Here is a 115,343-nt window from a genome sequence, read left to right as displayed (position 1 = left end):
ATCGGGCCGTCAGCTGCGGAACAAACCAGAATCGCACCGTCCATCTGTGCAGCACCAGTGATCATGTTTTTCACATAGTCAGCGTGGCCTGGGCAGTCAACGTGCGCGTAGTGACGCACTTCTGATTCATACTCAACGTGTGATGTGGAGATGGTGATACCACGTTCACGCTCTTCAGGTGCGTTATCGATACCGTCGAATGCTACGGCAGCGCCACCCCAAACCTCTGCACACACGCGTGTCAGCGCAGCTGTCAGAGTTGTCTTACCGTGGTCAACGTGACCAATGGTTCCTACGTTGACGTGCGGCTTGTTACGTTCAAATGCTTTCTTAGCCACGGCTAAATCCTCTTAATCAGAATTAGTAGTTAATCAGTACTGCTTCATTACAGCTTCAGCGATGTTGTTAGGAGCCTCTGCGTAGCATTCGAACTCCATAGAGTAAGTCGCTCGCCCCTGTGAAGCTGATCGCAGATCGGTTGCATAACCAAACATTTCACCCAGCGGAACCTGAGCAGTGATGACCTTGCCGGAAATGGTATCTTCCATACCCTGAACAAGACCACGACGACGGTTAAGGTCGCCCATCACGTCACCCATGTACTCCTCAGGCGTTACCACTTCGACCTTCATCATCGGCTCAAGCAGACAAGGACTGGCTTCCATGGCATATTTTTTCAAAGCCTGTGAGGCAGCAATCTTAAACGCCATCTCGCTGGAGTCAACTTCGTGGAAGGAGCCATCATATAGACGCGCCTTCAGGCCGATGAGCGGATATCCGGCGATAACACCGTTTTTCATCTGCTCCTCGATACCCTTCTCGACAGCTGGGATATATTCCTTCGGAATCGTACCACCAACAATCTCGTTCAGGAATTCAAGACCTTCCTCATCGCTCGGACTGAACTCGACGACAACGTGGCCATACTGACCACGACCACCAGACTGACGCGCAAACTTGTGGTTGGCTACAACCGGCTTGCGAATCTTTTCACGATAGGCCACCTGCGGCTTACCGATGTTGGCTTCAACCTTGAACTCACGACGCATACGATCGACGATGATATCGAGGTGCAGCTCACCCATGCCGGAGATAATGGTCTGACCACTCTCTTCGTCGGTATGCACACGGAATGAAGGATCTTCCTGGGCCAGCTTGCCCAGTGCGACACCCATTTTTTCCTGATCTGCCTTTGATTTAGGCTCAACAGCAACCGAGATCACGGGATCAGGAAACTCCATACGCTCCAGAACAATTTTATTGTCCAGATCGCACAGCGTATCACCAGTAGAGACATCCTTCAGACCGATAACGGCAGCAATGTCGCCGGCACGAACCTCTTTGATCTCTTCACGGGAGTTGGCATGCATCTGCACCATACGACCAACACGCTCTTTCTTCTCTTTGACAGAGTTATAAACACTGTCACCTGAGTTGAGCACGCCGGAGTACACGCGGATGAAAGTCAGAGTTCCGACGAAAGGATCGGTAGCGATTTTGAACGCCAGCGCAGCAAATGGAGCAGAGTCGTCTGCTTCACGCGTTGCCAGAGTTTCAGCCTTGTCGTCCAGAGTACCTTCAATCGCCTTGACCTCAGTCGGAGACGGCAGGTATTCAATAACAGCATCCAGAACAGCCTGAACACCTTTATTCTTGAATGCAGAACCACACTGCATCAGAACGATTTCGTTGTTCAGTGTGCGCTTACGCAGACCGAACTTGATCTCTTCAAGGCTCAGCTCACCTGTTTCCAGGTACTTATCCATCAGCTCTTCTGTTGCTTCAGCAGCCGCTTCAGTCAAATGCTCACGCAGCTCTTCAGCTTTAGCCTGAAGATCAGCAGGAATCTCTTCCAGCTGGAACGTCATACCCTGATCGGCTTCATTCCAGATGATAGATTTCATCGCAAGCAGATCAACAACGCCTGTAAAGTTATCCTCAGCACCAATCGGGAAATTGATTGGTACGGTCGTCACATTCAGACGTTTTTTCAGTTGATCTTCAACACGGAAGAAATCTGCACCAGCACGATCCATCTTGTTGACGAATACCATGCGTGGCACTTCATATTTGTTAGCCTGACGCCAAACGGTTTCAGTCTGTGGCTGCACGCCGGATGACGCACACAACACAACAACTGCACCATCGAGAACACGCAGCGAACGCTCAACTTCGATAGTGAAGTCAACGTGCCCCGGGGTATCGATGATATTGATACGGTGTTCTTCAAACTGCTTGGCCATACCACTCCAGAAAGTGGTGATAGCAGCAGAAGTGATGGTGATACCACGCTCCTGCTCCTGCTCCATCCAGTCAGTAGTAGCTGCACCATCATGCACTTCACCGATCTTGTGAGACAGACCTGTGTAGAAAAGCACACGTTCAGTAGTCGTTGTCTTACCAGCATCAACGTGTGCGCAGATACCAATATTGCGGTATCTGTTAAGCGGCGTTTTACGAGCCACGACTAAACCCTCTGAAGATTAGAAGCGATAGTGAGCAAAAGCCTTGTTGGCTTCCGCCATACGGTGCACGTCTTCACGTTTCTTGACGGCAGCGCCGCGACCTTCAGCAGCATCAGCCAGTTCGCCAGCCAGACGCAGAGCCATAGTTTTCTCACCACGCTTACGTGCAGCATCTACAAGCCAACGCATGGCCAGAGCCAGACGGCGAGATGGACGTACTTCTACAGGTACCTGATAGGTGGCACCACCCACACGGCGAGATTTAACCTCAACCACGGGCTGAACAGTTTCCAGCGCTTTGTCAAACAGATCTACTGGATCCTGCTTGGTACGCTCCTGGAGTTTATCCATAGCGCCATAAACAATCCGTTCTGCAACAGATTTTTTACCACTGACCATCAAATGGTTGATGAATTTAGCCAGTGTTACGTTTCCGAACTTGGGATCCGGCAGTATTTCACGCTTTGCAGCAACGCGTCTTCTAGGCATGATAAGCCCTCAAATAATTTTAAAAAGGTCTTCAGGTTAGTCAGGATGTCAACGACACCTGTCCTTACTCTTATCGTCCTTCGGCCCAGCGGACAGTATGACCCGTAGGTGCAAAACTGGTTCACTTCGCCTCAGGAGCAACGAATCAGGACTTAGGACGCTTAGTACCGTACTTGGAACGAGCCTGTTTACGGTCATTCACGCCTGAGCAGTCCAGGGAGCCACGAACGGTGTGATAACGCACACCTGGCAGATCCTTTACACGACCACCACGAATCAGGACCACGGAGTGTTCCTGCAGGTTATGTCCTTCACCACCGATGTATGAAGAAACTTCGTAGCCGTTTGTCAGTCGCACACGGCAGACTTTACGCAGCGCCGAGTTCGGCTTCTTCGGTGTTGTTGTATAAACACGGGTACACACGCCACGACGTTGTGGGCATGCCTGCAGAGCGCGTACATCACTAGGCTGTACTTTGCGCTTGCGCGGCTTGCGTACCAACTGGTTAATTGTTGCCATTCAGCAAACTCCACCTTTGGTTATTAAACACCATATAATAAAAAACTGGATAATTTCCTACCCAGTCTACAAGAGGGCCGGAATTTTAAACAATTCCGACCCCTCACGTCAAATGTTGTCTGTTTTTTAGTCAGAGCTGGACATCGCCGAGTTCAAAGCCTCGGTCAACGCCTGCTGGACCTCTTCAGCACTAACACCGCCGCCTTCCTGGCCCATCTTGCGCTTGCGCTTGCGCTCGCTGTGATAAGCCAGACCTGTTCCGGCCGGGATCAGACGACCCACAACCACGTTCTCTTTCAATCCGCGCAGTGCATCACTGCGGCCATTGACTGCACCTTCTGTCAATACGCGCGTGGTTTCCTGGAAGGAAGCCGCTGAGATGAAGGACTCTGTTGCCAGAGATGCCTTGGTGATACCCAGCAGCACACGCTCGTATTTGGCAGGGAACTTGCCATCAGCCAGAAGACGCTCGTTCTCGATGCGAACACCGATATATTCAACTTGATCGCCCTGAATAAAGTTGGAATCGCCAGACTCAGCTATCTCAACCTTACGCACCATCTGACGCACAATCACTTCGATGTGTTTATCGTTGATGGTTACACCCTGCAGACGGTAAACGTCCTGAATCTCACTGACGATATAACGCGCCAGAGCATTGACGCCGAGGATCCGCAGAATATCGTGCGGGTTTGACGGGCCATCGGAGATAACCTCACCCTTCTCGACCGATTCACCTTCGAATACGTTCAGGTTACGCCACTTCTGAATCATGATCTCAACTGGATCAGTTCCATCATGCGGCGTTATCAGTACACGGCGCTTGCCCTTGGTTTCACGACCGAAGGAAACGGTACCGGAGATCTCGGCCAGAATCGCATACTCTTTTGGCTTGCGCGCTTCGAAGAGGTCAGCAACACGTGGCAGACCACCCGTGATATCCTTGTTGACCGTGCCTTCCTGCGGGATACGTGCCAGTACGTCACCCAGCTGAACTTCCGCGCCATCGCCAAGGTTGACAATCGCCTTCGGTGGCAGCAGATACTGTGCTGGCATTTCTGTACCCGGGTAGCACAAGTCCTTACCTGCATGATCGACCAACTTGATCATCGGGCGGATATCTTTACCTGCCTGCGGACGATCCTTGGCATCAAGGACCTCAACAGTGGAAAGACCGGTCAGATCATCTGTCTGACGTTTGACGGTCACACCGTCATCCAGTCCGACAAATACAATTTTACCTTTCACTTCAGAGATGATCGGATGGGTATGCGGATCCCAGCTGGCCACAATGGCGCCAGGCTCGACCACACTGCCTTCCTTCACTTTCAGAATAGCACCGTAAGGAAGCTTATAACGCTCACGCTCACGACCATGCTCATCAGTTACGCCCAATTCACCAGAGCGGGATGTAGCAACCAGATTGCCATCCGTACGTTCAACAAACTTCAGGTTATGCAGACGGATTTCACCACCTGATTTGATCTGAATGCTGTCGACTGCCGCTGCCCGTGACGCCGCACCACCGATATGGAAGGTACGCATGGTCAGCTGTGTACCTGGCTCACCGATAGACTGGGCAGCGATAACACCGATCGCTTCACCACGGTTAACCAGATGTCCACGCGCCAGGTCACGACCGTAGCAGCTGGCGCAGATACCGTAGGTAGCATCACAGGTGATCGGTGAGCGAACATACATCTCGTCGATCGCACTGTAGCGCTCATCATTTTCAAGACGATGGACCCAGGCTTCATCGATCAGGGTGCCACGCTCGATCAGGACTTCTGATTCGGTTGGATCCATGACATCACGTGCTACCACACGACCCAGAATACGCTCACCCAGACTGACAATAACATCGCCGCCTTCGATCATGGCCTGAACCATGACACCATGCATCGTGCCGCAGTCGTCATCGGTGATGACCAGGTCCTGCGCAACGTCAACCAGACGACGCGTCAGGTAACCGGAGTTAGCTGTTTTCAGAGCGGTATCCGCAAGACCCTTACGCGCACCGTGAGTCGAGATGAAGTACTGAAGTACGTTCAGACCTTCACGGAAATTTGCCACGATCGGAGTTTCGATGATCGAGCCGTCCGGCTTCGCCATCAGACCACGCATACCGGCCAACTGACGAATCTGAGCAGCTGAGCCTCGAGCACCTGAGTCGGCCATGATATAGACAGAGTTGAAGGACTCCTGTTCTACTTCATTACCATCGGCATCGATTACCTTATCGGTTCTCAGGTTGTCCATCATGCGCTTGGCCAACACCTCGTTGGCACGCGACCAGATATCTACAACTTTGTTGTATTTCTCGCCGTGCGTCACCAGACCATCAGCAAACTGACGCTCGATCTCTTTTACTTCGTCATCAGCCTTGGCAATGATCTCGGCTTTTTCGTCTGGTATAACGAAGTCGTTAACACCGATTGAAGCACCTGACATGGTCGCCTGACGGAAACCCATGTACATCAACTGATCGGCAAAGATAACCGTGTCTTTAAGACCACAGCGGCGGTAGGCTTCGTTCAGCAGGCGTGAGATCGCCTTTTTCTTCATCGCCTGGTTAACCAGCTCAAACGGCAGGCCATCAGGGACAATATCAAACAGCATGGCACGACCAGCGGTTGTCTCACGAATGGCAGTGATCTCTTCGACATTACCCTCAATGTCGCGAATCACTTCGCGGATACGCACTTTAATGCGGGCATGCAGGTGCAACTGACCGGCTCCGTGAGCACGCTGCACTTCCTGGATGTTGGCAAATACCATGCCTTCACCCTGAGCAGCTATGCGATCACGTGTCATGTAGTACAGACCCAGAACCACGTCCTGAGAAGGTACAATGATCGGCTCGCCGTTGGCAGGAGACAGGATGTTGTTGGTCGACATCATCAGTGCACGCGCTTCAAGCTGAGCTTCAATCGTCAATGGCACGTGAACAGCCATCTGGTCACCGTCGAAGTCGGCGTTGTACGCCGCACAAACCAGCGGGTGCAGCTGAATAGCCTTACCTTCGATCAGAACCGGCTCAAACGCCTGGATACCCAGACGGTGAAGGGTCGGTGCACGGTTCAGCAGTACCGGATGCTCGCGGATAACTTCATCCAGGATATCCCATACCAGCGGCTCTTCGCGCTCCACCATCTTCTTGGCGGCCTTGATGGTGGTCGCATGACCACGCAGTTCCAGCTTGGAGAAAATGAAAGGCTTGAACAGCTCCAGAGCCATCTTCTTGGGCAGACCACACTGGTGCAGACGCAGCGCAGGACCCACCACGATAACGGAACGGCCGGAGTAATCGACACGCTTACCCAGAAGGTTCTGACGGAAACGACCCTGCTTACCCTTGATCATATCGGCCAGGGATTTCAGAGGACGCTTGTTGGAGCCAGTGATAGCGCGACCACGACGACCGTTATCCAACAGAGCATCAACCGATTCCTGCAGCATGCGCTTCTCGTTACGCACGATAATATCCGGTGCGTTCAGATCCAGCAGGCGCTTCAGACGGTTGTTACGGTTGATCACACGGCGATACAGATCGTTCAGATCCGACGTTGCGAAACGACCACCATCGAGCGGCACCAAAGGACGCAGATCAGGCGGCAGAACCGGCAGCACGCGCAGAATCATCCACTCAGGGCGGTTACCCGACTTGAGAAAAGCTTCCATCAGCTTCAGACGCTTGGACAGCTTCTTCAGCTTGGTCTCGGAGTTGGTCTGAGGAATCTCTTCGCGCAGAGATTTGCACTCGGTTTCCAGATCAATAGAGCCCAGCAGTTCGTGTACCGCTTCGGCACCCATACGGGCATCGAACTCGTCACCGTACTCTTCCAGTGCATCGAAATACTGTTCATCGTTCAGCAACTGACCACGCTCAAGTGTCGTCATGCCAGGATCTATCACGACAAATGACTCGAAATACAACACACGCTCAATATCACGCAGTGTCATATCCAGCATCAGTCCGATACGGGATGGCAGAGACTTGAGGAACCAGATGTGTGCGACAGGTGATGCCAGTTCGATATGACCCATGCGATCACGTCGCACTTTGGTCATGGTCACTTCAACGCCACACTTCTCGCAGATCACACCACGATGTTTCATGCGCTTGTACTTGCCGCACAGACATTCGTAGTCTTTGATCGGGCCAAAGATCTTGGCACAGAACAAACCGTCACGCTCTGGCTTGAATGTGCGATAGTTGATCGTTTCAGGCTTTTTAACTTCGCCAAAAGACCAGGAACGGATCATCTCGGGCGATGCCAGAGTGATGCGAATCGAGTCAAACTCTTCAGATTTTCCCTGGGTCTTCAGCAGATTCAGCAGATCTTTCATTCTATATAGCTCCTCGCAGAGTTCTCTGCGGCGGGGCGCATGGCCCCGACCTGGTGATCAGTTAAGGTCTTAATCGCTCTCCAGCTCGATATCGATACCGAGCGAGCGAATCTCCTTGATCAATACGTTGAACGACTCAGGCATGCCTGGTTCCATACGATGATCACCATCCACGATGTTTTTATACATCTTGGTACGACCATTCACATCGTCCGATTTCACAGTCAGCATCTCCTGCAGAGTGTAGGCAGCACCATAAGCTTCAAGTGCCCAGACCTCCATCTCACCGAAACGCTGACCACCGAACTGCGCCTTACCACCCAGCGGCTGCTGCGTGACAAGGCTGTAGGAGCCAGTGGAGCGTGCGTGCATCTTGTCATCAACCAGATGGTTCAACTTCAGCATGTACATGTAACCAACGGTGACAGGACGATCAAAGATCGATCCGGTACGACCGTCATACAGCCTCATCTGTCCACTGTCATCAAGATCACCCAAACGCAGGAGTGCCTTGATTTCAGATTCCTTCGCACCATCAAATACAGGCGAAGCAAGAGGCACACCACCTCTGAGGTTATTAGCCAGATCCAACAGCTCCTTATCAGTGAAGCTATCCAGATCTTCCGTACGCCCAACACTCAGACCACCATGGTCTTCGTTATAGATTTTGCCGAGGAAGCTACGCAGTTCGGCCACTGTCTCAGCCTTGTCACGCTCCTGATCCAGCATGGTATTGATCTTGCGACCCAAACCTTTCGCTGCAGCACCCAGATGCATTTCAAGAATCTGACCGACGTTCATACGAGACGGTACACCCAGTGGGTTAAGCACGATATCGATCGGCTCACCATTCTCGTCGTACGGCATATCTTCAACCGGCATGATAACCGAGATAACACCCTTGTTACCGTGACGACCGGCCATCTTGTCACCTGGCTGCACACGGCGCTTGGTGGCAACATAAACCTTGACGATTTTCAGCACGCCCGGTGCCAGATCATCACCTGCCTGGAGTTTGCGCTTTTTGTCTTCAAAGCGCTTATCCATGCTTTCGCGACGCTCTTCAAGCTGATGCTGAGCATGTTCCAGCGTATCCTGAATTTCGTTGTCAGCGACACGAATCTGGAACCACTCGACACGACGCAGACCGGACAGGTACTCAGCCGTGATCTCATCACCTTTCTTCAGCGCAGGACCGCCCTCGGCTTTCAAACCGGTCAGGACTCTGGCAAGACGCTCAAATGTGGCATCTTCTACTATGCGGTACTCGTCATTGAGGTCTTTGCGGATATTATCCAGCTCTTCCTTCTCAATGGAGCGCGCACGCGAATCCTTCTCAACACCGTCACGTGTAAAGACCTGTACATCGATAACCTTACCGACAGTACCACCTTTAACACGCAGGGATGTATCTTTGACATCGGATGCCTTCTCACCGAAGATCGCTCGCAGCAGCTTCTCTTCAGGTGTCAGCTGGGTTTCACCCTTCGGCGTCACCTTACCGACCAGGATATCACCGGGGCCAACTTCGGCACCGATATGAACAATCCCTGACTCATCCAGCTTGGACAGTGCAGATTCACCGACGTTTGGAATATCGGAGGTGATCTCTTCTGGCCCCAGCTTGGTATCACGTGCCACACAGGTCAGTTCCTGAATATGGATAGTCGTGAAACGATCTTCCTGAACAACACGCTCAGAGATCAGGATGGAGTCCTCGAAGTTGTAACCATTCCAGGGCATGAATGCGATGCGCATATTCTGACCCAGCGCCAGCTCACCAAGATCAACGGAAGGACCGTCAGCCATGATGTCACCACGCGTCACCAGATCACCCGGGCGCACTATAGGACGCTGGTTAATACAAGTGTTCTGGTTCGAGCGAACATATTTGGTCAGGTTGTAGATATCAACACCGGCATCGCCTGCCTCTGTCTCATCGTCGTTAGCACGTACCACGATACGGCCAGCATCAACTGACTCGATCATGCCACCACGCTTGGCAACCACGCAGACACCGGAGTCATGCGCCACGTTACGTTCGATACCGGTACCCACCAGCGGCTTCTCGGCGCGCAGGGTCGGTACAGCCTGACGCTGCATGTTGGAACCCATCAATGCACGGTTGGCGTCGTCATGCTCAAGGAAGGGAATGAGTGCAGCAGCAACAGACACGATCTGGCGAGCAGACACGTCCATGTACTGAACCTTGTCCTTCGGCATGACCGTAAATTCGTTCTGATGACGCACCGCCACGAGATCTTCAACCAGTTGATTCTGCTCATCCATCAAAGCGGATGCCTGAGCGATAACGTAGTTGTTCTCTTCTATCGCAGACAGGTAGTCGATCTCATCGGTGACCTTACCATTGATAACCTGGCGATAAGGCGTCTCCAGGAATCCGTAATCATTGGTTCTGGCAAACACGGCAAGCGAGTTGATCAGACCGATGTTTGGACCTTCCGGTGTTTCGATCGGACATACGCGACCATAATGAGTCGGATGTACGTCACGTACTTCGAAGCCTGCACGCTCACGGGTCAGACCGCCCGGACCAAGCGCAGAGACACGACGCTTGTGCGTGATCTCTGACAGCGGGTTGTTCTGATCCATGAACTGGGACAGCTGGCTGGAGCCAAAGAACTCTTTGACCGCCGCAGCAACCGGCTTGGCATTGATCAGATCCTGAGGCATCAGGTTATCGGATTCTGCCATGCTCAGACGCTCGCGCACGGCACGCTCAACACGTACCAGACCAACGCGGAACTGGTTTTCTGCCATCTCACCTACGGAGCGGATACGACGGTTACCCAGATGGTCGATATCATCGACATGGCCTTTACCGTTACGGATATCGATCAGGGTTTTCATGACATCCAGAATGTCATCTTTAACCAGAATCGGTGAACCCGTTTCTTCCGGACGACCCAGACGACGGTTGAACTTCATGCGACCGACCGCAGACAGATCGTAACGCTCTTCGGAGAAGAAGAGATTTTCAAACAGAGACTCCGCAGATTCCTTGGTAGGTGGCTCACCAGGGCGCATCATGCGGTAGATTTCGACCAGAGCTTCAAGCTGGTTACGCGTGCTGTCAATACGCAGCGTATCAGAGATATAAGGACCACAATCCAGCTCATTGGTATACAGCGTCTCGAAGCGGGTAATACCAGCCACATGCAATTTGGCGATCAGATCTTCAGTCAGTTCGCTGTTGGCCGTTGCCATCAGTTCGCCACTGGACGGATCTGCCAGGTCATGTGCCAGCACTTTACCAGCGAGATACTCGGAAGGCACTTTCAATTGTGTCATGCCAGCCTGGGTCATCAGTCGTGTATGACGCGGCGTGATACGACGACCCGCTTCGACAATAACATTGTCCTGCGGATCACGGATCTCGAAAGACATGGTCTCGCCGCGCAGGCGATCAGGAACCAGATCCATCCAGATCACATCTTTTTCGAGTGTCCAGCCAGTGTTATCGAAGAAAATATCCAGAACTTCTTCGGTAGAGTAACCCAGCGCACGCAACAGAACAGATGCCGGCAGTTTACGACGACGGTCGATACGAACAAACAGGGCATCCTTCGGATCAAACTCGAAGTCCAGCCAGGAGCCACGGTAAGGAATGATACGGGCAGAATAGAGCAGCTTGCCGGATGAGTGTGTTTTACCTTTGTCATGATCAAAGAACACGCCGGGTGAGCGATGCAGCTGCGATACGATAACACGCTCGGTACCATTAACAACGAAGGTACCGTTATCCGTCATCAGGGGCATTTCACCCATGAAGACTTCCTGTTCTTTAATATCCTTGACCGCTTTGGTTGATGAATCGCGATCATAGATAATCAGACGTACCTTGACACGCAGAGGCGCGGCATAGGTTGTACCCCTTAGCTGGCACTCCTTGACGTCAAAAGCGGGTTCACCGAGGCGGTAACCAACGTACTCCAGCGCCGCGTTTCCGGAATAGGATACAATCGGAAAAACGGAATTAAACGCAGCATGGAGACCCATGTCCGTGCGAGTATCCGCATCGGCTCCCTGCTGCAGAAACTTGCGATAGGAACCCAGCTGTGTCGCGAGCAGATATGGAATGTCCATAACTTGCGGCAACTTGCTAAAGTCCTTACGAATACGTTTCTTCTCAGTATATGAATAAGCCATCAGTGTTCCCCAGCATGTGCACCAAGTTGAGAAGCCAGTCAGGAAGCAGATCTTCCATCCTGTTAAACCGTCATTAAATTGCTGTCACTTAATAACGGAAAAAGGCCGGTGGCACCTGGCCACCAGCCACACGCTATTTCAGCAGTTTACGCTGCCTGCAGCGCATAGAAGCAATTACTTGAGCTCAACAGAGGCGCCGGCTTCTTCCAGTGCTTTCTTGAGTTCTTCAGCTTCTTCTTTAGAAACGCCTTCTTTAACAGTCGCAGGAGCGCCGTCAACCAGGTCTTTTGCTTCTTTCAGACCCAGACCGGTTGCGCCACGTACTGCTTTAATGACGTTGACTTTCTTTTCACCAGCAGAAGTCAGAATAACGTTGAATTCAGTCTGCTCTTCAGCCGCTTCAGCAGCGCCTGCAGGGCCAGCAACAACAGCAGAAGCTGCAGTTACGCCGAATTTTTCTTCCATTGCTTCAATCAGAGTGACAACGTCCTTTACAGACATTTCAGCTACTGCATTGATGATATCTTCGTGAGTCAGAGACATTTTTCAATTTCCTGATAATCTAGTGTGAGCCCAAGCTCATTGAATCGATAACCAAAGCGCCATGAACGGATCAGGCGGCTTGCTCTTTCTGGTCGCGAATGGCTGCCAGTGTACGAACCAGCTTGCCAGCTGAAGCTTCTTTCATGACGCTCATCAGCTTGGCGATCGCTTCGTCGTAAGTCGGCAGACTAGCCAGCAGGTCAATATTGACCGGTTCGCCTTCGAACGCTGCTGCTTTCAGCTCGAACTTGTCATTTCCTTTGGCGAATTCTTTCAGAATACGCGCACCGGCACCTGGGTGCTCAGTCGAAAATGCAATAATGCTCGGGCCAATGAATGCGTCCTTCAGACACTCATAAGCTGTGCCTTCAACCGCGCGACGTGCGAGTGTGTTACGTACGACTTTCAGCCATACACCATTCTCACGCGCCTGCTTGCGCAGTGCAGTCATACTTTCTACTGTTACGCCACGTGAATCAGCGACAACAGCGGAAAGAGCAGAGGCGGCAGCTTGCTGGACTTCAGCGACGATCGCTTTTTTGTCTTCAAGTCCTAATGCCACAATTTACTCCTGGATTGAGTCTTTCGACTATTTACCAACCACCCTGATCTACTACTCAGGGCTATGAGTACGGTGGTACTGATTCAATCTGAATCTCACCGTCTGCGCAGGCTGGAAACCATTAAGACAGGACAACACTGGGTTGCCCTGTCACCTGCGGTCTTTGACGGCCTTCGTCTCTGTCTGACAGGTCACGAAGACCCTCAAAAAACCTTTAGTGCAGGGATCAGGCGCTCAAAGAGGACTGATCAACTGCCAGACCCGGGCCCATAGTGGTGGACAGGGTCACTTTCTTAACATAGACGCCTTTAGCAGAAGCTGGCTTCAGCTTCTTCAGGTCTGCGACCAGGGCTTCAATGTTTTCTTTGATCGATACACCGGTAAAGCCGACCTTGCCGACTGAACAGTGAATGATACCATTTTTGTCTGTACGGAAACGTACCTGACCGGCTTTGGCGTTTCTGACGGCAGTAGCAACATCAGCGGTAACCGTGCCAACCTTTGGGTTTGGCATCAGACCACGTGGACCCAGAATCTGGCCCAACTGACCAACAACACGCATTGCATCCGGAGTTGCAATCACGACGTCGAAGTCCAGGTTTCCACCTTTGATCTGCTCTGCCAGATCGTCAAAACCAACAATGTCAGCACCAGCTTCTTTAGCTTTCTCTACATTGTCGCCCTGAGCGAAAACAGCAACACGAACATCCTTACCGGTACCGTGTGGCAGAACAGTGGAACCACGAACGACCTGATCGGATTTACGTGGATCAACACCCAGGTTGACTGCCACATCAATGGATTCAGTAAATTTGACTTTAGACACATCAGCCAGCAGCGCAACCGCTTCCTGGATCTCATACTGCTTGGATGCGTCTACTTTTTCACGAATCGCCTTCTGGCGCTTACTCAGCTTGGTCATTATTCATCACCCTCTACGATAAGACCCATTGCACGCGCACTTCCGGCGATGGTACGAACCGCTGCATCCATGTCAGATGCAGTCAGATCCGGCATTTTAACCGTTGCGATCTCTTCGAGCTGAGCGCGGGTAACAGTGCCGACCTTTTCAGTATTTGGACGCGCAGAACCGCTCTTCAGACCCATGGACTTCTTCAGCAGCACGGCTGCTGGAGGCGTTTTGGTGATGAAGCTGAAGCTGCGATCACTGTAAACAGTGATGACGACAGGTGTTGGCAGACCTGGCTCAATACCCTGAGTCTGTGCGTTAAACGCTTTACAGAACTCCATGATATTAACACCATGCTGACCCAGAGCCGGACCTACCGGTGGACTTGGGTTAGCCTGGCCAGCTTTGACCTGCAGCTTGATATAAGCATTAATTTTCTTAGCCATTTAAGCTACTCCTTGTGGGTTCAAGCGCCTCTCGGCTCCCCGTTGTTGCAACAAAAAACCCGCTCGCAAGCGGTTTTAACAAAAACTGATCAGACCTTTTCGACCTGACGGAATTCCAGCTCAACCGGCGTGGAGCGCCCAAAGATCAGAACGGCCACCTGCAGACGGTTTTTCTCGTAGTTGACCTCTTCGACGACTCCATTGAAGTCAGCAAAAGGACCATCACATACGCGAACCATCTCGCCAGGCTCAAACACGGTCTTCGGACGTGGCTTATCCACACCGCTCTCAACACGCTGCAGAATCTCGTCGGCTTCTTTCTGAGTAATCGGAGCTGGTTTATCAGCTGTTCCACCGATAAAGCCAAGCACACGAGGTGTACTCTTCACCAGATGCCATGTCTCATCATTCATGGCCATCTGTACCAGAACATAGCCTGGATAAAACTTGCGTTCCGATTTGCGCTTCTTACCATCGCGCATCTCGACAACTTCTTCTGTCGGCACCAGCACATCACCAAAGAAGTCCTGCATGCCATGCATCTCGATACGCTCTTTCAGCGCATTCATGACTCGCTTTTCGTAACCAGAGTATGCATGAACCACATACCAGCGCTTCTTTTCCGTATCCATGCTCTACCTCTAACCTATTACGCCGGATACTATCCAGCCAAGCAGTGAGTCCAGACCCCACAGCATCAACGCCACAACCAGAACCGCCACCAACACCATAAGCGTTGTCTGCAGGGTTTCCTGACGCGTTGGCCATACGACCCGGCGAATCTCGCCACGGGCTTCCTTGAATAATCGGAGCCAGGTCTTGCCCTTAGCCGTTTGCAGAACAATGAAACCAGCTACAGCAGCCAGTACCAGAAGCGCCAACACACGGTAAAGCAGTGACTCGCCGGAGAAAAATGAATTCCCGACCACACCTACGGTAACGATTACAGCAACAACGGCCCACTTCAGGCCATCGAGTTTTGATCCTTCAGATGTTTCTTTAGAATTCACGCTAGCAGCCTCGGCTTATCATAGAAAGCGTACGCTTGTGATGCCAACCCCGACTGGAGTTGGCAGGCCAGGAGGGAATCGAACCCCCAACCTGCGGTTTTGGAGACCGCTGCTCTGCCAATTGAGCTACTGGCCTACTGCATAACAGGGAGGCGCATTATATACACCACCCTGTTCTTTCGCAACCTAAACTGACAAAAAATCAGTCAAGGATTTTCGCTACAACACCAGCACCCACTGTACGACCGCCTTCACGGATCGCAAAGCGCAGACCTTCTTCCATCGCGATCGGTGCAATCAGGGTAACGGACATCTGTACGTTATCACCTGGCATGACCATCTCAACGCCTTCAGGCAGCTCACAAGCACCTGTTACGTCAGTTGTACGGAAGTAGAACTGTGGACGGTAGCCTTTGAAGAATGGCGTGTGACGACCACCCTCTTCTTTGCTCAGAATGTACACTTCGCCTTCGAACTGAGTGTGCGGAGTGATTGAACCTGGCTTGGACAGAACCTGACCACGCTCAACGTCATCACGTTTGGTACCACGCAGCAGCGCACCGATGTTCTCGCCTGCACGACCTTCGTCCAGCAGCTTACGGAACATCTCAACACCTGTAACAGTGGTCTTGGTCGTTGGGCGGATACCCACGATCTCAACTTCGTTACCTGTGTTAACAATACCACGCTCAACACGACCGGTAACAACAGTACCACGGCCGGAGATGGAGAACACGTCTTCAATCGGCATCAGGAATGGCTTGTCGATCGCACGCTCTGGCTGAGGAATGTACTGGTCCAGAGTCTCAACCAGCTTCTTCACAGCAGTGGTACCCATGCCATTGTCGTCCTGACCATTCAACGCCATCAGCGCAGAACCGATCACGATTGGCGTGTCGTCACCCGGGAACTCGTACTGATCCAGAAGTTCGCGAACTTCCATCTCAACCAGCTCCAGCAGCTCTTCGTCGTCAACCATGTCCGCTTTGTTCATGAATACAACGATGTAAGGTACACCTACCTGACGTGACAGCAGGATGTGCTCACGCGTCTGTGGCATCGGGCCGTCAGCTGCGGAACAAACCAGAATCGCACCGTCCATCTGTGCAGCACCAGTGATCATGTTTTTCACATAGTCAGCGTGGCCTGGGCAGTCAACGTGCGCGTAGTGACGCACTTCTGATTCATACTCAACGTGTGATGTGGAGATGGTGATACCACGTTCACGCTCTTCAGGTGCGTTATCGATACCGTCGAATGCTACGGCAGCGCCACCCCAAACCTCTGCACACACGCGTGTCAGCGCAGCTGTCAGAGTTGTCTTACCGTGGTCAACGTGACCAATGGTTCCTACGTTGACGTGCGGCTTATTACGTTCAAAAGCTTTCTTAGCCATCTTTAGTTCCCAATTTAATCCAGTCGACTAGCGGTCGCCAAATACAAAAAAAGGCAGACATATTACTATATCTACCCTTTACAACAATAATATGGAGCTCATGGGCGGAATTGAACCGCCGACCTCACCCTTACCAAGGGTGTGCTCTACCCCTGAGCTACATGAGCTTGATCAATGGAGCGGGTAGCGGGAATCGAACCCGCCTCTTCAGCTTGGAAGGCTGAGGTAATAGCCACTATACCATACCCGCCGATAAAGCCGATTGAGGATGGTGGTGGGAGGTGGATTCGAACCACCGAAGCTCTCGCGTCAGATTTACAGTCTGATCCCTTTGGCCACTCGGGAATCCCACCTTAGCCACTCTTCACAACTTAATGGTGCCGGCACCAGGAGTCGAACCCGGGACCTACTGATTACAAGTCAGTTGCTCTACCAACTGAGCTATACCGGCATGTTGCGAAGTGGTGCGTATCTTACTGATACCACTGGTACCTTGCAACCCCTGGCAAGATATTTTTTCATATTTTTTCAACCCGCATCTGATTGACGTCCACTGGCCGGCAATTCATGCAGCAACTCCAGCTCAGCAGGCTGCGATGGCACCTGATACTGCACCTGTGCTCTATGCTGCTGGGCATACCAGAAAAAAACCAGTGCATTTGCCAGCAGCAGAAGTAAAAACACCCAGCGTAACATTCAGCTCACCACCCATTGCAATCCATCCAGGACCAGATCCGGACTGTATTGCCCGATTCCACTCAGTGCCACGAAGCGCTCACCGTCACCCCCGGTGACATGTACACGCTCCCCTCTTTTGGACAGCGTACTACCCAGCGCATGAAACACAAAATTAAGACCATTATGCACCGCGGCCGACGTATGCCTTCCAGGCAGCATTTCCAATCCTGACTGCTCTGATTCGACACCCACACGCGCCGTATTCCCCAGCAGACTTTCACGCATCAGACGCAGCCCGGGTAAAATATACCCACCCTCATGACGCCCGTCTGCGGCAACAAAATCGATGGTGATAGCACTGCCACAATCTACAACACAGAATGCAGAGCGCTCACGCTGCCATAGCGCCACCATCGCAAGCCAGCGATCTACACCCATGCGCCCGGGCTCTGCATAGCTATTGACCAAACCGTCATTACAGTCCTGAGATTCAGCCAGTTTTGGCCTCACCCCCCACCGCTCGCGTGCCAGTTCACCAACCCGATCGCAAATGACATCACCCGCCACCGATGCCAGATGCACAGCCGTTACACCCTCCAATTCTGACAACTGATCTGTCAGCACATCGACACTTACAATAAGACTTCGCTGCGTGTCTGTAACAGCGCCATCCGGCAGCCGCAGACGCCATTTGACGAAGGTATTGCCTATGTCCATTTCCAGTATCACGGCTGAAGCCTCAGACTGACTTCACCACCGTGTACTGTCTCAATCCCCTGTGCAGTTTCGAGCAACAGCGCACCTGATTCATTTACACCCCGGCAGATGCCGGACAAAGTTGTTGATGGTGACTGAATCTGTACTGGCCGACCATAAAATGCATCCGCCTCTGCCCAGCGCTCCTGCAGAGCAGCAAAACCCTGCTGCTCAAAGCTGTTCAGCATTGGTATCAATCTATTTACCAGCGCCGCCAGTATTACGTTGCGCGACGGCAGACCCACCACCTGACTGCGCAGGTCGGTCCAGGGCTGATCTATCTGCAGCGCCGACTGCTCCGGCATACCGACATTCAGACCTATCCCTAATATCAACTGACACTGATCCGCCGTATCGCCATTCACTTCAATCAGAATACCGGCAAGCTTCTGCCCCTTGCACAGGAGATCATTCGGCCACTTCAGCATCACATCCGGCACCCCCAGATCAACCAGCGCATCACGCAACGCCATACCGACAGCCAGACTTAAACCCTCAAGAGCAGCAACTCCTCGATCAAGTCGCCAGGCGATGGAAAAATAGATATTGACGCCAAAAGGACTGATCCAGCTGCGACCTCTTCGCCCACGTCCAGCCGTCTGTCGTTCTGCGACAAAAATACCGGACCTGAGCCCTTCTGCCAGCGCAACTGACGCCAGATGATTGGTGGAAGTGACCTCGAGTGAAAAGCTTTGATGGCCAAGCTGCGCTCTGACATCAGTTTCCAGCGACGCATCAAACAGCGCCTGATCCATCAGATCCAGACCATGCGGAATGCGATAGCCTCGCCCTCTCACGCTATAGACTTCGATATCCAGTACCGCAAGGCTCTGCACCTGCTTCCATACAGCACTGCGGCTGATGCCCAACCGCTCACCCAGCTCACGCCCGGAATGAAAAGTGCCATCCGCCAGGATACTCAACAGATCTTTAATGACCACACTGCCACTCCAGAGGTTGTTTTCTTTTCAGACGCGATCCAACACAACAAAGCTGTAATCATAAGGATTTGGCTCCTGCGCGGGAAAATCTTCGCGCAAAACCTCCTGCCAATGCGCCATGTCCAGCTCCGGGAACCAGGCATCTCCCTCCAGCTCGGTATGCACTTCGGTCAGATAGAGCCTGTCCACTCGGGGTAGCGCCTGCGCATAGATCTCGGCACCACCGATCACCAGCGCCTCTTCTGATCCATCTATCAATGCGATGTCACTGGCCAGCTCTATCGCCTCATCCAGACCATGCACCACACGCACGCCCTCCGCCTGCCACTGCTGATCCCGTGTAATCACTATATTAGCCCGCCCGGGCAAAGGGCGCCCGATCGATTCAAAGGTTTTGCGCCCCATGATGATCGGCCTACCCTGGGTGATTCGCTTGAAGTACTTCAGATCTTCCGGCAGATACCAGGGAAGCTTATTGCCTATACCGATCACTCGATTGCTGGAGTGCGCCACAATAATCGCCAGATGCACAAAACCTCCTCAGATCGCGATGGGTGCGCGAATGGCTGGATAAGGGTCATAACCTTCGATGACAAAGTCCTCAAACTCATATTCGAACAGACTCGCAGGTTTACGCTGGATTTTGAGCTGCGGCAATTGTCCCGGAGTGCGCGAAAGCTGCTCAGTCACTATGGCCGGATCGGACAGATGGTTGCTGTAGAGATGCAGGTCACCAAAAGTCAGTACAAACTCTCCGACATCCAGATCACACTGCTGCGCCAGCATATGCGTTAACAGGGCATAGGAGGCGATATTGAACGGCACACCGAGAAAATAGTCGGCGCTGCGCTGATACAGCTGACAGCTGAGGCGCCCCTCGGCAACATAAAACTGGAACAGCGTATGGCACGGCGGCAGTGCAGCCTTGCCCTTGCGCACATTATCCTGAGGACTGATCGATTCATCCGGCAGGTCTGCCGGATTCCAGGCACTGACGATCAAACGCCGGGAGTTCGGGTTACGCCGAATCTGTCTGACCAACTCTGCCATCTGATCCAGTGTGCGACCATCCGGGCAAGCCCAGGAACGCCACTGCTTGCCATAAACAGGCCCGAGGTCGCCATCAGGCAACGCCCACTCATCCCAGATGGTCACGCCACGCTCGTTCAGCCAGGCGTTGTTGGTGTTACCGGCCAGAAACCACAGCAGCTCATAGATGATAGAGCGCAGATGCACCTTCTTCGTCGTCAGCAGCGGAAATCCCTGTTGCAGATCAAACCTCAACTGCCGACCAAACAGGGAGCGGGTGCCTGTACCGGTACGATCACCCTTGTCGACCCCATCGCGCACGATTTCTCTCATCAGATCCAGATACTGCTGCATCGTCTCTTTACTCTCCAGCCATGCTTGTCAGTCAACTTTATCGCATGATACTGCACTGAACGGCCAGCGTCAGCCTGCAATCAACCCTGAGCCTTGTCGCGATATGCCAGCCATAACAGGCAGGAACCCAGCATCAGCATAGGCAGCGAGAGCAGCTGCCCCATCGACAGCCAGTCGAAAGCCACCAGCCCCAGATGCGCATCCGGCTCGCGAAAGAACTCCACAATAATGCGGAAGATGCCATACAGCAGTACAAACAGACCAGATACCGCCATAGCCGGACGCGGTTTCGAGGAGTACCACCACAGCGCAGCAAACAGTATTACGCCCTCCAGCAGCATCTGGTAGAGCTGAGACGGGTGTCTTGCCAGACCATCGCCCGCTGCCGGGAAAATCACCCCCCAGGTCTGGTCTGTTGCACGCCCCCAGAGCTCGCCACCAATAAAATTACCCAGCCGCCCCGCCCCCAGACCGATCGGAATCAACGGCGCAATAAAATCTGCCAGCGCAAAGAAAGACTTCTTATGACGGCGCGCAAAAAGCCACAGCACCATCACAACGCCGAGGAAGCCGCCATGGAAAGACATACCCCCCTCCCACACTGCAAAAAGCCATAACGGATCCTGCAGGAAATAGTCGAAGTGGTAAAAGAGCACATAGCCCATCCTCCCGCCGGCAATCACGCCCACCGCACCCCAGAAAATCAGGTCCGACACTTGCTGCTCACTCCAATCGGAACCGGGCTTGCGGGCACGCAGCACGCCAAGCCACCAGGCTGCTCCAAAACCGATGATATACATCAGACCATACCAGTGAATCTGCAAAGGGCCCAGCTGCAAGGCAACCGGATCGATATCGTGTAACCACATGGGCAGTATTTATCCTCAGAAAAGATTTGTGACCAGAAAACGGATACCCACCAGCAGCAGGAAAACGGCAAATATTCGCTTCAGCATCACCTGTGACAGCGCATGTGCCAGCTTTGCTCCCACCTTGGCAAAAATAGAGCTGGTAATGACAATACCGACAAACGCCGGCAGGTATACATATCCCAGACTCCACTCAGGCCTTGCCGGTGCATCCCAGCCGACCCAGATATTGGTCAGGGCACCCATCAGCGCAATTGGCAACCCGCAGGCGGCCGACGTCGCCACGGCCTGCTGCATCGTGATTCGACGCCAGCTCAGGTAAGGTACCGTCAGCGTCCCGCCACCAATACCGAAGATCGCCGACACCCAGCCAATACCCGTACCAGCCACTCCCAGCTCCCACTTACCGGAGACAGGCTCACCCGCTGACGGCTTCAGATTCAGAGCCATCTGAAAGGCGACCAGTATGACAAAGCAGCCCAGAGCAATCTGCAACGCATTACCCGGTAGCATCACTGCTGTATTGACACCCAGAATGGCGCCGAACAGTATACCGACAGCGAGCAGCCGAAAAACCGGCCAGTTAACCGCACCACGTTTGTGATGCGCGAGAATCGAACTGATAGAGGTGACGACGATGGTGGCCAGCGAGGTAGCGATCGCCATATGCGTCAATACCTCAGGACTCTCCCCCTGCAGCTCGAAGGAAAATATCAGCACAGGCACAATCAGCAGGCCACCACCTATACCAAACAGACCGGCCGTAAGGCCCGCAGCAGCACCAAGAATCAGATAAACTATCAGGGTCATCAACATCGCAGTATCCTGTTGCGGAAATGAGTGTGTTCCGGTTCTGCAACCGGGTCTAATATGTAACCTGCTTCACAACCAGGATGGATTGAATACCATGTGCCTGATCACCCTTGCCTACCGTCAGTCGAGCCAATGGCCATTGCTGCTGGTCGCAAATCGTGACGAATTCTACCAGCGCCCGACACTGCCCGTACACCATTGGGAGGACAAGCCAATACTGGCTGGCCGGGATCTGACACAGGGCGGCACCTGGCTAGGCATCTCGGATGATGGCCGCCTGGCCGCGCTGACCAACTATCGCGACGGGCGCAGCAACCAATCACCACTATTCTCGCGTGGCGAACTGGTCAGTAACTATCTGGCTACTCCCATGGCCGCACTGGATTACTGTCGAGAAATCAGCTTTGAAGCCTATGGCGGATTCAATCTACTGCTGTCTGACCGCACGGGGCTCTACTACCTGGGCACTCACCACCAGACTCCTACCCGATTACAACCCGGCATCCACACCCTGAGCAATGCTCTGCTGAACACTCCCTGGCCGAAGACCGAGCTGGCACACCGCCAGATGCAGCAGTATCTGAGCAGTATGAAAGAACCTGACGCAGCCCAGCTCCTTGAGCTTATATCCAGCCGGGACAAGGCAAGCGAAGAGATGCTACCCGACACCGGTATCAGTCAGGAGTGGGAAAAAATGCTGTCCAGCTGTTTCATCGAAAGTGATCACTATGGCACGCGATCCAGCACGACACTGCTGCTGAATGCCAGTGGTGAACTTGAGCTGACAGAGTTCACACATCCTCAGCCGAATACACCGCAATCGCTGATCACCCGATTTCAGTTGCGCGCCATCGTGCCTGACTGAGCAATACCCCCTACTCATCCTCCGGCATCGACGGACGGGTAAGCTGACTGAGACCGAAGCTTTTCAATGCCTGACGCAAAAGCTGATGTATCTCTTCGGCATCATCCATGACCCGCACCTTGGTCAACAGCTGGCGGGCGCGGAACATGCTGACACCCCGCACGGCGAACTTTATCCGCGGCAGGTTGTTGGCATTTACCGACAACACATCGTAGCCCATCGCCATCAACAGCAGCGCACCACCCGGGTCGGCCGCCATCTCACCACAGATGGAAACCTGTTTACGCTCTTTGTGTGTCTCCTGAACGATAAAGTCCAGCGCCTTGAGCACCGCTGGGTGGTAGGGTGCATAGAGGTTTGCCACTCGCGGATTATTACGATCCACGGCCAGCAGATACTGAGTGAGATCGTTGGAGCCCACCGAAATGAAATCCACCATGCGCGCAAAACGCCGCACCTGATAGACAGCAGCCGGCACTTCGATCATAACCCCGATGGGCGGCCGCTTGACCGCGAAACCCTCCTCCCAGAGCTCGGCGAGTGCCCGATCTATCTGACGTATCGCCTCCTCCACCTCGCTCACGCTGGTCACCATCGGCAGCATGATGCGTAAATTATCCAGGCCTTCGGACGCACGCAGCATCGCTCTGACCTGAACCATGAAAATTTCGGGATGATCCAGCGTCACACGGATACCGCGCCAACCCAGAAAAGGGTTTTCTTCATTGATCGGAAAGTAAGGCAGCGCCTTATCACCGCCGATATCCAGCGTTCGCATCGTTACCGGGCGCGGGGCAAAAGCCTCAAGCTGAGTACGGTAGCTCTCAATCTGTTCCTGCTCACTCGGGAAGCAGTCTCGAATCATGAAGGGGATCTCGGTCCTGTACAATCCGATTCCCTCAGCACCCCGTTCCAGCGCACGACTCACATCTGCCGCAAGGCCCGTATTGACCCAAAGCGGGATACGATAGCCGTCCGGGGTGATGGCCGACAGATCACGCAAACCTTCCAGCTCATCCGTGACAGCCTGCACCTCATTCAGTATCTGCAGGAAAGCATACTTGAGTTTATCGGATGGATTAACGTAGACCCGTCCGGTATAGCCATCCAGCACCACTTCACGCCCTTCAAGGCGGCGGTAGGGGATATCCACCACCCCCATGATAGTCGGAATACCCATGGAACGTGCCAGTATGGCCGCATGCGAGTTACCCGATCCAGTGACCGATACCAGACCAACCAGCTTGTCTTCAGGAACCATCCCCAGCATCGCCGGCGTCAGCTCATCCGCCAGTAATATCGCCTTATCGGGATAATCAACCGGCTCAGACTCACTCTCCTCCTGCAGATAGCTCAGGATACGCCGCCCCAGATCTCGTATATCCGTGGCGCGCTCACGCAGATAGGAGTCCTCCATCGCCGAGAACTCACGAACGTGCTCACTGATCACTTCGCGCAGCGCTCCCTGCGCCCAGTTGCCCGCATTGATCTTGACGATGATTTCCGCCGCCAGGGCATTGTCATCCAGCATTCTGAGATAGACATCAAACAGGGCGCGTTCATCACTGCTCAATCGCTGCGACAACACACTGGCAACACTGCGGATATCTGCCCTTACCGCTTCAAGCGCCAGATTGAAATGCGTAATCTCTCTCTGAATATCTTTTGCCGCCTTATCCGGAACCGTATCCAGATCCGCAGGCAGAGATGCCACGACCACCTGGCCTATGGCAATTCCGGGAGATCCCGACACACCCTCAAAGCGACGATCCTGCAGACTGGCGCCACTTTTGTCATCAAACTTAGCCACTGAACCACTGAGACCGGCATGAGCAATAATACCTGCCAGTTGCGCCGACAGGGTCACCAGAAACGCTTCCTCACTCTCATCGAAGCGGCGCTTTTCATGTTGCTGCACCACCAGTACACCCAGCACCTTGCGGTGATGGATAATGGGCACGCCGAGAAACGCATGAAAACGCTCCTCACCGGTGATCTGCAGATAATGGAATGCGGGATGGATGGAAGCATCTTCCAGATTGATCGGCTCGGCACGTTGAGCCACCATCCCGACGATACCCTCAGTGGAAGCAAGACTGACCTGCCCGACTGCTTCGGCATTCAACCCCTGAGTCGCCATCAGCACATAGCGATTTTGCGCCTCATCCAGCAGAAACACGGAGCAGACCTGAGTATCCATGGAGCGCTGTATTCGGCTCACGATCAACGCAAGCACCGACGCCAGGTCGGGAGCTGTACTCACCTCCTGTACGATCTTACGCAGCACACTCAGTATACTCATGCCTGTTTCCCTGCTGATGATGTCATTAACTATCCATAAATTAGCCTGGACAGTTTCGGCGCCAGTTCCTTCATGGCTTTGCGGTACACTTCCCTCTTAAAAGATACCACTTGTCTGAGGGGATACCAGTAGCTGACCCACTGCCAGCCATCAAACTCCGGCGAATCCGAGTGATCGATTTTCACCGCACTGTCATGGCTGAGCATTCTGAGCAGAAACCATTTCTGTTTCTGCCCGACACACATGGGCTGAGAATGCCTGCGTATCATCCGCTTAGGCAAGCGATAACGCAGCCAGCCCCGGGTTACCGCCAACACTTCCACATCCTGTGGCGTCAGTCCTATCTCCTCTTTCAACTCTCTGAACATCGCCTGTTCCGGCGTTTCGCTATCCTGAATTCCACCCTGGGGAAACTGCCAGGCGTCTTGCCCGATACGCTTCGCCCAGAGGACCTGACCCAGCGAGTTCACCAGAATGATGCCGACGTTCGGTCGGAAACCCTCTGAATCAATCACAATGTTCTACCCGATTTACAATTCTATTGTGGGTTATTGTTCCACAGATATGGTTTCAGGCAAATAGCACGTCTGCATTTGCGCTAAACAGCGTCACACACTATCCTTGCATTCCAACTATCAGTTTTAACCGGAGTTTGTCAGTGAGACTGGCGATTTTTGATCTGGACAACACACTGCTCGGTGGCGACAGCGACCATGCCTGGGGTGAATTTCTATGCCGCATCGGAGCTGTAGACGAAGCCGCCTATCAGGCGGCAAACGATCGTTTCTACCAGCAGTATCAACAGGGCACCCTGGATATCAACGAGTTCCTGGCTTTTGCCCTGCACCCGCTGAGCCAGCATTCGATGGAGCAACTGGAGCTGTGGCATCGGCAATTCATGCAGGAATGTATCGAACCGCTGATGCTGCCAGCCGCAAAGGATCTGATCGCCCGGCATCGTGATCAGGGCGATCTGCCAATGATCATCACCGCAACCAATGCATTTGTCACCCGCCCCATTGCCACACGCCTGGGCATAGAGGTACTGCTGGCAACCGAGCCGGAGCTGCACAAGGGTCAGTATACCGGCCGACTTCAGGGCACACCCTGCTTTCAGGAAGGCAAGGTCACTCGATTGCAGCAATGGCTGCAGGAAACCGGGCACTCGCTGACAGGCAGTTATTTCTACAGCGACTCCCGTAACGACCTGCCACTGCTGGAGCAGGTCGATCACCCGGTCGCCGTCAATCCAGATGAAACACTGGCCAGTATTGCCCGCGAGCGCAACTGGCCAATTCTGGATCTGCGCCAGAGCTGATCTCTTCTCAGCAGCCCATTGTCAGGCAGCCCTTTCTCAGCAACTCCGCCCAGCACTCCACCCTCAGCGCCCCTTGTCAGGGACTGGGGTTGGGGTAGCGACGATGTATCGCTTCTATCTCTTCCAGAACATCATGACCGAGAGTAATCTGTTGTGAGGCGATATTCTGCTTCAACTGATCCAGTCGGGTGGCCCCAATAATGTTAGTACCCAGAAAAGGACGGCTGTTGACGAACGCCAGCGCCATCTGAGCCGGATCCAGCCCGGCGGATCTGGCCAGATTGACATAAGCCGCAGTGGCATCTTCTGCCTGCTCACCGATGTAGCGCTTATACTCAGGGAAAAGTGCCAGACGAGATCCAGCCGGCCTGCGCCCCTGCAGGTACTTACCACTCAGCACACCAAAGCCCAGCGGCGAATAGGCCAGCAGGCCAACCTGCTCACGCAGCAACACCTCAGCCAAACCCACTTCCAGAGAACGGTTCAGCAGACTGTAGGGATTCTGCACCGAGACCACAACTGGTAGATCATGCTCTTTTGCCAACTGCAGAAACGTCATCACACCCCAGGGCGTCTCGTTGGACAGACCGATGTAACGGATCTTGCCTTCGCTTACCAGCTCTGACAGCGCCTGCAGCGTCTCCAGTGGCGGGGTGCCATCCTTCTCCGGTTCATGACTATAGTTGAGCTGGCCAAAAAAATTGGTTTGCCGATCCGGCCAGTGCAACTGATATAGATCGATATAGTCCGTCCGCAATCGCTGCAGGCTCCCCTCTACCGCTTCGCGAATGTTCCGGCGATCCAGATGCAGATCCGGGCGCAGATAACTGACCATCGCCCCCGGCCCCACCACCTTGGTCGCCAGAATCACCTGCTGACGATTCTGGCGCTGCTTCATCCAGTTGCCGATATAGGTTTCGGTCAACCCTTGTGTTTCGGCCTGAGTGGGGATCGGATACATCTCGGCAGCATCCAGCATATTGATGCCTTGAGAGAGTGCGTAGTCGAGCTGTTCAAATGCATCAGCCTCACTGTTCTGGCGCCCGAAGGTCATGGTACCCAGACAGATCTGACTGACTTTCAGATCACTCTTGCCTAGTGGTAGATACTGCATGCATGACTCCTGTTTCCATGGATATTGAGTGATGAAGAAAGGATTCTGTACGCAAAAGTCAGGCCACCGGAGCTCTTATCAACTGCTCGGCAGCACTCTCAGAAAGCAAGCTTTCAGGTAGTCAGTTTCGGGAATGGCCGGATGTACCGGGTGGTCCGCCCCCTGATGGCCACGCGCAAAAATCTGCGCATTACGATCCAGTTCGCGACTGTTGCCTCGCAACAGATCGATCAGTTGCTCCCATCCCAGATGCATTGAGCAGGAACCTGAGATCAGCACGGCATCACGCTCAAGCAAGCGCATCGCCAGATTGTTGATCCGGGCATAGGCGCGCTCACCGTTACGCAGATCCTTGCGTTTCTGAATAAACGCAGGAGGATCGACTATGATCAGGTCAAAACGCTCCTTCTCAGCGGTCAACTCTTTGCAGATATCAAAGGCATCTCCCTTGAGACCCCTGAAACGGGTTTCGCCACCGTTGATCCGAGCATTTTCTGCAGCTACGTCCAGCGCAGTTTGCGATGCATCCACACAGATTACCTCGGAAGCACCAGCCGCCAGTGCCTGAGCACCCCAGCCTCCGACGTAACTGAACAGATCCAGCACTCGCTTACCTTTGACCATCTGCTGCATGCGTGCACGATTCTCACGATGATCGTAGAACCAGCCGGTCTTCTGGCCATCCAGTATCGGTGCCAGCAGATTGACGCCGTTCTCGACCAGTGGTGCCAGCTCCGGCACCTCGCCCTGCGCCACTTCGATATAGCTGTCCAGCCCTTCCAGCGCACGCATCTTGCCATCGTTACGGAATACGATAGCAGCTGGCATGAACACCTTGTTCAGCGCTTCGATAATTGCGTCTTTGTGCAGTTCCATACCTGCGGTGGATATCTGTACAACGAAAATATCCAGATAGCGATCGATCACCAGACCCGGGAGACCATCGGACTCACCGAAAATCAGACGATAGCAGGGTGCATCAAACTGCTGCTCACGCAGTGCCAGCGCGATATTGAAGCGGTGCACCAGCAGCGAGCGGTCCAGATGGTACTTCTGATCACGACTGATCAAACGGCCACAGATCAGCGTATTGGGATTGATGTAGGCGATACCGAGGGACTTGCCCCGTGCATCCAGCACTTGCACCTGCTCACCTGCTTCGAATCCCTTCAGCGGTGACGCCTTGGCATCTACTTCGTTGCTGTAGATCCACAGATGGCCTGCTCTGAGACGCTTCTCAGCGCCGGCATTAAGGATTAGAGGTTTCAAGTTCATGGTGATCGCTTTGTATTAAATGACTGTCCCGGCACACGGCCGGGACGATCAATGGAGGAGGTGTACCGCAAGTCTGAAAAGGCTGTTGATCAGCTTTCAGATTCGCAGTGCTCAGCATAGGCTTCAGCATCCAGCAGGTCATCCAGCTCGGCTGGATCACTCAACTTCAGGCGGAAGAACCAGCCATCGCCATAGGGGTCGCTGTTGACCATTTCGGGAGAGTCTTCCAGATCTTCGTTGATCTCGATAATCTCACCAGACAGAGGGGCATAGATATCCGAAGCGGCCTTAACCGACTCAACCACGCCACAGTCATCACCTGAAGAGACTTCATCGCCGACTTCCGGCAGCTCAACAAACACGACATCACCCAATAGATCCTGCGCATGGTCAGTGACACCAATCGACACCACACCATTGCCCTCGTCACGAATCCACTCATGACTGGCAACATATTTCAGCTCGCTAGGGATATTACTCATTTCTTGCCCAACCCCTTAAAAATTCAGGAATAAAATTCACGAATAAAACTCATGAATAAACCTTGGTGCCATTACGTACAAAAGGCGGCTTCACCACCTTGACTTTAACCGGTTTTCCGCGCATTTCAACCTCAGCGGCATCCGCGGTTGCATAGGGCACGCGTGCCATAGCAACAGAATAGCCCAATGTCGGTGAAAAGCTGCCACTGGTAATCACACCTTCACCGACACCATCGACCAGTACCTTCTGCCCTGGACGCAGAACGCCACGCGCTTCAAGCACCAATCCGACCAGTTTTGTGGGCGGCGTATCAAGACGCTGTTGCTCCAGTACTGCCCGGCCTGAAAACTGACGATCCTTAGGCTCCCAGACCACTGTCCAGCCCATATTGGATTCCAGAGGCGTGACAGTCTCATCCATATCCTGACCGTAAAGATTCATTCCAGCTTCCAACCGCAGTGTATCGCGAGCACCCAGACCACAGGGGGCAACGCCTGCATCTGCAAGCGCCTGCCAGAAGGCAGCAGCTTCATCTTCAGGCAACATGATTTCAAGGCCATCTTCACCAGTGTAGCCGGTTCTTGCAATAAACCAACCTTCTGATTCCTGTCCTTGAAACAGCGCCAGATCATCAATCAGCTTGCCACGGAACTCGCTCACAACACGCTTGACGAGATTGATCGCATTCGGGCCTTGTATCGCAATCATCGACAGCTCCGGCTGCTCGGTCAGTGCGACATCCATCTTGGCCGCGTGTTCTGCCATCCAGCGCAGGTCTTTGACCCGCGTAGCGCAGTTCACCACGACACGGAACCACTCGCCGGTCACACCCGGCTCAGACATCAGATAAACGATCAGATCATCGATCACACCGCCCTGATTATTGAGCATGCCACTGTACAACGCCTTGCCCTTGACGCTCAGGCGCGAAACATCATTCGCCAGCAAAAGCCGCAGATATTCCTTGGCATCTGATCCAGTGACATCGACTACAGTCATGTGCGACACATCGAACATGCCTGCATCGCGCCTGACCTGATGGTGCTCATCGAGTTGTGAACCGTAATGAAGCGGCATATCCCAGCCACCAAAGTCCACTACCTTGGCGGCCATGGCCAGATGTTTATCGTAGAGTGCTGTTCTATTGCCCATCGGAAAGCTCATCTTTGGCAGTATTCTGACAATCAAACCCTGCGTTATGCGGGTCGATTGTAAAAAAAGGGAAGTTAATGTATCGGTAAACGCACCGCAGTTCAATTACCCATTGCAGATTTATCCTGCCGCTGCCGACGCCGTGCCAGAGAGGGCACATCCCGCGATAACCCCATGGCTCTGTGAACCAGATGCTGCTTGACCGGCCCACACTTGTCAGCCAGATTCATTCCCAGGCTGCGCACCAGTCTGATAAGGGGTGGCTGATCGGCAAATAAACGACGAAAGCCCTCCATTCCGGCCGACATCAACAGATTGTCGCTCCTACGCATCCGCTGATATCGCCTCAGTACCCGCTCCGACGCCAGGGACTCGCCTGCAGCGTGGGCAGACAACAACACTTCCGCCAATGCAGCCGCATCCAGAAAGCCAAGATTGACACCTTGCCCCGCCAGCGGGTGAATCGTATGTGCAGCATCGCCGATCAATGCAAGACCAGGTGCCACATAGCGATGTGCATGGCGCTGGCGTAAAGGGAATACAAAGCGTTTTTCAGGCTGCGAAAAATGTCCCAGCCGAGCATCAAAGGCCCGCTCAAGCGCAACGCAGAAATCATCATCACTCAGCGCCATCAACTGCCCGGCATGCTCAGGCGAGGTTGACCAGACCAGCGATGACCAGTGCGGATCGCTCAGCGGCAGCAGAGCCAGCGGACCATCTTCAGTGAAGCGCTGTCGACAGGTCGCCCGATGCGGGCGCTCACTGTAAACGGATGTCACCAGCGCGTGATGCCCGTAGTCCCACTCAGTCGCGGCCACACCAGTCAGTTGCCGTACTTTCGACAGAGCGCCATCGGCACCCACCAGCAGTGGTGCACGGATCAATTCACCGCTTTTCAGCATCAGTACTCGCGCACCCTCTGCATCCGGGGGCGAAACGCTGGCCAATTCAGCACCGGGCAGAAACTCTATTGCGGCCTGCTCCAGCATCTTCTGATAAAGCGCCGCCAGCGTGACACGGTTTTCAACGATATGACCCAGGCATGGCTCATGCAACTCAGCGGCACTGAAACGTATCTCACCCGTGCCGGTACCATCCCACACCTCCATATCGGTATAGGCTGAAACACGCTGTTGCTGCATCAATGACCAGGCGCCGACATGTTTCAGAAACTGCTGCGATGCACAGGTCAGCGCACTGACACGTGAGTCATGGCCCAGAGCCTGCTGTGCGGGCAGATCGGAGATAAAAGCCTTTGCCGAGCGTGACTGCTGCTCCAGAATCAGGATACGCAGACCCGAAGGTGACAACGCACAGGCCAGCGCCACACCGACCATACCGCCGCCGACAATCACCAGATCGACATCTCTGCCCTGCCCTTCATTCGCCATCATCTTTCCTCAGTTATCGATCATCAGGGCAACCGCATGGCAGGCATATCAAGCCCCATGGCAGCGCGGGCAAACAGGGTTTTTGCCATCGGACAGACATCCATGAACTGTAAACCAGCCGCCCTGCCCAGCCGCAGCAGACTGTTGTGACTGCTGAACAGCTTCATGGTTCTGTCACTGAACTCTATGGTGCGAAACTGATCACTGCGCCGCTGCTGCTCATAAGACTGCAGCGCAGCCAGATCACCCAGCGCACCTCCCTGCTCGCTCTGCATGGCGATCATCTCGACAAGACCCACCACCCCGCGCAGCGCCAGGTTATACCCTTGCCCCGCAATCGGGTGCAGCGCATGCGCGGCATTACCCAGCACCACCAGACCCCGCCTGACCTGTTCTTCGGCCTGCACCAGTTTCAGCGGATAGTGATGCCGGGTGCCGACACGAATAAAGCGACCGGCTCGATAGCCAAAGTGCCGCTGCAACCGTTTCAGAAATGCAGCATCATTCAGCTCACTGACCGCAGCCAGATCTTCATCGGGCAGGGTCCAGACCAGCGCGCAGCGGTGCTCACCCGCAACTGTCTCACTCGGCAACAGAGCAAGTGGGCCGGTATCGGTAAAGCGCTCATAGGCGATGTTAAGGTGCGGTCGATCCAGGCTCAGATTGGTAACGATGGCATGCTGCCCATAGGGCTGCTCTGTGTATCCGATCCCCATACGACTGCGCAGCGCTGATCGCCCACCATCAGCCATCACGACCAACTGCGCTTTGATCCGGTGCGACGAGGGAGCAGACAGCTCAACCTCATAACCGCTGTCACAGGGCTGCATATCAACCACTTCGGCCGGACATAAAAAGTCGATCAGATCACTGCCCTGTTGGCGTATATGTCCGAGCAGCACCTGCCCCAACCATCTGTTCTCGACCACATAACCCAACGCCTCAACCTGCTCCTGTCCGGCATCAAGCCGAGTGGCGCCAAACTGCCCTTTATCGGAGACATGAATACGATCGATCGCCGTCAGATGGCGACTCAGCTCATCCCAGATTCCCAACTGCTCATAGAAGGTGCGCGCCCCGTAAGCCAGCGCGGTCGATCGGGCATCATAGCTTGGCTGAAAAACGCGGCTGTCAGCCTCAGGCAAAGGCATCGCCTCCACCAGCGCTATGCTGAGCTGGTAACGGCGCGCAAGCGGTAACAAAGCACAGGCCAGACTGGCTCCGACCATTCCACCACCGACAATCAGCAGATCATATTCGGCTTTCATCCCGTCATTGTGCCTCTTGCATCAGACGTTCAATATCATCGACTGCCTTGGGCACCGCAGCCGTCAGTACGACATGCCCTTGTGGCGTCACCAGCACATCATCCTCAATGCGTATCCCGATACCGCGCCACTGAGGATCAACCGTCTCGTTATCAGGAGCGACATAAATACCCGGCTCGACTGTCAGCACCATACCTGGCTCCAGTGGCCGCCATTCACCCTTAAGCTTATAACTGCCGACATCATGCACATCCATGCCCAACCAGTGGCCACTGCGGTGCATGTAAAAAGGACGATAAGCCTCCGACGCTATCAATGAATCAACATCGCCACTGAGCAAGCCAAGCTTGACCAGGCCCGCAGTGATCACCCGCACCGACAGGTCATGAATCTCATTCCAGGGCACACCAGGACGGATCGCCTCAATACACTGCAGCTGAGTATCAAGAACCAGCTCATAAAGCGCTCGCTGAGACTCACTGAATCGACCATTGACAGGGAAGGTACGCGTGATGTCACTGGCATAGCAGTCAAGCTCGCAGCCAGCATCAATCAATACCAGGTCACCATCCTGCAGGGGTGCACTGTTATCAATATAGTGCAGAATGCAGCCATTTTCGCCGCCGCCGACAATCGGGGAGTAGGCCTGAAAACGAGCACCCTGCATGACACAATGATGCGAGATGCAGGCTTCAAGCATGTACTCCATCACCCCCGGACGGCATTGCTGCATTGCTTTCACGTGGGCAGCTGCGGATATCTCGGCCGCTTGACTCATCACCGCCACTTCTTCGTCATCTTTGATCAGGCGCATCTCATGCAGCAGGCTATCGATCTGCAGCAGCGCTTCAGGCGGCTGGCACCCCAGCCGCACACGCCCGCGCAGAGTACCGAGCCAGCCCTGTACCCTCTGATCAAAGGCAGGACTGCGTCCCATCGGATAGTAGAGGCTGCGACGCCCATCAAGCAGCTCCGGCAGCTTCTCATCTGCCTCATCCAGCACAAACGCCTGATCAGCACCATAGTGTTCGCAGCAGCCTTCAGGCCCGGCACGGTAGCCGGTCCAGACTTCCATTGCCGGATCACGCGGCTGGCAGATCAATACATACTCACCCTCAGGACGCCCCGGCAGGAGCAGCAGCAAACCATCCGGTTCATTGAAGCCAGTCAGGTAGTAGAAATCACTATTCTGTCGAAAGGGATATTCTGCATCCGCATTGCGATGCTGATGGGTAGCGGCAGGCAACACCACCACACTGTCGCGCGGCAGTTGCTGCAACAATTTTGCACGCCTGGCTCTGAACTGCGCCTGGGAAATCTTCAAATTCGGCATCCTCTTGTCTGAGTCATGACCCGACTCGGTAACGGGTTATCCGCATGACTGTCTATCAGTGCAGCACAGGCTGTTTCCCGGGTTCATCCGGTTCCGGATTACACTCCGTGAACACCAGCAGCGCGGCCATTCTGACGTACTCATACACCTCCATCAGATCCGCTTCATCTTCATCACCGGCAGCTTCGCTCTCGGCTGCAATCTGTGCAATCTGCGCCAGATCATGCAGTGTTTCGGTAACCTCTTCGCTGAGCTGGGCATGACGCGCGGCGTACAGACCAAAGCCGGACAAAAAACCACTGCACCAGTCGCCCAAGGCATCCGCACGCTGCTCCAATTGATGGACATCATCCGGCATCAGGAGTTGCAGCGAAAACTCTGTCGACTGCAGCTGCGCCAGCGTTATCTGGTAGAGCTCAAGCAGTATCAGCTTGATTTTTTCACCACTGAGAATATCCAGATCCATCAGCTCAGCCACAACACGCAGTAGTGTATCCGGATCAAAACGAGCGCCCGCCGCAAGATGACCCGCCAGAATGCCATGCAGTTCGGAGGGCGATACTGTCAGCACACCCTCCTCTATCAGGTTATTTGCCAGCGTATCAAAGTCAGGCAGTTGCACTATCGAACTATTGTCATCAGTCATATGTGAATTATTTCGGATCAGATTGAAGGTATGCCAACAGTGTGTATGCTAGCATCTGCAGAGAGTTTGAATAACCCCCTCAACCACTCGAGGCGGCATCTTCAGGGCACTGCCATCCGGCAACCATCCAGAGTATGCCGATTGACCCCCAATCGCTGGCTGTTTATATTGCTGCAATCAGCCATCGGAGCCGGAAATGACCGAACACTATTTTGACGCCCTTGAACAGAAGATCGACCGCCTGATCCACAAAATTGACGAACTGGAACAGGAAAACCGGCGTCTGAGAGACCAGGAAGGCAAGCTGCGCGAAGAGCGAGCTCAACTCATCCAACTCAGCAATCAGACTCAAGGCAAGGTCGAAGCAATGATTCAGCGCCTGAAATCCCTGGAGCAAAGTTCATGAATAACAGCTCGCGCAGTGTCACCGTAAAGCTGCTGGGCAAGGAGTACACCATCAGTTGCCCAGATGGGGCGGAAGCTGAACTGCTTGCCTCCGCCGATTTTCTCAATCAGAAGATGAAAGAGATACATAACAGCGGCAAGGTAGTTGGACTGGAACGAATTGCCATCATGGCCGCACTCAATACCTCACACGAGCTGATCAAGAGCAAGGAGGAGCAGCGCCAGATAGTCGAGGGACATCTGCGTAGAATCAGCGGCAAGATCGATCAGTCTCTGGCACGCATCGACACCACCCGAGAAGAAGAGTAAATCTCCAGCCGCTACAGGCCAGTAGTGGGTCGCATACAGACAGGCTGAAAATTATTCATGCGCTATATTCAGTCTCTGTATCAGTGGGATAGCCGTCTCTAGCAGAAAATCAGTTTTTTACAAGGCCTGACATCGAATGCTTTTCCAGTATAATGAGGATGTCTCCTGAGGTGTTCGCGAGTTGGTTACGTCCCTCGAGCCTATATCCAAATCTCAGGCAGCAACCGTTCGATGTTGTGTGCATGTCCGCTGACGGAAAGCCTGATGCATTGAGCGTTGCTTCCACTCTGAACCTTACGGTTCAGGGCCACAATCAATAGCGGCACCCCGGGAGACCCCATCAAGATGAATGCGCGACGAGAGCTGCGCAAGCAGATGCGTATCAAACGCAGAAGCCTGACACCGCAACAGCAACGCCGAGCAAGCGAAAGCGCCATGCGCACGCTGCAGAATCAACTCTGGTTTCGTAAAGCCAGACACATAGCGCTTTACCTGCCTAATGACGGCGAAGTGGATCCGACAGCTATTATCACGCTGTGCTGGAAACTCCGCAAGACAGTACTCCTGCCAGTACTGCACCCGATATCACACAATCGTCTGTGGTTTTTACCCTACACCCCAACGACCCGTATGCGGCGCAACAGCTACAAAATTATGGAGCCCACGGTCACTCACCGCAGACGCAGACCCGCTTGGGCGCTTGATCTTGTGATGATGCCACTGGTCGCATTTGATCCCGAGGGTGGAAGACTGGGTATGGGTGGGGGCTACTACGACAGGACGTTCAGCTTCAAATTCAATCAAACAGGATTGAAAGGGCCACGGCTGATTGGGCTGGCACATGATTTTCAAAAGGTTGAGAAATTACCGACCGCAGCGTGGGATGTCCCGCTACAGGGTATACTGACGGACTATGAATTCTACCCCGTCAGTTGATAGCCAACTCGCGCTGCATGTCAGCTGTTAAAAACCTGCTGCACCAGAGAAGCCAATTCAAATCCGCTCTGGGAAACACCGGTCATTACAGTGCCGACAATAAACACCAGGATCAAAATCAGTATCAGATCGGGACCCTTTTTCATTCGCTGTCTCTTCTCATTATGGGTTGCGCACTATACAAGTAAACGTTTGTTTACCCGTGATTCTTATGACAGTCTTTCATATTGACAAAAAAATGCAATAGCAATCCTGAAATTATCTCAATTTTTTCCTGAGCTTAACACTGACTATTAAGCCATGCGCTCAGATTTCAGCCACCCCTTCCTGAAATGGCAGCCTTTTTCCGAGTTATTAACCCAAAAAATGCAGTATCAGCGGCATACTCAACATCGACAGCAGCGTCTGACCGGTAATAATGGCTGCCATTAATGGCGCATCCCCCTGCAACTGACGCGCCAGAATATAGGCAGATGTCGCAGTCGGTACAGATGCAAACAACAGAAAGACTCCGGTTGCCTCATCGCTCAGATGCAGCAACCTGGCCAACCCCCACGCCAACAGCGGAAGAGCGAGCAGCTTGACCACCGACGCGGCTGCCAAAGCCCGCCCCGAGTGCCTCAATGCAGGCAATGAAAGACCCGCACCCACCGCCAACAGCCCCAACGGTAATGCCATCTGCGCCAGCAGATCAAAAACCGGCACCACCAGTGCAGGCAAACCACCAAGAGTGACATTGATCAGCAGCCCCAACAGACAAGCCAGAATCAACGGATTGGTGACCAGCGTTTTCAATACACCTGCCAGGGAGGGAGAAGCCGAAGTGTAGCGGGCAAAGACCAGAATGCAGAGCAGGTTCAGCAGCGGAATCATCACTGCCGCTATGACTGCTGCCAGTGCAATACCTGAGTCGGAATAGAGAGCCGCCGATGCAGCCAGCGCAACAAAAGTGTTGAAGCGCATACCGCCCTGATAAAAGGAAGTAAAGGCCGCGGCTGGCAATTGCAGCAACGGTCGCAACAGAAAACACAGCAACGTCCCCAGCGCCAGCAGCAGTAAGACAGCCAATACCAGTGCCATCGACTCATCACCCGACAGGCTGGCATCACTGAGCCGCCGCACCAGCAATGCGGGGAACAGCACATAATAGGTCGCACGCTCCGCCGGTTGCCAGAAGGCGTCACCAGGGAAACGAAAACTACGTGCCAGATAGCCCAGCATCAGCAGAGCAAACACCGGCCACAAGGCACTCAGAATCTGTTGCATCGATTCTCCGGTCGCTAAAACGGCTGCAATGGCTTACTCTAAAAGCAAGCATCTATGTGTTTTTTAATATGTATATCAGGAGCTAGAACATGATGACTTCATTGGTTCTGACCGTCATCGGACCGGACAGACCAGGCCTCGTCGAGGCTTTATCACGCACCATCGCCGAACATCAGGGCAACTGGTTAGAATCAGGCATGTCGCGACTGGCCGGCAAGTTTGCAGGCATCATGGTCGCACAGGTTCCTGCCGACCAGAGTCAGGCGTTGATCACTGCACTGCAAGCGCTCGCCAGCAAAGGCCTGAAGGTGACCGTCGAAGCTGGAGAGGAGGTCTCATCGGAGATACCCCGCCGCGCCATTTCACTGGCACTGATTGGACACGACCGCCCAGGGATCGTCAAGGAGATTTCACAGGCGCTGGCCGCCCGCCATGTCAATGTCGAACGCCTGACAACGCTACTGGTATCAGGCTCCATGTCGGGAGAGCAACTGTTCCAGGCCGACGCTCAACTCAGCGTTCCGGACGGACTGGATCTGGATGAGCTTCAGGAAGCGCTGGAAAGTCTGGCCAATGATCTGATGGTCGATATCAGCCTGCGCTGAACAACCGATCAAGCACCCCACCCACTGGCATAGAGCACGGACGGGGTGCGCATTATCAGCAGTTATTCAGCACAAGCATCAAGCGCCATTCAGATGCTCACTCGCGTCCAGCCAGCAACTCACGTCCACGGGCAACCGCCTGCCTGACCTGTTGTGGTGCGGTTCCACCGATATGATTGCGTGCAGCCACCGAGCCTTCCAGCGTCAGCACTTCAAATACATCCGCATCGATTACACTTGAGAACTGCTGCAGCTCCTCCAGCGCCATCTCACCCAGATCCTGACTGGTCTTGATACCGTAGGCGACCGACAGCCCTACAATTTCATGTGCATCACGGAAAGCCACACCTTTGCGAACCAGATAATCAGCCAGATCGGTTGCGGTTGAAAAACCACGCAGAGCCGCTTCGCGCATCACCATCTTGCGTGATTCCAGCGCAGGTACCATGTCGCCGAAAGCGCGCAGGCATCCCTTGACGGTATCCACGGTATCAAACAAAGGCTCTTTGTCTTCCTGATTATCCTTGTTGTAAGCCAGTGGCTGAGATTTCATCAGTGTCAGCAGAGACATCAGATGACCATAGACCCGGCCGCTTTTACCACGGACCAGCTCAGGCACATCGGGATTTTTCTTCTGCGGCATGATCGATGAGCCAGTGCAGAAACGATCCGGCAGGTTGATGAAGCCGAACTGTGCCGAGGTCCAGAGCACCAGTTCTTCCGACATACGCGTCATGTGCATCAGCAACACACTGGATGCCGCACAGAATTCGATCGCAAAGTCACGATCCGACACTGCATCCAGCGAGTTGTTGGCCGGAGCCGTAAACTCCATCAGCTCGGCCGTATAATGACGATCGATCGGATAGGTGGTGCCCGCCAGCGCAGCAGCCCCCAGCGGCATGATATTGATCCGCTTGCGGCAATCGGAAAAACGCTCATGATCGCGGCTGAGCATCTCGAACCAGGCCAGCAGATGATGACCGAAGGTGACAGGCTGCGCTGTCTGAAGATGAGTGAATCCCGGCATGATGGTATCGGCTTCGCGCTCCGCCAGATCCAGCAAGCCCTGCTGCAGGCGGCTGATTTCATCCAGAATCAGATCAGTCTCTTCACGCAGATAAAGACGAATATCGGTCGCTACCTGGTCGTTACGCGAACGACCGGTATGCAGCTTCTTGCCAGTGATACCGATCTTGCGTGTCAGCGCCGCTTCGATGTTCATATGCACATCTTCCAGCTCGATCGACCATTCAAATTCACCGCGCTCGATCTCGATGCGAATTTCGCCCAGACCACGCAGAATATCGTCACGCTCCTGCTCTGTAAGCACGCCGACTTTTGCCAGCATACGCGCATGGGCAATCGAACCCTGGATATCATGCTTGTACAGGCGCTTGTCGAACTCGACAGACGCGGTGAAGCGCGCGACAAAGGCATCGGTAGGCTCAGTGAAGCGACCACCCCACTGCTGGTTGGTTTTGTTGCTCATGTTCGAAATCTCCAGGAATAGAAGCCAGGCAAATATGGGCCGATTATATCAGGCTTGCCAGACGAAGGGGGCCTTGTAATAAAACTGCCCGTGATAAAACGTAGCGGGGATCTGTTACAATGAACGCCATTTTTCGACTCTTTATTTCAGTACAGGTCATCGGCCTGCAGACAGGACCCTGATAAGCCATGAGCAGAACCATCCGCATCGCCACCCGTCGCAGCCTGCTTGCCCTCTGGCAGGCAGAGTATGTAAAAGCCGAGCTTGAGCGCCACCATCCGGACCTGAGCATTGAGCTGGTCACCATGGTCACACAGGGCGACAAGATACTGGATACGCCGCTGGCCAAGATCGGTGGCAAGGGGCTGTTCGTCAAGGAATTGGAAACTGCGATGCTGGAAGATCGTGCCGATATCGCTGTGCATTCCATGAAGGATGTACCCATGGAGTTTCCACCGGGACTTGGGCTGGCAGTTATCTGCCCGCGGGAAAATCCAACCGATGCCTTTGTCAGCAATCATTACGCCAATCTGGATGATCTGCCACAGGGTGCCTGTGTCGGCACCTCCTCACTGCGTCGTGAGGTACAGGTACGCGAACGGCGACCCGATCTGGTAGTTCGCAGCCTGCGCGGCAATGTTCAGACACGTCTGGGCAAACTGGATGCTGGGGAGTACGACGCCATCATTCTGGCCACCGCCGGTCTGCTGCGACTGGAGCTGGATGAGCGCATTCGCTATCAGATGCCTCCCGAGGAAAGCCTTCCAGCTGGCGGACAGGGTGCAGTGGGTATCGAATGCCGCACTGACGACCATGAACTGCACCAGCTGCTGGCACCGCTGCATCACAGCGCCACGGCCCTTCAGGTAGAAGCCGAGCGCGCACTGAACAGAAGGCTTGAGGGTGGCTGTCAGGTACCGATCGGCTGTTTCGCCGTGCTCAGCGAAGATCAGTCACAGCTCTGGCTGCGAGGGCTCGTCGGCCGTCCGGATGGCACACTGGTTTTACGCGATGAGATTCGAGGCGCTTCCGCCGATGCCCAGGCACTGGGTATCGCGCTGGCTGATCGACTGCTGGCAGCAGGTGCGGATGAGATACTGCGCGAGGTTTACAACGAACGTGGTTAAAGCGGCATCTGCTTCGGCACCCTTACTTGGGCAGAGGATATTGGTGACCCGGCCTTCGCACCAGTCACAAAGGCAAATTGAACTGATCTCCTCTCTCGGCGGGCAGGCGGTACCGTTACCACTGCTGCAGATAGAGCCTGTGGGTGAATCAGACACAACTGATTATCTGCAGTTGAAGCGCTGTATTCTCGACCTCGACCTCTACCACGGAGTGATCTTCGTCAGCGCAAACGCCGCACGCCAAGGAGCTGCCTGGATCGATACCTACTGGCCCCAACCACCACTGGGCGTGCAATGGATAGGCATCGGCCGCCAGACCAGCGAAACGCTGCAGAACCTGGGCTTCGATGCCTGGTATCAATCTGGCGGATTTGATTCAGAAGCTTTGCTTCAAGCCGAATCATTGCAACAGATCAAGGGTCAGCGCTTTCTGATCCTGCGTGGAGACAGCGGCCGCGAGTTGCTTTACGACACGCTCAGTGCCCGAGGCGCCCGCGTCGACTGTGCAACCGTTTACTACCGCCGCTGTCCTCGCTATCCTCAGGCTATTGTCCAAAGTACTATTTATGATCAGCCAATATCCGCTATGCTGGTCACCAGTGGTGATGGACTGAGTAACCTGATGCAGATCACCGATCAGGCATCAGACACTCAACGAAAAAAACTGTTTGAGACACAACTGATCCTTCCCAGCCTGCGCATTGCCAGACTGGCCGAGCAGCTTGGCTTCACACAGATTACTATCGCGCAGGGACCTGATGACCAATCAATGGTTCAGGCTTTAATACCAGCCAACAAACTGGAAAAACCGGCATGAAAGAAACCCCAGATAACCAAATCCCAGATAGCCAGGCTAAGCAAGAAACCAAGGCTGATGATACGACCGAACAAACCAGACCGGTCGATACGGCAAAGCAGAGATCAGCAACCACAGGCAGCACAACGAACAACAGCAGCATAGCCTGGCCAGGCATCCTTGCTCTGGTGCTCGCGATCATTGCACTGCTGTTGAGTGGGTATCTGATCTGGGAAAATCTGAAGCTGCAGCAGCAGGCACAGAGCATTGAAAGAGACCTGCTCAGCCAGGTCGAATCCAGTCTGGAGGTGACTCGCGGTGAGGTTTCTCAAAACCTGAGTAACATCAATCAGCAACTGGGACAGATTCAGTCCAATGCTGAAACCGGCCAGCGCAATATCGATGAGTTGCATGAAAGACTGACTCGCAGCATCCAGCAGGTCACCGCTCAACAGCGCACCTCCGACAAGGATTGGCTACTGGCCGAGACGGAGTACCTGCTGCGCCTTGCCAACCAGCGAGTTCTGATGGAGCAGACAGCCAGTGGTGCTCTGACCCTGCTGAAGTCGGCCGATGAGATTTTGCTGGAAGCCGATGACGCCTCCCTTTATCCGGTCAGAGAGGCACTGGCATCCGATATTGCAGCGCTCGAAGCCGTCCCTCAGGTGGATACTGAAGGTGTGTTTCTGCGTCTGAGTGCGATGAAACAACAGGCATCACAGCTGCGCCAGATTCCCGTGACCGACCGACGTCAGCTACCTAATCTGCTGGAAGAGATGACACCTGACGATCTGAAGGACAGCTGGGGCAGTGGCGCCAAGGCTGCGATGAATAGTGCGATGGATAAGTTTGAACAACTGATCGTGATTCAACGCCATAATGAACCGATTGAGCCGCTACTGTCGCCTGAGCAGACCTATTATCTGAAACAGAATCTGGAGCTGATGTTCGAGCAGGCGCAACTCTCCCTGCTGCAGCGCCAGCAAGCTGCCTATGATGACAGCCTCAATAAGGCCGCAGACTGGATAAACACCTACTTTGAACCTGAAGACAGCACCACACAGGCATTGCTCCGCGGTATCAGTGAACTGGAGAATCTGAATGTCGCACCTGAAATTCCAGCCATCACAGGATCGCTGCAAGCACTCCAGGCTCACCTGGCAGAGCTGAGAAGACTCAAGCTGGAGAGGGCTCGCTCATGAAAAAACTCTTTCTCCTGCTGCTCATACTACTGCTGGCCGGAGCCTGGCTTGGCCAGTTGATGATCCAGGATGCCGGTTATGTTCTGCTGGCTTATCAGCACACGACCGTCGAAACCAGTATCTGGGTGATGGTAGTCATACTGCTGGTGGCCTTTATCCTGATGCATCTGCTGCTCAACCTGATCAGTAGCATGGGTCTGCCAACAGGCCGCATTAAAGAGTGGCGCCTGAAAAGACGCCAGCAGGCTGCGCGCAAAGCCACCCTGAAAGGGGTGCTGGCAATGTCTGAAGGAAACTGGCTCAAGGCCCGACGTGAACTGGTCAGATCTGCCGATGATGCCTCCGTACCTCTGATTAACCTGCTGGCTGCAGCCAAGGCTGCACACGAATCCGGCGACAAGGCGGGAGCAGATGAACTGCTCAGCAAGGCACTGAAATCAGAACCCGATGCCGAAACAGCCGTCACACTGGCCCAGGCTCAGATTCAGCTGGCCAGAGGACAGAGTCGTGAAGCGCTCGATAACCTGCTGAACCTGCGCAAGTTGGCGCCCAAAAATACTCAGGTGATGCTGCTGCTCAAGGATACCTATCTGCAGTTGCAGGACTGGCAAGGCCTGTCGGAACTGCTACCCGTCCTCAGACGCCACCGCGCTCTGACTGATGAGCAACAACTGGCGCTAGAGCAACAGTGTTATCTCATCCTGCTGGATCAGACACTGCACAGCCAGCCAGACGACTCAACCAATCAAGCCAGAGCGAAAGCGCTTCAGGCTTTCTGGCAGAAGCTACCGACCCCTGCCACATCACAGGAAGAACTGACCAGCCGCTATGCCGAACTGTTAGGCCAGCTGGACGAGGGCAGCAAAGCAGAAGTTCTGCTGCGTGAGAGTCTGGAACAGCACTGGAGCAGTAAACTGATCGTGCAGTATGGTTGTATCAACAGTGACAAGCCGAAGAAGCAGCTTGAGACCGCCAGACAGTGGCTGGAAAAGCACGGTGAAAGTGCCGAGCTGCTGCTGACGCTGGGTCGTTTGTCCCTGTTGAATCACAACTGGGGCGGGGCTGTGGAGTACTTTGAAGCCAGTCTGAAGCTGAAACCGACCGCTGAGGCCTATGGTGAACTGAGCCGACTCTATCACCACCTTGGCGATAAGGAGCAGGCACAGCAGATGGTTGGACGCGCAGTGGAGATCAGCGGTTACGGACTACCCTCTCTGCCCATGCCTCAACCGGCTCTGACAGGCAGCACAACTCCCGCCTGAAGCGGCTGCAGTAAAAGCAGTTGCTTCCCTCAGTAATAGCTCATAAAAGAAGCCGGCTTTTAACGACCGGCTTCTTTTTTACATCAACACCCCGACAGAGTCAGCTCAGGGCCTCGGCGCGTAGGCGAATACATCAGAATGTATCTGCTCCTGCTGCATGCCACGCGCTTCCATTCTATCCAGCAGCGCGTAAACCATCGCAGGCGAACCACTGGCAAACAACTGCACCGCCTCAATGGAGGTCAGATCGTCGCTGATCGCATCCGGCAACAGGCCCGTGCGACCCGACCAACCGGGACTTTTTGCCGGCTCACTGACCACTGGAATGAAACGCAGATTGGCATGGTGCTCGGCCCACTGTTTTGCCAGCGTTTCGAGATACATATCCTCTTCGACCCGTGCACCCCAATAAACATCTATCGGATTGCTGATGCCGTTGGCCAACAGATGCTCCACCAGGCTCTTGGTCTGGGCAAAGCCGGTACTGGCCGCTGCAAATACCAGATGCGTATTCTTATCAATGACGTCGCAGGCCTTTAGAAAACAACTCCCCATCGGCAGGGTGATCTCCACCTGTTGTTGTGTCTGCAGGTAATCCAGAATACCCTCATTGATCACACTGCCCGGCATATGTCGGATATGCAGCTCCAGTATACGACCGAGATCCGGGGCCGAAGCAATGGAAAAAGAGGCCTTCTTGCCATCCGGCAATGAAAGATCAAGATACTGTCCGGCAAAAAAATCCAGATTCTCGGCATCAGACGCCACCAGAGCGAGCGATATCCTGAACACATCCCGGTTCAACCGCTCAACCGCCACAATATCAGTCAGACGTTTATTCACTTAGCTTTCCTTCCGATCCTTTCGAGCCGTTTCAGGGATGCCCAGCTCACCCCAGATCTCATCAATTCGCTGTTTGACCGCCGCATCCATGACAATGGGTTCTCCCCACTCTCGCGTGCTTTCGCCTGGCCACTTGTTGGTTGCATCCATCCCCATCTTCGATCCCAACCCGGAGACCGGGGATGCAAAATCAAGATAGTCGATCGGCGTATTATCAATCATCACCGTATCGCGCTGTGGATCCATACGCGTAGTGATAGCCCAGATCACATCATTCCAGTCACGGGCATTGATATCATCATCGCAGACAATCACAAACTTGGTATACATGAACTGGCGCAGATAGGACCACACACCGAGCATTACCCGCTTGGCATGCCCCGGGTACTGCTTTTTCATCGTCACCACCGCCATTCTGTAGGAGCAGCCTTCGGGTGGCAGATAGAAATCGACTATCTCGGGGAACTGCTTCTGCAGAATCGGAATAAATACTTCATTCAATGCCACACCCAGCACGGCGGGTTCATCCGGTGGACGTCCGGTGTAGGTACTGTGATAGATCGGATTATTGCGGTGCGTGATGCGTTCCACAGTAAACACAGGGAAACGGTCCACCTCATTATAATAGCCGGTATGATCTCCGAAGGGCCCTTCATCTGCCATCTCATCCGGATAGATGTGGCCTTCAAGAATAAACTCGGCACTTGCCGGTACCTGCAGATCGCTGCCGATACACTTGATCAACTCTGTCTTGCTGCCACGCAACAGGCCGGCAAACGCATATTCCGACAGAGTATCCGGCACAGGCGTTACTGCGCCCAGAATCGTTGCAGGGTCTGCACCCAGCGCCACCGCTACAGGAAAAGGCTCGCCCGGGTGCTGCTGCTTCCATTCACGGAAATCCAGCGCGCCTCCTCGATGCGCCAACCAGCGCATAATCAACTTATTGCGTCCAATCAACTGCTGCCGATAGATACCCAGATTCTGTCGCGGTTTGTTCGGACCACGCGTGATCACCAGTGGCCAGGTCACTAAAGGACCGGCATCACCGGGCCAGCAGGTCTGAATCGGCAATTGATACAGGTCGACATCATCACCTTCGATCACATGCGTCTGACAGGGCGCCGACTTGAGGAGTTTGGGCCCCATGTTCAGCACCTGACGAAAGACCGGAAGCTTCTCCCAGGCATCTTTCATCCCTTTCGGCGGCTCAGGCTCTTTCAGCTGCGCCAGCAGATGCCCGACATCACGCAGGGCTGTCACCGATTCAGCGCCCATGCCCAGTGCCACCCGCTCGGGCGTTCCGAACAGATTGGCAAGCACCGGGAAGCGATAGCCGACAGGATTTTCAAACAACAGAGCCGGGCCACCGGCACGCAGGGTACGATCCGCTATCTCTGTCATTTCCAGATGGGGGCTGACAGGAAAGCTGATGCGTTTAAGTTCACCGCGGGATTCCAGCAATGCCATGAAATCGCGCAGATCTTTATATTTGGGAGTCGACATGATTCAAGCTTGTCTGATCTGAGATAAGGAAGCAACAGCCCACTCGCAATCCGAATGGTCGGCCACACTATCAGAGGATACGGGAGCCAGAATTTACGCTGGCTCCCGTGGGTTGGATCTTTTTATTTGCGCTTCATCGACTGGAAGAACTCTTCATTGGTCTTGAAGTCCTTCAGCTTATCGATAACGAACTCAGTCGCAGCGGAATCATCCATCGGATCCAGCAGCTTACGCAGAATCCACATGCGCTGCAGCTCATCTTCGGTGGTCAGCAGATCTTCACGACGCGTACCGGAGCGACGGATATTGATCGCCGGGAACACGCGCTTCTCAGCAATACGACGATCCAGATGAACCTCGGCATTACCGGTACCCTTGAACTCTTCGTAGATTACTTCGTCCATCTTGGAACCGGTATCCACCAGCGCCGTGGCGATAATAGTCAGACTGCCGCCCTCTTCGATGTTACGTGCGGCACCAAAGAAACGTTTCGGGCGTTCCAGAGCATGCGCATCCACACCACCGGTCAGTACCTTGCCGGATGAGGGGATAACCGTGTTATAGGCACGTGCCAGACGCGTGATGGAGTCGAGCAGAATCACGACATCTTTTTTGTGTTCGGTCAGACGCTTGGCTTTTTCCAGCACCATTTCGGCAACCTGCACATGGCGTGATGGCGGCTCATCGAAGGTGGAGGCAACCACTTCGCCACGCACGGTGCGCTGCATGTCGGTGACTTCCTCAGGACGCTCGTCAATCAGCAGTACAATCAGATAGCAATCAGGGCTGTTACGCGTGATGCTGTTGGCAATATTCTGCAGCATCAATGTCTTACCGGCTTTTGGCGGAGAAACGATCAACGCACGCTGGCCTTTACCCATCGGCGATACCAGATCGATAACACGCGCAGTGATATCTTCGGTACTACCGTTACCCACTTCCATACGGATTCGTGACTGGGCAAAAAGAGGGGTAAGGTTTTCAAACAGGATTTTGTTTTTGGCATTTTCGGGACGATCAAAGTTTATATCGTCCACTTTCAACAGCGCAAAGTAGCGCTCGCTGTCTTTCGGGGGTCTTATCTTCCCGGAAATCGTGTCACCTGTACGCAGGTTGAAGCGGCGTATCTGGCTCGGCGATACATAGATATCATCGGGCCCGGCCAGGTAAGAACAGTCGGCTGAGCGAAGAAAGCCAAAACCGTCCTGGAGAATTTCGAGAACGCCATCACCATGGATATCCTCGCCGCTCTTGGCGTGCTTCTTGAGGATCGCAAAGATGACATCCTGCTTACGGGAACGGGCCATGTTTTCGAGGCCCATGGTGTTCGCAATTTCCAGAAGGTCTGGAACACTTTTAAGTTTTAATTCGCTAAGATTCATAGTGTCTTTAGGTGCAGCCGCTAGGGACTGAAATATGAATGGAAATGAGGAGGTTAGTTGGAAAGATTCAGTTCTGATCAACTACAGTTCTGATCATTACGTGCGCAGGAATAAAGATGAAAAAGTGCACGTGACTTCAATATAAAGGCTTTAATTTGTCATGTCCAGCACTTACCGAGAGAAAACGTGACCTGGCTCAACTTAGTCACGCTTTCCACGGCAACAGGCATCACAGATTAGCGTCGATGAAAGCTGACAGCTGTGATTTTGACAAAGCCCCGACTTTAGTGGCTTCAACATTACCGCCCTTGAACAGCATCAGGGTAGGAATGCCGCGAATGCCGAACTTCGGTGGGGTTTCATTGTTTTCGTCGATATTCAGCTTGCAGACCTTCAGCTTGCCCGCATACTCTCTGGAGATCTCTTCCAGAACAGGCGCGATCATTTTGCATGGGCCACACCATTCTGCCCAGTAATCAACCAGCACCGGACCTTCGGCTTTTACCACTTCGTCTTCGAAAGTCGCATCGGTGACATTAACGATGTTTTCACTCATGAGATACTCACTCCACAGCACCCGCTGCTCTTTTATTCGACAATAAGAAACGGATGATAACACCTGCATCAAATCTTTGTGAACACCTGCCGCTCGAATCAATTGCAGGATTAATTGTTATTCACGCTTCTTTAGACCTCCCGCCTCTGGCAAAATGCCCTGACCTTAAATCGCTTGGCTTTACTCGAAAGAAAGGACAACGCACTCATGTACGATCAGGAAAGCACACCGGATCAGACAGAAAGAGGCTCACTGCTGGCAGCAGTCGATCTGGGTTCCAACAGTTTCTATATGGTGGTTGCCAGGCTGGTGGACGGACAACTCAAGCCGATCGATGTGATGTCTGAAAAGGTGCAACTGGCGGCGGGACTCGATTCTTCGGGCCTTCTCAGCGAATCCGCACAGCAGGTTGGACTTGAATGCCTGAGCCGTTTTGCACAGCGCTTGGCCGATCTGCCACGCAAATCGATTCGCGCCGTGGGTACCAATGCGCTTCGTGAAGCATTGAACAGTGACGAGTTCATTGAGCGTGCCAGCCAGATTCTCGGCCTTCCGGTGCAGATCATTGCCGGGCGTGAAGAGGCTCGCCTGATCCACCTTGGTGTTTCACATACACTTGCCAATGACAGCGGCAGACGGCTGGTGATCGATATAGGTGGCGGCAGTACAGAGTGTGTTATCGGTGAGCGTTTTGAACCGCGCCTGCTGGAAAGTCTGCAGATGGGTTGTGTCAGCTTTACCAAGCATTACTTCCACTCAGGCCAGATCACAGAGTCCGCCTTTATGAAGGCCGAAACGATGGCGCAGCAAGAGCTGTTGTCACTGCGTCGTGACTATCGCCGCCTCGGCTGGAGCAGCTGTGTCGGCTCGTCCGGCACCATCAAGGCGATCAAGCAGGCCTGTGAAGCACTGGGTTACAGCGAAATCAGCATTACTGCCGCGGCGGTCCGCAAACTTAAGGACTACCTGCTGAAACAGGGCCATGTAGACAAACTCAGCTTTGATAACATCAAGCCGGAACGCGTCGCTGTGCTGCCCGCTGGATTGGCTATTCTCACCGCTGCCTTCAACTCCCTCGGCATTAAAGAGATGGAATACTCCGACGGCGCTCTGCGTGAAGGGGTGCTATACGATATGGCGGGCCGCCTTCGCCATGAAGATGTGCGTGAGCGTACGATCCTCGCTTTGATGCGCCGCTACCATGTCGACACAAAACATGCCGCCTCTGTTGAGGCCACAGCCCTGATCGCACTGGCGCAGATCAAGGATAAATGGAATCTGGGCGATCCCGAATATCATGACATGCTCTGCTGGTCTGCTCGCAGCCATGAGATAGGCATGACCATCTCTCACTCACGCTTTCAGCGCCACAGCGCCTATCTGCTGCAACACTCAGATCTCCCGGGTTTCAGCAACCTGGATCAGCAGTTGCTGGCATTTCTGGTGCGCGGTCATCGCCGCAAGATCCCGAAGGATGAGCTACGTGCCCTGCCCAAACAGAAACAGGACGCCTATCTGAAACTGTGTCTGATACTACGCCTGGCGATCATTCTGCACCGTAGTCGCAGCAAGGCACGCCTGCCCGCTTTCAATCTGCGCACTGAAGAGCAGAAAATACAACTAAGCTTCCCACCGGGCTGGCTGGCACAACATCCGCTGACACAGGCAGATCTGGAGCAAGAGATCGAATTCCTGCGCGCCATCGACTATAAACTGAAGCTCGACTAAGTGTCTGCCATACCTGCAAACGTCGTCGGTAAAGCTGCCGGAAGACGCTTTCAGACTCCACTTACTGTACTCAGGCTGCGATACTGAGACTATCATCTGATCGGGAGATTATTTATGTGGGAAAGGATGCCACTGCGACTCAAAGGCTATCTGATTACCGGTACGGGCGTACTGATGCTCTCCCCAGATGCTCTGTTCGTCAAGGACACGGAAACAGACGTCGCCACCTTCATGTTCTGGCGCGCCCTGCTGCTCGGCAGCGTGCTGTTACTGGTGGCGGTGTTGCGTTACCGTAGCGAACTCCCTCAGGCTATAAAACGCTGCGGACTGGCTGCCTGGGTCTGCCCGCTGGCGATCGCCTGTGGTGCCTGGAGCTTCGTGGCAGCCAATCGACTCACAGCGGCCGGTAATGTGTTGGTGATACAGAATATGGCACCATTGATTGCAGGTGTCATCGGATTGATCTTCTTTTCCCAGAAGCTGCGATTGCAGACCTGGATCGTGATAATTCTGTGCGTATTCGGTGCGGTGCTGATGGTGGCAGGCGAAATGGGGGCCGGTAATCCCATTGGCCTGATCGTGGCACTGGCACTACCCGTCGCAATGGCCCTCAACACAACCGTCGCCAGCGCTCAGCGCGGTGTTGATACCACTGTCATTCTGCCTTTGGCCTGCGCCCTGATGCTGATCCCTGCACTGTTGATGGGTGGCGCCAGCCTGCCAGAGTGGAGTGATATGAAACGCCTGCTGCTGCTCAGCCTGTTTTTCCTGCCCTGCGCCTACTTCCTGATCCAGAGCGGCCCACGCTACCTGCCGGGTGCCGAGGTCAGCCTGATGCTCCTGCTTGAAACAATCCTCGGTACACTGCTGGTGTGGTGGTGGGTCGGTGAGCTGCCAACAACGCTGGCATTCATCGGTGGCGGACTGATTCTGTCAGTATTGGCTGGCAGTGCACTACTGGATCTGTATCGCATGAATCGCAAAGCGGCCCGCGGTGCGCCAGATCCGAGAGAGATCACTCGCCCGACTGACTAACTGACAATCTGCCGAACAGGTCGCTAAATATAATCCGGATAGAGCTGCGCAATCCCTGATGCCCCCACCATATCACCCAGCAGCCAGATCTGCTCAAACGGATGCTCTGGCGGCACAGTGACCTTGTCCAGATTTTCCAGCAGCTCGCCACGGGTCCACAGAGGGTTGGCGTTACGAATCACCAGCCAGACTCTCTCGGAATGATAGCGCTTGAGTGACTTGCTTTGCAGTATGGTATTCAGCGCCATCAACAGGCGATGATCAGGCTCCGTCTGTAACAGATGCTGCAGCGCAATCCGGGTTTCATCACTGAGTTCCCTGCCCAGCACCAGCATCGCCTCCGCCTCACTGCCATAGAGATGTGCGATCTCCAGATCCAGTCGAGACTTATCCAGATAGCAGGACACATCCGGTTTGCGCGGCTCGTTATGCCAGATATGCCGCATTGGCACATGAAAACTTCGCTCATACTGCCGCATGAATACTCGGGCGGCCTCATGCTCAAGTTTGATCTTTTCCTGCTGACTGCTGGTCATCATGCCATCGCTTCTCCCTGAATCTCAGCCTAGCAACTTAGCCTCAAAAGAACAAAAATGGAGCCAGTCAATCTGTGCAGCGCTACTCACCAGCGCTACTCACCAGCACTACTCACCATTACTACCTACCAGCGCTGCCTGCCAGCACTACCTACTCAGCACAACCTGCAGTCTATTTGATTCAGAAGAGCACCAATTGCTGCGCAGTAAGCTGGTGCTCACTATCAGGGTCAAGACGATAACCGACACCCAGCAGTCTGACCGGACGCTCACCCCGCCGCCAGGCTTGTACCATCAACGCCAGATAGAGCTCTCGAGTCGGCTGCTGACAACTGGATTCGACAGTGGTCTGGGTAAAGTCATGAAATTTCATCTTCACCAGAATGCCCCGAATACGATAGCCGCTCAGCCTGGTATATCGCTGCTGCAGATCCTCCAGCAACTCATCCAGATGAGCGAGACAGGCCTCCAGGTCCGGTAGATCCTTGGCGTAAGTATGTTCCGTGCTGATCGATTTACGGATACGACTGGTTTTGACCGGCCGTTCATCCACACCCCAAGCCAGCTGGCTCAGGCGTTGCCCGAAACGACCGAAATGGCGCAGTAGAAAATCAAGCGGCTGACGGCGCAGATCTGCGCAGGTATAAATCTGAAGTTGATGGAGCTTTTCTGCCGTTTTACTGCCAACTCCGTGCAGTTTTTCAATCGTCAGCTCACTGACAAACTGATCCACCTGCTCGGGCAGGATCACGCACAGACCATCCGGCTTGTTCCAGTCACTGGCAATTTTAGCCAGAAACTTACTCGGCGCTACGCCTATGGAGACCGTCACACCCACCTCATCGCGGATACGCTGGCGTATCTCCTGCGCAATGAGTGTCGCACTGCCACGACAGGCCATCGACTGCGTTACATCCAGAAAGGCTTCATCCAGCGACAAGGGCTCGATCAGATCGGTGTAATCCTGATAGATCGCCATAATCTGGCGTGACGTTTCCTTGTAAGCCTCCATCCGACCGGATACCAGCGTCAACTTTGGGCATAACTGAAGCGCACGAGCCGTCGACATAGCCGAGCGTACGCCATAGTGCCGTGCTTCATAGTTGCAGGTGGCGATCACGCCGCGACGATCAGACGCACCACCTACCGCAATGGGAATACCCCTGAGAGCAGGGTTATCGCGCATCTCAACTGCTGCATAAAAGCAGTCACAATCGCTATGAATGATCTTTCTCATAACACGATTGTATGCGCAGCCTCCTCTGTCTGCTATCTATCAGCTCACTTAAACTAAGAACGCTCAAACTGGCCAACGATACCATTCAATTGCTGCCCCAGTTGCGCCATCTCCTGACTGGCCTCCGATGAGTGATGCGCCGACGTGGCACACTCCTCTGCGATATGACGGATACGATCAACGCTCTGGGTAATCTCCTGAGACACCAGGCTCTGTTCCTCGGCAGCACTCGCGATCTGCGTGTTCATATCCTTGATTGCCAAGACACGGGTCGTGATGGTGTTCAGCAACTCATTGGCTGAGCCTGCTTTTTCCACCGTTGTTTCACTCGACTTCTGGCAATCCTGCATCTTCTGCACAACCCGCTCAGTGCCTCTTTGCACGTTATCTACAAATGCCTGCACCTGCACCGTGGAGTCCAGGGTGCGCTGAGCCAGAGTTCTCACCTCATCGGCTACCACTGCAAAACCACGTCCGCTCTCACCGGCACGGGCCGCTTCAATCGCTGCATTCAGCGCCAGAAGATTAGTCTGATCCGAGATCCCCTTGATCACCTCCAATACCTGACCGATGGAGGCCGTATGCTGCCCAAGCTCCGTGATACCCTGCGCCATCTCCTGCAACTGAGACGCCAGATCGCGGATACTGTCGATCATCAAACCGACCATCTGCTTGCCTTCACCCGCATCATGATCTGTCTGCTCGGCCAGCGCCTGAGCTTCGGCAGCACTTTTCGCAATATCCGTTACCGTGCTGACCATCTCCTCCATCGCAGTAGCAACTTCAACCGTTTCGTTCTTCTGTCGCTGGGTACCATCACTGGTCTGCTGTGACACACCTGACAATTGCTCAGAGGCCTGCAGCAATTGCTGCGAACTGGTGCGGAACTGTTCGATCACCTCCTGCAGGGTGGCAAAGAACTCATTGGTATTACCCGCCAGTACACCTACCTCATCACGGGTGGTGACGGGAAGCCTTTTACCCAGGTTGCATTGACGGTTACGCAGATCCTGAACCATGCCATCGATGACATGACTGGCGGACAGCATCGGCCTGACCACGCTACGTGTGATCAGGTAGGCAATCGCAGCACCCAGCAGCGCCGCTGCCACAACCAGTGTGATCATGATCAGGCTGGCAGCGCTGATCTGCTCCTGCGTGTCATCCCCAACCTGCTCCAGGCTGCTGAAGACATGCAACTGCAGCGCATGCGCCGCATCAGTCAGTTCCGGCCCTTCCGGCAAGATGTACTCAGTGAGTATCTGCTGGTAGCGATCCGTCAGCTCTGTCAGCTGAATAAATGCCTGCTCGTAGCTTTCCCAGGTTCGAGCAAGGTCCGCAATAATCGCCTGCGTCTCCAGACCGGCGATCTCTTCAAAGTCACTGATCGTGAAGCGCGCATCATCAATCAGAAACCCCGCCTCACGCCGGGCAGCGTTGTCCATGGTGATGGAGAAAAGACCAACCTGAGTACTGGCGTTCAATACCTGCCCCTGCGCAGCTACTGCAACACGCACTTCGGTCAACCGACCACTGACCAGTGCCGTCTCTACAAGGCGCTCAATTTCACGCCGCGCAGCCGGACCCAGATCATTCAGCAATTGCTCTCTGATTTCGCTGATCTCAATGTGAAGAGGAACCAGCTCTTCAGTAAAACGGCTCCCAAAAGTACCATGACGGGATGACAGCGCATCGATCATTTGTCGACGCTGCGGATCATTGAAGTGCTCGCCTGCATCAAGTATCAGGCTCTGACTCTGGTTCCGGTAACCTGTAAAGGCTGCAGCATCATCCAGAGAACCACTGATCCTGAAATTAAACATGGCCAGGCGTTCGTTATAGATGGAGCGCATGATTTCGGTCGCTCGACCGGTATTGGGAACCATATTGCCGGTAATGATGTTTGTGGCCTGGCTGACACTACCCAGGTTCAGCACCGCTATAAAACCCACCAGCATGATAACAATCAGGAGAAAGGCTGGTGCGACCAGCGATTTACCCAATACACCCAGCGATCTGGATTTACTCTTATTATTTTTCACTCTGCTCTCCCACTTCATGAACCTGCTCAGCGCCAATACAGAGCGACAGCAAACTGCAGATTGCTATCCTGTGACTGAATTTTAGTTCATTTAGAGCAAGCAGGGTGCCATAAAATAATATTTTCTTATAAATCAATTATATAAAAAATATCTGCACAAAAACCGGGCACAAAGGAGGATGTAATGCGCGGAAAACCACCCATTGCAGTTCTTAACAGGGTGGATATCCGACCAAAAAGGAAGGAGATGGCAGAAGCGATCAAACATCGGATCGCTTCTGCCAAGTGGATTAACAGTCTGTTACTGCTGAGGACCTGCCGCGATGATCGCTTCAGAGACTCCCTCAAACTTCTTGAAGTTTTCCACAAACTTTCTGATCAACTCGGCCGCAGCTGCATCATATGCAGCCTTGTCCTGCCAGGTCTCACGAGGGTTGAGCAGACTGGCGTCAACACCAGGTACGCTTACCGGAACAGACAGATTGATACCGGGCAGCGCCACTGTCTCGCAATCCTTCAGAGCACCGCTTTGAATCGCACTGATGATACCGCGTGTTGTCGGGATACTGAAACGTGTGCCCGTACCGTAGGAACCACCTGTCCAACCGGTATTAACCAGATACACCCGTGAACCGAAAGCATCGATACGCTTCATCAGCAGATCAGCATACACATGGGCCGGACGTGGGAAGAAAGGCGCACCGAAGCAGGTCGAGAAGGTGGACTTGATACCGCCGCCCGAACCCATTTCAGTTGAGCCCACCAGCGCGGTGTAACCAGACAGGAAGTGATAGGCTGCCGCCTCTTTGGTCATCACCGATACAGGAGGCAGAACACCGGTCAGATCGCAGGTCAGGAAAACGATCGCATCAGGCTCAGCGCCCATATTAGTCTCGGTGCGCTTCTCGACATGCTGCAGCGGGTAAGCACAACGACCGTTTTCGGTCAGAGAGGTATCGCAGTAATCAGCCTTGCGACTCTCATCCAGCGTAACGTTTTCAACAATCGAACCAAAGCGGATCGCATCCCAGATAATCGGTTCGTTTTTCTGGCTCAGGTTGATGGTCTTGGCATAGCAGCCGCCCTCAAGGTTGAACACAACCCCTTCGCCCCAGCCATGCTCGTCGTCACCGATCAGGTAGCGATCAGGATCAGCTGACAGAGTGGTTTTTCCGGTGCCGGACAAACCGAAGAACAGCGTAGTGGAACCATCATCTCCAACGTTGGCAGAGCAGTGCATCGGCAGCACATCATGCGCCGGCAGCAGGAAGTTCTGCACTGAAAACATCGCTTTTTTCATCTCACCGGCGTAACGCATGCCTGCAATCAGCACTTTGCGCTGAGCGAAGTTCAGAATCACGCAACCATCGCTGTTGGTGCCATCACGCTCGGGTACACATTCGAAACCAGCAGCATTGAGCACCTGCCATTCACCCTTATCAGCCGGGTTGTAGGTTTCCGGACGGATAAACAGATTCAGTCCGAACAGGTTCTGCCAGGCAGTCTCTGTCGACATCTTGACGGGGATATAGTGGCTGGGATCAGCACCGACATGAACCTGTGCAACAAAGTGTTCACGATCTGCCAGGTGCGCTTCAACCCGCGCCCAGAGTGCATCGAATTTATCTGTCGCGAACGGGCGGTTGATACCACCCCAATCTATCTCATCAGCCGTTGATGACTCTTTGACAATAAAGCGATCCAGCGGGGAGCGGCCGGTACGTTGACCGGTAGTCACCACCAGGGCACCACTGTCGGCCAGCACACCTTCGTTTCGCCGGACTGCAAACTCCACCAGTTCAGCGGGACTCAGGTTCTGGTGTGCGTTGTTAGCGGTCTGTTCAGTCATTACAGAATTCCCTTGGCTTTGAGCCAATGATTACCTGGAGAGCAAACATCACCCTCGGTCGCATAATAACAGCGTGACCGAAAGCAGATTCTGCCGTTTCTATTGCCTGATCCCAGGTCTGGGTGTCAGAGCTCATTGTTCAATCTTATTATGGGGTCGAGCATTATTACATAAAAAAAAGCGCAATGGGATCACTCGGGATAACCCTTAGCCACTGACTAATATAAGAAACGACTAAAGTATAATTTCCGCCTGCAGCCATTACGACCGCTCATATCCTGATCATGAAAGGATCAGTGCATCTGCTCCTGATTACCCAGATGCCCACCCTCGGCGTAGAGTGCAGCTATATCAGTACTGTCGAATCCATAACGCTCATTACAGAACTGACAATCCACCTCTATCACCCCATCCTGCTCGGCCAGCATCTCATTCAACTCCTGTTCGGTCATGAACTTGAGAGCCTGCGCACAACGCTCGCGGCTGCAGTCACAATGGAAGCTGATCAGCTTCGCATCAAACAGTCGGCAAGCCTCCTGATGATAAAGCCGATACAGCAGCTCTTCATTGTTCAGCGACAGCAGCTCATCAGGCTTCAGAGTCTGCGCCAGCATTTCGATCCGCTGCCAGTCCTCCTTCACCTCAGCGGCACCTGGCAGTACCTGCAGCATGAACCCTGCCGCACGAACACCATCAGCTGCCAATTGAATATGTGTAGGCAACTGCTCAGACTGGATGAAATAATCCTGCAAACAGGCCGCAAGATTATGCCCCTCAAGCGGCACCATGCCCTGGTAGCGTTGCCCATTGGCAGGCTCAATAGTCAGCGCCAGATACCCTTTACCCAACAGGTCCGCCAGAGACGTCGACTCAGGCAACTCATCGTTGAGCCTGGCTATCGCACGTAGCTCATTTTGATGATTACACTCCGCCATCAACAGCCGAATGCTGCCTTCGCCCTGAGCCTGAAGCAGCAAGCGCCCTTCAAATTTCAGCGTAGAGCTGAGCAGACTGACAGCAGCCAGCATTTCACCCAGCAGACTCTGCACGGCAGCAGGATAGGCATTGCGGCTCAACACCTCCTGATAACTCTGCTCCAACCCGGTCACCACACCACGCACATCCAGGTCATCAAACAGAAAGCGTTGAATTGTATCAGCTGTACTCATGCCTTGTTTTTCCAATGTAAGCCAATGTATGCCGCTGTATTGCAACAAACTGAGATCGGCTCACGGCACGAAGCTTTCAGTTTGCCAGACTGGCAATAATTTCAAATTATGAAGAAGCGATTATGGAGCCAGCCCGAGAGCACTGCTACCATAAGGATTCAATTTTAACATATTTGATCCTGTGAGTAGCCATGACACGGACCCGCCCTGTTTTTTCTGATACGTGGCAATTTCTGCCGCTGATCACACTGCATCTGGTCGCCCTGCTGCTGTTTCTGAGCTTTATTCTTCCAGCCGGATTCGAACTCTGGCGCGCACTGGATCGGCAGGTATTTTTTGCCTTGAACGGGACGCTGTCAGAAGGCGGTGACTGGGCACTTTTCTGGGCCTGGGCAAATACAAGGGAAAAGGATCTGACGCTGGCGGTGATCATGCTGCTGTTTCTGGTTTTTCCGCGCCTGTGCTTTCATCGCCTGCAGCTACAGCAGGCGCTGGTGGGCTTTCTCGCACTGATGCTGTTGCTGCTACCTTTTCGCTACGGATTCTATGAGCTGGCAAAGGTGATGGATCTGACCGGCCCGAGCCCCTCACGGGAGCTGACACCCACCATTTTACTGACTGAGCTTTTCCCGCATATCGACGCCAAGGATTCAGCAGGACGGAGTTTTCCTGGCGATCATGCCACCGTGATGCTGCTGTGGTTTGGTTTTCTGATCTGGAATCGACGCTCTTTCGGGACGCTGCTCGCCGGTATACTGACAGTGGTAGCCATTCTGCCACGGATGGTCGGTGGGGCGCACTGGTTCAGTGACGTTGCTGTCGGCGGGCTCGTTGTCGCTCTGCCGGTACTGGCCTGGGCCTGCTATACCCCTATTACCCTGTGGATAACACAGAAGCTTGAAAAAGCCTTTTTACCTCTTTTTGACCTGCTCAGTTGGATACCGCTACTGGGACGCTTACCTTTTTTTGCCGCCAGCCATGAACGACGCCAACAGAAAGCAGAGGCTAATCCCAGCTCCCCTTAACGCGCAACAACTCGCGTCGACTCTTCTTGTCTGGCTTTGCATCAGGAGCCGAACCGTGCATCTTACGCTGCGCGGCCTTCGCCTCCCGCTGCGACTGACTATCCTCTGTTTCACAATAAAGCAGCTGAGCCTCTGCCGCCCCGCGTCGCTGGCCTGATAGCGCCAGCACGATCACGGTTTTTTCCTCATTCCCCTGGCGGATCTGGATATGCGCCCCTAGCTCAACAGCCTTGCTGCACTTGCTACGCTGGCCATCATAATGGACCTTCCCCCCCTCAATCATCTGCTTTGCAATCGCGCGCGTTTTGTAGAAACGAGCAGCCCAGAGCCATTTATCCAGACGGATTCGTTCATCATGTTCAGCATGGTTCATCGTGTTGGCATCACTTCATCAAAATGGTCTATGGCCATAAATTCGGTAATAGTGCGTCTGGGGCCTTTGCTGTCTGGCTGACGAATGCTGAGCAGGTGCCGGATACCATACTCACGTGCCGAACCAAGCACAGCCAGCGAGTCATCCACCAGCAGGGTACGTTCGGGATCGAAGGGCTCCAGCGCCTGCAGACGCTGCCAGAATAGCTGCTCTTCCTTAGCCGCCTTGAGGTCATGTGAACAGATCACTCGATCTACCAGTTGATCCAGTCTCGTCTGCTCCACTTTAAGCGTCAGACTGCCCTGATGGGCATTGGTGACGATCACAGAACGCAACTGCTGATCTTTCAACGCCTGCAAAAACGCCTTAACATAAGGGCGAAAAGCGATCCGATCAGCCACTTCACGCTTGAGTTCGGTCACCGGCAACTGCAACTCCCGAGTCCAGTAATCAAGACAGTACCAGTTCAGAGTCCCCTGCTCACGGACGATACGCTCATGCAACCAGGCCCGCGCCTGCTCAATATCCATCTGATGAAACTCGGCATAGCGAAGTGGAAGAAACTCCAGCCAGAAATGGGAGTCAAAATGTAAGTCAAGCAGGGTGCCATCCATATCCAGCAGTACGGTATCTATGGCTTGCCAATCAAGCATAATCAGTTAACACTTCTTTTCAGTAACGGGTTTGGTAACAGGTTTATTAACGACAGTACAACTAGTATGCCCCCGGCTGTAGTGATTTTGAAGAGCGATTTTGAAGAGCGATTTAGAAGAGCGTCATGTTTCAAGCTCAGCACCTCGGTTACGAGGTATGGGCTGATATGACCCAAAGGAGAACAGATGGCAATTGCACCTGAGCTGATTCAGGAACTTCTTGAACTCAGTGAGCAGGCCGGAGAGGCCATACTTGAGATTTACCATGATATCGATCGATGGCAGGAGAGCACCAAAACGGATGACTCACCTGTCACGGCGGCAGATATCGCCGCCCATAACTTGCTGCTGCAGGGGCTGCAGCGTATCACACCCGATATACCGGTTCTCAGTGAGGAGTCTGCCGAAATACCCTGGTCGACCCGTCGTAACTGGGATCGTTACTGGTTGCTGGACCCACTGGATGGCACACGTGAGTTCTTGCAGCGCAATGATGAATTCACCGTCAATCTGGCACTGATCGAGCAGGATAAACCCGTGTTCGGGATCGTTTATGTACCTGTATCGGGACACCTGTACTGGGGAGGCGGTGACGCTGCATGGCAACGTGCCGCTGGCCACACCAGCAGGATAAATACGCGCCAGGCAGGCAGAAAAATCACCCTGCTCACCAGCCGTCGCCATGGTAAATCTGAAGCCGAGGCTTTTGCCGAAAGACTCGCCTCCTGTTGCGAGGAGATAGATACACTGGCTTATGGCAGTTCCATAAAGCTGTGCCTGATTGCCGCAGGAGAAGCAGACCTCTATCCACGCCTTGCACCGACCAGTGAGTGGGATACCGGCGCAGGACAGGCAGTTCTGGAAGCGGCTGGCGGAGTACTGTGCAATCTGCGAACCTACCTGCCGTTGCGCTACAACTGTAAGGAGTCACTGCTGAATCCAGCCTTTATTGCCTGCGGAGATCCTAAGCTGCTGCAACTGCTGCTGGAAAAAAGCGCTGTGAGTGAAAGCCTCTGACCTTGATTTCCAAGGTACTGCCCCCATCAACAGTATAGCAGTAGGGTTTCATGATTTTCCGGCGTGATCAGACAGGTCTGCTGCCGTCTGAGACCCTCGAATACCACACATTTTGTGCCATGATACAGCCCGGTTTAAGTGCTATTATCAAGACACTTGGATGGTCACATCCACTGATAACAATCAGTTTTATGCTAGAACACTTAAGCACAAGCACACTTGTGTTCAAGAACACTGTCAAATCAAATAAGGTGAATCACGATGAGTTTTGAACTGCCAGCACTGCCATATGCCAAAGATGCACTGCAACCTCACATCTCTGCAGAAACGCTTGAATACCACCACGGCAAACACCACAAAACCTACGTAGACAAGCTGAACGGCCTGCTCCCCGGTTCTGAGTACGAAGGCAAAACGCTGGAAGAGATCATCACATCAGCACCTGCCGGTGGCGTTTTCAACAACGCTGCACAGATCTGGAACCACACATTCTACTGGCACTGCCTGTCACCAAACGGTGGCGGCGCGCCAACTGGTCCGATTGCTGATGCTATTAATGCAAAATGGGGTTCTTTTGAAGCTTTCCAGAGCGAACTGAACGACAAGGCTGTGAATAACTTCGGATCCAGCTGGACCTGGCTGGTTAAAAATGCCGATGGCTCACTGGAGATCGTCAACACCAGCAACGCCGGCACGCCAATGACTAACGGTCAGACCGCACTGCTGACAGTCGACCTGTGGGAACACGCTTACTACATCGACTACCGCAACGTGCGTCCAAACTACCTGAATGCCTTCTGGGCGCTGGTAAACTGGGACTTCGTGAACGAAAATTTCACCAAGTAAGGCCCCTGCAGGGTCTGCTCCTCTGGGGTAGACCTCTGCCGCCGGCGCATCTGAGTCGGCGGCCGCACTTATCCCATGACAAAAACTCTCTCTATAGACACTTCATCTACAGACACTCACCCTGAAGGTAACTCACGTCCGGTCACCTCAAGCCAGAGTGATGTTCACCCCGGCCTTGCAGCTCTGCTACAACGCTACCGTGATGCCGTGTTCAATAAGCCTGTGGCCGACTTCAATCAGCTAGCCTTCGATCGCGCCAGTGAATATCTGTGCGCCCATGGCGGACCACTGATACTGGACTCAGGCTGTGGAGTTGGTGACAGCACCCGCGTGATCGCCCGGAATTATCCAGATCATCTGGTACTGGGGCTGGATCGCTCTGAAGATCGTTTGTCGCGTCAACGTCAGCCCCCCCTGCCCGACAATGCTCATCTGATCAGAACTGATCTGGTTGATTTCTGGCGCCTTGCAGCTGCGGCTGAATGGAAGCCGGAGCATCACTTTCTGCTCTACCCCAACCCCTACCCGAAGCCTCAGCAGCTACAACGCCGTTTCCATGGGCATCCGGTTTTCCCTCATTTCGTCACGCTGGGAGGCACCATCCATTGTCGCAGCAACTGGCTGATCTATCTTAAGGAGCTGGCCAGCGCATTAGCGCTGTATGGTGTTGATAGCCAGATCACACCCGTACCGAATGAACCAGCCATGACACCTTTCGAACAGAAGTATCGCAACAGTGGCCAGGCGGTCTGGCAACTACTCAGCGCACCGCCACCTGATCCAGGCGACGCGCGATAATCTCGATTCGCTCTTTTGTCAGAGCGATGAACGTCACGCCTGCATGGTAAACACCTATGTCACCACCGTCGTATCGATTGAATGAGCTGGTTGCCTGAGTCATCCGCATGTCCAACCACTTGTTTTGCTCTTCAACCTCATTAAAGCGAGCCTGCTCAGGCAGGTAGTCCAACAAGTCATGAAACAGTACATAAAGCTGGGCATCATAAAGATGCGACAGATTTGAGATGGTCCGGTTCAGCTCATTCTGCTCAGCTGTTTCGGTCAAGACTTGTTCCAACTGACGAATCGGCTGAGAAAAGCTCGGGTTCCACTCCAGTGTAGTAATGATCGGCGTGATCACCGGCTCTGCTGGCACCTCTTCTGCAACCACAGGTATCGTCCGTGTCTCTGGCGCCGCGGCTGGGGTCAGGTAAGGAATGGATATATCATCCAGCGTACCACAGGCCGAAATCAGCAGTGCCACCGGCAGCAACAGGCCAGCACTCAGCATTTTGGTTAATTTCATCTCGTCTTCCCGAAGTGTTATCAGCAAAGCTGCCTAGTTTAGCGTAATAATGGCTCCAGATGTTGCCAGATTGTATCCAGAATCATTGGCTGCGCCTGAGCATTGGGATGAATACCGTCATCCTGCATCAGATCCCAGTCCAGCGCGACACCTTCCAACATAAACGGAACTCTTTCAACCTTATACTGGTCTGCTATATCGGCATAGAGTTCGAAAAAGGAGTCACCATAGCGAGCTCCATAATTGGGTGGCAGACGTATACCGATCAACAGCACCTGAGCACCGGCATCCAGTGGCAGCTCCACCAACTGACTCAGATTATTGCTTATGACCGGCAGAGGCAGACCACGCAGGCCATCATTGCCCCCTAGCTCCACCAGCACCCAGTCGGGTTGATGCCTCTCCAGCAGTGCTGGTAATCGATTCAAGCCCCCGCTGGTAGTTTCACCGCTGCTGCTGGCATTGATGACTGAATAAGCATAGCCTTGATCCTGCAGGCGTTTTTCAAGCAGGGTGACCCAGCCCTGTTGCTGAGATATTCCATACGCGGCAGACAAGCTGTCGCCCAGCACCAGAATTGTACCGGCGTGCAATGGCATGGCCAGAAATATGACCATTAACAGGGATAAGACAATACGCATGGCTAACCTCAATTCAGCTGATAACATCCTTGAGGCACACAATGTCGCAAAATGGTTCCCGACACAAGGCGGCCGTGTGACCCTCTTCAGTGACCTCAATCTGAATATACGCAAGGGTGAAAGCATTGCGATCATAGGACGTTCAGGTGCCGGCAAGTCAACGCTGCTGAGTCTGCTGGCCGGCCTTGATACACCCAGTCAGGGCAGTATCAGCTTCGATGGGAAAGCACTGGAAACACTGGATGATGAAGCCCGGGCACAGCTGCGCGCTCACCATATCAGCTTTATCTTCCAGTCGTTCCACCTGCTTCCCGAGTTGAATGCCCTGGATAACGTGCGCTTGCCGCTGGAAATCAGAGGCGACAAGGATCCTGATGTGATTGCCAAGCACTGGTTGTCGCAGGTAGGCCTTGCAGAGCGACTGGATCACTTCCCGTCGCAACTATCCGGTGGTGAGCAGCAGCGTGTGGCTATAGCTCGGGCTTTTGCCACCAGCCCGGGCTTGCTGTTTGCCGATGAGCCTACGGGTAATCTTGATGAAGAAACAGGCCATCAGATTATTGACCAGCTGTTTCAATTGAATGCGCAGGAGGGTGCTACGCTGGTACTGATTACCCACGATACCGAGCTGGCCGCCCGCTGCCAGCGCCGCCTGAGTCTGCACAATGGACAGTTGCATGAGGTGAGCGCATGACAGGTACCATCGGGCTGGCATGGCGCCAGCTGCGTAACCAACTGCGCACCACTGAATGGCGCGCGCTCCTGCTGGCGTGCTGGATCGCCATTGCAATCGCCACCCCTCTGGCGCTACTTGCCGACCGTCTGGAGCGCGGACTACTACAAGAGAGTGCAGCGCTTCTAGGTGCGGATCTGATACTTCGGGCCCAGCGCCCGATCCATCAGGAAAGAATCAGCGATGCCGAAGCTGCGGGCCTGAGCATGACTCAGGTCATACAGTTTCCAAGCATGCTGGCGCGGGATGACGAGATGATGTTGGTGTCTGTGCGTGCGGCACGCGCACCCTACCCGCTTCGAGGCCAGATAATCACCTCTCCCGAGCAGGCAGATGATCTGCCTGCTCCAGGTCAGATCTGGGCCGAACAGCGCGTATTCACTCAGTTGGGATTGAGTCTTGGAGACAACTTGCAATTGGGCTATGCAGACTTTGAGATCACGGCAGTACTGCAGAGTTCACCGGATCGGGGCTCAGGCTTTCGCAGCTTCAGTCCACATGTGATCATCAATGAAGAGGATCTGGAAGCCAGCGGTATTCTTGCTCCCGGCAGCCGAGCCGAGTTCCGCCTGCTACTGGCGGGAGACGAGGACGCCATCGAAACGCTTGATGAGAAGTGGCGACAGGATCTGCGCACTGACGAGCGCCTATACTCACTTCAAAATGATCAACCCATGACAGGTGCAGCGCTGGGCAACGGTCTGCGCTATCTCAAGCTGACAGCATTGATCGCACTGCTGTTAGCGGCGCTGACCATCACCCTGAGCCTGCGCCGCTTCAGCAATGGACAATTTTCACGCTGTGCATTGTTGCTGAGCCTGGGCATGCCGCCAAGGCAACTGATCAGACTTTACTTGCTGCAACTGCTGATGGCCTGGGCCATCGTTGCACTTCTCGGCACAGCCACCGGGCTGCTGCTCGAGCAGTTGGTCATCGGGTGGCTGGAAGATCTGCTACCTCAGGCGCTGCCTGCAGCGGCACCTCTGCGCTACTTCAGCGGTGCCGCACTGGGGCTTGCACTCCTGGTGTTGCTCGGCCTGCCACCGATTCTGCAGCTGGCACGCGTTCCCGTATCGCATCTGTTTCGCGGCGATGGGGCACCTCAGGATAAGCGCGCCAGCCTGCTGTACCTGACTTGCCTGATACTGCTGGGCGTTGTATTGCTTGCTTTTCTCGAAGAGTATATGGCCGCCTTGGCTCTGCTGGTACTGCTGCTGGCAGGTGGTGCCTTGTTCGGATGGGTCACTCAGCAAGCACTACTCTTGCTGACACGACCACTTGCCAAGCGGCTGTTGCTGGGGCGGTTGTTGTCGATGCGCCTGCGCCAGCAACGACGCTGGCATCGCCTGCAGTCAGCGGTACTGGTTCTATTGCTGACACTGCTCAGTGTAGTTTGGATCAGCCGCACCGATCTGCTGGAATCCTGGCAAGAACAGCTGCCGGTGGATACACCAAACTATTTTGTCGTCAACATCCAGCCTTGGCAGAAGGATGATCTGGACGACTTTTTTGCCACTCACGAGATCGACAGTCTGCTCTACCCTATGGTGCGGGGACGTATCAACTCGCTCAATGGTGAGCCTATTCGGCCGCAGATGAACGAGGAGCAACTGGAGCACAATACGCTTAATCGTGAATTGAACCTGAGCTGGGCTGCACAAGCGCCAGACAACAATCCGCTGACAGCAGGCACCTGGTGGTCCTCAGACACCACTGAAGCGGAAGTATCGGTCGAGCAGGAGATGGCAGACGAGCTGGGCCTGTCTCTGGGCGACACTCTGGGCTTCGACATAGGCGGGTTGCCTCTTGAAGCGCGTATCACCAACCTGAGGCAAGTGGAATGGGGGTCCTTTCAACCGAACTTTTATGTCATCTTCAATCAGGGAGCCCTGGAATCCTTCCCGGCCACATTTATCACCAGCTTCCACCTCGAGAGTGAAAAGCAGCAGCTGGTTAACGATATGCTGCGCGCCTTTCCATCACTGACGTTGATCGATATCGATCAGTTGCTGCAACAAGCGGCGCTCTGGCTCAAACGCCTGGGTGACAGTTCGGCGCTGATTCTGGCAATGAGTCTGATCTGCGGGGGGTTGCTGCTGATAGTCACGCTGCTGCAAGCACTTGAGCAACGCCGTTATGAAGTGGCACTGCTGCAGACGCTTGGTGCAACGGCAAAACAGACGCGCCAGCTCGACCTGCTGGAGTTTCTACTGCTGGGGCTGGTCGGAGGGTTGCTGGCCAGTCTGGCAACGGAGCTGACGCTGGGAGCACTGCACCTGACACTGCTGAAGATCCCGGTACAGTTGCACTGGCAACTCTGGGTGGTACTGCCACTGGGCGCAGCACTGTTTTTCTGCCTCAGCGGGATCATCATGCGACGCCCGCTGCTGCTGGAACAGTGCTACCGCTTACTGCGCAGCGCTACCTGATGCTCAAGACGCTTTGAAGGTTTTCACGCCTTCAGGCGTCGACATCAACACCAGATCCGCACCGCGCAGCGCAAACAGGCCATTGCAAACGACACCCGGCAGATTGTTCAGGTGTCTTTCCAGTGCTTTCGGATCAACGATCTCCATATCATGCACATCCAGAATCAGATTGCCGTTATCGGTCACGAAGCCTTCACGGTAGACAGGCTGCCCTCCCAGCTTGGCCAGCTCACGCCCGATCAATGAGCGCGCCATCGGAATCACCTCAACCGGTAATGGAAAGTTGCCGAGCAGATCCACTTGCTTGCTCTGATCAACAATGCAGACAAATTCACGTGAGGCCGCTGCAACAATTTTTTCACGTGTCAGAGCTCCACCACCACCCTTGATCAGATTCAGATGAGGGTCAAATTCATCCGCACCGTCGACATAAACATCGATCCCGCCGACAGAATTCAGGTCCAGTACTTCAATACCATGCCCACGCAGACGTTCTGCAGTTGCCTCAGAACTGGCAACCGTAGCAGCAAAACGATCCTGATGAGATGCAAGAGCATCTATGAAACAGTTCGCCGTAGAGCCTGTGCCCACACCGACAATACTGTCACGTTCCAGTTTTTTCAGAATATGCTCCACTGCCGCCTGTGCAACAGCACGTTTCATCTCATCCTGTGTCATTTTGTCTCGCCTGGTTATGCCATCAAAGGTTAAATGCTCGGTTTCAGCCTTCATTATAGATTTTCTGGCCCGTAATTGGGTAAAAATCATCCCTGGAGCCTCAGCTTTATAGACGATGGCTGGCTGAGCCGATACCATCACTGATCCTGTATTAACCACCAACTCTGATGAACAGTCTCTGATATGGCACACCGATACATCAAAAAGATTCTTGAAGCGCGTGTCTACGACGTCGCGGTGGAAACACCGCTGGATCCTGCACCCGCCCTCTCCATCCGACTGAACAACCGCGTACTGCTCAAGCGCGAGGATATGCAGCCGGTATTTTCATTCAAACTGCGCGGCGCCTATAACCGCATGGCGCAGCTGTCTGAAGAGGAGCGTCGAATCGGTGTGATTACCGCCTCTGCCGGCAACCATGCCCAAGGGCTGGCGATGTCGGCACATGCACTCGGGGTCAAGGCGACTATTGTCATGCCCAAGACCACACCCGAGATCAAGGTCAACAATGTCCGCGCACGAGGCGGCAAGGTTGTACTGCATGGTGACACCTTTGATGAAGCTCAGGCACATGCGCGAAAACTGGTCAGCGAAAAGGGATTTGTCTACATTCCGCCTTTTGATGACCCGGATGTAATCGCCGGTCAGGGTACCATCGCGATGGAGATTCTACGTCAGGAAAGCGGCCCGATTGACGCCGTGTTCGTTCCTGTCGGCGGCGGCGGTCTGATTGCCGGTATCTCGGTCTATATCAAATACCTGCGCCCTGACGTCAAGGTGATCGGTGTTGAGCCAGAAGATGCGGCTTGCCTCAAGGCCGCACTGGAAGCTGGATCACGTGTGATCCTTCCTCAGGTAGGTCTGTTTGCTGATGGTGTTGCCGTGGCTCAGATCGGCGAACATACATTTGATCTGGCACGCCAGTTTGTCGATGAGGTGATCACCGTCACCACTGATGAGATCTGCGCCGCAGTGAAGGATATCTTTGACGATACCCGCTCCGTCTGCGAACCGGCCGGAGCATTGGGGGTGGCAGGTCTGAAGAAGTATGTCGAGCGCGAAAAGTGCAGCGACCAAACCCTGATCGCCATCGACTCAGGTGCCAACGTCAACTTCGATCGCCTGCGCCATATCGCCGAGCGCTCCGAACTGGGTGAAAAGCGTGAGGCGATCATCGCCACGCGGATTCCAGAACGCCCCGGCAGCTTCAAACAGTTCTGTACTGCTCTGGGGCGTCGCAACATTACCGAGTTCAACTATCGTTACAGTGATGACAAGGAAGCGATCATCTTTGTCGGCGTGCAGATCAAGCCGGAAAACAACGGCCGCCAGGAACTCGTTGACCTGCTCACCGAACAGGGCCATCAGGTAGTGGATCTGACCGATAATGAGATCGCCAAGATCCATGTCCGTTATATGGTCGGTGGCCATGCACCCGTCAGCGTGGATAATGAAGTGATTTTCCGCTTCGAGTTTCCGGAAAGACCCGGTGCCCTGATGACCTTCCTGAGCAAGCTGGGGGGGCGCTGGAACATCTCCATGTTCCACTATCGCAACCATGGTGCTGCCTATGGCCGGGTACTGGTCGGCATGCAGGTACCGCCAGAGGATCGTAAGCTGGTCGAGCAGTTCCTGGAGGATATCGGCTACAACTACTGGGATGAAACGGATAATGAAGCTTACAAGCTGTTTCTTGCGTGACCTGGACAGCCAGCCACTTCAATGTACATCATTGCCGATCGATCATTACCGATCGATCATTACCGATCGATAGCACTGTGATATAACTCTAAAGAACATCCCTCAGGGTGGAGCGTCACAACGGTCCACCCGCCTGACTCACTGCTCTCGACTACCCATGTTGCTCCCGTACCGTATCAGGCATCTCCGGCACATGCTCAAACTCTCGGCTGACAAAAGCGCTGACAGTAAAGATCAGCAGAGTGATCACACCCCAGCTGAGACCCAGTACTACACCTGCATCAATAATTCCTCGCCAGGGCTGCGGAATCAGATGAACCACCTGAATCACCAGAACAATAGCCACAATCAGAATCAAGGTAATCATCTGACGTTTGCGCTCAACATCAAACAGTCCAAGACAAAATGCAGGAGCCAGCAACAGGCGCAAGGGGGTTGGATTCTGTGTCAAATAATAGATACGAGAGGCAACACGAGGAGAAAATCCCTTCTGAAACCCTCGATAACCTTCCGAAAAGCCCATGAATACCAGGCTGGCAAACAGAGCAAGCCAGTGCAACCAGCTCATTGGATAACCGAATATCTCCAGGCTGATTAGGCCGAGCCTGTAAATCGCTGAACCGAGCAGCAGCAAAATAGCGCCGAGTCCCCAGAAAATGGCTATCAGATAGGACACATCAACCTCACCGGAAAAAATCAACGCGCCATTATAGCGTGCCTTCTGTGCAGTTACAGTGTCGAAAGGTGGGATTGTCAGCTAGAAAAGTACAAAGAGACAGGAGGGGAGTGCCGGCAGCAGCAAATACGGCTGCCGGCAGAAGCGAAGGAAGTATGATTACTTCTGCGCGTCGGTCAGTTCTTTGCCTTGTTCAGCCCAGAACTTCTGAGCACCTGCATGCATAGGTGTCACGATTCCGTTCACACCAGAATCGATTGACATCGCTTTTGCAGCACCTGCAACAGAGTACATGAACTCAAGGCCTTCAGTTGAGTAGACCTCTTTCAGAGCGTTGTAGACAACGTCTTCAGAAACATGACGGCCTGCAGTCCACAGAGCTGAGTCCTGAATAGTAACAACATCATAGTCAACACCAGAATAGGTGCCGGCTGGAATAGTTACTTCGCTGTAGTAAGGGTGATCATTGAACAGCGTGCCATTCTTGGCAGCTTCGTGTACCTGCAGCAAACGGATACTGTTGCTGGTGGCTGCCTGAATGACGGACGCATTCGGGAAACCAGCGAATACCCACAGAGCATCTATCTGACGGTCACCTATGGCTGAAGCACCCTGGTTGTATCCGATATACTGTGGATTGATCTTATCCCACAGCCCAACACCTTCGAAGAAGCGCTGCGCAGAGGCTGCTGCACCTGATCCAGCAGGACCTACTGCAACACTTTTACCTTCAAGCTGAGCCACATCAGTGATACCCGAGCCATCCAGAACGATCAGGTGTGCAGGTGCACCATACAGGTAAGAAACGGCATGAACGTTACGATAGTTACGCGTATCGTTAGTCAGCTTACCATTTGCACCCAGGAAGACATCACCGGAATAAGTGATACCGAAATCAGCATCGCGCGAATTGACACGACGCAGGTTCTCAACAGAACCGGCGGATGCCATGTTGGATACTTCAATACCTTCCAGGGCACGGGACAGACGAGTCGCCATACCGTTTGAGAAGTACTGGAAAGTACCGCCGTCAGGGCCACCGGAGAACGCCAGACGCTCAGTAGACTGGGCAACTGCTGTAACACTCAGGGTCAGTGCTGCAACTGCTGCTGCGGCGATACCCGCAATTGATGCCGTTTTAGTGAAACGCATTTTTTTCAACATCGATGTTTCCTCTTTATTATCATTTATTGAGTGTTGCAATCGTCGTCCTGGCGAAAAACCAGACGATGAAATTCATTAAAAATCAGATTCGCACTGTCAGTACCGGAACCTTCGAGTCACGAATAACCCGTTCGGCAGTTGATCCCACCAGCACCTTTTCGATACCGGTACGGCCATTTGTCCCCAGCACTATCAGATCCGCATTCACCTTCGCGGCCTGACGCAATATCTCCTCTTCACTGCGCCCAATCACCACATCACTGGAAACCTCAACCTGCCCAGCCTTATCGGCTGACAGGTAGCGGCGGCAGAACTCGTTCATATCTTCAACCGCATGGGTTTCCACTTCGCGGGTGAATATTTCAATCACTTCAGCCGGCAAACGCCTTCTGCGCTTATCAACCAGCTCGGTGATCACATGCAGTACATGCAGCCTGGACCCGGCCATGGATGCCAACGCAAGCGCATGCTCGCAGGCTTTTTCCGATGATTCGGAAAAATCGGTCGCAAACAAAATACAGTCGTACTTGATCATCTTGATAGCTCCTTATTGACTGACTGTTGCCGGTTGCATCGGCTGCGCATCACGCTGAAGCCAGTAAACGAGTGCAATCAGTGCCAGACCTATAGCATCAGACAGCAGGGTCGGCCAGAACAATGCAACCGTACCCGCTCCCAGAATGATCCACTCAAAGATGCTGGTTTTGCGTCTCATGAAGCCCATGGCAAAGGCGCTGAAGGCAACGGTACCCATGATTGCTGAGGCATAAGCCACCAGAATATCGGTAACGGAGCCATCCATCAGGATGGCCGGTACATAAGCAAACAGCAGGGGAACGACATACAGCATCTTGGCAAACTTGAACGAGGTCCAACCGGTTTTCCAGGGATCTGAGCCGGCTATGGCTGCTCCCGCATAAGCGGCAACGCAGACAGGCGGCGTAATATTGGAATCCTGCGACAACCAGTAAACGATCATATGTGCAGCAATCACGGCAACGCCCAACTCACCCAGAGCAGGAACTGCCAGAACAGCCACGATCAGATAAGCAGCAGTTACCGGTACTCCCATACCGAGTACGAGCGATGCAATCGCAACCAGAATCAACGCCAGCATGAGATTACCGCCAGCCATGGAGATCACCAGATCAGAGAACTTGAGACCCATACCGGTAAGGGAGATGGTGCCGACAATCACACCGATAACACCGATAGTCGCACCCACGATCAGCGTATTCTTGGCACCTAGCTGAATCGCTTCCCAGATCTCTTTCGGCCCCATGCGGGTTTCTTTCTTGACCCAACTGACGGCGATACAGGATATGGTCGCCCAGAACGCCGCATTACCAGCCGAACGACCCATCAGCAGCATCACCGTGATAATGACGAGCGGCAGCGCAAAGTACCATCCATCCTTCAGCACCACTCGCCATTCAGGTAGTACCTCTCCTGGTGTGCCGACCAGACCATTACTCTTGGCGTAAAAGTGAACCATCATGAAGATCGACAGGAAGTAAAGGAAAGCCGGCCCGATCGACAAGAGCATAATGGTGGAATACGGTGTTCCGGTCAGCTCTGCCATCAGGAAGCCACCGGCCCCCATGATCGGTGGCAGGAACATCCCCCCGATTGAGGCTGCTGGCTCAATCGCGCCAGCTACATGCGGCTTGAACCCGGCTCGTTTCATCATCGGGATGGTAAAAGCACCTGAAGAAACCGTATTGGCAATTGCACTGCCTGAAACCGAACCGAAAAGCGCAGATGATATAACTGCCACTTTTGCGGGTCCTCCGGTTGAGCGTCCGGCAACAGCCAGCGGCAGTTCGATGAAAAACTTGCCGGCTCCCGACTTCTGCAGAAATGCACCAAAGAAGATAAACAGAATGACATAGGTGGCCAATACGCTTGCCATCACTCCGAAGACGCCATTGGTGGTCAGGAAAAGAGAGGTGGCAAGACGTTCAAAGCGAAAACCGCGATGCGCGAACAGCTCCGGCAGATAAGGCCCGAACAGCGCAAAGCAGATCATGCCGATACCGATCAACGTTATCGACCAGCCCAGCACTCGACGACAGACTTCCAGCGACAGCACCAGGCCGATGATACTGATCAGCATATCCAGCTCATGCTCGGCGCCTGCGCGATAGTTCAGCGCCTCAAACTGGCTGATCCAGTAAATAATGGTACCGGACACTACGACACAAAAAAGCACATCCGTAACCGTTGGACAGTTACTGGTACGCTTGACGATCCGACGATCCAACACTATCAGGATAATCGCAAAAGGAATCGTCATCAGCACGAAATACAGCAGATTGCCCAGATCCTGCTGCCACGCCAGTGCCAACCCGTCATAGCCCCAGGTTTCAGTAAACATCTGAACCTGCTGATAAAAAGCATAGGGCGATTCAAAAAACAGATAGCTGCTGATACCGCAAGATATTATTGCACCACCGATGATGCCAAGCCCGATACTGACTCGATTACTGCCAGCCGGATACAACAGAAACACCAGTGCAAAAGTGATCAGTACATAAACACCCAGATGGTACTCTGTACTCAAGACACTGATACCGGAGCCATAAAAGTAGAGAAGAACCATAGCCCCGCCAAGAAATGAGACCAGCCACTTCCAGCCCCCCTCCAGACGACGCTCCGTCTTCGCATCCTTCTCCATCAACTCCTGAAGCTTTTTACGCTCTTCGGGGCTCATGCCCTCTAATGATTTTTCAGCGTCAGACATCTCAAACCTCTGTATGCGGGCTTCGCAGACTTAAAACCTGCCTGGCCATGATGATTCTTATGTTGTTATGCAGGTACTGAAACACTCCAGTTTTCTCAGCACCCGGGGGCATGGTGGCCCTTAACTAACTGTAGACGATTTTTAATTTGCTGCATGTCAGCATACTTCTATCATCTCACCATGATGTAAGCACTTATCGTGCCAACAGAGAAATTGGCGAAAAAAGTGCTGATAAATTAATAAATTATTCTTATACCCCCGTCGCTGCAGACGTGGACATTGATCTGTATCAGCGTAAATTCACCCACATTGAGCGTAAAATGGGTGAAATATCGCCAATCCCAACCAGGAAATGGCCAGCTATTCACCAGCTACACATCGGTCCGTACCACTCCTGTAGTGTTTTTTCCGAAAAAATCCCATAAGCTATGAATGGCAATTATTCAGATAACAACTTACCAGCAGCGAGTCCCTTGCATGTCGATTAAAACAAAAGTGAACCTGTCTCTGATTGTTGTATTCCTCATTGTGCTGATTGGCTCCCTGACTGCGATCTATCGCAGCGAAACGTCACTGATCCGCCAGGTGGCGACCACCAGCACAATCGACACAGCCGACTCCTACTTCGACAGCATCAACATCCTGATGCTCAGCGGTGCGATGGCCAACCGCAGTACTTTGCAGGACAAGATCCTGAGCAATGAAGCCATCATTGAAGCGCGCATCATTCGTAGTCAGGAACTGAATTCCGTATATGGACCTGGATCTGCCGACTCCAGCGTGCAAGATGAACTAGACCGCCGCGCTATGGCTGGCGAGAAGGTTATTGAAGAGATCAGCGACCAGGATGGGCATCGATTGACCGTGATTATGCCGATGAAAGCGGTACCTGATTATAAGGGCACCAATTGCATGCTCTGCCATCAGCACGCCGAAGGTACCGTACTGGGTGCCGTGCGTGTCACCTACTCACTGGAATCGATGAACCAGGCGATTCGCAATAACATGTTTAATGTCGCCCTGATTGAATTACTGCTGTTCATCGCCGGGATCATCGCTATCGGCCTGCTGCTGAATCGCATCGTTATTCGCCCGCTGAACGCTTTTGCCGAGACAATCCACGACATCGAACGCAACCGTGATTTTAATCTGCGTCTGGACTCACGTGGCGATGATGAGATAGGCCGTATGTCAGTTGCCTTCAACTCACTGCTGCAAAGTGTGCATGACAGCCTGCGTCAGGTCAGCCAGACCGTACTGCGTCTGTCTTCATCCAGCACACGGATCAATGATATCGCCAATCAGACCAGCCAGGCAGTCAATCAGCAGCAGATGCAAACCAGCGCCGTATCAGCCGCCATGGAACAGATGGAAGCCTCCACGCGCAGCGTGGCCGCCAGTGCAGAAAGCACAGTCACAGCATCCGATCTGGCGCTGCAGGAAAGCCTTGAGGGTAATCGCATCACAGGCACTGCGATTGTTGCCATTGAGGAGTTACGCCAGAATATCGATCAAGCCACCACAGTGATTCAGCAACTGGATGATCAGAGCCAGACGGTTGGCACTGTGCTTGAAGTGATTCAGAAAATTGCCGAACAAACCAATCTGCTTGCACTCAATGCGGCAATAGAAGCAGCGCGTGCCGGAGAGCAGGGGCGTGGTTTTGCAGTTGTGGCGGATGAGGTCAGAACCCTGGCCAGCCGGACACACAGCTCAACCGTCGAGATCAATGCGATCATCGGCACCCTGCAGACCAACGCCCAGAATGCCGTGACGGTGATGCAGCGTTCTCTCTCAAGCGCTTCCGAGGGTGTAGAGCAGGTGCAGAACACCTCCAGGGCGCTGGCCAACATTGCCGAGGAGATCAAAGTCATCAACGACATGAACCATGAGGTGGCAAACGCCGTGCGTGAGCAGAGTGAAGTGACCGGTAATGTAGAGCGCAGCGTCAGCGAGATCCACGCCAGTGCTTCCGGTACAGCCGCGCATGCTAAGCACCTGACCAGCGTGTCCAGTGAGCTGACAGAACTATCGAGCCAGCTTGAAGAGATGCTGCGCCGATTCAAACTCTGATCGCTGAGTACTGACCACTACACAAATTCAGGGCAAGAGCTGACCGAGTATCGGTTCAGCTCTTGTAATCGTCCTTGTCGAGTCCGTACTTTTTCATCTTGTCATAAAGCGTCTTTCGCGGCAGCCCAAGCGATACCAAGGTATCCTTGATGGAGCCACCATGACGCGCCAGCTCTGTATGTAACAGCATTTTTTCAAATCGATCTATCTGCTCAGGCAAGGTCATGCCACTACCGGCATCGGAGTGAGTGATAGGCCGATTATCAAAGTCAAAAATGCAGGATTCGCCCAGCAGTACATAGCGCTCAGCCAGATTACGCAGCTCCCGCACATTACCCGGCCAGTCATGCGTCATCAGGCTGTGCATCCGTTCGGCCTGCAGTGGCAGCACCTCCCGTGCATACTGCGCAGAAGCGACCAGTGCGAAATGGTGAAACAGCAATGGAATATCATCACGCCGCTCACGCAGTGGGGGGATATCCACCCGCAGTACATTGAGGCGATAATAGAGATCTTCGCGAAAACCGCCCTCCTCGCACAGCTTGCGCAGGTCAACCTTGGTGGCCGCCACAATGCGCAGATCCAGTGGAATCACCTTGTTTGAGCCCAGACGCTCGATTGCCCGCTCCTCCAGCACTCGCAGCAGTTTGATCTGCAGCGGCATCGGCATGCTTTCGATTTCATCAAGAAAGAGTGTGCCGCCGTTGGCATGTTCAAACTTGCCGATCCGACGCGCTTTGGCATCGGTAAAGGCACCTGCCTCATGGCCGAACAGCTCACTCTCGATCAGATTTTCCGGCACGGCACCGCAGTTGATCGCAACAAAGTTCTTTTCACAACGGATGCTGTGTTCATGAATAAAGCGTGCCAGCAGATCCTTACCCGACCCTGTCTCGGCTGTGATCAGAATATCGGCGGGGGTGTCGGCAATGGCTCGAATCAGCCGACGCAGCTGCTGAATCTGAGGGGTGTTGCCGATGATGCGCGGGCCCGGCGCACTCTGTGTTTCCAGCTCTATGCGCAGGCGGCGGTTTTCCAGAGTGAGGCGCCGCTTATCCATCGCGCGTCTGACCACATCGAGTAACAGCTCGGAAGCAAAAGGTTTTTCAATGAAGTCATAAGCGCCATCACGTATGGCGCTGACGGCCATCGAGATATCCCCATGGCCGGAGATCAGAATTACCGGCAGATCGGCATCAATCGCCATCACCCGACGCATCAGCTCCAGACCGTCAATACCGGGCATATTGATATCCGTGACCACTACACCCGGCCACTCGTCGCTGAGTAAAGGCAGGGCCGCCTCGGCGCTGGTCAGGGGGGTCACATCATAACCTTCCAGTTCGAGTGTCTGACCGGCAGCCAGACGGATATGACGCTCATCATCGACCAGCAGTACCTGGCTGACCAAGGGCTCTGAACTCATGTGTACTTCCTTATGTGCAGCTGAATGTGCAGCTAACTACCCGTTTTATCCAACGTTTCATCTGCAGCACGAACCTGAGCTCTAGGCAGTTCCAGTGTGAAAACAGCGCCACCATCCGGATGATTACTGGCACTGAGCCGTCCCTGCAGTGACTCGATGATACGATGCGAAATAGACAAGCCCAGCCCCAACCCCTGTCCAGCCTTTTTGGTGGTGTAAAAGGGTTCAAAAACCTTGCCCGGATCTTCCAGGCCCGGTCCCAGATCCCGCAGAGTCAAGGTGACGCGGTCGGGAGTCAGGCAGGCACCTATCTCGATGCGCTTTTCCAACTGGCCAGCCATTGCCTGCAGCGCATTACTGAGCAGATTTACAAACACCTGCTCCAGACGCAAAGTATCACCGCGGACATAAAGCTCATCAATATTCTGTGGCCAGCTGACGGTAATCTCCTCCTTATCAAGGCGCCCATACATCACCGACATCGCGCCATCTCGCACTGCGCGGATGGAGACGATCTCTATCTGGCCCGAGCTTTTACGCGCAAACTCCTTCAGCGGGTGGATAATTTTCGCCATGCGCTCCGTCAGGCCGCTGATCTCGTGAAGGTTACTCGCCACCACGTCATATTTGCTGCGCTGCAAAAATGCACTGGCATTATCGGCATAATTGCGAATGGCGGTCAACGGCTGATTCAATTCGTGATTGATCCCCGCCGACATCTGGCCCAGTACGGCCAGCTTGGCAGTCTGAATCAGCTCGTTCTGCGTCCTGCTGTGCAGAGCCATCTCCTCCAGTAATTTGCTGTTGGCCCGGCTCAGGTCAGCCGTTCGCTCCTGCACTCTGAACTCCAGGTCCTCTCGTGCATTCTTGAGTTGCTGCTCATACTCCTTACGTTCGGTGATATCATGAATCGTCACCAGAAACTGCTGCTGTGAATCGACATTCATCGTCCCGATGATCAGCTCGATCGGAAACGCACTGTGATCCTTGCGTCGCCCACTCGCCTCCACCATCAGCTCAGCCTCACGCTCCTCTGGTGCCATGATATGATGCCAGCAGACGGCTCGGTCCTCCTCTGCCAGCAACTGACTGAAATACTGCCCACAGATCTCCTGAGCATTGAAACCGAACAGTTTTTCAGCCGTGGGGTTCAATGAAGCAATACACCCTTTGGTATCCAGGGTGATCAGGCCGGCATGCGTATTATCAATAATCGCCCGCACGCGCGCTTCGCTCTCCTCCAGCGCACTGTGTTCACGCGCCTGAAACTCGCTTCGTTCACGTTTGATCCGATGCCGTGCCACCAGCACCAGAATCAACAGCACCAAGGCGACATAGATGAAAGCCACCAGCATCAGCGTCGTGATCATGCGTTGCTCAACCGGCTTCAGACTCGCCAGTACAGAAGCGTGCAACCCCGTATCCGGTATCGCCTTGGAGAGCAGAAGATACTGCCTGGATCGCAGTTGATCATCCACCTCATCCGGTTTTTTGCGCTCATGATCAAGCAGTGTGATCACCTGCGAACCACTGGACATGGGCTCCCGACTGACAATATCCAAGGGCACCAGTTCTGAGTCGCCATAGCGCAGACTCTGAATCACACGTTGCTGATCCTCAGGTGGCAGTGGTTTGAGCGTACGAAACTGCCATTCCGGGCGCGTTGAAATGAAGATCACGTCATCCACATCCGTGACCAGAATATCCAGCAGCGGATCTGCCCAGTGCTCCTCAACGTCGTTCAGATCAATCTTGACCACCACCACACCCACGACCTGCTGCTTATCAAATACAGGGTAGGAAAAGAAATAGCCACGCTGCAATGAGGTTGTACCCAACGCGAAGTAACGCCCTGCCTGGCCCCTTATCGCATCCTGAAAATAGGGTCTGAAACGGAAGTTGCCGCCGACGAAGGGCCGCTCTGATGCCCAGTTACTGGCCGCAACCGTAAGGCCCTCGGCATTCATCAGATAGGTATCGGAAGCACCGATGGTTTCATTCACCTGCTCCAGATAGCGATTGACGCGCAGGGTTTCCGTCTCATTTTCCGGCAGCGGTAAAACAGCATAGAGCTCTGAGTGAGTGGAGAGCAGCTTCGGCAGATCCTTGAATCGATCCAGCTTCTGCTCAACGCTGAGAATATAACGATTGAGATCCGCCTCGGTCTTGCGCTCAAGCTCATCCAGCGTCTGCTGGCGGCTCAGTAGCGCGGTCTGAACCATGATCAGGGCGAACACGCTGAACACCAGCACAATCAGTGCCGGTCGATTATTCAGCCATCCGTGGTATGAATCTCCCAGGATGTTGCGACTCATTGGACAGAATTCCTGCGCGGTGACATCAAAAAGGCCTGAGCGCATCTATTGATGTGAAGGGATATAGAAGTTCAGAATACCAAGAACTCGCCGGATAAAAAAGCAACAGATACCGCATCAAGCCTTCTGGATTGAGATCAATGCCGGTATCATTCAGCGCTACTCATGCACTGGGCTGCAGGCTCAGGTACTAGCGACACTCAGCGATTTTAAGGACAGAATGCATGTCAATTACCCAGCAGCTGGCCACCGAACTGGGCGCCAGAACAAACCAGATTGAGGCGACCATCGCACTCATGGATGGCGGCGCCACGGTGCCATTCATTGCCCGCTACCGCAAGGAGATCACTGGCGGACTGGACGATACACAGCTGCGTACCCTGCACCAGAGGCTCGCCTATCTACGCGATCTGGAACAGCGCCGCCAGAGCATACTGGAGCAATTGAAGAGCCAGGGCAATCTGACACCTGAGCTGGAGTCTGCGCTCCGCGATGCTGACAACAAGGCCCGCCTGGAGGATCTCTACCTGCCCTTCAAGCCCAAACGGCGCAACAAGGCTCAGGAGGCCAGGGAGGCTGGCCTGCAGCCACTGGCAGACAAATTGCTGCAACCGGGATCGGATCCACAGAAACTCGCACTTGGGTACATTAATACTGAATGCGGAATCAACGACCCTGAGGCAGCACTTGAAGGCGCCCGGTTCATCCTGCTGGAGCAACTGACCGAGTCTGCTGATCTGATTGGCCAGCTACGAACACTGCTGTGGAAACAGGGTGAGCTGCAGGTCAGAGCGGCCCGAGGCAAAGCGGATCCTGACAGCAAATTTCGTGACTATTTTGAATACAGTGAAGCGCTTGCAAAGATACCCTCTCATCGCGCTCTGGCAATATTACGCGGGAATCAGGAAGGCATACTGAAATATTCCCTGCAGCTACCCGAGAATACGCGACAGAACCCGCCAGAGTTGATTGCCAATCACTGGCGGTTACGCCTTGCCTCTTGCTCACCCTGGTTGCAGGCGACCCTGGGGTTGTGCTGGGACAAAAAGCTCAGACCACAGCTCGAAACAGACCTGATTCGCCAGCTACAGGAGCAGGCAAGCGATGCAGCCATCTCTGTCTTCGGCCGCAACCTGCGTGATCTGCTTCTGGCGCCACCGGCAGGAGCCAGAGCAACGCTCGGATTGGATCCGGGGCTACGCACTGGTGTTAAAGTGGCGGTGGTCGATCCCACTGGCAAGCTACTTGAATGTGCCACCATTTACCCCCATGTACCCCATAAGCGCTGGCGTGAGTCGCTGGATACCCTGTCGACCTTGTGCCGACGCCACAAGGTAAGCTTGATTGCAGTGGGCAACGGCACCGCCTCGCGCGAAACCGAGCAACTGGCGAAAGAGCTTGCCACCCGTGAAAAGGATCTGCAGATGCAGACGTTGCTGGTCAGTGAAGCGGGAGCCTCGGTCTACTCGGCTTCGGCTCTGGCTGCAGAAGAATTTCCGGAACTGGATGTCAGCCTGCGCAGTGGCATATCAATTGCGCGAAGACTGCAAGACCCTCTGCCCGAGCTGGTGAAGATCGACCCACGCTCCATCGGAGTCGGCCAGTACCAGCATGATGTGGATCAGACTGCTCTGGCACAATCTCTCGACAGTGTCGTCGAGGATTGCGTCAACCATGTCGGTGTCGATCTGAACACCGCTTCGCGCGAATTGCTGGCTCGCGTTGCCGGATTGAATCGCACCACAGCAGACAATATCGTGCAGTATCGTGAACAGAATGGTCGTTTTGAGGATCGTCAGCAACTGCTGAAAGTCCCCCGACTCGGCCCCAAGGCGTTTGAGCAGTGTGCAGGTTTTCTGCGCATACGGGATGGCCGCAACCCACTGGATAACTCAGCTGTACATCCAGAGTCCTATGCGCTGGTGCGGCGTATTGCACAGCAACTCGGGTGCAAACCTGACCAACTGCTGGGTAATACCGAACTGCTGCGCAAGGTGGATGTCGAAGCACTGATCACGCCTGAGTATGGGCGATATACTATCGCCGATGTGTTGCGTGAACTGGAAAAACCCGGCCGTGATCCTCGACCGGCCTTCCGCTCAGTCAACTTCGATGACCAGGTACAGACGCTGAACGATCTGGAGCCAGGCATGCAACTGGAAGGCGTGGTCACCAACGTCACGAACTTCGGTGCCTTTGTAGATATCGGTGTGCATCAGGATGGTCTGGTGCATATTTCTCAACTGGCAGATCGCTTTGTCAGCGACCCGCATCAGGTGGTGCAAAGCGGAGCCATCGTGCTGGTTAGAGTCGTGGAGGTAGATGTCGCACGTCGCAGGATTGCCCTGTCGATGAAATCTGCACCCGAGACTGGACAAACGGCAGCGGCCCCGGAAAGGTCGGTGCGTCAGAGCAAGCCTGAGCCACAGCAGCCTGTGGAGGGCAGCCTTGCAGATAAACTGAGAGCAGCGGGCCTGGTCAAAGGCCGCTGAACAGATGGACGCTTTAAGGACACTGCAAAACAGTGCTCCTGGTTTATAATGGTGTCTACCCATAAAAGTCCGAGCAGAGATCAGAGCTTTGTCAGTCACTCTTGAGCATCACCTGAACCAGCTTGTCAAACATGGCCACAGTGGCCTGCTGACACAACTTCAACATGGCATAGAGAAAGAGGGACTGCGCGTCGACCGGCAAGGCAGACTCGCTCAGACACCGCACCCTAGATCTCTGGGATCGACCCTGACTCACAGCCAGATCACCACTGACTACTCTGAGGCACTGCTGGAGTTTATCACCCCCGTATTTCAGCGCCCGGATCTGATGTTGCAGCACCTGGAAGATCTACACCGCTTCAGCTACGCGAAGCTGGATCAGGAACTGATCTGGTGTGCCAGCATGCCCTGCAATATCTTTTCGGAAGAGGAGATACCGATTGCCGAATATGGCAACTCCAACATCGGTCGGCTCAAGCACATCTATCGCGTAGGCCTGCAACATCGTTACGGCAAAATGATGCAGACCATTGCTGGTATTCACTATAACTTCTCTCTGCCCGAACAGCTCTGGCCCGCCTGGCAGGATATCTCCGGTAACCGCGACAGCATGACGTCGTTCCGCTCCGCCAGCTATTTCACCTTGATTCGCAACTTCAGACGCTACAGCTGGCTGCTGCTCTATCTATTCGGCGCCTCACCGGCCCTGTCAAGCAGCTTCCTGCAGGGGCGACCTCATCAGCTCGACACTCTGAACGAAGACACCCTGTACCTGCCCTGGGCCACCTCCCTGCGCATGAGTGATCTCGGTTACTCCAACCGAGCCCAGTCAGCCCTGAATATCTGCTTTAACCAGCTCGGCAGCTATACCGAATCGCTGCAACAGGCCATTCAAACACCGCATCCGCAATACGAACGACTGGGTGTGAAGGTCAATGGCAACTATCAGCAGTTGAACAGCAATATCCTGCAGATTGAAAACGAATACTACAGCGATATCCGCCCGAAGCGCGTGGCAGAGTCCGGCGAAAAACCGATTCACGCGTTACGTGAACGCGGTATTCAGTATGTTGAAGTGCGTAACACGGATATCAATCCGCTGCTGCCGGTCGGTATCAGTCTGGAGCAGGCGCACTTCATGGATGCCTTCCTGGTCACCTGCCTCTATTGCAACGATGCCATCATCAGTGATGCTGAGTGTGCCTTGTTGTCGGAGAACCACAATCGCATAGTCAATCGTGGCCGCGAGCCGGGCCTTACACTGCTGAGTGATGAGGGAGAGATAGCTCGGGAAGCGCTGGGGGCGAAAATCCTGCAACAAGTGGATATGACCGCTCAATTACTGGATCAGGCATCTGGCACCCAGCATTATCGTCAGGCTGTCGCAGCACAACAGACAAAGCTGGAAAACAGCTCAATGACACCCTCCTCCCAGGTACTTGCCTCTTTGCAGGCTTCTGGCGCCAGCCATCACGAATGGACTCTGGCGCTGTCAAAGCAGCACAAAGATGAGATCATGGCTACCCGGCTGGCACCTGAGTTGCTGCAACAAATGACCTGCGAGGCCAATGCTTCCTTACTGGAGCAAAGCAGTATCGAAGACAACGATACAATGGACTTTGATACTTTTCTGGCACAGTTCAACGCGCAATAAGCGATGTGGGTCGGGCACTGCGCCCGGCCCAACCACATCCAACCCTTTTACCAGCTCTCTTTTACTGAATCACCAGACTGGTGAAAAACAGATCATTGACCTGTGGCTTGCCGGTTTCCTCAATGAGCAGAGTCTGCACTACAATCAATGCCTTCTGTGCCAGAATCGCCTGAGCTTCGATCGTCGCCAGATCAGACTCCTGCTGTTCATTAAACAGGAACACCAGATCATTACGGATCTGCGGCACGTGCTTGCTCACATCAGTGTGAGAGCCATTCTCCGCGAGCTGTAACGTCACCTCAGCTTTCATGAATCGCATCGGGCCTGTATTGGGACCGAAATTGGTCACAAAAGACTTCAGCTCGATATAGTTGAGATAGTCCGGCTCCTGTGCTGCTACACTGGCCGACTTCACCAGCAACAACGCACAGAGTATCAAAAACAGAAAATGAGTCTTAACGCGCATCTTTATCTCCCGATCTGATGCAGCCTGAAGGATTAACCCTGCCGAGTATACACCAGATTAGCACCAGTCTCAGTTGCATGGAGTTTGAGTCTGGCATTACTATTGGAGCTCATGACTGACAACTCAGTTCCAGCGTGCCGTCGGTAAGACCTGAGTCGACTACTGACTACCTAAAGTGTATGGAGAAGCAAACATGTTAGAAAAATGCCGGAACGCCAAGGAAAGATGGGGTGGCGTCAGCAAGATCATTGATCAGTGGCTGGAACAGAGACAGCAGCTTATCAGTATGTTCATCAATCTGCCTGATTCCCGTGTGGGTGATGAGTTGAACACGCAGCTGGAGAAGTTCTGCAGCCTGCTGATGGACTACCTCTCGTCCGGTCACTTTGAGGTATATGAACAACTCCTGCGCGAAGGCAGTGACTTTGCCGACGGTAGTGTTGAAAAAGCCCAGTTGCTGCTACCAAAAATCCAGACTTCAACCGATGTCGCACTGGATTTCAATGATTCTTTCAACAGTTTTGATGAACCGACGCTAAGGCAATTGCGTGAATTTGCGACTGCCCTGTCTCATCTGGGTGAAGAACTTGAAGAACGATTCGAGATAGAAGATCAGTTGATTGAAGTGCTGCACAACGCGCATCGAACTCAGGTTGCCGAGGTCTGAACTTGAAACGACTGCGACTCACGCTGCCGTTTTTGCTGGTACTGCTTGCTGGCTGTGATGGTCCCAAGCCTGAGCACTGGTCCAATTACACGGTTCAGGGGGCATTTGATGCCAGCCTGTCGCATGATGGTAATTATGCTCTGGTGGGCTCCATAGCCCATGGCGGCAGCCTGTGGGATACCCGCACGGATGAGCGCCTCTATGATTGGAACCATCATCAGGATGAGTTCACCAACATCAGTCAGAGCGGCTTCTCTCCCGAAGGCGACTATGCCATTACGGCTAACCCTCAGGATCTGGTGTTGTGGAATGTGCAGTCGGGCGAGCCGGTCTGGTTCTGGAGCTCACCCGGGGAGATCCTTGACCTGTCATTGTCCAGCAACGGTGACTTTGCCCTGTTGGGGCTGGCCAACCATGAAGCCGTCTATTTCGACGTCAAAAACGGAGGCATTGTTCAAAGCCTGAGACATCCGGCGCGGGTCAGAAGCGTTGCACTGAGTCAGGATAACCGCTTTGCCCTGACCGGCAGTGATGATTACACCACACGCCTGTGGGACCTCGCCAGCGGTGAACTGCTGCACCAGATAACGCTGGGTAACATAGTCGATACCGTTGCACTGTCCCCCGATAATCGCATGGCATTCAGCTCTGCCACTCTGGATCAGGCGATTCTATGGGATCTGCAAAGCGGTGAAATACTGCACCATCTGAGCGGTAACGAATCCCTGATCAAACGCCGCACCACCTACCTCAGCGCCCGCTTCGCATCCAATAGTGAGCAGTTACTGACAGGAACAGCTGCTGGAGCAGTAATACTCTGGAACACGGCCGACGGCAAACAGACAAAAAGTTGGCAAGCGCACAAGCTCAAAGCCTATGGCCCGACAAGCACCGGGATCTATGCAGTCAGTTTCGGCAGGGATGGGAGTTACTATGCACTGGGGTCAAATGGTGTGCTTAACGCATTTCGTTAAGCGCTGAGGAAATCACCGGTAGCTGACGCTACCGGTTGTCATAACGAAGAGCTCGATCAAGGATTGATCTGAAGCAATTCGACTTCAAAAACCAGAGTTTCGTTCGGGCCGATAGCATTACCCATACCACCTTCACCATATGCCAGCTCAGCAGGGATCACGAGGCGGCTTTTGGCACCCTCTTTCATCAACTGCAGACCTTCAGTCCAGCCTGGGATCACTCCGTTAAGCGGGAAGGAAACAGGATCATTACGTGAATAGGAGCTGTCGAACTCTGTACCGTCGATCAACTGGCCACGGTAATGAACTTTGACAGTATCTTCAGCAGTTGGAGACGCGCCGGAACCAGCCTCCAGCTCTTCATACTGTAAACCGCTGTCAGTAGTGGTAACACCATTACGCTTGGCGTTTTCAGCCAGATAAGCCTGGCCTTTCTGGATGTTTTCCTGAGACAGGGCTTCAAACGCCTGACGACGTTCATCAGCAATACGCTGCTGGTAGGCCTGCATCACTTCCGCCACTTCTTCACGTGACAGCAATGGCTCACCTTCTGAATAAATGGTTTCGATACCTTCACGAAACGCATCCATGTTCAATACTGCAAAATCCTGCTTCAGACTGTCACCCAGAATCAGACCCAGACTGTAGCTCAGCTTCTGCTCTTCGTTGGTCAGATCAACCGCATGTACCGCCGGCACTGCCATCATCGTTCCAGCGAGCATCAGCGCCAGTGTCGTTTTTCTCATCTTCACGTCCTTACAACCTGTTGGATAAACTAATCGTTATGCTTAGTGAGATATTCAGGATTAAAGTTCATTCTGATCTATCTCGGGTGGCCTATCATCGCAGCCTGTGGCGGGAAAAGCGAGCCCCAGCAGGCGTTCTACCTCAGTCAGGCATTCTGTGCTGGGGGCTTGGCCCAGTTGCGCCAGATAAGTGTTGATATTCTGTCGTGCCAGCTTCAAGGGCTCCTGCTCAGTATCTTCTGCAGTACCATCAGCAGCACCACCTGTAACCCCTGAGGCATGCCCTGATGAAGAGCACTGCCATAACTGCATTATTTCGACCTGTTCAGCCGCCAGCTCCGCACGCTTCAATTGCTGGTAACACTCACTCAGCTCTTCACCCTCACGCATCGACCTGACCTGATAACGAATCGCGCGTAACGGCTGCAGAATTGATGCCTGCCAATGTTCTGCTGCCGCGAGCTGACCAGGCTGAAGCCGGCGGCCCGTTTGCGCCAGCCAGCAGCATAACAACAAACGATTAACGCTCAATCCCTGCATCTGGAGCGCAAGACACTGCGCCTCGACGCCGGGACGTTGATAAACTGTAATGGCGTAGTGCCAAAGTGGGTTGTAAATAGACATCCTGTGTTAAAATCCGCGCATGATCAGACTACAGAACCTTAGCATACATCGTGGCGCTCAGCGCCTGCTTGAACACGCCAATCTGACACTGCATAACGGCTGGAAAGTCGGTATCGTCGGAGCCAATGGCGTGGGTAAATCGAGCCTGTTTAAACTACTGCTCGGCGAGCTGCACGCCGATGCCGGTGATCTGGAGATGCCTTCGGGGATCACCATTGCGCATATGGCGCAGGAGGTGGCCGAAACCAGCCGCACCGCACTGGATTATATTCTGGATGGCGACCAGCAGCTGCGCCGGATTCAGCAGCAACTGGCGATAGCTGAAGAGGAGCATCAGGCCACGCGCATCGCAGAGCTGCATGCGGAGCTCGAATCCGCGGATGGCTATCGTGCCGAATCCCGTGCCCATCAGCTATTGTCAGGACTCGGATTTGCTCCTGCTGATTCCGCCCGACGTGTCGGAGAGTTTTCCGGTGGCTGGCGAATCAGGCTCAATCTGGCCCGCGCGCTGATGTCCCGCTCTGACCTGCTGCTGCTCGACGAGCCGACCAACCATCTGGATCTGGACGCCATCATGTGGCTGGAGCAGTGGCTGCGCAGTTATCCGGGCACGCTGCTGCTGATCTCACATGACCGTGATTTCCTCGACAATGTGATGGGCCACATAGTGCATATGGCCTCTGAACAGCTCACCCTGTACAAGGGCAATTACAGCGCGTTCGAGCATATCCGCGCCGAACGCCTGGCACAACAGCAACTCTCCTATGAGAAGCAACAGGAGCGCGTGGCTCAGATAGAGCAATTTGTGCGCCGCTTCCGCGCCAAGGCGACCAAAGCCAAACAGGCACAAAGCCGCCTGAAAGAGCTTGAGCGCATGGAGCAGATAGCACCAGCTCATGTCGACAGCCCCTTCAGCTTCACTTTCGAAAGCAGCAGCAAGCTCTCCTTCCCATTGCTGTCGATACATAAAGCCGATCTTGGCTATCCCGACAAAATTATTCTGAAACAGGTCAGCCTGAATCTGGCACCGGGAGAGCGTATCGGCCTGCTCGGCCCGAATGGTGCAGGTAAGTCAACATTGATCAAGACTCTCGTGGGCCTGATCTCGCAGCAGACAGGGGAGCGCCAGCAGGGTGAGCATCTCAAGGTAGGCTATTTTGCTCAGCATCAGCTGGAAGCACTGGATATGCAGGCTTCGGCCATACTGCACCTGCAGCGTCTGTCTCCGGAAGCCAGCGAGCAGGAGCTGCGCAACTTTCTCGGCAGCTTCGGCTTTGTCGGCGATGATGCCCTCGATGCCATTGGCCGCTTTTCAGGTGGTGAGAAGGCGCGCCTGGCTCTGGCACTGATCGCCTGGCAGAAACCCAACCTGCTGCTGCTCGACGAACCAACCAACCATCTGGACCTTGAAGTACGCCATGCCTTGACGCTGGCACTGCAGTCATTTGAGGGGGCATTGATTCTGGTGTCGCATGATCGGCATCTGCTGCGTAACACAGTGGATCAGTTCATGCTGGTAGCAGACGAGCAGGTCACGGAGTTCAAGGGTGATCTGGATGATTATCACAAGTGGTTGAGCCAGCGCGCCAAAGCGCAGCAGCCAGCAGTGCAGCGCGAGACACAGCCTGCCGAAAACCGTTCGTTGAATGCGGTGGAACGCAAGGAGCTGAAACGCATTCAGGCCGAACAACGCGCTCGCCTCAGACCGCTGAAGCAGAAGGTTCAGCAACTGGAAAAGCAGATGGAGAGCATCAGTGCAAAACTGTCAGAGTTGGAAGCAGCGTTGAGCGACCCATCGCTGTATGACAGCAGCAACAAGGATAAGCTGAAGCAGTTGCTGGCTGATCAGGCGGAGCAGACGCGTCTGTCGGAGAAGGTCGAAACGGACTGGCTGGAACAGCTTGAAGCCTATGAAGAGCTGGAACAGACACTGACCGAAGCAGAAAGCTGACAGTCAGTGTCATGCGGCGGCTCAGTGCCGCTGCAGCAGCTCGGTGAGCTCCCTGATCCCATCCTGATTAGCGATCAGATCATTGATACAGCCCTCTACCACCGAGGGCTTGAGCTGCAACTGTTCAAGCAACTGCGGATCCAGTTCCACCAACGGCCCATCACACAACCCCTGCTGTCGCAGCAGACAGTTAGCCACATGCAGCAATCTGGCATAGATCACGGCATCACCCTCAATCTCGGGATGATTCTGGTAACGGACAGCAAAACAGACCTCTGGCGGAATAGACCAGCTTTCCAGCAACCAGGCGCCTACCTGCTCACGCGTCAGATTAAGCACTTGCTGCTCTACCAGCTCATAAGGCATATGAGGGTTGGCTTCGATATAACGCGTCAAGGTCGAAAACTGTGGTGGAAACAGGTGTGCCAACAGTAGGTAACCAAAGTTGTTCAACAATCCCGACAAGTAAACCAGTCCCGGCTTGGGTCTGATCGCTGCAGGCATCACTTTGGCCAGTCGCTCTGCCAGCGTAGCCATAGTGACGGACTGCAACCAGAAAGGTGTCGCACCGCGCACCGAGTGACCCGGTACCTGCATCACCTTACCCATCGCCACGCCCAACGCCAGGTTGACCACCAGATCAAAGCCCAGCACTCGGATCACCGCATCATCCACCGACTCGATTCTGCCTGGCGCTGCGTAATAGGGCGATACAGCCCAGCTCATCACCTGTGCGGAAAGACTCGGATCAACGCGAATAACCGACAGCAGTCGATCAACATCGGCCGATGGGTCCGAGCGCAGCAGCAGTAACTTCTGCGTTGTCTGTGAAAACGCCGGCAGGCCGAGCGTGTCCTCCAGCCGCTGTTTCACGCGCAGAGCGGTAAAGCGCTCAACTGCATGCGTGATTGCCTCAACACCGGCATGCGGCGAGTGCTGAGCTTGCAGCACCTCTCCGCTGAGACCAAGGGATGTCTGATAATCAGCCCCCTCCAGCCAGCCTGCCTGGATTGTGAAGCGCAGACCACTGTGAGGCTCCCACAGAGCGACCTCCTGATCCGGCAAATAATGATCATCCAGCATCACCGTCATCTTCAGCAACTGACGCTGCCCTGCAGCGGTAGTCAGCGGCGTCTGACCGAAAAATTTAGCGGCATCAACAGCGCTGGTCGGCTGTAACTGCCGACCGGTGAGTCGCCAGACAACAGAAAGGCTGAGCAGTGAGTGAGCCGGTAGTATGACCAGTACTTTACCGGCACTGTCATGCAGCAGCACCAAACGAGCAACACTCTGCTCTGAGGGATCCAGTGGTTTGACTCCTACTGACAACTTATTACCTCCTGCCAATCATTTAGGCTGAAACGGCACATCAATTCTTGCTGCAGTTTAGCAGAACAATACGGGAACCTGACTAATTATCACTGGCTACTAGGGACGGGTAATGCGGGTAACCGGTCGCAGGCGACGCAGTTTGCGTATGACTCGAGCCAGATGTACGCGGTCTGCCACCAGCAGCTCCATCTCGACTTTGTACATCTGCCCTTCACGCTCGCCACTGTCGATCTTGATAATATTGGCGGAGGCGCTGGATACGGCGGATGCCAGATTGGCAATGATGCCCCGCTGGGACTCCACCTCGATATTCAGACTGACGGCATACTCCTCCTCTCCCGACTGAGACCAATCAAGGAAGATGCACTTTTGTGGATCATCACGCAGTGAGCCGAGATTCCGGCAATCGGTACGGTGTACGACCATGCCCCGACCGCTGCTGATATGGCCAATAATGGTATCACCGGGAATCGGATGACAGCACTTGGCATATTGCAGCACCATCCCCTCGGCTCCCTGAATCGCCAGAGGCTTGCCACGTGGCGTACTGACTTCGCCTGACTCATCATCCATGGTGTCTGGTTTCAGCTGCCGTGCAACAACGTATGCCATACGATTGCCCATGCCGATCTCTTCCAGCAGATCCTGCTGAGAGGCCAGATTAGAATCCTTGAGCACCTGCGCCATCTTCTCCTGATCTATCGCATCCAGTGAACTGCCATAGTTGCCGAGGAACTGATTCAGTAACCTGCGACCCAACTCAACCGACTCATGCCGCTGCTGATTTTTCAGAAAGTGACGGATACTTGATCTCGCCTTGCCGGTCACGACAAAGTTCAACCAGGCCATATTTGGCTGCGCACGCGGCGTTGTCACCACTTCGACTGTCTGACCACTCTGCAGTGGCTGAGACAGTGGGGCCAGGCGTTTATTGATACGGCAGGAAACGCAGGAGTTACCGATATCCGTATGCACGGCATAGGCAAAATCGATCGGCGTTGCGCCATTAGGCAGTTCCAGAATCCGCCCCTTGGGTGTGAAAACATAGACCTCGTCCGGGAACAGATCCTTTTTCACATGATCGATGAACTCCATCGAATCACCGGCACGCTGCTGCATCTCCAGCAGCCCCTGAACCCATTTACGGGCGCGATTGTAGGAGCCAACCGCGCTGTCGGAATCACCATACATCTTGTAATGGCTGTGCTCGGCTATTCCCTGGCTGGCAACGGCATCCATCTCCCGGGTACGGATCTGTACTTCGATGGTGATATCCCTGGCACCGAACAGAGCCGTATGCAATGACTGATAGCCATTCGCCTTGGGTATCGCGATATAGTCCTTGAAGCGGCCGGGAACCGGCTTATATAGATTATGTACGGCACCCAGAATGCGATAGCACTCATCCACCGACTCGGTGACAACTCTGAAAGCAAACACATCCATGATATCGACGAACGCCTTGCGCTGCGTCTTCATCTTGCGATAGATGCTGTACAGATGCTTTTCGCGCCCGGAAACTATCCCCTTCAGCCCCTCCATGGAAAGGCGGGTTCGGATCGATTCCTCTATCTGAGTGATGATGTCTCGACGCTGTCCTCGTGCCTTGACCACAGCACGACGGATATACTTGGCCCGCATCGGATGGTGCGCCTGAAACGCCAGATCTTCCAGTTCAACCTGCAGATCTCTCATCCCCAGACGGGCAGCGACCGGTGCATAGATATCCAGTGTTTCGCGCGCAATGCGCCGCTGTTTGGCTGCCGGCATCGCACCCAGGGTGCGCATATTGTGCAGCCGATCAGCCAGCTTGACGATAATGACACGGATATCCGTCGCCATCGCCAGCACCATCTTCTGAAAGTTCTCGGCCTGAGCTTCCGCCCGGGTTTCAAACTCCAGATGGGTCAGCTTAGAAACGCCCTCGACGATTGTGGCCACCGCCTTGTCGAACTGCTCCTCAATGCCGCTGTAGGTGATCTCGGTATCTTCAATCACATCATGCAACATGGCCGACATCAGGCTTTGATGGTCCATATGCATGGCAGAGAGAATAGAGGCGACTGCCAGCGGGTGAGTAACATAGGGTTCGCCACTCTTGCGCCGCTGACCATCATGCGCCTGTTCGGCATAGAAATAGGCACGACGAACCTGTCGAACCTGTTCAGGTTCGAGGTACTCTGTCAAACGGTGTGACAGTTCGTCGATGGTTGGCATCAATCCTCCGGTAGCACGGGTATAACCGAGTGCTGTCCTGCTAAGGGGCTGTTAACCTTGATGATGCCGCATATACGAGCAGAGGAAAAGAGGAGATCAGATATCTTCGATACCATCCAGAATCGTTCTATCGATAAAACCTTCACTGATTTCGCGCAGTGCAACAACAGTCGGCTTGTCGTTTTCCCAGTCAACCTTGGCATCTTTACCGCCTGTTGCCAACTGACGGGCACGCTTGGAAGCTACCATCACCAGCTCAAACCGGTTATCAACATTATCAAGACAATCTTCAACGGTTACACGAGCCATTTCGTACCCCAAAAACAGATAAACATATTGAAATCAGAAGAACCGCGTAGTGTACTGGTTGATCAATGTATAGACAAGAGATCGATCAATAAGTTTTGATGCCGCTGCTGCTGAATCTCCTGTCGCAGACGGCGTCCGCGGAACAGACTGGTCATATCGGCCAGTGCTTCATCGAAGTCGTCGTTGATGATCAGGTAATCAAATTCGGGGTAGTGACTCATTTCACTGACAGCCTGAGACATACGCCCGGCGATCACTTCTTCAGAGTCCTGCCCTCTACCGGTCAAACGCTGCAGCAACGCATCACGACTCGGCGGCAGAATAAAAACGGATACCATCTCCGGCATCAGGCGTCTGACCTGTTGTGCGCCCTGCCAGTCTATCTCCAGGATCACATCCCGGCCCGCCTGAAGCTGCTCCCTGACCCACACCTGCGACGTGCCATACAGATTACCGAACACCTCGGCGTACTCCAGAAATACACCCTCACCCACCATTTGGGTGAAGGCCTCTCGCGTCGTGAAGTTATAGGCTTTGCCATCGATTTCGCCAGGTCTGATCGCACGGGTGGTATGGGATACCGATACGACTATCTGTTCATCACGCTCCAGCAGTGCCTTGACCAGACTGGTCTTGCCGGCACCCGATGGGGCAGAGATCACATAAAGGGTTCCTAAGCTCATGATGGATTCGCTCTTACTGGTCTTGATTCAAGGACACTACGCTGGTTTTACAACTGCGAATTATGCCTTACCCGGCAGTTCAGATCTATTGATATGGCGCGCACCGGTCGACAGAGGCTTGCAAGCAGCCGCCTGAGCCAGCATCATGCAAACAGATCGTCATTCAGGAAGGGTTTATCGTGCCAGACAACAGCTCCTCTGCGCTCAGTATTCTACCACTGCAGCTGCATCCTGCCCGTGAGGCTCTCTATCATGAGCTGCATGCCCGGCCCTTCCCGGTCATAGCCAGTCCGGTACGGATCTCGCACCTTGCGCTGTTACTGGCAGATGAGGACCGTGAACGCGATTTTCAGCACCTGCGAAACCTGTGCATCCGCTATGGCGTCAACCCACCAGCCGACCATGAAACCAGTTTTCATCAGCGCTTTGGTGAGTTCGAAGTGCGCTGGGAGCGACATCTTGAATTTGTCACCTATACCTTCCTTCGTCCGGGCACTAACAGCCTGCCGTTCAGCCATCCGACGCTCTCAATGCTGCCAGCGGACTGGCTGCAAGAGGTCCCGGGGCAACTGGTGGTAGCCTTGCATCTTGAGGTTGTCAGCCCTGAAGCTGAACAACTCGACCGCGAAACGCTTGCCGAGTGTTTCGAGGGGCAGCGTCTCGTCAGCGGTCGCCTGCTGGAGGGCTCCGCGACCTTGTGGAGCGCATTTCGACTGCATGGTGATGGCTCTGGCCGCATCCTGCTGCAGAACCATGGCCTGAACGATAACCAGACCGGCCGTTTGATCCTGCGGGTACTGGAGCTGGAAACCTACCGCTTGATGGCACTGCTGGGCGCGCAGCCAGCGCGTGATCTGGCCCCGGAGCTGGGACGACTCGATCAGCAACTGGCCGATATGATCACCCAACTATCGGATACCGAAGGGCTTGAAGAGGAGCGGCAGTTGTTGCGCCGCCTGACCTCCATGGCGGCGCAGATCGAACGTTATCGCGCCAACACCATGTCACGCTTCGCTGCGACTCAGGCCTATTACCAACTGGTGATGAAACGACTGGAAGAGCTGAAAGAGCTGGATGCAGGCCCCAACTTCACACTGGCCGCCTTCTTCAGCCGCCGCCTGACACCTGCCGCCAGCACCTGCGAATCGGTCGGCAGCCGGCTGGAGGACCTGGCACGCCGTATCGAACGTGCCGGCGACCTGATCCGCACCCGTGTTGACCTGAAGCTTGAAGAGCAGAATCGTGGCCTCCTTGCCTCCATGAACCGCCGCTCCAAAGTGCAGTTACGCATGCAGGAAACGGTGGAGGGCCTCTCCATTGCCGCCATCAGCTATTACGGTATCAGCCTGATCCGCTATCTGCTCGGGGCGCTGGAGCCACTGGGCATCGATATTAACAAGGATGTCGGTACTGCCATTGCCGTACCCTTTGTTGTCGGCACGGTCTGGTGGCTGACGCACCGCATCAAGAAGATCATTCTGCAGGACGAGCAGACAGAGACAGCAAGCAGCGAGTCTCAAGATCCGCACTGATTGATTCAGATCAGTATCACCACCTGAGCGCGCTGGTATTCTGAACTGGCACACTATATATTAGATTTATTTAATTTAATGCTTTAATTAATTTAATGAAAGGTTGCCATGAGCCAGACCAAAACAGTTGCCGTTACGGCCTCTCTGAACGATAACTTTGTTGTCGAAGCCCAGATAGGTGAACACCGATTACTGATTGACCAGCCAGTGGCTGCGCGTGGCACAGGCCAGGGACCTACGCCTCTTGAGTATTACATGTTTGCGATGGCGGGCTGTATCGGCACCATCGGCCGCATCGTAGCGATGCAGCAGAAGATCAATCTGCGTGGCATGACGATCTGGGTGGAGGGTGACTATAATCCTGCCGGACTGCTCGGCAAGCCGACCGATGATCGTACCGGGTTTCAGCAGATAAGAATCCGTGCCGAGATCGACGCTGATTTGAGCCTTGAAGATAAAAAGACGTTTCTGGATCAGGTCTGTGAGCGCTGCCCACTGCATGACAATACCCGTCTGGAAACCGATGTACTGCACAACCTGGCCTGATATGATTCGTGTTTTGACTGAATGGAATCGTTATGTCTGCCATCCCTGCCGACCTGTGCTCATTGGAAGATTACCAGCATCGCGCTCAAACTCTGTTGCCAGCCGACATCTGGGCTTATATCTCAGGCGCCTCAATGGATGGCTTCACGCAGCAGCGTAACCGATCCCAACTCGATACCTTGCTACTGCAACAGAGGATACTCGTGGATGGCCTCGGCCAGGGTGACTGCCGTACAGAGCTGTTCGGCCAGACACTTACCCTGCCCCTGCTGATAGCTCCTCTGGCCTATCAGAAGCTGGCCCATCCGATGGGTGAACTGGCCAGTGTTCAAGCTGCCGCCGCGCAGGGAGTTGGCTTCTGCCTCTCCACGCTGGCCAGCTCAACACTCGAGGAGGTTGCACAGATAGCGCCCGATACCGCGCGTTGGTTCCAGCTCTATTGCCAACCAGATCCCGACGATACTCTAAACCTGATTCGCCGCGCTGAAGCGGCCGGTTATCGGGCACTGGTCGTGACGGCAGATGCCCCTATCAATGGTGTTCGCAACGCCGAGCAGCGCAGCGGTTTCCGCCTGCCTGATACGGTGGCTGCGGTCAATCTGCAGGGACTGCCCAAGCCCGAAGCCGGAGACTCTGTCTTTGCCTGCTGGATGCAACAGGCACCAAACTGGAACACTCTCGCTGAGATCATCCGCCAGACTCACCTTCCGGTTATTCTCAAAGGCGTCATGCACCCGGCAGATGCGCAGCAGGCTGTCGAACTGGGTGTACAGGGGATTATCGTGTCCAATCACGGAGGCCGTGTTCTGGACAGTCAGCCGTCTACAATTGAGGTGTTGCCTGCAATTCGACGATCTGTCCCGGCAGAGATACCTGTCCTGCTGGACAGCGGTATCCGGCGTGGCAGCGATATTTTCAAGGCGCTGGCTTCAGGTGCGGATGCCGTATTACTGGGGCGCTCGGTTTTTTATGCACTCGCCGTTGCCGGCCCGTTCGGCGTTGCGCATATCCTGCGCATTCTTCGCGACGAACTGGAGGCCACCATGGCGCTCTGTGGCTGTGCCAGACTGGCGGATATCAAATCATCCAGCCTCTATCTGCCTCTATCTGCCTCTATCTGACTGAGAGCGCCTGAGAGTACCTGAGAGTGCCTGGCGCTAGTTGGTCTGACTCCCCTGGCGCAGCAAGTTGTGATACACACCAATCAGGCGTTCGATATGCTCAGCGTCTGCCTGAGCATCCTCTATCCGGTTACGTCGCAAGCCCTGAATGCTCTGATCCAGTTGATAGAGCGTGCGCCGCTGCTCATTATCCCGCACCAGGCTCTGCAACCAGAAGAAAGCGCTGATCCGCTGCCCTTTTGTTACAGGTGTCACTCGATGTAGACTGCTGGACGGGTACAGCACCATATCTCCGGCCGCCAGCTTTATACATTGCGTTCCAAATGTATCCTCAATAACCAGCTCCCCGCCTTCGTAATCCTGAGGTTCGCTGAGAAACAGCGTCATTGACAGATCAGTACGAATCTTGACCGGTGTTCCCGGCACCTGCCGGATCGCGTTATCGATGTGATACCCGAACTCGCCACCATCGCAGTAGCAATTGAACATGGGTGGATAAATTTTTGCAGGTAAGGCGGCGGCCATGAAATCCTCGCGCCCACCCAGTATTTGCAAAAGAGCGTTACCTAACTCAACCGCCAGTGGTGAGCGTTCATCCAGTTGTAAGTTGCTCTTTTGCCGACGCGCCGCATGGCCAGCGGTCAGCTTGCCATCCTGCCAGTCCGATGCCTGGAGTGCCGTGCGAATCTCCCTGACCTGAACCGGGTTCAGAATCTGCTTCAGATGCAGCAACATAAGTTTCTACTCCCGTTCTATATGGCGCTATCCTGGTGCTGATATAACAAAAATGGCCCTGCACTGAGGCAGGGCCGGCTGAGCAGCAGGTTTAGAAGTTGTAGGTCATGCTCAACCTGATATTACGTGGATTGCCCGGTCTGAAATGACCTCGGGCACTGTAATCCGTGACGTAATGTTCATCAGTGAGGTTGCTGATATTCAACTGAGCAGAAAGCTGATCAGTGAAGGTATAGTTAGCCATCGCATTGAACAATGTAACACTGCCTGTCTCATAATAGGCTTGCTGCCGGCGCCAGAAGGTGTTGCCGCTGTTGTACTCGGCACCAGCACCCACCACCAGCGGACCAGCCGTGTAGGTCAACCACAGACTCGCTGAATCATCCGGCGCGGCTGTCAGCCCATTACCCTCAGCCGTTGCACCCGAAGAGCTCGGCGCATCTTCAGTCACTTTGCCATTCTGCCTGGTATAGGTCGCAATCATATTGATCTGATCAGTCAGACGGCCGGTCGCACTGAGCTCCAGCCCACGATTACGCTGTTGGCCGGAAGTGGTGATCTCATCACCAACCGTATCGTAAACATCCTTGGTGGTCTCAAATAGCGCAGCCCCCAGCAGAAGACGCTCATCCATCAATGTCCATTTGGTGCCGATCTCTTTGGTATAAGACTCCAGTGGGTCTAGCTTCGCATAAGTGCCAGCTGTGGATGCATTACCTTGCAGGACCAGATTGGTGGCATTGGGCTCCTGAGAGTTGGAGATGGAAGCATAGATACTGCCGTTCTGAGCCGGTTTGTAATTGATGCCCGCCTGCCAACTGATCAGATCAGACCGGGTTCGCGCATGCACCTTTTCATCGCGGGATGTTTTATAGCCTTTCGCTTCAAAATCTTCATAGCGCAAGCCACCACTGACCTGCCATGACTCATTCAGCGTAGTGGTATTCAGCAGGTAGGTCGCCAGGCCTTTAGCGGTTGTATCGGCATCATAACCATTCTTATGCCAACGCCCACTCGCTGTCACCCGAGCAGGATTAGACAGATCAACGGTATCCGAAGACAACACCAAATCCGACATATCGATGCCGGGGGTTTTACTGTTTTCACGGTATAGTTCGGCACCAACGACCAGGTCGTGCTTGATACTGCCGGTTTGGATCTCACCGATTGCATCCAATTGCGTGACAAACAGCTCGGTCTCACTGAACTCAGTACGATCGGATGACAGATTTACACTGCCATCATAAACGGGATCATCACGGGTTCCGGTATTTTCCAAGGCTGGACGTGAGGTTATCGACTGTCGATCAGTTTTACCTAATCGAGTCTGGCTACGCAAACGCCAGGCATCACTCATCTGATGATTAACGACAGCGGTCAGGGTTGTCACATCGACCTTCTCAAAGTCACGTCCTTTCACACCGTAGTAGTTGTCCCAGTGTTGATCAGCAATCGGGCCAGCCGGAATGTTCAACTGCTCAGCCGCCACATCGTTGACGAAGGGCAGGCCCAGAACCGGCGTGTTATCCTGTCGCATGTGGAACAGATTAAGCGTGAGATCCGTCTGTTCACTCAGCTGCATGAAGTAGGAGGGGGCAATTGCCAGTGTCTGATAATCCTCTTCGCCATTGTCCCAGTAGTCGCCACCCTTTTGCGCCAGCAGATTCAGACGCAGTGCGCTGCTATCCGTCAGCACTCTGTTGATATCACCCGTGAGTCGTCCAAGTTGCCCCTGATCATAGGCGAGTGTAAAAGCATTCATATCTTCATCGGTTTGGGCACTCTTGGTGACCAGATTCACACTCCCTCCTGCCGAGCCCTTACCAGACAGACTGCCTGCAGACCCCTTGACCACTTCGATCTGCTCAGTGTTGAAGAGATCTCGGCTGTAACCGGCAACATCCCGGATACCGTCTGCATAGATGCTGCCATTTACATCAAAGCCACGAATGGTGATGGTATCGCCGGTGGTGACATTACCACCGCCGCCCTCACCAGCTCCAAAGGTAGAAACCCCGGAGACATTACGCAGTGCATCCTGCAGGCTGGTCACCCCCTGATCCTGCAGTAGCGCTTCGTTCACTACTGTGATGGTTTTGGGTGTATCTACCAGGTCCTGTGTGAGCCTGACACTGGAAGGTTTTTCAACGTTGTAGCTCTGCTCGGTCTGACCCGATATCTCCAGCTCAGGCAGATGAATGCTGTCGGACTGAGCGTGTGACTGAGTCACCATGAATGCCAGTGCTGACGCTATCGCAACAGTCAGAGGGTTCAGTTTGGGTATCGCACGAGAGTGGTCTGAATGAAGAGACATGTGAATTTCTTTCCTTTGAAATTTTTTGAGTTGGGTTTACTTGTGTTGGATTTACTTATGTTGGATTGAATTGTCTGGATCAATATTGATTATTAAAAATAAGACTAATGATTATCATTTTATTATCAAAACCTCCTTGAATAGCTCATTAGCAGTATCCTGCCAGGGTGTAGGCTTACGTCACGTCAATGCATGAGATAAACAATCACAAAAAACAGGCCACCACCGATGGCGACCCACGATCCGGCTGTTACTCTCTGCATCCTGTTAACACAAACCAGCCACAGACCGGTCAGGCAGAAAACCAGCATGAATATGGCAGACAGGTCTGAGAACAGTCGCCAGATATCACTGACCTGCTTACCACGATGCAGGTTATTCAGCATCGCCATCAGCGGTAACGAAAGCGCAAACACCTCCACCTCGCCCTCATCCGGTAACACTTCAACTGTCTGGGTGATGCTCGGTCCTTCCAGAGTGATGATCAGCAACTCATCATCCTCCCACTCAACCTCCATCTTGACGCCACGAATCCCCTGCTCCCTGTCAAGCCACTGCAGCACGCCCAGCGTGAATATCGATGGGCTCGCCTGCCAGTCGATACTGGCAAGCTCATCAGGCAAGATCAGGGACAACTCATGTGCTCTGGTCTGTCCTGGTGACCAGTCAGGATGATTCAGAAAAAAACCGGTCACCGCAAAAAAAATCATGGAGATCAGCACCGGAACTGCGCTGTAGATATGTAACCAACGCATCCAGCGGTTGACCGGGCCTGACGTAGAATTCATGAATGATTATCAATAATCTATGTGAAATTTCGCATATGATGCTCGCATCCCACCTGCAATGTCAATATAATACGAATCATTCTCACTATTATATTCGGTATCATTGTGCGGAAATTTGCAACGCTTACTGCCAACCATCTGGCTCACATCGCCATCGTTATGCTGATGTCAGGCATTATCCTGAACGGCCTGCTGCTGTTACTCCTCGGCGAAGCACGACTGAGCCTGCCGCTTGCCACTCAGCCAGCCTTAAATCCAGTACTGGAATTTGGCCAGCAGTGGCTGACCCTGCAGTCCGGGCAGATCAGCAGTGGTCAGGGGCAGTCCATCACGCATCTGTTCACGCAACCGGAGATGGTGGTGATTCGAAGTCTGCTCCTCACACTGTGGGCTGGCATGGCGACACTACTATCGGCAACGATCATTCTGGCTCTGCAAGACCGACAGCGCTATCGCTGGCACCTCGTATTTGGCATCGTTCTATGCGTCATGCTGTTCAGCGCAGAACTTCCCTATCTGCTCACAGATGGGGTCTCACAGCCACTGCTGGAGCTGGTAAAGCTGAGCGTATTACTGCTTTGCACACTGCTGATCAACCGTGCGCTTGCCATGCGCCCCAGTGCCACCAACCGTAACAACCTGATCGCCTATGCCAGCCAGACCGGAAGCGCCATGCAGCTGGCGCAACAACTGCACCGATCAGCCAACCACGCCCTCGACCTGCGCTGCCTGTCCCGACTGACGCCAGCCTGTCTGAGCCAGTATGATCAGGTCCTGTTCGTTGTCAGTACCCAAGGGGATGGACAAGCCCCCGACAGCGCTAACCGGTTTATCAAAGCACTGCAAGCTGAGCCCACTCTGCCCGGACAACCCAGATTCAGTATTCTTGCTCTGGGCGATCGCCACTATCACTCCTTCTGTGCCTTTGGCCATCATCTCTACAAGCTATTGCAAAGCAAGGGTCTGCAGAGTTTTGTCCCCACTGTTGAGGTCGACAGGATGGACATGGGTGCCGTGAACCACTGGTGGCAGCATGTCTCGACCGCTTTCGGTCAGGTATCCTCTCCTCAGGCGATGCCGTACGAGGTGCTGACCGTGATGGAAAACCGATGCCTCAACCCTGAGCAAACGCATCGCCACGCACATCATCTTCGCCTGTTCAGAGCCGGTACACACTATCAGGCGGGGGATCTGCTGGCCGTCAAACCACGCATCCAACCTGAACAGATCGAGCAGCGCCTGGCGCAACTCGGTTGGTCTGCACATGAGACGGTGCACTATCAGAACGAAACCCGAACACTGCTGGAGCTGCTGCAGACGCTGGAGTGGATCGATGAGCAGGCAGACAGCCCTCAGGCGCTGGTGGATCTACTGAAACCCATACATGAGCGTCTCTACTCCATTGCGTCCTGCCAGGCTGATCATCTTGATCTACTGGTGCGCCGTCATCTGCGTCAGGATCAGAGTATCGGCCATGCATCCGGCTATCTGTGTGGGCTTAAAGTGGGGGAGCAGATTGAAGCCAGTGTTCGCACCCATGCGACCTTCCATCTCCCGGGCGATGTTCCTTTGGTCATGATTGGTGCCGGCACGGGTCTTGCGCCGTTTATGGGGTTTCTGCAGCAAAAGCAGTCCTGGCGCGCAACAACACCCAACTGGCTTCTGTTTGGCGAGCAGTATAAAGCGCAGGATGCTTATTTTGCTGAACGGCTGGAGCATTTTCAGCAGTTGGGTGTACTGACTCGACTCGACTGCGTCTGGTCACGCGATGATAGCGAATATGTGCAGGGCAGACTCGCACAGCTGAGCGTAACACTGCTTGAATGGGTTGAGGAGCACGGAGCCCACATCTTCGTATGTGGCAGTCGCGAGGGCTTTGGCGAATCGATACTGGGCACGCTGGAAGTGCTGCTGGATCGAGATCTGCTTGCTACCCGGCTGCATACTGACCTGTATTGACGCGGATCCCAAAACAGGGACGTTCTGCCCTATAATACTATCCGACTGCTATCCGACACAGATCCTGACCTTATGAGTAAGCCCATGCCTGAAAACCGTTCAGCTCGACCCACCAGAAGCCCCTCTCAAAGCCGCAAGGTAGAGACCCATGCCAGCGCGCTGCATATCCTGGTCAAGGAGGAAAGCCTGGCACTGGCCCTGCTGGAAAAACTGAAAAAAGGGGATGACTTCGGAAAACTGGCTCGTGCTCACTCGACCTGTCCGTCAAAAAAACGCGGTGGTGATCTGGGAGAGTTTCGGCGCGGTGATATGGTGGCAGCCTTCGACAAGGCGGTTTTCTCAGGCCCTGCAACAGGCCTGAGAGGACCGATAAAAACCCGTTTCGGTTACCACCTTATCAAGGTGCTGTATCGCAGATAATAACAGGGTCAGCCTAAACTCCCCTTACCACGTCATCTCACCCGTGTTGACCTTGGCACCTATCTCCAGCGCTATACCCAAGCCAGCATCCGGGTAGGCTTTTTTCATGATGTCGATCAGTTCGGCGGAGTTGCTGCTCTTATCAAGCGCCTGCTCAAAGTACAGCAGGTAATCGCGGGTATAGACCAAGGACGAAGAGTCTAACTTCGAGCCAGCCGTTTGATGCCCTGGCACCACAACTTCAGGTTCACGAGCAAGCATCGCATCCAGGCTTTTCACCCAAGCAGCGCGCGCGGCCTTGGTTGCCGCATCTGCAGTCCAGACATGCAGGTCATCAGAATAGCTGCTCACACCGCCCACCACTGCTTTCAGTGAAGGTATCCACACGTAAGGCATACCCGCTTCCGGATTGTTAAAGTTGACCAGTTCAAGCTGCTCACCTTCCAACTCGATGCTGTCGGCAGTGTATACCTCAGGAATTATCGGATTACGCGGGCCATTTGCCCCCAGTCTTGGCCCCCAGGTCTCGAGCTTTTTTGGCAAGGTAGCATTGATATGCTCCACTGTATCGGCACTGGCGTAGACCTTCACGTCGGGGAACTCTTGCTTAAGCACTTCGATGCCAAAATAGTAATCCGGATCGCCCTGGCTGATGTAGATGGTCTTCAGTTCCTTACCGCTATCCAGCGCTAATGCCGCCACACGCAGCGCATTAGAACGGCTGAATTGTGTATCGAACAAGACGGCGTCCGTCTCGCCGGTAACCAGTACCGAACTGACATAGAAGCCATTTTCTTCTGCACTGAATACTTTCAAATCCAATGGCTGTGTTTGAGCGGCAACTGAACTGGCCAAGCTCAGGCCAACTACTGCGGGTAATAACACTTTCATGAAGCTCTTGATCATGGTTCATCTCCTTCAGGGTATATTTGTGATGTAACAGATGTGCATCACAGTGATAAAAATCATTACGTGGTGATTAGCCGTGCTTGGAATAGTTTGAAATCCGATGGGTGAACTTTAGGCGCTTAGGGGTGTGCGAAAAAGCTGATATGATGTAAATCACCTTTCTTTAAAACAGAATAATAATGTGAAATTTGATCGATTAAGACGGATGGCTCTGTTCGCGATGGTCGTGCGCCATGGCTCCTTTTCTGCTGCATCGCGGGCGCTGGATCTGGCAACCTCGGTGCTGAGTTCTGCCGTCAGCCAACTCGAAGAGGAGCTGGACGTGCGCCTGCTGAATCGCACGACACGAAGTCTGTCGCTGACGGAGGCTGGGCAGCTGTACTATGAGAAATGTGTCGAAATGCTCTCTGCCGCCGAAATGGCAGAAGAGATGGTGGCGAGTGGTGTCGGTGAAATTGCTGGACGCCTGCGAATCTCCGCCGCCTCGGATACTGCCCAGAAGATTGTTTTGCCAGCGCTCGCGCCACTTGCCCGGCTGCATCCCAAACTGCTGTTGGATATTGCAGTGGATGACCGCATAGTGGATATGACGACCCAATCCATCGACCTGTCCATCCGCACCGGCTGGCTGCGCGATTCATCTATGATCGCGCGGAAGCTGGGTGATCTACACGAAATTCTGGTGGCATCACCGGATTATTTACGACGTTTCGGTGTGCCTGAGTCACCTGACAGTTTGCGCCAACACCGCATAATTGGCTTTAACCGTTTTGCTGAACCAACCACTCTGGTCTTAAAAAACGCAGCCGGCGAAAACACACGCATCATGCTCCCTCCCGGCGCCATGACCGACAATGTATCGATGCTGCGAGTCTTTGCTGTGCAGGGCTTTGGTCTCGCGCGTCTGCCGAGCTATATGGCTCAGCGCGAGTTATCAAATGGTGAGCTTGTACTGCTGCTCCCCGACTGGGCTTTACCCGGCGCGGGGGTTTATGCTGTCACCCTGAAGCGGACGTTGCAGCCACCCAAGGTCAGGGTGGCTATTGAAGCGATCAGTGCCTATCTCAATTCGCTGCACATACTCCCACATAGTAGTGCGAACCAAGTCACGAGGCCCAGGGCCTAGTTGCTCGCCGACTCTCTGACGCTGTCAGGCTCACGACTCAGGTAGAGATAAACACCAAGGCCAGCCAGCATCGCAACTGCTGCCATCAGCATCCAGACCGCATCTATCAACTCGGTACCCGCGATACTGCTCGCCCCGTCGTTAAGCAACGCCTTGAACATCAGCAACAGCGCCTCGATGGATACGGCAATAATAATCGCCGCCATAAAACGCGAGATAGTCCGCCGCGTCGTATCGTAGTGGTGAATATCCTTGTCCACCAGCACCTCCTCCTCAAGAATCGTCTTGCCGAGGTCGAAGATAGACATCCCCAGCGTGATGATAATGACGATCCCGAAAGCCCCGGTAGCGATGTTGCCCCGGGTCTCGAACAGATGGTACATCGAAGCGCCCGCCGAATAGAGCAGCATGATCGACACCAACACCAGCATCCCCCCGATGAGCCCGTAAATGCTCTGAAACCAGGGATGTACCCGCGACCGTCGAGCATCACCGCTCAGATATGAGATCAAGCGCTGCAGGTTGAAATTAAGGACGAGATAACCCTGATCCTCGCCGTCGTCATCGACCAGATGCAACGCCGTCGATACCGATAACTGGTGTGTCGCACTGGACAGATACGGACGCGTTACCGCCACCGTATTGATGCTATCTCGCGCCGCCACGACATAAGGACGACTGCTGCGATCACTGCCCTGGCCCAGAGAACGCCGTTTGCGCTCACTGACATTCGGGGCATAGGCGGAATCCATGCGCTGAACTCCCTTTGAGTCCAGGCTGTACATCAGCTCAACGAAAGGATAAGCACGGCTGAGATGCTCGACAGTCTGCAGCTGAGCGCTCCGATCGAAAATCAGCTCCCGGATGTTCAGACTGGTCATCATCGATTCCATCAGCAAATGGATTGTCTGCTCGTGTTGCTGGTAGCGCTGTAAAAGGTGGATCTGGTTGGACGTACTCACGGTTTCGGGTACCTGAGGGGGCTGGTTATTCGAACCCAGACAACTTAACAAACCAACTCCGCGCATACAACTTTAGTCTAATAAAATATCAAAAAAAACATCAGAAGGCCTGGGCCTATTACAACCACACACGCGCATGCCTAAAGATATAAACAGGGACTATATTCCCATAATACAGACTAATAGTGGGATTATAGTCCTTACTATTTACATTCAATTCACCAAATATTGGTTGAATTTTAGCCAGACAGGAGGCGTTTAAGGTATAAAGATGAGGGATGAGAGAAGTTGACACCAATACTCCACTGTATGAGATTAAGGATTTTCCATGACAGACCATCGTTTTCTTCAATGCGACGTATTCAGCCCAACGCCTACACGCGGAAATGGCCTCGCAGTGGTGTTGGATGCAGAGGTGCTGACCGATGAGCAAATGCAGTTTTTTGCTCGCTGGACCAATCTTGCGGAAACAACTTTTTTACTGCCACCCACGGTTGAGGGTGCCGATTACAAAGTACGTATTTTTACGCCGCAGCGAGAAATGCTTTTCGCCGGTCACCCAACGCTTGGTAGCTGCGCAGCATGGCTGCATGCCGGTGGCCAGCCGAACAATAGCAAAATTGTGCGTCAGGAGTGCGCTATCGGTGTGATCGACGTGGATGTCAGCCAGCCCGGTGAATTCGCTTTTAAAGCACCACCAACGGATATTCAGCCACTGAGCGACGAAGCCTTGACTGCAATTTGTACGGCGCTGGAAATTCCCCGGCAGTCAGTGGTCAACAGCGCTCACCTGCATAATGGCCCTTTCTGGCAAGCGCTGGAACTGGAATCAGCGGAGGCGGTACTGGCAGTGGATTCATCCAGAGTGCAATGGCCAGCTTTTAGCCCGATCGGCCTGATTGGACCACATACGGTTGGGTCAAATGCAGACTTTGAGGTCCGTATGCTAGCGCCATCAAGCAATATGAGTGAAGACCCTATCACTGGCTCGCTCAATGCTGCTCTGGCTCACTGGCTGCAAGCGCAGGGGCGCGCTGCGCATCCTCTACGAGTGGCTCAGGGAACCGTAATCGGCCGCGAAGGCCGAGTGTCAATCCGGCCTGATGCCGGAGCCATGTGGATTGGCGGACAGGTGCATATATTGATCGATGGCCGGGTTCGGTTTTAATCTTTTAACGGATACAGTAATATCCAAAAAATGTGTTAATCAGCTATAATGGATACAGTTATATCCATATCGGTGATTTATGTCGCGTTTTCTCTTACTGGATGATACTGATGTACAGCAGGCATTTGCCACGCATCTACGCAACCTGCGTGAGGCAGCAAAGCTCTCGCGTGATGCGCTGGCTGAGCGCAGCAGTGTGCCAGCACCAACGATTAAGAAGTTTGAGCTGACGGGACAGATCTCGTTTCGTCAGTTGCTGCTACTTTGGCAATCACTAGATGATTTAAATCGCCTGCATGAGCTCACTCAGCCACAAAATTCACGCGCTACCGAGCACATGCCCACAACGATTGATGAGGTGCTGAAAGGTGAGTTTTAAACCTATTCAAAAGCTTATCATCAGCCGGACTTTATCAACCGGAGAAGAGGTATCGGTTGGGATATTGGCGCAGAACCGTCAAGGCGTTTTTTTTCAATATGATGCTGAGTACCTGGCTCGATTTGACAATCTTTCACCTTTTACACTGGATGCAACCACCGGTTTGCAAACTGCACCAAGACAACCACATGGCGGCATACATGGTGTATTTGCAGATAGCTTGCCTGACGGCTGGGGCTTGTTACTGCAAGACCGAGTTTTTCGTCGGCAAGGTATTTTGCCAGCACAACTCACTGCAATGGATAGGCTCGCGCTTGTAGGCGCTCAGGGGATGGGGGCACTGACGTTTTTACCAGTATCTGAATTTAAACCAGTCGACCATCAAAATCTCGACTTGGCCACACTGGGTTTTGAAGCCCAAACCCTATTTGATAAATCCCTTACTGACGAACTGGATGGTCAAACACAGGAAGTTCTCGCAACCTTGGTCGCGGTTGGCAGCTCTGGTGGTGCCAGACCAAAAGCCCAAGTGTTTATGAGTGCAGGCAACCTGGAGCAGTGCCGCACCTATGCAGAACCTGAAGACGAAGCCTGGTTAGTGAAATTTACTTCCAAGAATCTGGCACTTGGTCATGAGGAGGGGCTTTGTGAAGCGGTTTATTTACAAATGGCAGCGCAAGCCAATTGCCAGCCACCATCCTGGCAACTGATCCCGGCAGCCCAACATAAGAGCAAGCAAAGTGGTGCCATTGCCTGGCTGGCCGTAAAACGCTTCGATTATCTTTCTGTTGAGCATGACGCCAGAAAGTCCAACGCCAAAAACCAAACGACTATGCCCGGACGGCTGCACATGCACAGCGCTTGTGGCCTATTAGATGCAGATTTCCGCACGCCAAGTCTAGATTATGTTGATCTGATTAAAGCCAGTCGGCAATTATGCAAAGCGCCGAGTGTTGGCCAACTGCAATTTCGTCGAGCGGTGTTTAATCTGTTCGCCGCTAACCAGGACGATCACAGTAAGAACTGGTCATTTCTGCAAAGCGATGATGGCAGTTGGCAAGTCGCACCCTTCTATGACGCCACTTTCAGCCCTAATCCGTTTAACGAGCATGCCACAGCATTTAACGGCCATGGTAAGCAACCGCCATTAAAAACCATGAAAAAGCTGGCTGCCAGCGCGGGTTTCGCATCCTGGAGTGAAGCGAGGCAGAGTATTCACGAAGTCGTTGATGCGCTCGGTGATTTTTCAAATCTTGCAAGAGATCAAGATATTAAAAAAACGACTCTGAGCGCTATTCAAAAAATCTTAGATCAGCGCAGAAAAGAGAATAGCGATTTACTCTAAACCCCATACTTCAGCGAACAGCTACCCTTGTTTTGACGGGTAGAAAAGTTATTCGATATTCTGGATTTGCTCATTGAGTAGCAGATAAATCCATAACAAACTCAATAAATTACAGAAAACAAACCGTTCAAAAATGCCTGTTTGCCCACCATTTGCCTTTGGCTTTTACTAAATCTTAGTGGTAAGCCCGACAACACCCGTCCACGCATGTACTGCGTTAAAGGCAGTATTTTGGATGACTCAGTGGACAATTAATTATCGGCTTGTCACCTTTCAGTTCACCGCCAGTAAACACAAGAGCTTGGCTAGGTTTGAAGTCCAACGCAGACAATACCGCGTGAGTACTGCTTGTGTACTTAGCTTGTCGATACAACGTATTTTCTAAATCAGTGCCATTTCTAGTTTATGTTTGCGTTTTACCCAGTCTGGTAGAGAGCGCTCAAGCAAACGATAAAACTCTGGGCCGTGGTTGTGGTGCTCTAGGTGACACAGTTCGTGAATGATCACATATTCAATACACTCTATCGGTGCCTTAATCAGATCACGGTTTAATGTCAGTGTTCCGCTTTTAGATAGGCTGCCCCAGCGTTTTTTTAGCTGCATTATTTTAATAGTAAGCTTGTCAGAATCTGAACGTTTGAATTTCTCCCAGCACTCTGAAAATACCTTATTTAAATGGAAATCGGCTTTTTCTCGATACCAGTCACTTAACAGTGATTCAACATGGTCAGGTTTACCACAAGTAGACGTTACCCAAAAAAAACCTGCTTTTAGCACCACGCCGCTGTCAGTTCCTACCTCAATTTTTAGCCGGTAATTCTTGCCTAAATACAAATGGCTTTCACCACTGACGTATTTTCTCGAAGGGGTTCTTGGGTCGAACTGGTCAAAGTAGCGAATTTGACGTTTGATCCACCGAGCACGTTTTTTAACCTTGGCTTCAATTACGTCTCGGCTAGTATCCTCGGGCGCTTTAACAAAAACCGATTTATCAGGGTGAACTGATATTTCCAACGACTTACGTTTAGAAAACACCAGTTGGAAGAGGATTTCTCCCCCTCCATACACAACGGCTAGCTTTTTAGCGCTTGCCGGTGGTGTATCGGCTTGCTTGATGGTTGACGACATCAAGAATGCCTCCGGTGCTTCGCAACCTGCATAGTTTTCTCAATGATTTCGTCCATTTGCTCTAAACTCAGCGTCACACCGTACTGTTCTTTGACTTCATCATAAAGAAAATCGTCAATATCATTCATCGCCGTTTTTTGAACGTCGGAATCGTCCCAAAAATCGACCTTCCAATGAGCATCAATGATTTTTTGTATCGCCAACGATGTTTGTGCGGCAATGACATCTAGCTGAGCATCATCTAACTCATTGAGTGTTGCCACTTGCTGAAACTGCGGCTTAATCAAACCAAAGTAGGCACACGCTTCGTCGTTTTCACGAATGCAATCGGGCATATCATCATGCTGCTTAGTGGCTACCTTATAACGAATATCAATCACTCGATTGAGATATTCTAAGTCTGAGATGCGCTTAGCCTTAAAGTCATCAATGGCTGCTTGGATCAGCTTCGAAAACTTCTCATAAAACGCAGGGTCTTCATCCATGTTCTCCGAAATACTGCGCTTCGTGGCGTGGGCGATGGTGTCCGCTTTTGACGCTGTGGTTTTAGCTTGATAAACCCCTTGCTCTTCTTTCACGGCGGTAAACATTTTTTCATCAAAAATATTCACTGGCTCGTTAAGCTGAGTCACCTCATTAGCCTGAATATGGGTATCCAGCAGCTTTTTAATTTTCGGCTCGTAGTCGCGATAATCAATCGCCTCGGCGTAACGCAACTTAACCGCCGCCTTTAAGTTCTGAAAACGTTTTAAATCGTTTTTATAGGTTTGTAGCTTCTTCTCATCAGAGCTCATGATGAACTGCTCAGACGATAAAGCGATGGCTAAAGATTTACTGTATGCCGATAAACACTCGTAAAACTCTTCACGCAACTCGTCATCGGCCAACAACACCTCGTAGGCTTCTTCGTCTTTTGAGTTTTTAACGGCTTTAAACAAATCCCACAAGTCAGAGTAACGCTGTGGCAGCTTAAACACTTCCTCATTGATGGAGGTGAGCGTGCCTGCTAAGTCATCTTCGTCAAACCCTTCAAAGGCTTCGTACATGGTTAAGGCTTTATCCAGCTCGCCCAATACGCTGGCATAGTCGATGATATAGCCAAACTCTTTGCCTTCGTAAAGGCGGTTAACCCGAGCGATGGCCTGTAACAGCGTGTGCTCTCTCAGCGTTCGGCATAGATACAGCACGGTATTGCGCGGTGCATCAAAACCGGTTAATAGCTTATCCACCACAATGAGTATTTCAGGGTCATCACCATGCTTAAACTGGTTGATGATTTGCTTGGTGTACTCTTCTTCAGAGCCAAAGCGCTTCATCATTTTATTCCAGAACTTACCTACTTCGTCGGTTGGTCCTTCGTCCACTTCATCGTGGCCTTCACGGGTATCTGGGCCAGAAATTACCACCTCTGTGGTCACGGTACCAATATCCTGTAGAAACTCTTGATACTTTAGCGCAGCCGATTTTCCGGGGGCGACCAGCTGAGCCTTAAAGCCGGTACCTTGCCAGTTAGCACGAAAATGCTCGCTGATATCAAAGGCGCGCATATATATCACTTGATCAGCTTTGTTTAGCATTTCAGCGCGGGCGTATTTCTTTTTAAGGTCGGCCTTTTGTTCTTTGCTTAAATCGGTGGTGTGGCGCTCAAACCATAGGTCAATAGCCGACTGATTCTGCTCCATCTCAACATGTCGGCCTTCGTACAGTAGTGGCAATACTGCTTCGTCGGCAACCGCTTGTTTAATGGTATAGTGCGGCTCAATCAGGCCACCAAACTTGGCAAAGTTATTCTTTTCTTTTTTCAGTAGTGGCGTACCGGTAAAGCCAAGAAAACAGGCATTAGGCAGCATTTGGCGCATTCGGGCCGCCAATGAGCCAAAGTTGGTGCGGTGACTTTCATCGACCAATACAAAAATATCGTGCGACTCATCCACAAACTTCTCGGCCACCCAGCCTTTATCAAATTTGTGGATCAGTGTGGTGATCAGGCCCACTTTATTTTTTAGATGTTTCACCAAATTTCGGCCAGACGTGGCACGTTCGCGGCTTAAACCACAGGCCGCAAAGGTATTACCCAGTTGTTTATCAAGATCATCCCGGTCGGTAACTAAAATGATTCTTGGGTTGATAAGTTGCGGCTCTAGCGCCATAGCGCGGGTGAGTATCACCATGGTCAGCGATTTACCCGAGCCTTGGGTATGCCAAATAACACCCCCTTGGCGGTTTTCCTTAGAGCCATTGCCTTTATTGGTCAGGCGCTTAATTCGGGCGATGGTCGCTTTAATCACAAAATATTGTTGATAGCGTGCCACTTTTTTAATGCCACCATCAAACAGGGTAAAGCGATACACCAAATCTAATAAACGCTCTGGACGGCACAGGCTGTGAATGGCATTGTCTTGTTCCGTCACCAAGCGTTTACCTTCTGCCTCTAGCGCATCAAAAAATGGCCGTGCGGCGGCAAACTCGCCACTGAATAGCTGTGTTTTAGTGTCTTCGTCTAAAGTGGTGTTTACGTTTTTATCGACATCGGCCGGTTTATCTTCCTGCTCTTTCCACACGCCCCAAAACTTCTTAGGTGTGCCAGCTGTGGCATACTGGGCGGCGTTTTTATTCACCGCCAACACTTGCTGCACATAAGTAAACAGGCGCGGAATATAGTCATCACCCTGGTTACGAATATTTTGCGATACGGCTTGCTCTACATCCACTTTAGGTGACTTACATTCAATCACGCTAAAGGGAATGCCATTGACAAACAGTACGATATCGGGTCGTACAGTATCGGTGCTGCGTGCGCGCTCAACCGAGAACTCAGCGACTACATGAAAGCTGTTGTTGCTAGGGTTTTTCCAATCAATGTAATTGAGGGTAAAGCTTTTTGAGTCCCCCTCAATGGTTTGCTCCATGGCTGAGCCTAAGGTGATTAAATCGTAAATCGACTCATTGGTTTTTTGCAGACCATCAAACTTAATATTTTTTAGCTTTTGGATCGCGGTTTGAATGTTCTCCTCGCTAAACAGATACTCGCCACCTTTATAGTGGATACGATTAATCTTTTTTAGCTGCTGACGAAGCACCCCTTCCAAAATCACATTGGCACTGCGCCCACCCCGTTCGGCTAATGCCTGCTCAGGGGTGAGGTACTGATAGCCCAAATTGATCAACTGTTGCAGGGCAGGAATTTGCGATAAGTACTTTTCGTTAAACTCAAAGCCCGAAGGCTCTGAGTTTGCTACGTAATTGACAGGCGGTGTGCTCATGCGACGCTCTCCTTTGAAAGCTCCTGAAGTGCTCCCTCAGCGCCAGACTGGGTACTGCTACCAACTTGCCATTCACCTGTAAGCAGCTTTTGCATCAAGCCACGTTTCTGGCTGCGGTATTTATCAAGGAGATCTTTTAGTAATTCAATTTCTTGCCTTGCCGTGTCCAGCTGGGAGGCGATTTTTATTTGTTCATCCATATCAGGGTAAGGGATTTTGACCGTATCAAAATCGGTAGAACTAATTTGTTTGCCGTCACGAATACCAATAACCGCAACCGATAAGTACTTTTCAATAAAAATATATGACTTGAAGAAGTGTCGGTAAAAGCCAGAATGTATTTCCTTCTTTGAAGAAAGAACAGTGTAAGCAGGGCTAACAATCCCACGGTAATCAGAGTACTCAAGACCACCTTGAAATGAACGTAGACTGATTACAAAGTTACCTTTTTCAACTAGCTTGTAGCCCGCAGTACTACCCGCCGGAGACATTACTCGACCCTTTAACATCGTTCTAGGAATTACGCCTCGGTCTTGAGTAACGGATAAAAGCTCCTCGTCTGGATGCCCTTTAGATGAAACACTATCAAATAAATCTTTAGCTAGATAATGTTTCCAGTTAGAACATCTTTTACGAATAATCGACTGAGCTAACCACTCAAACTGCTTTTCCTTGGCCGCAATTAACGCCTCCGTTTTTTCGATGGCGTTGTCCCACGTATGCAAAGCATCAGCGATACTTTCTTGCGTTTCCATTGGTGGGGCATAAACCGGTAATTCACCAATAATAGTGGTGTTTAGGTTTAACATTGTTTGCCCAAGTGCGTTATTTTCAAGCCATCTTACAACTTGGGGCATTAGGACAAATTGGTGAATATACTTAGGAAGTACTTCTTCACTCAACCTTGCTCGAATGCAACCGGTACCGCAGATCCATCCTTCATTATCTTTGGACGCAACTGCTATTCGTCCAAGGTCTCCTCGTCTAGGAAAAAGAATATCTCC

103 protein-coding genes, 5 tRNA genes and 1 other RNA gene (2 of these 109 only partly in view) are annotated in these 115,343 nt (G+C 53.3%); 36 read left to right on the top strand and 73 right to left on the bottom strand.

The annotated features are described in order from the left end of the window. The 25 genes from tuf (ACK3CJ_RS01375) to ACK3CJ_RS01255 form a co-directional block, all read right to left on the bottom strand. On the bottom strand, positions 1-338 hold the start of the coding sequence (tuf, locus tag ACK3CJ_RS01375) for an elongation factor Tu (protein ID WP_409524607.1). It extends 856 nt beyond the left edge of the window; 338 of the gene's 1,194 nt are visible here — the first part of the coding sequence; it begins with the start codon at positions 336-338; its stop codon lies off the left edge, out of view. A 33-nt stretch (positions 339-371) separates the two neighbouring features. Continuing rightward, positions 372-2,465, bottom strand: coding sequence for an elongation factor G (gene fusA, locus ACK3CJ_RS01370; protein WP_409524616.1), 2,094 nt, complete (start codon positions 2,463-2,465; stop codon positions 372-374). Positions 2,466-2,483: 18 nt separating this feature from the next. Further along, positions 2,484-2,954 carry a 30S ribosomal protein S7 gene (gene rpsG, locus ACK3CJ_RS01365; protein WP_409524615.1) on the bottom strand — a complete coding sequence of 157 codons (471 nt, stop codon included), beginning with the start codon at positions 2,952-2,954 and terminating at the stop codon, positions 2,484-2,486. Between the two features lie 145 nt (positions 2,955-3,099). Next, a complete protein-coding gene (gene rpsL, locus ACK3CJ_RS01360; protein WP_151705031.1) occupies positions 3,100-3,474 on the bottom strand; it encodes a 30S ribosomal protein S12 in 375 nt (124 codons plus the stop codon). A 126-nt stretch (positions 3,475-3,600) separates the two neighbouring features. Beyond that, positions 3,601-7,824, bottom strand: a complete 4,224-nt coding sequence (gene rpoC, locus ACK3CJ_RS01355; RefSeq protein WP_409524614.1) for a DNA-directed RNA polymerase subunit beta' — start codon at positions 7,822-7,824, stop codon at positions 3,601-3,603. Between the two features lie 69 nt (positions 7,825-7,893). Next, complete coding sequence (gene rpoB / locus ACK3CJ_RS01350; protein WP_409524613.1) at positions 7,894-11,994, bottom strand: DNA-directed RNA polymerase subunit beta; 4,101 nt, start codon at positions 11,992-11,994, stop codon at positions 7,894-7,896. A 174-nt stretch (positions 11,995-12,168) separates the two neighbouring features. Further along, positions 12,169-12,537 carry a 50S ribosomal protein L7/L12 gene (gene rplL, locus ACK3CJ_RS01345; protein WP_409524612.1) on the bottom strand — a complete coding sequence of 123 codons (369 nt, stop codon included), beginning with the start codon at positions 12,535-12,537 and terminating at the stop codon, positions 12,169-12,171. A gap of 70 nt (positions 12,538-12,607) precedes the next feature. After that, positions 12,608-13,099 carry a 50S ribosomal protein L10 gene (gene rplJ, locus ACK3CJ_RS01340; protein WP_409524611.1) on the bottom strand — a complete coding sequence of 164 codons (492 nt, stop codon included), beginning with the start codon at positions 13,097-13,099 and terminating at the stop codon, positions 12,608-12,610. Positions 13,100-13,325: 226 nt separating this feature from the next. Continuing rightward, positions 13,326-14,021 carry a 50S ribosomal protein L1 gene (gene rplA, locus ACK3CJ_RS01335; RefSeq protein WP_409524610.1) on the bottom strand — a complete coding sequence of 232 codons (696 nt, stop codon included), beginning with the start codon at positions 14,019-14,021 and terminating at the stop codon, positions 13,326-13,328. Further along, positions 14,021-14,455, bottom strand: coding sequence for a 50S ribosomal protein L11 (rplK, locus tag ACK3CJ_RS01330; protein WP_409524609.1), 435 nt, complete (start codon positions 14,453-14,455; stop codon positions 14,021-14,023). Before rplK ends, rplA begins: the two co-directional genes overlap by 1 nt. An 89-nt stretch (positions 14,456-14,544) precedes the next feature. Beyond that, the gene (gene nusG, locus ACK3CJ_RS01325; RefSeq protein ID WP_151705024.1) at positions 14,545-15,087 is read right to left on the bottom strand and encodes a transcription termination/antitermination protein NusG; all 543 of its coding nucleotides are present in this window, start codon (positions 15,085-15,087) and stop codon (positions 14,545-14,547) included. Positions 15,088-15,096: 9 nt separating this feature from the next. After that, positions 15,097-15,465: a preprotein translocase subunit SecE gene (gene secE, locus ACK3CJ_RS01320; RefSeq protein ID WP_409524608.1), complete on the bottom strand. Its 369-nt coding sequence runs from the start codon at positions 15,463-15,465 to the stop codon at positions 15,097-15,099. A gap of 60 nt (positions 15,466-15,525) precedes the next feature. After that, positions 15,526-15,601: transfer RNA gene (locus ACK3CJ_RS01315), tRNA-Trp, on the bottom strand. A 66-nt stretch (positions 15,602-15,667) separates the two neighbouring features. Then, complete coding sequence (gene tuf, locus ACK3CJ_RS01310) at positions 15,668-16,861, bottom strand: elongation factor Tu (protein ID WP_409524607.1); 1,194 nt, start codon at positions 16,859-16,861, stop codon at positions 15,668-15,670. A gap of 92 nt (positions 16,862-16,953) precedes the next feature. Next, positions 16,954-17,028 (bottom strand) — tRNA-Thr (locus ACK3CJ_RS01305). Between the two features lie 8 nt (positions 17,029-17,036). Further along, positions 17,037-17,111: transfer RNA gene (locus tag ACK3CJ_RS01300), tRNA-Gly, on the bottom strand. A 19-nt stretch (positions 17,112-17,130) separates the two neighbouring features. Further along, a tRNA-Tyr gene (locus tag ACK3CJ_RS01295) sits at positions 17,131-17,214 on the bottom strand. 22 nt (positions 17,215-17,236) lie between these two features. Continuing rightward, a tRNA-Thr gene (locus ACK3CJ_RS01290) sits at positions 17,237-17,312 on the bottom strand. Between the two features lie 77 nt (positions 17,313-17,389). Then, a complete protein-coding gene (locus ACK3CJ_RS01285) occupies positions 17,390-17,557 on the bottom strand; it encodes a hypothetical protein (RefSeq protein ID WP_409524606.1) in 168 nt (55 codons plus the stop codon). Further along, the gene (locus ACK3CJ_RS01280) at positions 17,558-18,256 is read right to left on the bottom strand and encodes a type III pantothenate kinase (protein ID WP_409524605.1); all 699 of its coding nucleotides are present in this window, start codon (positions 18,254-18,256) and stop codon (positions 17,558-17,560) included. It lies immediately after the preceding gene. A gap of 8 nt (positions 18,257-18,264) precedes the next feature. Beyond that, positions 18,265-19,236, bottom strand: coding sequence for a bifunctional biotin--[acetyl-CoA-carboxylase] ligase/biotin operon repressor BirA (gene birA / locus ACK3CJ_RS01275; RefSeq protein ID WP_409524603.1), 972 nt, complete (start codon positions 19,234-19,236; stop codon positions 18,265-18,267). Positions 19,237-19,263: 27 nt separating this feature from the next. Continuing rightward, positions 19,264-19,767, bottom strand: coding sequence for a dihydrofolate reductase (locus ACK3CJ_RS01270; protein ID WP_409524601.1), 504 nt, complete (start codon positions 19,765-19,767; stop codon positions 19,264-19,266). A gap of 9 nt (positions 19,768-19,776) precedes the next feature. After that, positions 19,777-20,619: a thymidylate synthase gene (locus tag ACK3CJ_RS01265; RefSeq protein ID WP_409524600.1), complete on the bottom strand. Its 843-nt coding sequence runs from the start codon at positions 20,617-20,619 to the stop codon at positions 19,777-19,779. 80 nt (positions 20,620-20,699) lie between these two features. Further along, positions 20,700-21,488 carry a prolipoprotein diacylglyceryl transferase gene (lgt, locus tag ACK3CJ_RS01260; RefSeq protein ID WP_409524599.1) on the bottom strand — a complete coding sequence of 263 codons (789 nt, stop codon included), beginning with the start codon at positions 21,486-21,488 and terminating at the stop codon, positions 20,700-20,702. A 15-nt stretch (positions 21,489-21,503) separates the two neighbouring features. Continuing rightward, positions 21,504-22,304: a sulfite exporter TauE/SafE family protein gene (locus ACK3CJ_RS01255; RefSeq protein WP_409524598.1), complete on the bottom strand. Its 801-nt coding sequence runs from the start codon at positions 22,302-22,304 to the stop codon at positions 21,504-21,506. Positions 22,305-22,395: 91 nt separating this feature from the next. Between ACK3CJ_RS01255 and ACK3CJ_RS01250 the strand changes: the two genes are divergently transcribed. After that, on the top strand, positions 22,396-23,166 hold the full coding sequence (locus ACK3CJ_RS01250) for an NRDE family protein (RefSeq protein ID WP_409524597.1): 771 nt from the start codon (positions 22,396-22,398) through the stop codon (positions 23,164-23,166). Between the two features lie 10 nt (positions 23,167-23,176). Here ACK3CJ_RS01250 and ptsP read toward each other — a convergent pair whose 3' ends face one another. Then, positions 23,177-25,462 carry a phosphoenolpyruvate--protein phosphotransferase gene (gene ptsP, locus ACK3CJ_RS01245; protein WP_409526528.1) on the bottom strand — a complete coding sequence of 762 codons (2,286 nt, stop codon included), beginning with the start codon at positions 25,460-25,462 and terminating at the stop codon, positions 23,177-23,179. A gap of 35 nt (positions 25,463-25,497) precedes the next feature. Next, positions 25,498-25,983: an RNA pyrophosphohydrolase gene (gene rppH / locus ACK3CJ_RS01240; protein ID WP_409524596.1), complete on the bottom strand. Its 486-nt coding sequence runs from the start codon at positions 25,981-25,983 to the stop codon at positions 25,498-25,500. A gap of 143 nt (positions 25,984-26,126) precedes the next feature. On the opposite strand from rppH, the gene ACK3CJ_RS01235 reads away from it, so the two are divergent. Further along, positions 26,127-26,786 (top strand): HAD family hydrolase, encoded by a 660-nt coding sequence (locus ACK3CJ_RS01235; RefSeq protein WP_409524595.1) that lies wholly within the window; start codon positions 26,127-26,129, stop codon positions 26,784-26,786. A gap of 76 nt (positions 26,787-26,862) precedes the next feature. Here ACK3CJ_RS01235 and ACK3CJ_RS01230 read toward each other — a convergent pair whose 3' ends face one another. The 8 genes from ACK3CJ_RS01230 to ACK3CJ_RS01195 all read right to left on the bottom strand — a co-directional run bounded on the left by ACK3CJ_RS01230 (position 26,863) and on the right by ACK3CJ_RS01195 (position 35,448). Beyond that, on the bottom strand, positions 26,863-27,900 hold the full coding sequence (locus ACK3CJ_RS01230; protein ID WP_409524594.1) for an NADP(H)-dependent aldo-keto reductase: 1,038 nt from the start codon (positions 27,898-27,900) through the stop codon (positions 26,863-26,865). 78 nt (positions 27,901-27,978) lie between these two features. Then, entirely contained in the window at positions 27,979-29,175 is a 1,197-nt protein-coding gene (locus tag ACK3CJ_RS01225; protein ID WP_409524593.1) for a class I SAM-dependent rRNA methyltransferase, read from the bottom strand. A gap of 89 nt (positions 29,176-29,264) precedes the next feature. Continuing rightward, a complete protein-coding gene (gene gcvH / locus ACK3CJ_RS01220) occupies positions 29,265-29,657 on the bottom strand; it encodes a glycine cleavage system protein GcvH (RefSeq protein WP_409524592.1) in 393 nt (130 codons plus the stop codon). Positions 29,658-29,706: 49 nt separating this feature from the next. Further along, on the bottom strand, positions 29,707-30,810 hold the full coding sequence (gene gcvT, locus ACK3CJ_RS01215; RefSeq protein WP_409524591.1) for a glycine cleavage system aminomethyltransferase GcvT: 1,104 nt from the start codon (positions 30,808-30,810) through the stop codon (positions 29,707-29,709). Between the two features lie 101 nt (positions 30,811-30,911). After that, positions 30,912-32,204, bottom strand: a complete 1,293-nt coding sequence (locus tag ACK3CJ_RS01210; protein WP_409524590.1) for a UbiH/UbiF/VisC/COQ6 family ubiquinone biosynthesis hydroxylase — start codon at positions 32,202-32,204, stop codon at positions 30,912-30,914. 20 nt (positions 32,205-32,224) lie between these two features. Continuing rightward, entirely contained in the window at positions 32,225-33,469 is a 1,245-nt protein-coding gene (gene ubiH / locus ACK3CJ_RS01205; RefSeq protein ID WP_409524589.1) for a 2-octaprenyl-6-methoxyphenyl hydroxylase, read from the bottom strand. A gap of 4 nt (positions 33,470-33,473) precedes the next feature. After that, positions 33,474-34,793, bottom strand: coding sequence for a Xaa-Pro aminopeptidase (gene pepP, locus ACK3CJ_RS01200; RefSeq protein ID WP_409524588.1), 1,320 nt, complete (start codon positions 34,791-34,793; stop codon positions 33,474-33,476). 64 nt (positions 34,794-34,857) lie between these two features. Beyond that, positions 34,858-35,448 (bottom strand): UPF0149 family protein, encoded by a 591-nt coding sequence (locus ACK3CJ_RS01195; RefSeq protein WP_409524587.1) that lies wholly within the window; start codon positions 35,446-35,448, stop codon positions 34,858-34,860. Between the two features lie 196 nt (positions 35,449-35,644). Between ACK3CJ_RS01195 and ACK3CJ_RS01190 the strand changes: the two genes are divergently transcribed. The 4 genes from ACK3CJ_RS01190 to ACK3CJ_RS01175 all read left to right on the top strand — a co-directional run bounded on the left by ACK3CJ_RS01190 (position 35,645) and on the right by ACK3CJ_RS01175 (position 37,098). Next, on the top strand, positions 35,645-35,854 hold the full coding sequence (locus ACK3CJ_RS01190) for a TIGR02449 family protein (protein WP_409524586.1): 210 nt from the start codon (positions 35,645-35,647) through the stop codon (positions 35,852-35,854). Continuing rightward, positions 35,851-36,162: a cell division protein ZapA gene (locus ACK3CJ_RS01185; protein WP_409524585.1), complete on the top strand. Its 312-nt coding sequence runs from the start codon at positions 35,851-35,853 to the stop codon at positions 36,160-36,162. The genes ACK3CJ_RS01190 and ACK3CJ_RS01185 overlap by 4 nt, the downstream gene beginning before the upstream one ends. 159 nt (positions 36,163-36,321) lie before the next feature. After that, positions 36,322-36,500, top strand: a non-coding RNA gene (ssrS, locus tag ACK3CJ_RS01180) — 6S RNA. A 7-nt stretch (positions 36,501-36,507) separates the two neighbouring features. Continuing rightward, positions 36,508-37,098 carry a 5-formyltetrahydrofolate cyclo-ligase gene (locus tag ACK3CJ_RS01175; RefSeq protein WP_409524584.1) on the top strand — a complete coding sequence of 197 codons (591 nt, stop codon included), beginning with the start codon at positions 36,508-36,510 and terminating at the stop codon, positions 37,096-37,098. Positions 37,099-37,118: 20 nt separating this feature from the next. Here ACK3CJ_RS01175 and ACK3CJ_RS01170 read toward each other — a convergent pair whose 3' ends face one another. Both ACK3CJ_RS01170 and ACK3CJ_RS01165 read right to left on the bottom strand, forming a co-directional pair. Then, positions 37,119-37,244, bottom strand: a complete 126-nt coding sequence (locus ACK3CJ_RS01170; protein WP_409524583.1) for a hypothetical protein — start codon at positions 37,242-37,244, stop codon at positions 37,119-37,121. A gap of 208 nt (positions 37,245-37,452) precedes the next feature. Beyond that, positions 37,453-38,364: an AEC family transporter gene (locus ACK3CJ_RS01165; RefSeq protein WP_409524582.1), complete on the bottom strand. Its 912-nt coding sequence runs from the start codon at positions 38,362-38,364 to the stop codon at positions 37,453-37,455. Between the two features lie 89 nt (positions 38,365-38,453). Here ACK3CJ_RS01165 and ACK3CJ_RS01160 point away from each other — a divergent pair, with 89 nt between their 5' ends. Next, complete coding sequence (locus ACK3CJ_RS01160; RefSeq protein ID WP_409524581.1) at positions 38,454-38,969, top strand: glycine cleavage system protein R; 516 nt, start codon at positions 38,454-38,456, stop codon at positions 38,967-38,969. A gap of 97 nt (positions 38,970-39,066) precedes the next feature. On the opposite strand, the gene argH is transcribed toward ACK3CJ_RS01160, so the two are convergent. After that, positions 39,067-40,461 (bottom strand): argininosuccinate lyase, encoded by a 1,395-nt coding sequence (argH, locus tag ACK3CJ_RS01155; protein ID WP_409524580.1) that lies wholly within the window; start codon positions 40,459-40,461, stop codon positions 39,067-39,069. Positions 40,462-40,649: 188 nt separating this feature from the next. On the opposite strand from argH, the gene hemC reads away from it, so the two are divergent. From hemC to ACK3CJ_RS01135, 4 genes are read left to right on the top strand one after another with little or no spacing between them, the layout of a single operon-like run. Continuing rightward, entirely contained in the window at positions 40,650-41,588 is a 939-nt protein-coding gene (gene hemC / locus ACK3CJ_RS01150; protein ID WP_409524579.1) for a hydroxymethylbilane synthase, read from the top strand. 43 nt (positions 41,589-41,631) lie between these two features. Then, positions 41,632-42,405, top strand: a complete 774-nt coding sequence (locus tag ACK3CJ_RS01145; RefSeq protein ID WP_409524578.1) for a uroporphyrinogen-III synthase — start codon at positions 41,632-41,634, stop codon at positions 42,403-42,405. After that, on the top strand, positions 42,402-43,586 hold the full coding sequence (locus ACK3CJ_RS01140) for a uroporphyrinogen-III C-methyltransferase (RefSeq protein WP_409524577.1): 1,185 nt from the start codon (positions 42,402-42,404) through the stop codon (positions 43,584-43,586). The genes ACK3CJ_RS01145 and ACK3CJ_RS01140 overlap by 4 nt, the downstream gene beginning before the upstream one ends. Further along, a complete protein-coding gene (locus tag ACK3CJ_RS01135) occupies positions 43,583-44,848 on the top strand; it encodes a heme biosynthesis HemY N-terminal domain-containing protein (protein ID WP_409524576.1) in 1,266 nt (421 codons plus the stop codon). The genes ACK3CJ_RS01140 and ACK3CJ_RS01135 overlap by 4 nt, the downstream gene beginning before the upstream one ends. A 105-nt stretch (positions 44,849-44,953) precedes the next feature. Here the strand turns inward: ACK3CJ_RS01135 and ACK3CJ_RS01130 are convergent, their stop codons facing one another. From ACK3CJ_RS01130 to trxA, 4 genes are all read right to left on the bottom strand, one after another. Beyond that, entirely contained in the window at positions 44,954-45,691 is a 738-nt protein-coding gene (locus ACK3CJ_RS01130; RefSeq protein WP_409524575.1) for an FAD-binding oxidoreductase, read from the bottom strand. Further along, positions 45,692-47,197 carry a 4-hydroxy-3-polyprenylbenzoate decarboxylase gene (ubiD, locus tag ACK3CJ_RS01125; protein ID WP_409524574.1) on the bottom strand — a complete coding sequence of 502 codons (1,506 nt, stop codon included), beginning with the start codon at positions 47,195-47,197 and terminating at the stop codon, positions 45,692-45,694. Between the two features lie 122 nt (positions 47,198-47,319). Next, positions 47,320-48,579, bottom strand: coding sequence for a transcription termination factor Rho (rho, locus tag ACK3CJ_RS01120; protein ID WP_409524573.1), 1,260 nt, complete (start codon positions 48,577-48,579; stop codon positions 47,320-47,322). 229 nt (positions 48,580-48,808) lie between these two features. Further along, positions 48,809-49,135 (bottom strand): thioredoxin TrxA, encoded by a 327-nt coding sequence (gene trxA / locus ACK3CJ_RS01115; protein ID WP_151704993.1) that lies wholly within the window; start codon positions 49,133-49,135, stop codon positions 48,809-48,811. 207 nt (positions 49,136-49,342) lie between these two features. On the opposite strand from trxA, the gene ppx reads away from it, so the two are divergent. Together ppx and ACK3CJ_RS01105 are read left to right on the top strand one after the other, a co-directional pair. After that, positions 49,343-50,863, top strand: a complete 1,521-nt coding sequence (gene ppx, locus ACK3CJ_RS01110; RefSeq protein WP_409524572.1) for an exopolyphosphatase — start codon at positions 49,343-49,345, stop codon at positions 50,861-50,863. Positions 50,864-50,977: 114 nt separating this feature from the next. Further along, a complete protein-coding gene (locus ACK3CJ_RS01105) occupies positions 50,978-51,898 on the top strand; it encodes a DMT family transporter (protein WP_409524571.1) in 921 nt (306 codons plus the stop codon). Between the two features lie 23 nt (positions 51,899-51,921). Here ACK3CJ_RS01105 and ACK3CJ_RS01100 read toward each other — a convergent pair whose 3' ends face one another. Then, positions 51,922-52,437, bottom strand: a complete 516-nt coding sequence (locus tag ACK3CJ_RS01100; RefSeq protein WP_409524570.1) for a hypothetical protein — start codon at positions 52,435-52,437, stop codon at positions 51,922-51,924. Positions 52,438-52,491: 54 nt separating this feature from the next. Here ACK3CJ_RS01100 and ACK3CJ_RS01095 point away from each other — a divergent pair, with 54 nt between their 5' ends. Further along, positions 52,492-52,614, top strand: coding sequence for a hypothetical protein (locus tag ACK3CJ_RS01095; protein WP_409524569.1), 123 nt, complete (start codon positions 52,492-52,494; stop codon positions 52,612-52,614). Position 52,615: 1 nt separating this feature from the next. Here ACK3CJ_RS01095 and dinB read toward each other — a convergent pair whose 3' ends face one another. The 4 genes from dinB to hslO all read right to left on the bottom strand — a co-directional run bounded on the left by dinB (position 52,616) and on the right by hslO (position 58,730). Continuing rightward, positions 52,616-53,671, bottom strand: a complete 1,056-nt coding sequence (dinB, locus tag ACK3CJ_RS01090; RefSeq protein WP_409524568.1) for a DNA polymerase IV — start codon at positions 53,669-53,671, stop codon at positions 52,616-52,618. 53 nt (positions 53,672-53,724) lie between these two features. Beyond that, positions 53,725-55,713 carry a methyl-accepting chemotaxis protein gene (locus ACK3CJ_RS01085; protein ID WP_409524567.1) on the bottom strand — a complete coding sequence of 663 codons (1,989 nt, stop codon included), beginning with the start codon at positions 55,711-55,713 and terminating at the stop codon, positions 53,725-53,727. A 300-nt stretch (positions 55,714-56,013) separates the two neighbouring features. Then, complete coding sequence (locus tag ACK3CJ_RS01080; RefSeq protein WP_409524566.1) at positions 56,014-57,561, bottom strand: phosphoenolpyruvate carboxykinase; 1,548 nt, start codon at positions 57,559-57,561, stop codon at positions 56,014-56,016. 293 nt (positions 57,562-57,854) lie between these two features. Further along, complete coding sequence (gene hslO, locus ACK3CJ_RS01075; RefSeq protein WP_409524565.1) at positions 57,855-58,730, bottom strand: Hsp33 family molecular chaperone HslO; 876 nt, start codon at positions 58,728-58,730, stop codon at positions 57,855-57,857. A gap of 191 nt (positions 58,731-58,921) precedes the next feature. On the opposite strand from hslO, the gene ACK3CJ_RS01070 reads away from it, so the two are divergent. After that, positions 58,922-59,755 carry a phosphatase PAP2 family protein gene (locus tag ACK3CJ_RS01070; protein WP_409524564.1) on the top strand — a complete coding sequence of 278 codons (834 nt, stop codon included), beginning with the start codon at positions 58,922-58,924 and terminating at the stop codon, positions 59,753-59,755. Here the strand turns inward: ACK3CJ_RS01070 and hslR are convergent. Both hslR and yrfG read right to left on the bottom strand, forming a co-directional pair. Next, complete coding sequence (gene hslR, locus ACK3CJ_RS01065) at positions 59,736-60,128, bottom strand: ribosome-associated heat shock protein Hsp15 (RefSeq protein ID WP_409524563.1); 393 nt, start codon at positions 60,126-60,128, stop codon at positions 59,736-59,738. The two genes, ACK3CJ_RS01070 and hslR, sit on opposite strands and share 20 nt — an antisense overlap. Beyond that, on the bottom strand, positions 60,125-60,781 hold the full coding sequence (yrfG, locus tag ACK3CJ_RS01060) for a GMP/IMP nucleotidase (RefSeq protein ID WP_409524562.1): 657 nt from the start codon (positions 60,779-60,781) through the stop codon (positions 60,125-60,127). The genes hslR and yrfG overlap by 4 nt, the downstream gene beginning before the upstream one ends. Positions 60,782-60,967: 186 nt before the next feature. Here yrfG and cysQ point away from each other — a divergent pair, with 186 nt between their 5' ends. The 3 genes from cysQ to trmB all read left to right on the top strand — a co-directional run bounded on the left by cysQ (position 60,968) and on the right by trmB (position 63,442). Beyond that, positions 60,968-61,798, top strand: a complete 831-nt coding sequence (gene cysQ, locus ACK3CJ_RS01055) for a 3'(2'),5'-bisphosphate nucleotidase CysQ (protein ID WP_409524561.1) — start codon at positions 60,968-60,970, stop codon at positions 61,796-61,798. A gap of 261 nt (positions 61,799-62,059) precedes the next feature. Then, positions 62,060-62,644, top strand: a complete 585-nt coding sequence (locus ACK3CJ_RS01050) for a superoxide dismutase (protein ID WP_409524560.1) — start codon at positions 62,060-62,062, stop codon at positions 62,642-62,644. Positions 62,645-62,719: 75 nt separating this feature from the next. Continuing rightward, positions 62,720-63,442: a tRNA (guanine(46)-N(7))-methyltransferase TrmB gene (gene trmB / locus ACK3CJ_RS01045; protein ID WP_409524559.1), complete on the top strand. Its 723-nt coding sequence runs from the start codon at positions 62,720-62,722 to the stop codon at positions 63,440-63,442. Here trmB and ACK3CJ_RS01040 read toward each other — a convergent pair. Both ACK3CJ_RS01040 and ACK3CJ_RS01035 read right to left on the bottom strand, forming a co-directional pair. Further along, positions 63,405-63,950 (bottom strand): hypothetical protein, encoded by a 546-nt coding sequence (locus ACK3CJ_RS01040; RefSeq protein ID WP_409524558.1) that lies wholly within the window; start codon positions 63,948-63,950, stop codon positions 63,405-63,407. The two genes, trmB and ACK3CJ_RS01040, sit on opposite strands and share 38 nt — an antisense overlap. A gap of 38 nt (positions 63,951-63,988) precedes the next feature. Beyond that, on the bottom strand, positions 63,989-64,591 hold the full coding sequence (locus ACK3CJ_RS01035; protein ID WP_409524557.1) for an arylesterase: 603 nt from the start codon (positions 64,589-64,591) through the stop codon (positions 63,989-63,991). Here ACK3CJ_RS01035 and ACK3CJ_RS01030 point away from each other — a divergent pair. Continuing rightward, on the top strand, positions 64,590-65,285 hold the full coding sequence (locus tag ACK3CJ_RS01030) for an ABC transporter ATP-binding protein (RefSeq protein ID WP_409524556.1): 696 nt from the start codon (positions 64,590-64,592) through the stop codon (positions 65,283-65,285). The two genes, ACK3CJ_RS01035 and ACK3CJ_RS01030, sit on opposite strands and share 2 nt — an antisense overlap. Continuing rightward, the gene (locus tag ACK3CJ_RS01025) at positions 65,282-67,753 is read left to right on the top strand and encodes an ABC transporter permease (protein WP_409524555.1); all 2,472 of its coding nucleotides are present in this window, start codon (positions 65,282-65,284) and stop codon (positions 67,751-67,753) included. The genes ACK3CJ_RS01030 and ACK3CJ_RS01025 overlap by 4 nt, the downstream gene beginning before the upstream one ends. 3 nt (positions 67,754-67,756) lie before the next feature. Here the strand turns inward: ACK3CJ_RS01025 and rpiA are convergent, their stop codons facing one another. Further along, positions 67,757-68,431, bottom strand: a complete 675-nt coding sequence (rpiA, locus tag ACK3CJ_RS01020; protein WP_409524554.1) for a ribose-5-phosphate isomerase RpiA — start codon at positions 68,429-68,431, stop codon at positions 67,757-67,759. 183 nt (positions 68,432-68,614) lie between these two features. Between rpiA and ilvA the strand changes: the two genes are divergently transcribed. After that, positions 68,615-70,132, top strand: coding sequence for a threonine ammonia-lyase, biosynthetic (ilvA, locus tag ACK3CJ_RS01015; RefSeq protein WP_409524553.1), 1,518 nt, complete (start codon positions 68,615-68,617; stop codon positions 70,130-70,132). Between the two features lie 151 nt (positions 70,133-70,283). Here the strand turns inward: ilvA and ACK3CJ_RS01010 are convergent, their stop codons facing one another. From ACK3CJ_RS01010 to ACK3CJ_RS00995, 4 genes are all read right to left on the bottom strand, one after another. Continuing rightward, positions 70,284-70,808, bottom strand: a complete 525-nt coding sequence (locus ACK3CJ_RS01010; RefSeq protein ID WP_409524552.1) for a hypothetical protein — start codon at positions 70,806-70,808, stop codon at positions 70,284-70,286. 159 nt (positions 70,809-70,967) lie between these two features. Further along, on the bottom strand, positions 70,968-71,972 hold the full coding sequence (locus ACK3CJ_RS01005; protein ID WP_409524551.1) for a TAXI family TRAP transporter solute-binding subunit: 1,005 nt from the start codon (positions 71,970-71,972) through the stop codon (positions 70,968-70,970). Positions 71,973-72,054: 82 nt separating this feature from the next. After that, positions 72,055-72,507, bottom strand: coding sequence for a universal stress protein (locus ACK3CJ_RS01000; RefSeq protein ID WP_409524550.1), 453 nt, complete (start codon positions 72,505-72,507; stop codon positions 72,055-72,057). 12 nt (positions 72,508-72,519) lie between these two features. Next, entirely contained in the window at positions 72,520-74,715 is a 2,196-nt protein-coding gene (locus ACK3CJ_RS00995; protein WP_409524549.1) for a TRAP transporter permease, read from the bottom strand. Between the two features lie 477 nt (positions 74,716-75,192). Here ACK3CJ_RS00995 and ACK3CJ_RS00990 point away from each other — a divergent pair, with 477 nt between their 5' ends. Then, positions 75,193-76,788 carry a methyl-accepting chemotaxis protein gene (locus tag ACK3CJ_RS00990; protein ID WP_409524548.1) on the top strand — a complete coding sequence of 532 codons (1,596 nt, stop codon included), beginning with the start codon at positions 75,193-75,195 and terminating at the stop codon, positions 76,786-76,788. A gap of 55 nt (positions 76,789-76,843) precedes the next feature. Here the strand turns inward: ACK3CJ_RS00990 and ACK3CJ_RS00985 are convergent, their stop codons facing one another. Together ACK3CJ_RS00985 and ACK3CJ_RS00980 are read right to left on the bottom strand one after the other, a co-directional pair. Beyond that, the gene (locus ACK3CJ_RS00985) at positions 76,844-78,214 is read right to left on the bottom strand and encodes a sigma-54-dependent transcriptional regulator (RefSeq protein ID WP_409524547.1); all 1,371 of its coding nucleotides are present in this window, start codon (positions 78,212-78,214) and stop codon (positions 76,844-76,846) included. 32 nt (positions 78,215-78,246) lie between these two features. After that, entirely contained in the window at positions 78,247-80,529 is a 2,283-nt protein-coding gene (locus ACK3CJ_RS00980) for a PAS domain S-box protein (protein ID WP_409524546.1), read from the bottom strand. A 224-nt stretch (positions 80,530-80,753) separates the two neighbouring features. Here ACK3CJ_RS00980 and ACK3CJ_RS00975 point away from each other — a divergent pair, with 224 nt between their 5' ends. Together ACK3CJ_RS00975 and gshA are read left to right on the top strand one after the other, a co-directional pair. Then, positions 80,754-83,021 carry a Tex family protein gene (locus tag ACK3CJ_RS00975; protein WP_409524545.1) on the top strand — a complete coding sequence of 756 codons (2,268 nt, stop codon included), beginning with the start codon at positions 80,754-80,756 and terminating at the stop codon, positions 83,019-83,021. Between the two features lie 88 nt (positions 83,022-83,109). Further along, on the top strand, positions 83,110-84,675 hold the full coding sequence (gshA, locus tag ACK3CJ_RS00970) for a glutamate--cysteine ligase (protein ID WP_409524544.1): 1,566 nt from the start codon (positions 83,110-83,112) through the stop codon (positions 84,673-84,675). Between the two features lie 61 nt (positions 84,676-84,736). Here gshA and ACK3CJ_RS00965 read toward each other — a convergent pair whose 3' ends face one another. Then, the gene (locus ACK3CJ_RS00965; protein WP_409524543.1) at positions 84,737-85,141 is read right to left on the bottom strand and encodes a flagellar basal body-associated FliL family protein; all 405 of its coding nucleotides are present in this window, start codon (positions 85,139-85,141) and stop codon (positions 84,737-84,739) included. Positions 85,142-85,334: 193 nt separating this feature from the next. Between ACK3CJ_RS00965 and rsd the strand changes: the two genes are divergently transcribed. Both rsd and ACK3CJ_RS00955 read left to right on the top strand, forming a co-directional pair. Beyond that, positions 85,335-85,808, top strand: a complete 474-nt coding sequence (gene rsd / locus ACK3CJ_RS00960; protein ID WP_409524542.1) for a sigma D regulator — start codon at positions 85,335-85,337, stop codon at positions 85,806-85,808. 2 nt (positions 85,809-85,810) lie between these two features. Further along, positions 85,811-86,782 carry a WD40 repeat domain-containing protein gene (locus tag ACK3CJ_RS00955; protein ID WP_409524541.1) on the top strand — a complete coding sequence of 324 codons (972 nt, stop codon included), beginning with the start codon at positions 85,811-85,813 and terminating at the stop codon, positions 86,780-86,782. A gap of 56 nt (positions 86,783-86,838) precedes the next feature. Here the strand turns inward: ACK3CJ_RS00955 and ACK3CJ_RS00950 are convergent, their stop codons facing one another. Both ACK3CJ_RS00950 and ACK3CJ_RS00945 read right to left on the bottom strand, forming a co-directional pair. Next, positions 86,839-87,528 carry an FKBP-type peptidyl-prolyl cis-trans isomerase gene (locus ACK3CJ_RS00950; RefSeq protein ID WP_409524540.1) on the bottom strand — a complete coding sequence of 230 codons (690 nt, stop codon included), beginning with the start codon at positions 87,526-87,528 and terminating at the stop codon, positions 86,839-86,841. A gap of 60 nt (positions 87,529-87,588) precedes the next feature. After that, positions 87,589-88,152 carry a TIGR02444 family protein gene (locus ACK3CJ_RS00945; RefSeq protein ID WP_409524539.1) on the bottom strand — a complete coding sequence of 188 codons (564 nt, stop codon included), beginning with the start codon at positions 88,150-88,152 and terminating at the stop codon, positions 87,589-87,591. 19 nt (positions 88,153-88,171) lie between these two features. On the opposite strand from ACK3CJ_RS00945, the gene ACK3CJ_RS00940 reads away from it, so the two are divergent. Further along, positions 88,172-90,103 carry an ABC-F family ATP-binding cassette domain-containing protein gene (locus ACK3CJ_RS00940; RefSeq protein WP_409524538.1) on the top strand — a complete coding sequence of 644 codons (1,932 nt, stop codon included), beginning with the start codon at positions 88,172-88,174 and terminating at the stop codon, positions 90,101-90,103. A gap of 21 nt (positions 90,104-90,124) precedes the next feature. Here ACK3CJ_RS00940 and ACK3CJ_RS00935 read toward each other — a convergent pair whose 3' ends face one another. The 4 genes from ACK3CJ_RS00935 to gmk form a co-directional block, all read right to left on the bottom strand. Then, on the bottom strand, positions 90,125-91,432 hold the full coding sequence (locus tag ACK3CJ_RS00935; RefSeq protein ID WP_409524537.1) for an HDOD domain-containing protein: 1,308 nt from the start codon (positions 91,430-91,432) through the stop codon (positions 90,125-90,127). A 99-nt stretch (positions 91,433-91,531) separates the two neighbouring features. Beyond that, on the bottom strand, positions 91,532-93,652 hold the full coding sequence (gene spoT / locus ACK3CJ_RS00930; RefSeq protein WP_409524536.1) for a bifunctional GTP diphosphokinase/guanosine-3',5'-bis pyrophosphate 3'-pyrophosphohydrolase: 2,121 nt from the start codon (positions 93,650-93,652) through the stop codon (positions 91,532-91,534). Positions 93,653-93,748: 96 nt separating this feature from the next. Further along, a complete protein-coding gene (gene rpoZ / locus ACK3CJ_RS00925; RefSeq protein ID WP_151704959.1) occupies positions 93,749-93,961 on the bottom strand; it encodes a DNA-directed RNA polymerase subunit omega in 213 nt (70 codons plus the stop codon). Positions 93,962-94,023: 62 nt separating this feature from the next. Beyond that, entirely contained in the window at positions 94,024-94,644 is a 621-nt protein-coding gene (gene gmk, locus ACK3CJ_RS00920) for a guanylate kinase (RefSeq protein WP_409524535.1), read from the bottom strand. A 179-nt stretch (positions 94,645-94,823) separates the two neighbouring features. On the opposite strand from gmk, the gene ACK3CJ_RS00915 reads away from it, so the two are divergent. The 3 genes from ACK3CJ_RS00915 to ACK3CJ_RS00905 all read left to right on the top strand — a co-directional run bounded on the left by ACK3CJ_RS00915 (position 94,824) and on the right by ACK3CJ_RS00905 (position 97,843). Continuing rightward, positions 94,824-96,176 carry a DUF3422 family protein gene (locus ACK3CJ_RS00915; protein WP_409524534.1) on the top strand — a complete coding sequence of 451 codons (1,353 nt, stop codon included), beginning with the start codon at positions 94,824-94,826 and terminating at the stop codon, positions 96,174-96,176. A gap of 108 nt (positions 96,177-96,284) precedes the next feature. Continuing rightward, positions 96,285-96,722 carry an OsmC family protein gene (locus ACK3CJ_RS00910; RefSeq protein WP_409524533.1) on the top strand — a complete coding sequence of 146 codons (438 nt, stop codon included), beginning with the start codon at positions 96,285-96,287 and terminating at the stop codon, positions 96,720-96,722. A gap of 32 nt (positions 96,723-96,754) precedes the next feature. Continuing rightward, entirely contained in the window at positions 96,755-97,843 is a 1,089-nt protein-coding gene (locus ACK3CJ_RS00905) for an alpha-hydroxy acid oxidase (protein WP_409524532.1), read from the top strand. A gap of 36 nt (positions 97,844-97,879) precedes the next feature. Here the strand turns inward: ACK3CJ_RS00905 and ACK3CJ_RS00900 are convergent, their stop codons facing one another. The 3 genes from ACK3CJ_RS00900 to ACK3CJ_RS00890 all read right to left on the bottom strand — a co-directional run bounded on the left by ACK3CJ_RS00900 (position 97,880) and on the right by ACK3CJ_RS00890 (position 101,680). After that, the gene (locus ACK3CJ_RS00900; protein ID WP_409524531.1) at positions 97,880-98,578 is read right to left on the bottom strand and encodes a Fe2+-dependent dioxygenase; all 699 of its coding nucleotides are present in this window, start codon (positions 98,576-98,578) and stop codon (positions 97,880-97,882) included. A 91-nt stretch (positions 98,579-98,669) separates the two neighbouring features. Further along, positions 98,670-100,892, bottom strand: coding sequence for a TonB-dependent receptor (locus ACK3CJ_RS00895; protein ID WP_409524530.1), 2,223 nt, complete (start codon positions 100,890-100,892; stop codon positions 98,670-98,672). A gap of 185 nt (positions 100,893-101,077) precedes the next feature. Further along, complete coding sequence (locus ACK3CJ_RS00890; protein ID WP_409524529.1) at positions 101,078-101,680, bottom strand: PepSY-associated TM helix domain-containing protein; 603 nt, start codon at positions 101,678-101,680, stop codon at positions 101,078-101,080. Between the two features lie 105 nt (positions 101,681-101,785). Here ACK3CJ_RS00890 and ACK3CJ_RS00885 point away from each other — a divergent pair, with 105 nt between their 5' ends. Together ACK3CJ_RS00885 and ppiC are read left to right on the top strand one after the other, a co-directional pair. Then, complete coding sequence (locus ACK3CJ_RS00885) at positions 101,786-103,639, top strand: flavodoxin domain-containing protein (RefSeq protein ID WP_409524528.1); 1,854 nt, start codon at positions 101,786-101,788, stop codon at positions 103,637-103,639. 72 nt (positions 103,640-103,711) lie between these two features. Then, entirely contained in the window at positions 103,712-104,059 is a 348-nt protein-coding gene (gene ppiC / locus ACK3CJ_RS00880) for a peptidylprolyl isomerase PpiC (protein WP_409524527.1), read from the top strand. Positions 104,060-104,083: 24 nt separating this feature from the next. On the opposite strand, the gene ACK3CJ_RS00875 is transcribed toward ppiC, so the two are convergent. Beyond that, positions 104,084-104,965 carry an MBL fold metallo-hydrolase gene (locus ACK3CJ_RS00875; RefSeq protein ID WP_409524526.1) on the bottom strand — a complete coding sequence of 294 codons (882 nt, stop codon included), beginning with the start codon at positions 104,963-104,965 and terminating at the stop codon, positions 104,084-104,086. Between the two features lie 184 nt (positions 104,966-105,149). On the opposite strand from ACK3CJ_RS00875, the gene ACK3CJ_RS00870 reads away from it, so the two are divergent. Continuing rightward, positions 105,150-106,094: a LysR family transcriptional regulator gene (locus ACK3CJ_RS00870; RefSeq protein ID WP_409524525.1), complete on the top strand. Its 945-nt coding sequence runs from the start codon at positions 105,150-105,152 to the stop codon at positions 106,092-106,094. Here ACK3CJ_RS00870 and ACK3CJ_RS00865 read toward each other — a convergent pair. Continuing rightward, entirely contained in the window at positions 106,091-107,056 is a 966-nt protein-coding gene (locus ACK3CJ_RS00865; protein WP_409524524.1) for a hypothetical protein, read from the bottom strand. The genes ACK3CJ_RS00870 and ACK3CJ_RS00865 overlap by 4 nt on opposite strands. Positions 107,057-107,384: 328 nt before the next feature. Between ACK3CJ_RS00865 and ACK3CJ_RS00860 the strand changes: the two genes are divergently transcribed. From ACK3CJ_RS00860 to ACK3CJ_RS00850, 3 genes are all read left to right on the top strand, one after another. Continuing rightward, positions 107,385-108,224 carry a PhzF family phenazine biosynthesis protein gene (locus tag ACK3CJ_RS00860; RefSeq protein WP_409524523.1) on the top strand — a complete coding sequence of 280 codons (840 nt, stop codon included), beginning with the start codon at positions 107,385-107,387 and terminating at the stop codon, positions 108,222-108,224. Positions 108,225-108,303: 79 nt separating this feature from the next. Then, a complete protein-coding gene (locus ACK3CJ_RS00855; protein WP_409524522.1) occupies positions 108,304-108,603 on the top strand; it encodes a helix-turn-helix domain-containing protein in 300 nt (99 codons plus the stop codon). Then, positions 108,593-109,948, top strand: coding sequence for a type II toxin-antitoxin system HipA family toxin (locus ACK3CJ_RS00850; protein WP_409524521.1), 1,356 nt, complete (start codon positions 108,593-108,595; stop codon positions 109,946-109,948). Before ACK3CJ_RS00855 ends, ACK3CJ_RS00850 begins: the two co-directional genes overlap by 11 nt. A gap of 381 nt (positions 109,949-110,329) precedes the next feature. On the opposite strand, the gene ACK3CJ_RS00845 is transcribed toward ACK3CJ_RS00850, so the two are convergent. The 3 genes in view from ACK3CJ_RS00845 to ACK3CJ_RS00835 are tightly spaced (each overlapping or abutting the next) and all read right to left on the bottom strand, a layout consistent with a single transcriptional unit that may run on beyond the window. Continuing rightward, positions 110,330-111,076, bottom strand: a complete 747-nt coding sequence (locus ACK3CJ_RS00845) for a M48 family metallopeptidase (RefSeq protein WP_409524520.1) — start codon at positions 111,074-111,076, stop codon at positions 110,330-110,332. Continuing rightward, a complete protein-coding gene (locus ACK3CJ_RS00840) occupies positions 111,076-114,339 on the bottom strand; it encodes a type I restriction endonuclease subunit R (protein WP_409524519.1) in 3,264 nt (1,087 codons plus the stop codon). The genes ACK3CJ_RS00845 and ACK3CJ_RS00840 overlap by 1 nt, the downstream gene beginning before the upstream one ends. Then, positions 114,336-115,343: the 3' portion of a restriction endonuclease subunit S gene (locus tag ACK3CJ_RS00835; RefSeq protein ID WP_409524518.1), read on the bottom strand. Its footprint extends 216 nt past the window's final position; the window shows 1,008 of its 1,224 coding nt (coding positions 217-1,224); its start codon lies off the right edge, out of view; it ends in the stop codon at positions 114,336-114,338. The genes ACK3CJ_RS00840 and ACK3CJ_RS00835 overlap by 4 nt, the downstream gene beginning before the upstream one ends.

It is taken from the genome of Nitrincola salilacus (assembly GCF_046271865.1).
GTDB lineage: Bacteria > Pseudomonadota > Gammaproteobacteria > Pseudomonadales > Balneatricaceae > Nitrincola > Nitrincola salilacus.
The sequence above is the reverse complement of the archived record's forward strand: the minus strand, read 5'-3'. Positions and strand labels throughout refer to the sequence as shown.

Excerpts from the sequence above, each read along its gene's own strand:
- rpsG (WP_409524615.1), bottom strand. The coding sequence starts at position 2,954 with ATGCCTAGAAGACGCGTTGCTGCAAAGCGTGAAATACTGCCGGATCCC.
- rpsL (WP_151705031.1), bottom strand. The coding sequence starts at position 3,474 with ATGGCAACAATTAACCAGTTGGTACGCAAGCCGCGCAAGCGCAAAGTA.
- rpoC (WP_409524614.1), bottom strand. The coding sequence starts at position 7,824 with ATGAAAGATCTGCTGAATCTGCTGAAGACCCAGGGAAAATCTGAAGAG.
- rpoB (WP_409524613.1), bottom strand. The coding sequence starts at position 11,994 with ATGGCTTATTCATATACTGAGAAGAAACGTATTCGTAAGGACTTTAGC.
- rplL (WP_409524612.1), bottom strand. The coding sequence starts at position 12,537 with ATGTCTCTGACTCACGAAGATATCATCAATGCAGTAGCTGAAATGTCT.
- rplA (WP_409524610.1), bottom strand. The coding sequence starts at position 14,021 with ATGACCAAGCTGAGTAAGCGCCAGAAGGCGATTCGTGAAAAAGTAGAC.
- rplK (WP_409524609.1), bottom strand. The coding sequence starts at position 14,455 with ATGGCTAAGAAAATTAATGCTTATATCAAGCTGCAGGTCAAAGCTGGC.
- nusG (WP_151705024.1), bottom strand. The coding sequence starts at position 15,087 with ATGGATACGGAAAAGAAGCGCTGGTATGTGGTTCATGCATACTCTGGT.
- tuf (WP_409524607.1), bottom strand. The coding sequence starts at position 16,861 with ATGGCTAAGAAAGCTTTTGAACGTAATAAGCCGCACGTCAACGTAGGA.
- ACK3CJ_RS01285 (WP_409524606.1), bottom strand. The coding sequence starts at position 17,557 with ATGTTACGCTGGGTGTTTTTACTTCTGCTGCTGGCAAATGCACTGGTT.
- ACK3CJ_RS01280 (WP_409524605.1), bottom strand. The coding sequence starts at position 18,256 with ATGGACATAGGCAATACCTTCGTCAAATGGCGTCTGCGGCTGCCGGAT.
- ACK3CJ_RS01265 (WP_409524600.1), bottom strand. The coding sequence starts at position 20,619 with ATGCAGCAGTATCTGGATCTGATGAGAGAAATCGTGCGCGATGGGGTC.
- lgt (WP_409524599.1), bottom strand. The coding sequence starts at position 21,488 with ATGTGGTTACACGATATCGATCCGGTTGCCTTGCAGCTGGGCCCTTTG.
- ACK3CJ_RS01255 (WP_409524598.1), bottom strand. The coding sequence starts at position 22,304 with ATGTTGATGACCCTGATAGTTTATCTGATTCTTGGTGCTGCTGCGGGC.
- ACK3CJ_RS01250 (WP_409524597.1), top strand. The coding sequence starts at position 22,396 with ATGTGCCTGATCACCCTTGCCTACCGTCAGTCGAGCCAATGGCCATTG.
- ACK3CJ_RS01230 (WP_409524594.1), bottom strand. The coding sequence starts at position 27,900 with ATGCAGTATCTACCACTAGGCAAGAGTGATCTGAAAGTCAGTCAGATC.
- ACK3CJ_RS01225 (WP_409524593.1), bottom strand. The coding sequence starts at position 29,175 with ATGAACTTGAAACCTCTAATCCTTAATGCCGGCGCTGAGAAGCGTCTC.
- gcvH (WP_409524592.1), bottom strand. The coding sequence starts at position 29,657 with ATGAGTAATATCCCTAGCGAGCTGAAATATGTTGCCAGTCATGAGTGG.
- gcvT (WP_409524591.1), bottom strand. The coding sequence starts at position 30,810 with ATGGGCAATAGAACAGCACTCTACGATAAACATCTGGCCATGGCCGCC.
- ACK3CJ_RS01210 (WP_409524590.1), bottom strand. The coding sequence starts at position 32,204 with ATGATGGCGAATGAAGGGCAGGGCAGAGATGTCGATCTGGTGATTGTC.
- ubiH (WP_409524589.1), bottom strand. The coding sequence starts at position 33,469 with ATGAAAGCCGAATATGATCTGCTGATTGTCGGTGGTGGAATGGTCGGA.
- ACK3CJ_RS01195 (WP_409524587.1), bottom strand. The coding sequence starts at position 35,448 with ATGACTGATGACAATAGTTCGATAGTGCAACTGCCTGACTTTGATACG.
- ACK3CJ_RS01190 (WP_409524586.1), top strand. The coding sequence starts at position 35,645 with ATGACCGAACACTATTTTGACGCCCTTGAACAGAAGATCGACCGCCTG.
- ACK3CJ_RS01185 (WP_409524585.1), top strand. The coding sequence starts at position 35,851 with ATGAATAACAGCTCGCGCAGTGTCACCGTAAAGCTGCTGGGCAAGGAG.
- ACK3CJ_RS01175 (WP_409524584.1), top strand. The coding sequence starts at position 36,508 with ATGAATGCGCGACGAGAGCTGCGCAAGCAGATGCGTATCAAACGCAGA.
- ACK3CJ_RS01170 (WP_409524583.1), bottom strand. The coding sequence starts at position 37,244 with ATGAAAAAGGGTCCCGATCTGATACTGATTTTGATCCTGGTGTTTATT.
- ACK3CJ_RS01165 (WP_409524582.1), bottom strand. The coding sequence starts at position 38,364 with ATGCAACAGATTCTGAGTGCCTTGTGGCCGGTGTTTGCTCTGCTGATG.
- ACK3CJ_RS01160 (WP_409524581.1), top strand. The coding sequence starts at position 38,454 with ATGATGACTTCATTGGTTCTGACCGTCATCGGACCGGACAGACCAGGC.
- argH (WP_409524580.1), bottom strand. The coding sequence starts at position 40,461 with ATGAGCAACAAAACCAACCAGCAGTGGGGTGGTCGCTTCACTGAGCCT.
- hemC (WP_409524579.1), top strand. The coding sequence starts at position 40,650 with ATGAGCAGAACCATCCGCATCGCCACCCGTCGCAGCCTGCTTGCCCTC.
- ACK3CJ_RS01140 (WP_409524577.1), top strand. The coding sequence starts at position 42,402 with ATGAAAGAAACCCCAGATAACCAAATCCCAGATAGCCAGGCTAAGCAA.
- ACK3CJ_RS01135 (WP_409524576.1), top strand. The coding sequence starts at position 43,583 with ATGAAAAAACTCTTTCTCCTGCTGCTCATACTACTGCTGGCCGGAGCC.
- ubiD (WP_409524574.1), bottom strand. The coding sequence starts at position 47,197 with ATGTCGACTCCCAAATATAAAGATCTGCGCGATTTCATGGCATTGCTG.
- rho (WP_409524573.1), bottom strand. The coding sequence starts at position 48,579 with ATGAATCTTAGCGAATTAAAACTTAAAAGTGTTCCAGACCTTCTGGAA.
- trxA (WP_151704993.1), bottom strand. The coding sequence starts at position 49,135 with ATGAGTGAAAACATCGTTAATGTCACCGATGCGACTTTCGAAGACGAA.
- ppx (WP_409524572.1), top strand. The coding sequence starts at position 49,343 with ATGTACGATCAGGAAAGCACACCGGATCAGACAGAAAGAGGCTCACTG.
- ACK3CJ_RS01105 (WP_409524571.1), top strand. The coding sequence starts at position 50,978 with ATGTGGGAAAGGATGCCACTGCGACTCAAAGGCTATCTGATTACCGGT.
- ACK3CJ_RS01100 (WP_409524570.1), bottom strand. The coding sequence starts at position 52,437 with ATGATGACCAGCAGTCAGCAGGAAAAGATCAAACTTGAGCATGAGGCC.
- ACK3CJ_RS01095 (WP_409524569.1), top strand. The coding sequence starts at position 52,492 with ATGGAGCCAGTCAATCTGTGCAGCGCTACTCACCAGCGCTACTCACCA.
- dinB (WP_409524568.1), bottom strand. The coding sequence starts at position 53,671 with ATGAGAAAGATCATTCATAGCGATTGTGACTGCTTTTATGCAGCAGTT.
- ACK3CJ_RS01080 (WP_409524566.1), bottom strand. The coding sequence starts at position 57,561 with ATGACTGAACAGACCGCTAACAACGCACACCAGAACCTGAGTCCCGCT.
- hslO (WP_409524565.1), bottom strand. The coding sequence starts at position 58,730 with ATGAGTACAGCTGATACAATTCAACGCTTTCTGTTTGATGACCTGGAT.
- ACK3CJ_RS01070 (WP_409524564.1), top strand. The coding sequence starts at position 58,922 with ATGACACGGACCCGCCCTGTTTTTTCTGATACGTGGCAATTTCTGCCG.
- hslR (WP_409524563.1), bottom strand. The coding sequence starts at position 60,128 with ATGAACCATGCTGAACATGATGAACGAATCCGTCTGGATAAATGGCTC.
- yrfG (WP_409524562.1), bottom strand. The coding sequence starts at position 60,781 with ATGCTTGATTGGCAAGCCATAGATACCGTACTGCTGGATATGGATGGC.
- cysQ (WP_409524561.1), top strand. The coding sequence starts at position 60,968 with ATGGCAATTGCACCTGAGCTGATTCAGGAACTTCTTGAACTCAGTGAG.
- ACK3CJ_RS01050 (WP_409524560.1), top strand. The coding sequence starts at position 62,060 with ATGAGTTTTGAACTGCCAGCACTGCCATATGCCAAAGATGCACTGCAA.
- trmB (WP_409524559.1), top strand. The coding sequence starts at position 62,720 with ATGACAAAAACTCTCTCTATAGACACTTCATCTACAGACACTCACCCT.
- ACK3CJ_RS01040 (WP_409524558.1), bottom strand. The coding sequence starts at position 63,950 with ATGAAATTAACCAAAATGCTGAGTGCTGGCCTGTTGCTGCCGGTGGCA.
- ACK3CJ_RS01030 (WP_409524556.1), top strand. The coding sequence starts at position 64,590 with ATGGCTAACCTCAATTCAGCTGATAACATCCTTGAGGCACACAATGTC.
- ACK3CJ_RS01035 (WP_409524557.1), bottom strand. The coding sequence starts at position 64,591 with ATGCGTATTGTCTTATCCCTGTTAATGGTCATATTTCTGGCCATGCCA.
- ACK3CJ_RS01025 (WP_409524555.1), top strand. The coding sequence starts at position 65,282 with ATGACAGGTACCATCGGGCTGGCATGGCGCCAGCTGCGTAACCAACTG.
- rpiA (WP_409524554.1), bottom strand. The coding sequence starts at position 68,431 with ATGACACAGGATGAGATGAAACGTGCTGTTGCACAGGCGGCAGTGGAG.
- ilvA (WP_409524553.1), top strand. The coding sequence starts at position 68,615 with ATGGCACACCGATACATCAAAAAGATTCTTGAAGCGCGTGTCTACGAC.
- ACK3CJ_RS01005 (WP_409524551.1), bottom strand. The coding sequence starts at position 71,972 with ATGTTGAAAAAAATGCGTTTCACTAAAACGGCATCAATTGCGGGTATC.
- ACK3CJ_RS01000 (WP_409524550.1), bottom strand. The coding sequence starts at position 72,507 with ATGATCAAGTACGACTGTATTTTGTTTGCGACCGATTTTTCCGAATCA.
- ACK3CJ_RS00995 (WP_409524549.1), bottom strand. The coding sequence starts at position 74,715 with ATGTCTGACGCTGAAAAATCATTAGAGGGCATGAGCCCCGAAGAGCGT.
- ACK3CJ_RS00990 (WP_409524548.1), top strand. The coding sequence starts at position 75,193 with ATGTCGATTAAAACAAAAGTGAACCTGTCTCTGATTGTTGTATTCCTC.
- ACK3CJ_RS00985 (WP_409524547.1), bottom strand. The coding sequence starts at position 78,214 with ATGAGTTCAGAGCCCTTGGTCAGCCAGGTACTGCTGGTCGATGATGAG.
- ACK3CJ_RS00980 (WP_409524546.1), bottom strand. The coding sequence starts at position 80,529 with ATGAGTCGCAACATCCTGGGAGATTCATACCACGGATGGCTGAATAAT.
- ACK3CJ_RS00975 (WP_409524545.1), top strand. The coding sequence starts at position 80,754 with ATGTCAATTACCCAGCAGCTGGCCACCGAACTGGGCGCCAGAACAAAC.
- ACK3CJ_RS00965 (WP_409524543.1), bottom strand. The coding sequence starts at position 85,141 with ATGCGCGTTAAGACTCATTTTCTGTTTTTGATACTCTGTGCGTTGTTG.
- rsd (WP_409524542.1), top strand. The coding sequence starts at position 85,335 with ATGTTAGAAAAATGCCGGAACGCCAAGGAAAGATGGGGTGGCGTCAGC.
- ACK3CJ_RS00950 (WP_409524540.1), bottom strand. The coding sequence starts at position 87,528 with ATGAGAAAAACGACACTGGCGCTGATGCTCGCTGGAACGATGATGGCA.
- ACK3CJ_RS00945 (WP_409524539.1), bottom strand. The coding sequence starts at position 88,152 with ATGTCTATTTACAACCCACTTTGGCACTACGCCATTACAGTTTATCAA.
- ACK3CJ_RS00940 (WP_409524538.1), top strand. The coding sequence starts at position 88,172 with ATGATCAGACTACAGAACCTTAGCATACATCGTGGCGCTCAGCGCCTG.
- spoT (WP_409524536.1), bottom strand. The coding sequence starts at position 93,652 with ATGCCAACCATCGACGAACTGTCACACCGTTTGACAGAGTACCTCGAA.
- rpoZ (WP_151704959.1), bottom strand. The coding sequence starts at position 93,961 with ATGGCTCGTGTAACCGTTGAAGATTGTCTTGATAATGTTGATAACCGG.
- gmk (WP_409524535.1), bottom strand. The coding sequence starts at position 94,644 with ATGAGCTTAGGAACCCTTTATGTGATCTCTGCCCCATCGGGTGCCGGC.
- ACK3CJ_RS00910 (WP_409524533.1), top strand. The coding sequence starts at position 96,285 with ATGAGCCAGACCAAAACAGTTGCCGTTACGGCCTCTCTGAACGATAAC.
- ACK3CJ_RS00905 (WP_409524532.1), top strand. The coding sequence starts at position 96,755 with ATGTCTGCCATCCCTGCCGACCTGTGCTCATTGGAAGATTACCAGCAT.
- ACK3CJ_RS00900 (WP_409524531.1), bottom strand. The coding sequence starts at position 98,578 with ATGTTGCTGCATCTGAAGCAGATTCTGAACCCGGTTCAGGTCAGGGAG.
- ACK3CJ_RS00895 (WP_409524530.1), bottom strand. The coding sequence starts at position 100,892 with ATGTCTCTTCATTCAGACCACTCTCGTGCGATACCCAAACTGAACCCT.
- ACK3CJ_RS00890 (WP_409524529.1), bottom strand. The coding sequence starts at position 101,680 with ATGAATTCTACGTCAGGCCCGGTCAACCGCTGGATGCGTTGGTTACAT.
- ppiC (WP_409524527.1), top strand. The coding sequence starts at position 103,712 with ATGAGTAAGCCCATGCCTGAAAACCGTTCAGCTCGACCCACCAGAAGC.
- ACK3CJ_RS00875 (WP_409524526.1), bottom strand. The coding sequence starts at position 104,965 with ATGATCAAGAGCTTCATGAAAGTGTTATTACCCGCAGTAGTTGGCCTG.
- ACK3CJ_RS00860 (WP_409524523.1), top strand. The coding sequence starts at position 107,385 with ATGACAGACCATCGTTTTCTTCAATGCGACGTATTCAGCCCAACGCCT.
- ACK3CJ_RS00855 (WP_409524522.1), top strand. The coding sequence starts at position 108,304 with ATGTCGCGTTTTCTCTTACTGGATGATACTGATGTACAGCAGGCATTT.
- ACK3CJ_RS00845 (WP_409524520.1), bottom strand. The coding sequence starts at position 111,076 with ATGTCGTCAACCATCAAGCAAGCCGATACACCACCGGCAAGCGCTAAA.
- ACK3CJ_RS00840 (WP_409524519.1), bottom strand. The coding sequence starts at position 114,339 with ATGAGCACACCGCCTGTCAATTACGTAGCAAACTCAGAGCCTTCGGGC.